This is a genomic window from Geopseudomonas aromaticivorans, from assembly GCF_019097855.1.
GTDB classification, from domain to species: Bacteria; Pseudomonadota; Gammaproteobacteria; order Pseudomonadales; family Pseudomonadaceae; genus Geopseudomonas; species Geopseudomonas aromaticivorans.
Genome location: NZ_JAHRGL010000080.1, coordinates 129,541 through 215,378 on the forward strand (window position 1 = coordinate 129,541; position 85,838 = coordinate 215,378).

The window sequence follows — 85,838 nt, forward strand, 5'->3', positions numbered from 1 at the left end:
CGCCACTGCTGACCAGCAGGTTGCGGTAGATGCCGTTGAGGCGTTGGATCTCGCGGGTCTTGTTGGCGATCAGGGTCGGCCAGTCGAACTGCACACTCTCGACCGACCAGCCAAAGCCGCGCGCCTGCTCCAGCTCGTCGGCGACGTGGGCGCCGTAGACCAGCAGCTTCTTCGGCACACAGCCGACGTTCACGCAGGTGCCGCCCAGATAGCGGCTCTCAGCCACAGCCACTCGCGCCCCGAAGCCGGCGGCAAAGCGCGCCGCACGTACGCCGCCGGAGCCGGCGCCAATCACAAACAGGTCGAAATCGAATGCCATGTCGGTCTCCTTGCCATGTGCGGGCAGCATATCACCCGGCAAAACAAAACCGCCCTGTACCGTGAGGTACAGGGCGGTCGGGCATCAACAAAGGTGCAGCTAAATCAGTAGGCTTTGCCGGCCTTGTAGATATTCTCGAAGCAGAAGTTGGTCGCCTCGACATAGCCCTCGGCGCCACCGCAATCGAAACGCTTGCCCTTGAACTTGTAGGCGATCACGCAGCCTTCCTGGGCCTGCTTCATCAGTGCGTCGGTGATCTGGATCTCACCACCCTTGCCGGGCGGGGTCTGCTCGATCAGGTCGAAGATGTCCGGAGTCAGGATGTAACGGCCGATGATAGCCAGGTTGGACGGTGCGTCTTCCGGCTTGGGCTTCTCGACCATGGCGTTGACCCGGTAGATGTCCTCGCGAATCATCTCGCCGGCGATCACGCCGTACTTGTTGGTCTCTTCGCGCGGCACTTCCTGGATGGCCACGATGGAGCAGCGGAACTGCTTGTACAGCTTGACCATCTGCGCCAGTACACCATCACCTTCCAGGTTCATGCACAGGTCGTCGGCCAGCACCACGGCGAACGGCTCGTCGCCGATCAGCGGGCGGCCAGTAAGGATGGCGTGGCCCAGGCCCTTCATCTCGATCTGACGGGTATAGGAGAAGGTGCACTCATTGAGCAGGCGACGGATGCCGACCAGGTATTTTTCCTTGTCGGTGTCACGGATCTGATGTTCCAGCTCATAGCTGATATCGAAATGGTCTTCAATCGCCCGCTTGCCGCGGCCGGTCACAATGGAGATCTCGTTCAGACCGGCATCCAGCGCTTCCTCGACGGCATACTGGATCAGTGGCTTGTTCACCACCGGCAGCATTTCCTTGGGCATTGCCTTGGTCGCAGGCAGAAAACGAGTGCCGTAACCGGCCGCCGGGAAGAGACACTTCTTGATCATGGGAGAGAAGCCTTGCAGGTGTGGGAGTTCTGAACACGCAGTCTAATCAGGGCGCTCGCGGCTTACAATCACAGCCCGTGAGACATATCGCCTCCGTGCGCGGTTTATTTTCAACAGCCGGGCCCACGCGCACGGGGCGGCGATTTCTGTCGACTATCCGATAGAGCACAAGAGTTGGTGTATCCATTCAAGGACATCAATTTCATTATGTTAAACAACGCATCATGAAACATATGGCACGATCTGGTCATGGTCAGAAATGCTGAGCACGCTTTCACTGGATCTGCCATGGATCCGTTCGCAGGTGCTGCGCCAGCAGGCTCCGCCAAGCGTTGTTGGCCCGGCCCAGGCCTGCCGAAAAGCCGCAGATCGCGCGTATAATCAACGCCTTTCAAAAGCTGCCGGGTTGCCTCCGGCCCTGACGTGGACTGCTCCCATGCTGCGTATCACCGAACTCAAACTGCCCCTCGACCACACCGATGACGAGCTGCGCGCCGCCGTGCTGCAGCGCCTGGGCATCACCGATGCCGAGCTGCTCGACATCCAGTTGTTCAAGCGCAGCTACGACGCCCGCAAGAAGTCCAGCGAGCTGCTGTTCATCTACGCCCTGGACGTCAGCGTGCGTGACGAAGCCGCCCTGCTCGCCAAGTTCGCCAGTGACCGGCAGATCGCCCCCACCCCGGACATGAGCTACAAGTTCGTCGGCCATGCCCCCGAACAGCTGGAGGAGCGTCCGCTGGTGGTGGGTTTCGGCCCGTGCGGCATCTTCGCCGGCCTGGTGCTGGCGCAGATGGGCTTTCGCCCGATCATCCTCGAGCGCGGCAAGGAAGTGCGCCAGCGCACCAAGGACACCTGGGGCCTGTGGCGCAAGGGCGTACTCAACCCCGAGTCCAACGTGCAGTTTGGTGAAGGCGGTGCGGGAACCTTCTCCGACGGCAAGCTGTACAGCCAGATCAAGGACCCCCACTTCTTCGGTCGCAAGGTGCTGGAGGAGTTCGTCAAGGCCGGTGCGCCGGAAGAGATCCTCTACGTCAGCAAGCCGCACATCGGCACCTTCCGCCTCACTGGCATGGTCGAGAACATGCGCGCCGAGATCATCGCCCTCGGTGGCGAAGTGCGCTTCGAGCAGAAGGTCAGCGACCTGCTGATCGAGGATGGCCAGCTGCGCGGCGTGCAGCTGGAAAGCGGCGAGCAGATCGCCAGCCGCCATGTGGTGCTGGCTCTTGGTCACAGCGCCCGTGACACCATGCGCATGCTCCATGGCCACGGCGTATTCATGGAGGCCAAGCCGTTCTCGGTGGGTTTCCGCATCGAGCACCCGCAGTCGGTGATCGACAAGGCGCGCCTGGGCAAGTACGCCGGCCACCCGAAGCTGGGCGCCGCCGATTACAAGCTGGTCCACCACGCCAAGAACGGTCGCACGGTGTACAGCTTCTGCATGTGCCCCGGCGGCACCGTGGTAGCCGCCACCTCGGAACCGAACCGGGTGGTGACCAACGGCATGAGCCAGTACTCGCGCAACGAGCGGAACGCCAACTCCGGCCTGGTGGTGGGCATCACCCCCGAGCAGGACTTCCCGGACGGGCCGCTGGCCGGCATCGAACTGCAGGAGCGCCTGGAGTCGCTGGCCTATGAGCTCGGCGGGCGCAATTACGAGGCCCCTGCGCAGCTGGTCGGCGACTTCATCGCCGGCAAGCCGTCTACTGCCCTGGGCAGCGTCGAGCCATCGTACAAGCCGGGGGTAAAGCTGCAGGACCTGGCGGCGGCCCTGCCGCCGTTCGCCATCGAGGCGATCCGCGAGGCGCTGCCGGCCTTCGACAAGCAGATCCGCGGCTACTCGATGCACGACGCGGTGCTCACCGGCCTGGAGACACGCACCTCCTCGCCGGTACGTATCACCCGCGGCGCCGACCTACAGAGCCTCAACGTCAAGGGCCTGTTCCCGGCCGGCGAAGGCGCCGGCTATGCCGGCGGCATCCTTTCCGCCGGGGTCGATGGCATCCGCATCGCCGAAGCTGTGGCCCGCGACCTGCTAGGGCTGTCACACGACGTCTGAATGGCAGACTAGCGTCGGAAAGCCACCGCCCCCGGCGGTTGAAAACCTCCGGAGGCCCGGGTGCAAATAGCCACGCACGGTGAACTGCGCTCCCTGCTGGCGCAGCCCACCAAGCATGCTTATAGATCACCGCTGCCGAGGGGCCGCCCAGGCCCTCTCAGACCGGTCGATTCAGGATGGGGGATGCGGGAGTGGCCACTTGAGCAGCTGAATTGCCTTGTCTAACTGGCTGCTCGCCTCTACCAGCACGTCATGGCTTTGCGTGTCGCTGATTGCCTCCTGAATCAGATGATGCGCCTGCTCCACCAGCTTGGTAATGGCTATCCGCTCCTGGTCTCGAGCCTCCAGTTCCAATTCAATCGCACGACTAGCATCCCAGCGCTCAGATGGCTCCTGCGGGTTGTCATGGCTTGCACTCATGTGGTCTTCCCTCTGCTGTCATTGTTATGTGTGAGTGTGTTCTGCCGCCGACTGCCAGCACGAAGCTCGTCAGCAGCCCAGCGGTGGTCGGCCTCGACATGATGCATGGCGCCATTAATTGGCTCCAAGAGTGCCGCGCGCCATATATTTTATGCCGACTCCTTGACGATACCTAGAAATCTACTAAGGAGACATGCCATGAGTCAGCGTGTTGACGCTTTACGTGCAGAAGTCTAGTGCATATGAACGCTTTGACTTCGCGGTAGCGAGATAGCGCCAGTCAGCGCCTGCGGAGGGGTTGCGAGCGAACGCTCAAAACCAGCTTGCAGCTCGTCCATTAAGCCTTTCGCGTCCTGATCCCAAAAAATCCAGCGAGTATCCAGAGCAAGGTGAGAGAGCCGAGGCATAAAAAAACCGGCTGCAAGGGCCGGTTTCTCTGTGTTTTTGTCGTATTCGGGTGAAGTCGGGAGCATGCGGGAAACGATATATGGTGCCTGGGACGGGACTCGAACCCGTATGCCGTTTTAGCGGCGGCGGAGTTTAAGTCCGCTGTGTATACCATTTCACCACCCAGGCCCTGCGACTGCGGACCGTTGCAGTCCGCCATACCTTTTTGCCACCCTAGCGGGATGTGCAACCGCCCAGTGCTGGTTACCCTTCGGGCCTCGGCACTGGCAACAGCTGCAGCATTCCTGCGTTTCGCTGCATTGCACTGATCAACAGTACGACGGGGCGGACTATAAACAGTCGACTGCCGCCCCTGCAAGCCGCTAAGGCAAAACGCACTTTTAAAGAAAAACCTTATAGATCATACACCTACAGATCTTTTCTACACTGGAGACCGAAGTCGGAATCGAACCGGCGTACGCGGATTTGCAATCCGACCAAGAAATCCTGTGATTTCAGTAGCTTACACGGAAATCGATTCCAAAACATCCACGAGATCACCCGATTGAGATACGGAACCGATCCACCCCATAGTACCAAGCCCGCCTTTTTCTTCCTCGTCCGTCTTGGGGCGCGCAGCACTCACCCACTGCAACTGGCTCAAACCTGCACCATGTGAGTGTTTTCCTCACTGGAGGCGCACAAGTTGCGTCGGGGTACGGCCCCGGAAGCGCTGGCGGATTAAGCTCTGGAGAGCGCACCAAACTGCAGACGTAGAAAAGCCCCGTACTGCAGCTCGGCTAGCGGCTGCAGCTCAATCGAGCAGGAAGCAATCGCCCACAAATCCTGACGGCTGACACCCAGCAGATAGAGAATCGGCGTGCCCCCCCTCCGGCAGCACTATCTCCGGCAAGGTTCTGGCTATCACGCACTTGAGCCACACCGCCGGCCCTTGGCGTCGCTCAGGGGCGTAGTCGCCCAGGCAGAACAACTCAGGCAACACCGCCTGCAACTGTCCCAATACCGGCAGCCACTCGCGCTCCTTGTCCGGCCACAGAGTCGCCGCAGGGGTGGCCTGTGCGCTTGCGTGGTACTGCGCAGTACCCCGCAAGTTTTTGCTCAAGGCCTCGATCACTTTCATAACACACGCTCATCCATCTGCCGGGCTTGCCGATGACAACCAGAGGCCAAGGTGAAATTTTTTACCTTGGCTCACGAACGGCTACAACCTATTGAAATTAAAAGATTTAATTGAGCAGTCAGGGCTTCCGCTAGTGGCCAAAGCCATAAACCGCTCGCAGCCGCTCGATCAGCACAGGCAGCGTGATCCGGCCCAGATTCAGAGACCTCAAGTCCGGCGCCTGCTCCGGCAGCAGCTCAAGGAAACGCTGGAAGTCCACGGCAACCCGCTCGGGCAATTCAACACGCTCGTCAGGCGACAGCAGCTGACTCAAGCGCAGGACATCGGCGAGATGTTTGCTGACATTGCGGCTATCAATTCCCTCGCCTGCCTGTCTGCGAGCGCTCAGATCGAGCCAGGCATGCGCCTTCAGAGGAATCAGCCGGTCAGCATCGACCCATGTCACATCACCCGACGTCCGCCGCCCCGCCACGATGAATTCGTAGTACTTGTCATCCAGCAGAATGGCCGAAAGGCTGGAAACCACCTCATCCAGTGGGATCGGTGTCAGATGGGCCTGATCATGCAACTGCAGACCATCCGGGACACGGGAGAACAGCTCCAGCATGACGGGATAACTGAAGTTAGCCGGTTTCTGGAAACGATAGAACTGCGGCTGCCCATCGCTTTTTTGGCGGATCTCATAACCACCGGCCTCGATGAAGCACCAGAAATGCTCGCCGAAGCTGGCGTCCAACGCCTCAACGACCAGCACCAGGTCCAGATCCTTGGTGGCCCGGAAAGGCAGGTCAGCCTCACTCATGGCCAGGGCCGCCGCCACACCGCCGATCAGCACATAGCGATCAGTGAATTCAGCGAAATGCTGGCGAAAAATATCCAGTCCCCTTACCACGGCAATTGCTCCTCAAGCTCTTCCACCGCCTGCCGGACACGGTCGTCGTGCTCTCCCTGCAAGCTCAGAATCAACGACAAGGGGTCAACCGCATCTCCTGCTTCGTAAATCTCAGGGCTATAGCGCCATATCTGCAGCTGTAGCGCACCCGGCTCCCTTCCCGGCAGCTCCTGAATGCCTTCCTGCTGCATCAGCTTCCACTGCTCGGCGCTGATGGCATACACGGGGTTCAGCGGGTCAGCCAGTAACGTCATAAGTGCCAGTGCACTCTCCCCTGCCAGCAGGAACGGCCCCTGGGCCAGACACTCCGGCGATACCCAAAAACGCTTCTTCACCGGGTCGCGCAAAAGAGGCAGTGCCGCTTGCCAGACCTCTCTCGGATTGTCGACATGGAAGCGCAGCCAGCGCGAACGCCCTTTACCCACGGCCTGCACCAACCCAGCAGCCTCAAGTTCCTTCCCGGCTCGTGAGAGCGTCATGGCCGTATAACTCAGACGCTCCCCCAGCTCGGCCGGATGAATCTCTCCCTGCCAAGGCTGCAGCAAGGCGCGAATCAACAAGGCTTGTGTCGCCGGACTCAGCGTCTTATCAGGCGATTGGCGACGCCGGCGAAAATACTCCCGCAGATCGACCCCTAGATCAGGCAAATACAGCTGATTACCCGGTACGATGAATGGCACATGCTGCTCGATCAAACGCTTTCGTTCATGGGAGTTCAGCGCAGAAATCACATAAACCCCCACAGCCCCGGTCAAGCGGTCAAGTGTCTCCATTCGCTTGCGCAGCTCGCTTGCAGTGCTTCCTCCATCTCGTGCCAGCAACAGCACATAGCTGGCCCCCAGCAGCTCGACAGCGGCGAACTCGTAAGCATCCTGAAGGTAGAACGGCAGCTTTGCCCCCTCTTTCCAAGGGCTGATGAGCACCTGGAGTCCGAGAACCTCGTAGAGATAGCGTTCAATTTCTGCGTACAGCATGGCGCACCGTTTTCAACATTATTTTCGCACGCTAACACTCGCTACGTTAGCGTGCAATTTTTACGTTATCCATGCGTGCTTCTGACAGGCCCCCTTGCCGCATGCGCCATGCTGTCCTTCCATACCCAACCAGATCAGAAGCGCCTTACACCAGCCTCCAGCTCCGCCGCAGCACCTCCAGCAACTCCTCCTGTCGCCTCGCCACCACCTCCGGCGTCCAACTACTGGCATGCAGCACCTGGCTGGTCAGCGCCCGCCGGCATCAGCATCAGCATCAGCATCAGCAGCATGGGAATGAATTGCGCGAGGCCGACATAAACCAGCGACAGCGGGTCGCGGGTCATGTCATAGATTTGCCAGGCGACCACCACCGCCTGGATATGAATCGCCCCCACCGCGGCCAGGCGGCCGAGCAGAAAAGGCATGAACCCGGGATGACGGTAAATGCTGCGCGTGGGCGCAGCGGCTATCGAGTCGGACAATGTAGAACTCACAGATATCGGCGGGCGTGAATGGCCCCAGGTGGCGCAGTACTTGGTCCAGTCTATCGCGTTAACGCCCGGGCCTTCGCGGCATCAGGCCTCCCCGCCGCTGCCGACGCTGATCGGGTTGACCCCGCGAACACAGCAGAGAGGATTACATTCGCGTCCAGCGAACCTAATGCTGTCAGCGCAAGTTGAAGCCTTGGTCCTTGAGTACCTGGGCAACCCGTTCGCGACCATGCAGGGCGTCGATGCTTTTCAGCCGTTCGAGCATCTGGCGGCTCCACTTGGGGGTGTTCAGCCCCAGCTCCTGGTAGAAGGCAGCCACGGCACGGTCGTAGTTCTCGATCGATTGCGCTTCCTGCTCCGGCACAGCGTAGGTCTCGCGGTACAGGACCACGTCCTGTGGCAGGCGTGGCTTGATTGCGGCAGGCTTGTCCGGATCGGGATAGCCGACGCACAGACCGAACACCGGGTAGACCAGCGGCGGCAGGTGCAACTCCTCGATCACCGCCTGCAGGTCGTTGCGCAGGGCGCCCCGAAAATAGGAGTTTCACTGATTAGCAGCATGCATGCCAGTCATCGGTAGAGCATGCAGCCCGGGCTATTGCCTGCCATTTCTCGATGCCTGGGCATGCCTGCGATGCGGCACTTGCAGCAAAGTGCGCAGTTTGTCTGGGGTATTTCCAACAGTCGCTGCTGGTCTGGCTCAGCTATCGAGTTAGCTCGCGTGAAGTGGAGGCATCCACCTGAGGCGCAAGAGCTCAGGTGGATGCCTATCGCCCTGGATCGCCTCAGGAACTCACATCCGGCCAGCCAGCGCATCCAGTCGGCTGATGTTTTTCCCCAGATAATAGTTAACCCCGTCAGCCACGAACTTCTTCTGCGCATCAAAGATCATTGGCCTGACATACGCGTAGTTCCGCTGTATGGCATCCACATCCAGCGCAGATTCCGGACTGGATTTACGCAGTGCGTCAAGACCTGTAGATATTTCCGCATCGATCGACGACATGACATCCCCATCCAGCAGTATGCCCGGATAGCTCACCAAACCGCCATAGGGCCGAATTTGATAGAGGAGCAGCATCTTGCCACTCACGACGCTCAAATCATGCAGCTTCTTCTTGGCCGAACTCTTATCCGCAACCTGTCTCGAATAAATGCCATTGGCAACGGCAACCAGCTTTTCCTGAGCCGCCAGGATATTGTTTACGGTGTTGACCGGGACATCGCGGGGCCTTGACTCCAGATCCTTGATGGCGCTGGAAAAGACCGTGTATTCATCCTTGATTCCAGACAACCCTGGATCGCCAATGACTTCGGCGATTTTATCCAGACTGGTCAGATGTTCGCTGCTCTTGCCCCGGTCAAATGACCTCGAATAGGGGTCATAACTCAGCAGAATGCTCGCACAGGCGCGGAAGCTCTCGCTTCGCAGTATCTGTATCTTGTCCAAGACCCGGTCCCCGGCATGAGCACCAAGGGCCACCAGCAGAACCAACGATCCAACCAGCTTGCCAATGCAGCTCGCTCTCATTTTCACGACTCCCTCTCTGGACTCCAGACCGCACAGCGACCACCACCCGCTCCACAAGACTCCTGTCAGAATTATTGTTTTCAAGGTGCGCCGATTGATCCAGCACACCTGTTCTCGGTATTCGCTCGACGAACCGACTCAGGCCTTTCGGGCCGCCAGCAGATCCAGCGCCACGTCGACGATCATGTCTTCCTGGCCGCCGACCATGCGCCGGCGACCCAGTTCGACGAGGATGTCGAGGGTCTTCAGGCCGTACTTGGCCGCGGCCACTTCGGCGTGGCGCAGGAAGCTCGAATACACGCCGGCGTAGCCGAGGCCGAGGGTCTCGCGGTCGACGCGCACCGGACGGTCCTGCAGCGGGCGCACCAGGTCGTCGGCAGCGTCCATCAGCCGGTAGAGGTCGGTGCCGTGGTTCCAGCCCATGCGCTCGGCGGCGGCGATGAATACTTCCAGCGGTGCGTTGCCGGCACCGGCGCCCATGCCGGCCAGGCTGGCGTCGATGCGATCGCAACCCTCCTCCACCGCGGCGATGGAGTTGGCCACACCGAGCGACAGGTTGTGGTGGGCGTGCATGCCGGTCTGGGTTTCGGCATTCAGCACGGACTTGAAGGCGCGCATGCGGTCGCGGATGTCCTGCATGTTCATCGCGCCGCCGGAGTCGGCCATGTAGATGCACTGCGCGCCGTAGCTTTCCATCAGCTTGCCCTGCGCGGCGAGCTGCTCGACCGGGATCATGTGGCTCATCATCAGGAAGCCGACGGTGTCCATGCCGAGGCTGCGCGCGTATTCGATGTGCTGCTTGGAGACGTCCGCCTCGGTGCAGTGGGTGGCGATGCGCACCGAGCGGGCACCGGCGTCGTAGGCGGCCTTCAGATCGTGGACCGTGCCGATGCCGGGCAGCAGCAGCACGGTGATCCGCGCGTGCTGGATGACATCGGCGGCAGCCTCGATCCACTCCAGGTCGGTGTGGGCACCGAAACCGTAGTTGAACGAGGAACCCTGCAGGCCGTCGCCGTGGGTCACCTCGATGGAATCGACGCGGGCCTCGTCCAGCGCGCGGGCGATGTCCTGCACGTTCTGGATCGAGTACTGGTGGCGCACGGCATGGCTGCCGTCGCGCAGGGTCACGTCGGAGATGTACAGCTTCTTGCTCGGGTCGAAGGTCATGGCAGTGCTCCTCAGCCGTTGATCATGGAAAGAGCCATGCGCTCGGCGGTAGCCAGCGCGGCGGAGGTCATGATGTCGAGGTTGCCGGCGTAGGCCGGCAGGTAGTGGGCGGCGCCTTCGACTTCGAGGAACACCGAGGTCTTCAGCCCGGAGAACTGGCCGTGGCCGGGAATGGTCAGCGGCTTGTCTGCCGGGATCACGTCGAACTGCACCTTCTGCTTCAGGCGGTAGCCCGGCACGTAGGCCTGCACGGCCTGGGCCATTTCCTCGACCGAGGCCTCGACCTTGGCCTGGTCGACGGCCTCGGACAGCACAAACACGGTGTCGCGCATGATCAGCGGCGGCTCGGCCGGGTTCATGACGATGATCGCCTTGCCCTTGGCCGCGCCACCGATCACTTCGATGGCCTTGGAGGTGGTCTCGGTGAACTCGTCGATGTTGGCGCGGGTGCCCGGGCCAGCCGACTTGGAAGCGATGGAGGCGACGATCTCGGCGTAGTGCACCTTGGCCACGCGCGATACCGCGGCGACCATCGGGATGGTGGCCTGGCCGCCGCAGGTGACCATGTTGACGTTGGTCGCGGCGAGGTTGTCTTCCAGGTTGACCACCGGCACGCAGTATGGGCCGATGGCCGCCGGGGTCAGGTCGATCAGGCGGATGCCGGGCTTGAGCGAGCGCAGGAAGGCGTCGTTCTTGACGTGGGCGCCGGCCGAAGTGGCGTCGAAGACGAAGTCGATGTCCTTGAACACGTCCATGCGGATCAGGCCTTCGACACCCTCGTGGGTGGTGGCCACGCCCATGCGGGCGGCGCGCGCCAGGCCGTCGGAGGCCGGGTCGATGCCGACCATGGCGCCCATTTCCAGGTTTTTGCCATTGCGCAGGATCTTGATCATCAGATCGGTGCCGATGTTGCCGGAGCCGACGATGGCGACCTTGAGTTTGTTATTCATGCTTAATCCCGGCCCTCGATACTCGTTATCACCAGACAAAATTTCACCCCTCACTCGCGCGGCAGCAGGCCGGCAAGTCAGTCGAATGCAGAAGTAACTATCAGACCGCGGTAGCCCGGCACACTTTCTTCAAGGCCAGGTAAACGCCGATGAAACCGCTCAGGATGCCGCTGATCAGGCCGCTGATGCCGTGGCCCAGCGAGTTGTCGAAGAGGGTTTGCGGAAAAGGAATCACGAAGTGATTGATCAGGAATGCCAGGACGGCGGCGATCACCCCGCCAATCAGTCCGGCCACAATTGCCTCTTTGAGTTCGAAACCCATGCCACACCTCGTTCTTATTATTGAGTGCCTGATTCCAGGCGGGGGGAGCGGTCAGCTGAAGTTCAGCTTACGAAGCGCCTATCGACCGAGCCAGAGGCATCGGGTCAAAGCAGCTATCCCGAAACTAGATAAGGGCAGCGACGGCCCGCGCGGGGGGATGCTGGCGCACCCGGCAATCTCGGATTGGCGGCTGGATGGGGCAATCCCCGAGCGCAAAAATCAGGAATTGCTCTGATTTTCCCGCCGCTGACAAGTCTTTTTCTGACTGCGGATCGGTGCTAACAATGCGGCTTTGACTTGCGAGGTGACCGTTTTGCAATCGATCCTGGATCCGAAATGGCATCTGTTCATCAAGGTCGCCAAGCTGGGCAGCCTGACCCAGGCGGCCGTAGCCCTGGACGTGCCGCAATCGATGATCAGCCGCCACATCTCCCAGCTGGAGATGACCTGCGGAGTGCGCCTGTTCAACCGCACCGGCCGCGGCGTGACCCTCACCGACTTCGGCCGCGAGCTGCTGCCGCGCATAGAAACTCTCGAGGGCGAGGCCGATGAGCTGGCCGACGTCATCCGCACCTCTGGCGGCGTGCCCATCGGCGAGGTGCGCGTCGGCCTGCTGCCATCGGCAGTGTCTCCGCTGGCCGGCAACCTGTTCACCCTGGTGCGGGAGCGCTATCCGCGTATCAAGCTGTATTTCTGCGAGGGCAGCAGCTCGTACCTCGAGGAGCTGATCAACGAAGGGCGCATCGACATGGCGATCCTGTTGCGCGAAGGGGACGTGTCGACCACCGAGGAATCGGTGCTGGCCCAGGTCAAGTTGATGCTGGTCGGACTCAACGGCGATCCGACGCTCGCCCAGCCCACCATCGAGCTGACCGCACTGCATGATCTGCCCCTGGTCCTGCCCCGCCGACCCCACCCGTTGCGCCTGCGCCTGGAGAAGCTGTCCAAGTCCCATGACGTGAGCTTCAATTGCGCCGTCGAGGTCGACTCGATTCGCTTGCAATGGGAGATCGTTGCCGCCGGTGGCGGCTATGCGATCACCTCGGGGTTGTTCGAACACGCCAACGACCCGCGCTTTGCCAGCTCCACCATCGTCAACCCCGAGCTGGTACGCAGCGTGGTCCTCGCCAGCTCCCTGGGGCGCCCGCACACCCTGGCCACCCGGGCGGTGGAGAAGCTCATCGAGCAGGAAGCGCCGCTGCTGTTGAAAGCCCGCGCCTGAACGGCGCCCCCCACGCGCCAGTCTCGCTGGGCGCGTGGGGGTCGGCTGCACCGGGCGCAGCCCGGCGCCCGTTGCCGGCGCGCTACTTCAGTTCGCTGGCGAATTCCGCCATCGGCCGGCGCGACTTGTTGAGTTTCAGCAGCAAGTCGTTTTCTTCATCCCGATAGCCCAGCGGCAGCAGCACCACGCTGCGCAGCCCCCTGGCGCGCAGGCCGAGCAGGTCATCCAGCGCGTCGGCATCGAAGCCCTCCATCGGCGTGCAGTCCACCCCCTCGGCAGCCGCCGCAAGCAGGGCGAAGCCGAGGGCGAGATAGGCCTGGCGGGCGGTATGCTGGAAGTTCACCTCGGCGCCGCGCACCGGATACTGCTCCTCCAGCACCTTGCCGTAGTTCGCCCAGTACTCCGAGAGCTCGCCACGATCGCGGCGGGTCTGCTCGAAGGCCTGGCGGATGCGCTCCGGGGTGTAGGTGTCCCAGGCGGCGAACACCAGCAGGTGCGAGCAGTCGGCGATCTGCGCCTGGTTCTTGGCGACCGCCTGGATCCGCGCGCGCAGCGCGGCATCGCTGATCACCAGCACCTCGTAGGGCTGCAGGCCGCTCGACGACGGCGCCAGGCGGGCCGCCTCGAGGATCCGCTCGACCTGCTCATCGGGAACGACCAGGCCCGGGATCATCTTCTTGGTGGCGTAACGCCAGTTGCACAGCTCAATCACATCCATCGGCTTGTCTCTGGTTGCTAGGGGGTTGGCCAACCGATCGGGGATCAGTTCAGCAGGGACTTCAGATCGACCATGGTGTCGGTGAGCAGCGCCTTGGCCGGCGACAGGCCGCTGGCGATCAGCTTGCGGCTCAGGATGTGCTCGAGCGGCTGGTTGATCGACTCGACGGCAACCAGCGTGTCGTCCCGGTAGCGGAACACCGAAAAGCGCCCCTGCGCGGGATCGCCACGCACCACGCAAGCGTTGCTGCCGAACGGCAGGCCGACCATCTGCAGCTTGATCTCGCCCTGGTCGGACCAGAACCACGGCACCGCGTGAAAGCGCGCCTCGGCATTGCCGGTCAGCACCTGGGCCACCACGCGGGCCTGATCATTGGCGTTCTGGATCGACTCCAGGCGCAGGCGCTGATTGCCGGCGAAGGCGTTCTCGTAGGCGGCGCAATCGCCGATGGCGAAGATGTTGGCGACCGAGGTGCGCAGTTGCCCATCGACCACGATGCCGTTGGCGCAGACGATGCCGGCGGCCTCGGCCAGCTCGCAGTTGGGGATGGCGCCGGCGCCGACGATGACCAGGTCGGCGGCCCACTCGCCCGCTTCGCCCTGGACGGCAGTGACATGGCCGTCGCGGCCGGCGAAGGCGGTCACGCAGGCATTCAGCTCGATGGCGATGCCCTTGTCGCGGTGCCGGCGGGTGACGAATTCGGACACCGCCGGGGCGACGGCGCGCTCCATGATCCGGGCGGCGGTCTCCAGCACCGTCACCTGCTTGCCGAGCTGGCGGGCGGTGGCGGCCAGCTCCAGGCCGATGAAGCCGCCGCCGACCACCACCATCGACTGGCTGTTCTCCAGGCTGCGGCGGATGCGCCGTGCATCCTTCAGGCTGCGCAGCACCTCGATGCCGAGCAGCTCGCTGCCGCGAATCGGCAGGGTGCGCGCCCGCGCCCCGGTGGCCAGCACCAGGTGATCGTACTGCAGGATGTCGCCGCTGCTGAGGATGACGCTGTCGGCCGGGGCATTGATGGCGCGGACCCTGGTGTTGCGGCGCAGATCGATGCGCTGCTCGACATAGAAGCTTTCCGGCTCGAGGAGCAGCTTCTGCTCGCTCTGCGCCGAACCGTCACCGCTCATGAAGGCTTTGGACAGCGGCGGACGATGATAGGGATAGTCCGCCTCGTCGCTGATCAGGCTGATCTCGCCGTCGTAACCCGACGCCCGCAAGGCTGAGGCGAGGCTGCAACCGCCATGACCCGCCCCGACAATAACGACTCTTTTCATAATTGTTATCTCTCAGAGTATGCGTCCGACCCACGCCGCGGCATGGCCGGCGTGGGCGGATCATTTGGCGCCGCCTGCGCCGTGCACGCTGGCCGGTGGCGTTTCACTGATCCAGGAAGAAACGCTTGAGCAGGCGCTCCACGGCCGCCGGCGCCTCGTGGTTGCAGATATGGCCAACCCCGTCGATCACCGTGAGGGTGGCGTGCGGACTCTGCGCGGCCATCTCGCGCATCGCCTCGACCGGGCCGCCGCCATGGTCGTGCTCGGCCGCCACCAGCAGGGTCGGCACCGCGAGGGTCTGGAAGCGTTCGCTGAAGTCCATCTCGATGAAGGCACCGACGTAGGCCAGATAGCCGTCCAGGCGGGTGCGCTTCATCATCGTGCGCAGGAGTCGATCGACCTCGGGGTGACTGGCGCGAAATTGCGCACTCAGCCAGCGATCGACAGTGATATCGGCCAGCTGGTCGATGCCCTGCTCGACCACCGCCGCCTGGCGGCTACGCCAGAACTCGCGACGGTCGTCCGGCTGGCGCGGCCGGCAGCAGAACGCGGCCAGGCGCTCGACCCGCTGCGGATAGTCGATGCCCAGCGCCAGCGCGACGGAGCCACCAAAGCCCAGGCCGACCACGCCGGAGCGCTGGATGCCCAGCGAGTCCCACAGCGCCACCACGCCGCGCACCACATCGTCGAAGCGACAGTCGGTCGGCGGCAGCGGGCTGTCGCCATGCCCCCAGGGATCGAAGCACAGCACGCGGAACTGGCTGGACAGCGCATCGGCCTGCTGCGCCCAGAACGAGGCGTCATTGCCGATGCCGGGAATGAAGGTCAGCCATGGGGCGCCCTCGGGGCCTTTGATGACCGTGTGGAAAGTCGGCAACGTCTTCATGGAACTTGCTCCTTATTGTTGCAAACAGAGTACGAAGCCCCCTACCCCGGAGCCAGATGAAGAGGCCGAATGCAGCTATGCGGCCAGTGCATGGCTCGCCCGTGGCACGGCGCGGGCCGTACGCTGCAGACGAAAAAGCCCGCCGCGCAGCGCGTCAGGCACGACGCGCGCGGGGCAGGCTGGTGGGTATCGCGATCGGTGATCTGGCTACGGGTGCAGCTCAGTGCCCGCCCTTGAGGACCGCGCGATTGAGCATCCCCTGGTCGGCGACCACGGTCTGGCCGGTCATGATCTTGTTGTGCCGCGAGGCGAGGAAGGCGTAGAGCGGCCCGTGATCCTCGGCGCTCGGCAGCTCCTGCAGCAGGCTCAGCGAGCGGAACATCGACAGGAAGGCGTCCTTGGGGATGTCCGACTGCTTCTGCGCGTCGAGGCCCAGCGCGCCCGGCCCCTTCAGCTGGCTGTTGGCGATGCCGGCCGGGGCCACGCCGTTGACCCGCACGTGCGGCGCGAACTCGAAGGCCAGCTGGTTGACCAGGCTGCGCACCGCGCCCTTGGTGGCGGTGTACACCAGGCCGCCGCCATCGGCAGCGTAGGCGGCGGTCGAGGTGGTCAGCACCATGGCGCCCTGGCTCGCCTCGAGCAGGTCGAAGAACACCCGCGCGGACAGCATGTAGCCCTTGACGTTGACATGGAAGAGCTCGTCGAACAGCGCATCCATGCGCTCCAGCGGGATCTGCTGCAGCGGCACGTTGCCGTCGAAGATGCCCTGGGTGCCGATCAGCGCATTGAGCCGGCCGTAGCGGGCGAGGATCGCGTCGCGACAGGCGAGCTGGTCCGCCAGCTTGGTCACGTCGCCCTGGATGATCAGCGCGTCGGGGCCGAATTCCTCCTTGAGCTGGCGCACCTTGTCGGCGGAGATCTCGAAGATCACCACTTCGGCGCCTTCGGCCTTGCAATAGCGCGCGACGCCCAGGCCCAGCCCGGAACCGCCGCCGGTCACCAGGACCACATCGTCTTTGAGCATCTGCATGAGTTTCTCCGCATCGGGTTGCAGGTTGCAGTTTAAAAAGGGCTCGGCCAGCGGCCGGAGCGATTCGTGCCTTCAGGTGAAGCGCACCGCGCAGCTGCCGATACCGCCGATGGACACCCGCAGGTTGTCGCCGGCGGCGACCGGAATCATCGGCCCCAGCGAGCCGGAGAGGATCACCTCGCCGGCCTTGAGCGGCACGCCCAGGCGACCGAGGGTGTTGGCCAGCCAGGCCACCGCCACCGCGGGCGAGCCCATGGTGGCCGCGCCGGCGCCGGTGGCGACGATCTCGCCGTTCTTCTCCAGCACCATACCGCACAGGCTCAGGTCCACCTCGTTGACCGGCACCAGGCGGTCGCCGAGCACGAACACGCCGCAGGAGGCGTTGTCGGCCACGGTGTCCTGGATCTTGATCTTCCAGTCGCGGATCCGCGAGTCGACGATCTCGAAGCACACCATCAGGCCTTCGGTGGCGCGCAGCACGTCGGCCACGGTCACCCCCGGACCGCTCAGGTCGTGTTTGAGTACGAAGGCAATCTCGCCCTCGGCCTTGGGCTGGATCAGCGCGGCCATCGGGATGGCTTCGCCGGAGTTGTAGGTCATCGCGTCGGTGAGGATGCCGAAGTCGGGCTGCTCCACGCCGAGCAGGTTCATCACCGCGCGGCTGGTCACGCCGATCTTCTTGCCGACGATGCGCTCGCCATGCTGCAAACGCTTGGCGAGCAGGCGCTGCTGGATCGTGTAGGCGTTTTCGATGGTCAGCCCTGGATGGCGCTCGGTCAGCGGGGCGACGGCCTCGGCCATGCGCAGCGCGTTGTACAGCTCATCGCTGATGCCTTGCAGCAGCGCTTCGTCGATGGTCATCTCGCTCCCCTTGTTGCTTGCTGTCGCGGCGGGCATCGCCCCGAGGGGCGATGCCCGCCGGCCTGTACGGTCGCCAAGGCGTCTGTGTCCGCCGATCAGTAGTTAGCGGTCACCTTGGTAGCACAGGCCGGCCGAGCATCGTTTCTGGATTCAGATGGGCTCGCTCAGCTTGAGCAGCGCGCGTTCCACCACCGCGGTTTGCGCCTCGACCGGCGCGCGCTCCTGCTCCAGACGGCCCAGCTCCATCGAGCTGCTGGTGACCAGACGGCAACGGGGCTCACGACGCTCCATGAAGCGCACGTAGGCCTCGGTCACGCTCTCGGCGTTGGCCAGCTCCTCGGCCAGCACCAGGCCGTCCTCGATGCCCATGCCGGCACCCGAGGCGAGCTGCGGGGTGGTCGGATGCGCGGAGTCGCCGATCAGCAGCACGCGGCCGCTGTACCAAGGCGCCGGCAGAATGAAGGCCTCCAGCGGGCGGAAGTTGATGGCGCCGTTGTCCTTTTCGCTGAGCGACTCGCGGATGTCCTTGAGGATGCCGCCGTAGCCTTCCAGACGCTTGGCCAGCTCGCTGTGGAAGTTCTCTGGCTCGATGAAAACCTTGGGCGTGCGCTCGAGCAGGAACATGTACATGTCGGTGTCGGACACCGGGGTGAAGCCGACCTTGACCGGACCGCCGAGGAAATAGGTGCGGCGCTGCACCTCGGCCGGACGCGGCAGGAAGAGGCGCCAGGCGCTCTGCCCGGTGTATTCGGCCTTCGGCGCATCCGGGAAGATCAGGCTGCGCACCCGCGAGAACACCCCGTCGGAACCCAGCACCATGTCGTAGCGGCCCTGGCTGCCGTCGCTGAAGGTGACGTCGACGCCCGCGTCGTCCTGCTCCAGCGCATTCACGGTCAGGCCCAGGCGCATGCTGGCGCCGGCCGCCTTGGCGTGGCGGGCGAGGATGCTGTGCAGGGTCGGGCGCATGATGCCGCCGCTGCTCTCCACCGGGGAGTCGGCCGGCATCGGGGTGGCCAGCTGGCGCAGCGGCTCACCGGCGGTATTGCACACCAGGATGCCCTCGCCGACGTAGGACTCCCTGGCCACGTCGGCATACACGCCCAGCTGGTGCAGGGCGCGCAGGGTCGGACCGGTGATGGTCAGACCGGCGCCGAGGGCGCCCCACTGCGGATTGATGTCGATCATGTCCACTTCAACGCCGATACCGCGCAGGGTGATCGCTGCGGACATCCCCGCGGTACCGGCGCCGACGATCAGGGCTTTCTGGGCTGCTTTGCAGGAGGTGCTGGCCATAACGCGTATTCCTTTTTTGTTATTAGAACGGTGGGCTGGGTCAGTCCGCTTTCAGGAAGTTGGAGACCTGCTGGCAGAACGCGGCGCCATGTTCGATCTGTGTCCAGTGACCACAGCGGCCGTAGATGTGCAGCTGGCTGTTGTCGATCCAGTCGAGCATGGTCAGCGAGGTCGACAGCGGGATGACCTTGTCGTCGCGACCGTGCACCAGCAGGGTCGGGTGCTTGATGCCACGGATGTCCGCCTCGGCATGTGCCATCGCCTCGACCCAGCGCTGGCGCGGGGCCGGGAACATGCGCGAGTAGGCCTCGTGCACGCCGGCACGCTTGCTGGCTTCGTAGCGCATGCGCACCAGGTCGTCGCCGATCAGCGACTGGTCGTAGGCGAAGATGCGCATGATGGCGCGCATGTTTTCCTCTGCGGGCTCGTAGCCCCACACCGCGTCGAGGCCCGCAGTGAGCTCGAAGGGCACGCCGACGCTGCCCATCAGGATCAGCTTGTTGACCCGCTCGGGGTGATGGATGGCCAGCGCCAGGGCCATCGAGCCGCCGAAGGAGTTGCCGACCACGTTGGCGCGATCGATACCCTTGGCGTCCATGAAGGCGACGATCTGCTCGAGCCAGAGCTGGCGCGAGTAGACGATGTCCTCGGGCACCTGGGTGTAGCCGAAACCAGCCAGGTCCGGCGCTAGCAGGCGGAAATCATCTTTGAGATTCTGGATGGTCAGCCGCCAGTTAGCCCAGGCGCTGACGCCGGGGCCGGAGCCGTGCAGCAGCAGCACCGGCTCGCCGCTGCCGATGTCGTGGTAGTTGGTGACCATCGCGCCGGTCTGGATGCTCTGACCGATTTCGGGATTCACGGGTGTAGTCATCGCTCTCTCCTTCTCAGGCGCCGGCACGGCGCCAGACCAGACGCGCGGTGCGGGCCTGGGGGCTGCCCTCTTCCAGGCGGGCGCTCAGGGTCAGGGTGCCGTCGGCATTGACCGCGAGCTGGCGCTTCTGCACGCCGCCCTTCCAGTTGGGGAACATGCTGATGTCGACCTTGTGGGTGATGACGTCGCCGTCCACCTCGTAGCGGCCGCCGTAGGCCAGCATGCTGGTATAGGCGCGGGCCTTTTCGGCGTCGCTGGCGTTCCACTGGCCGCCGGTCTCGAAGTTGGGGCGCTCGGCGGCGGCGATCATGCAGGCCATGCCGCCGTCTTCGGTGTACTGGATGAAGCCGTTCAGGTGTTCGCCCATCGGCAGCTCGCGGCGACCGTCGTCGAAGGCCTGCTCCCAGGAGATGATTTCCCAGCGGCCGACCAGATTGGTTTGCGGTGTCGACATTGTTGTTTCCTTCCGGTGATTCAAGCCGGCTGCAGCTGTGCCTTGAAAAAGGCCGCCACCACCTCGTTGTGTTCGGGCGCGCTCTCGAACTGCGCCCAGTGCCCGGTGTCGCTGGCGCAGTGGAAGCTGCCGTTCTGCACCTGGTTGGCGATGTGCTGACCGAGGGCCGGCGGCGTGCGGTTGCGGTCGCCCCAGTACACCAGGGTCGGCTGGCGGACCTGGCGGGCTAGCGCGTCGGTGATCACGTGGCGGCGGATGTTGGCGCCGGCCAGGTATTCGGCGATGAACCGCTGCTGCACCGCGGCCAGTGCCGGCTGCTGGTACAGCGCCTGACGCACCATCACGGCCTCGTCGGTGAGGCGCTCGGGCTTGGCGAGGATGCGCGCCATGCGGGTGTGCACGTTGTCGAAGCTGGGGTTGCGCAGCACCTCCAGCGAGCTCTGCAGGTTGCTGGCCCAGTCCGGCTCCACATAGCCCGGAATGGCACCCTCGTCCGGCACGTAGCCCATGGTGGTGGTCAGCACCAGCGCGCGTACCCGCTCGGGATGACGCAGGGCCAGCTGCATGGCCACCCAGCCGCCCATCGACTGGCCCTCGACGCAGGCGCTGGCGATGCCGAGCTGATCCATCACGTCGACCACCTGGTCGACCAGGCTGGGGATGACCTCGGGGTCGTAGCCCTCGGTCTGCGACTTGCCGTGCCAGAGAAAGTCCATGGCGACGACGTGGAAGTCCTTGGCCAGCGCGGCGATGTTGCGCGCGTAGTTCTCCGCGTGGCCGCCGGTGCCGTGCAGCAGGAACAGCGCGGGCCCCGAGCCTGCCTCGATGATGCGGGTGCGGTACTTGCCCTGGATCTGGCGGACCTGACAGTCGATCAGCTCGATCCAGTACGGTTTTTCGGAAACGGACACGGGAGGATTCCTTCTAGCCGGCGGAAGATTCCGCCCGCCGCGCAGCGGCGGGCGGCCTCGGGATCAGAGCGCCTGGACCTTGCTGGCCGAAATCGGCCCCTTCAGGGTGCCGTCGGACTTCTCCAGGCCGAAGGTCCACTCCGAGAAGATGTGCGCGGTGGCGGCGAAGTCCTGGGACTCCCACTCGGCGGTGACCACGTCCTCGTCGGCCGCATATTCCCAGGAGCCGCCGAACGGCGACTGGAAGTACCAGAAGCAGGCGGAGGAAACCATGTGGCGGCCCGGGCCGGCGAAGGTCTTCCAGTCCAGCGACTCCAGATGCTGGCCGCCGCCAATCACCTCGTGGATGTCGCGCACCTTGAAGGCCAGGTGGTTGAAGCGGGTGCCTGGCGCCTTGGCGTTCATGAAGAACACGTGGTGGTGGTTGCCGGCGGGCGAGCAGCGCAGGAAAATGCCGCGGTTGGCGTAGCGGTCGGAGATGATGAAGCCGAGGCGCTCGATGTAGAACTTCACCGCCTGGCCGGCATCGTCGACGCCGATCGCCAGGTGGCTGATTTCCTGCGGCTTGGCGGCCTGGTAGGACGCTGCGCGGCGATTGAGACGGTCCGGGCGGCCCGGCGCGTTGAAGCGGGTCACCTCGTAAAGCACCGGACGGCGCTGGGCGATGCGAAAGCCGAGGTTGATGCCCAGGTCATCGACGCTGTGCAGCACGCCCTCGGCGTCGAACTCGGCCTTGCGGTCGCGGCCCAGCTCGTCGGCCAAGGCCTGCAGCGCGGCACGGTCCTCGACACCCCAGACGATTTCGCACATGCCGCTGCCGCCACCGATCGGACGGCGATCGGCGCGCGCCGGGTCGGCGGCGACCACCTGCACTTCGGAACCATCGACGGCACGGAAGACTTTCACTTCCGGGTCGGACGACTCGGCAGGCGCCAGTCCCCAGTCGTTGGCGAAGCGCAGGGCCTCGGCAAGATTCTCGACCGCGAACTTGACGCACTCGATGCCTGTAAAGCGAAAACGATTATCCGGTGCCATGTTTATCTTCCTATTTATTCTTTTTCTATAAGACCTGACCCAGGGACGATGCAACTCTGCGACCCGAACAATTCGCCAAACAGTTATGCCGGAAGAACTAGCGAATCATGAGCACTGCAGCGCTGCACTCCAGGCCTCCACCAATAAGACGTTCAGCCACGAGTTGAGTCGATTCTATGAGTGCGTTCCCGGGCGAGCCACCCGAGATAAATCAATCCAGCTATCTGAGAATTGAATATGCCCATGCACTTACTGTGGACAGCGGAGCACAAGCGAAATGCTGCAGGGCACCGCAAACGCGGCAGCGAATACCCGGAAGGAAAATCTGCAAAATTGGGATCTCGAAACTAAAAAGCCGAGGCCGCGCAGATCTGCGCGGTCTCGGTTCGCCTAAATGCCCCTAATACCACTGCGGGCGACAAACTACCTGTCTGAACATCAAGCGGTCAGGGCATCACGCCACGGCAGGCTTGCCGGGCGGCGGGCCGTCGAACGGCGCCCAGTTCTTGCGCATTTCGAGCAGGTAGGCCTGCGCGTTGTCCGCATGCAGCGGCTTCTCGCGCGGCACCCAGTTGTCGTCGTGCTTGTCCATGTCGGCGTCGTACTCGAAACGGCAGCCCAGCGGGCTTTCGAAATACCAGAACCAGTTGGAGCCGAAGGAATGGCGACCCGGCCCCCAGAAGGTGCTGTAGCCCAGACCGGTGAAGCGGTTGCCTGCGCGCATGACTTCGCTGGGGCCACCCAGGTGGAAGGCCATGTGCTCCACACCCTTGAGGAACGGCGGGGTCTGGATCAGGAACATGGTGTGGTGCTCGAAGGTGCCCTTCGGCCGCAGGAACGGGCCGCCGCCGAGGCGGTCGTTGCAACGGAACGCCAGGCGATTGACGTAGAAGGCCTCGGCCTTGGGCACGTCGGGCACGAACATCGCGAAGTGCGACAGCGAGCGCGGCTGCACCGCTGCGTCCATGTCCACGCCGACACAGTTGACCGGGCGCTGCAGCGGCGCGCCGGGAGCGTTGATCGCCTCCACCGGCATGTCGATCTCGCGCCGCACGGTGAGCTGGAAGCCCAGGGTGATGCCCATGTCGTCGAGGGCCTCCAGGCTGCCGTCCGCCAGGCGGCGCACTTCACGGTCCTTGCCCAGTTCGTCGGCGATCTGCTCGAGGCTTTGCTGGTCGGCCACGCCGTAGATCACCTTGCGCAGCTTGTTGTTGGGGCTGAGCAGCGGCGGCAGTGCGGGATCGTTTGCGTCGCAGATGACCACGCCGGTGCCGTCCATGGTTTCAAAAAGCTGGCCGTGCAGCACCTGGCCGGCGGCCTTCAGGCCGAAGTCGGTCATGTACTTGGCGGCGGCGTCGAGGTCGTCGACGCCGAAAACCAGCGCGTCGGGTCCGATGATGTTCATGGTGATGCTCCCGTGCATTTTTCTTGTTGAGGCAGGGTTCTTGTTGAAGCGAATCCGTGTCCGAGTGCGCGCGGGCCAGCGCCGGCCAGCGCCTCGACTCAGGAGGTGATGCTGACGTTCTCGCCGCGGCGCAGGGCGTCCATGCGCGCGCCCAGATCGCCATCGACGTAGTACAGCTCGGTGTAGCAGCCGATCTGCTCGCGGGTATCCCAGTAGCTCCAGCGGCAGTTGCCGAACGGGCCCTGGAAGAAACCGGCCATGGCCTTCTCCAGACCCAGCTCGAGGTAGTGGCCGACGGCCTGGTTGTATTCCTCGGCGCTGGTCTGGCGGAAGCCGACGTGGTGCGGACCGCAGCCATGCTCGTCCTTCCAGTCCTGGTAGACACTGCGGCCACCGTCGTGACGGGCCAGCTCGATCAGCGTGTCGCCGGCAAAACCGTAGGCGCAGCTGAACTGGAAGTCGCCAGGCTGGCCGCGATACTCCTTCTCGGTCTGCTCCTTGGCCAGGTCGTAGGCGACGTTCCAGACTTCGACGCCGTTGATCTTCTTCCACTTCTCGATGGCGGCCTCGATGTCGTCGACGACGAAGCAGATCTGGTCGAACTTGCGGCCAATCAGCGTCTTGGCGATGTCACTCATGTTGATTGCTCTCCGGGAATTTATTCCTGAACAACGCGGCAAGAGATCGCATTGGCCGGACAGTCGCGGGCGATCTGCTCGATCTCGCCCAAGCGCGACACATCCACGAAACGGGTTTTCAGTCGGGCGATATTCACGCTCGAATCCAGGTCAAAGACATCGTCCGCCCCGAGGCACAGGCCATAGCCCTGGCACTTGTGGGTATCCAGAATCACTTCAACTTTTTCGTTTGCCATAGCACGGTTCTCTTGTTCTTGCTCTTGTTGTCTGGTCGCCGTGGCGGTTACAGGAACACGCCAAGGTTCGGGGTGTGCAGCACGGTCTCGGTGATCAGCGCCTTGCGCTTGAGCAGCTTCACCCCCTCGTCGGTGATGCGCAGCACGTCGTGGCGGCGCACCGGGATCACGTCGCCCACGTCGTCATGGCCGCGCTGGCGGTAGAGGATCATCGCGCTGATCACCGCGATCTCGTCGGCCCGCTCGCCGGGCTCGACCAGCAGGCTGCCGACCACGCGCAGGGTGCGCGAGGGCGGGACTTCGGCCCAGGCATGATCGCTTTCCAGGCGGTTGATGCGGATATTGATGTGCGCCTTGGAATCGCTGATGCGGTAGGCGCCCTGCGGGAATTCATCGGCATAGTCGCGCATTGCGATGCGCATCGGCACCAGGTAGTCGAGCTGGTCATCGAGCAACGCGTACCAGTCACGGAAGCGGCGCTCGTCGAGCAGCAGGGCCTCGCGGGCCAGGAAGTCGGCGGCGATGTCGCGCAGTTCGGCGCGGTTGCGATCGGTCATCAGGCTGCTCATTACTGGTTCCCTCCGTTCTGCTCAGACTTGCCTTCCTTCATGTCCTTCAGCCAGCGCCGCCAGAATTCCTCCTGGCAGTTCTCGCCGTACACCGCGGGATAGAACAGGCCCGGGCCCTTCCAGGTCGGGTCGGCGCCCTCGCGCTTCTGCTGGTAGTGCAGCTTCATGCCCTTGGAGCGGGTCCAGGGGCTGTTGGCCACCTTGGCGATGCCTTCCCACACTGCGGTGTCGTCCTGCTCGAAGATGCCGCCCGAGCCGAAGCCGAACTGGCCGGCCATGTAGCACTTCTCGACGAACTCGTCGGGCAGGAAGGCGTACTCGAGCTCGTAGTTCCACAGCTCCATGACCCCCGGCGACACCGGCTGCCAGACGCGGATGCTGGTGAACGGCACCGGCATGGCGCCCGGACGGTCAGGCTGCGGGAAGCGCAGGTAGCTGAAGTTCGGGAACAGGGTGCCGATGGTCGGCGGCAGGGTCTTGAGCATCTCGATCTGGGTTTCGTCCAGGCTGGACAGATCGAACTGGTCGCGGTACTCCTTCGGGTAGCCCCAGAACTCGAACTCCGGGCCGATCAGCTTGGGCAGCGCGTGGCCGATGAAGCTGTTGCCGTTGCCCATGTCGTAGGCGCAGGCCACGCTGCTGACCTGGTTGACGCCGGGGATGAACTCGGACAGCGAGGCCGACAGGTGCGCGGTGCTGACGTGGTAGGCGTCGCCGCTGAAGTTTTCCGCGCCGCTCTTCCAGTCCGCCTTGACGATGAAGCGCTCGGGCTCCTTGATGACCTTCATGCCGTCCGGATGCAGGCCGAAGATGGCGTCGAACATCCAGGCGGCGGCGCCGAGGTGCTCGCGCAGCGGCGGCACTTCATCGGACAGGGCGGCGAAGATGAAGCCGTGCAGCACTTCCACGCGCGGAGCGCGCAGCAGCCCCCATTCCTTCTTGTCGAGCGGGCCGCCGTAGGCGTCTTTCAGGTGCGGGGCGCCGGCCCAGTCGCCATTGTTGCGATAGGCCCAGCCATGGTATGGGCACTTGAAGGTGCGGGCGTTGCCCTTGTCGTGGTGGCAGACTTCGGTGCCACGGTGGCGGCAGTGGTTGAGCATGACATTGATCTCGCCACTGTCGTCGCGGGTGACGATGACCTTGTCGAGACCCAGGCGGCGGAGCACGAAGTCGCCCTTGTTGGGGATTTCGGAAGCATGGGCAACGAAGACCCAGGTTCGCGCAAAGATTCGCTCCATCTCGGCACGGAACACCGTGTCGTCACGGAACACTTCGACAGGCAGCAGACCTTCGTCCAAGCCTTTCTCTACGCGGTCGCATAGATTATCCAGGAAGCTATCACGGTCACCGGGATAAATAAGATCGTAGTTGAACATGCTTGCGCACTCCTTATATTTATTATCAGCACTTTCGTACGGCAGAGTAACTTCGCAAAATCACTCTAATTCATTACTTTCACCGAGACAATAACCGGGCTTATTAAAATATCCAGCCCAGTTGTTGTTGCTCACAGTCCAACTAGCGCCGTCAACAGCTGATTCGACCGTTTGCCGGAAACCCGGCAACAAGCGCATTCCAGAGGGGGAATCGATCACCGCAGATAATCAATCCCCCCTCTGCAACTACGCAACAGCGGTATCTTTTATAACCATATCTTTATTGCTCACAACATCGGCGTCGGCGTCAATAAGCCTTTTTGGCTTCAACAGGAAGTGCGCCAGGGAAGGCACCAGGACCAGCGCGCCGAGCATGTTCCACAGGAACATGAAGGCCAGCAGCACGCCCATGTCGGCCTGGAACTTGATCGGGCTGGCCACCCAGGTCGCCACGCCCAGCGCCAGGGTCACGCCGGTCAGCATCACCACCTTGCCGGTGAAGATCAGCGAGCGGTAATAGGCCACCGACAGCGACTGCCCGTCCTTCATCTGCACCAGCATCACCGACATGATGTACAGCGCGTAATCGACACCGATGCCGACGCCCAAGGCGATGACCGGCAGGGTCGCCACCTTCACGCCCATCCCTAAGCCGACCATCAGCGCCTCGGCGAGTACCGAGGTCAGCATCAGCGGCAGGATGGCGACGATGACCGCACGCCAGGAGCGGAAGGTGATCAGCGCCAGCACCGCGACGATGCCGTAGACCAGGAAGTTCATCTTCAGCCAGGCGTCCTTGACGACGATGTTGGTCGCCGCCTCGATGCCGGCCGAGCCGGCGGCGAGCAGGAACTGCACATCCTGGGTGTTGTTGGCGGCGGCGAACTGCTCGACGTGACTGACCACCCGCGACAGCGTGGCGGCCTTGTGGTCGGTCAGGTACACGTACATGGTCAGCAGCGCGCAACTGTCGTCGTACAGGCCGCGCGGCGCACCGGCGGTGATGGCGTTGAGCATCGCCTGGTTGGGCACGAAGTCATTCCATTTCGGGTTGCCCTCGTTCAGCGCGGCGGTCATCCGCCGGTTGAGCAGCGCCAGGGTGTTGGTGCTTTCCACCCCGTCGAGCTGGCGCAGTTGCCACTCCAGGGCATCCACCTTGTTGAGCGTCTCGTAGGCCGCGCAGGCGCCCGCCGGGGTCTTCACCATGATGGCCATGACGTCGCTGGAGGCGCCGTAGTGGGCGTTCAGGTAGGCCACGTCGCGGTTGTAGCGGCTGTCCTGGCGCAGCTCCGGCGCGCCCGGATCGAGGTCGCCGACCTGCAGGTGCGAAGAGATCACCAGACCCGCCACGGCCAGCCCCGCAGCGCCGAGAATGGCCAGGCTGGCCCACTTGCGCTCGGTGAAATGGTCCAGCAGGCGCCAGACGATGTGCTTGGTCTCGCCTGCCTCGTCGGCACGCTCGTCACGCAGGCTGCGCAGCGCCGCCGCGCGGCCCACGCCGACGTAGCTGAGGATCACCGGCAGCAGGATCAGGTTGGTGAAGATCAGCACCGCCACGCCGATCGAGGCGGCCAGCGCCAGCTCGCGGATCGCCTGGATGTCGAACACCAGCAGCACGCCGAAGCCCACCGCGTCGATGACCAGCGCCGCCATGCCGGCGCCGAACAGGCGGCGGAAAGTCAGCCGCGCCGCCATCAGCTTGCTGGAGCCACGGCCGATGTCCTGGAGGATGCCGTTCATCTTCTGCGAGCCGTGGCTCATGCCGATGGCGAATACCAGGAAGGGCACCAGGATCGAGTACGGGTCCAGCGCATAGCCCAGGGTCGGCAGCATGCCGAGCTGCCAGACCACGGCGATCAGCGAGGAGATCACCACCGCCGCGGTGGAGCGCCAGCAGCGGGTGAACCAGAACAGCACCGCCGCGCTGAGCAGGATGGTGATGGCGAAGAACACCAGCACCGAACGCACGCCGTCGATTAGATCGCCGACCAGCTTGGCGAAGCCGGTGATGTGCACGGCATAGCCGCGCGCCTCGTACTTGGCGCGCAGGGTCTCCAGCGACTCGGCGAGCACCGCATAGTCCACCACCCGGCCTTCGGCGTCGGTCGCCAGCAGCGGCACGAAGATCACGCTGGAGCTGAAGTCGGTGGCCACGGTATGGCCGACCTCGCCGGAGCGCGCCAGGTTGGCGGCGAGCTGCTGCAGGCTGTGTTCGGAACCGTCATAGCCTTCGGGGATCACCGGCCCGCCCTCCAGGCCATCCTCGGTCACCCCGGCCCAGCGGGTCGATGGCGTCCACAGCGACTTCATCTGCATGCGGTTGACCCCCGGCAGCAGGAACAGCTCGTCGCTCAGCTCGCGCAGGGTATCCATGTAGCGGGCGTCGTAGATGCTGCCCTTGGGGTTGGCCACGGCAATGCGCACCGCATTGCCGAGCCCGAGCAGATCCTTCTGGTTCGCGGTGAAGTTCTGGATGTACGGATGGCCCTGCGGAATCATCTTCTCGAAGCTGGCCGACAGCTGCAGATGGCGCAGCTGGCTGGCAAAGAACAGTGTGAACAGGGTGCAGAGCAGGACGACGATCAGGCGATTGTTGAAGATCGACCGCTCGACGATGGAGCCCGAACGCGGGTCGAGGTCGCCCGGCGCCAGCTCGCCCTTCGATGCAGTATGCGGATTCATTGCTGGCTCCCCTGCGCCTGCCCGGCCAAGCGCAGCGTGGAGACGCCACGGTCGCTGAGCAGGACGACTTGTTCGTTGTTGATGGGCAGAATGCCGTTCAGCGCCGGCAGCGCTTGGCTGCTCACCTGCTGCAGCGCATCACGCCCCCAGGCCATGACCTGCCCGGCCTGATTGACCAGATACAGGGTGCCGTCGGCCGCGAGCGTGGAGGCGGTGAAGGAGGCCGGCACCCCGGTGTCGACCCGCTGCCAGCTCAGGCCGCCGTCGCGGCTGCGCAGCAGGCTGCCCTTCAGGCCGGCGACGACGATGTCGCTCTCGGCGAGCAGCTCCGCGGTGAACAGGCTGCCCTCGTAGGGCGTCTCGAGGCGGCTGAAGTGCGCGCCGCCATCGGTGGAGCGCAGCAGCAGCCCGCGCTCGCCGGCCATGACGATAGTCTGGCCCCGCTGGCGCACCGCATACAGGTGCAGGCCTTCGGGGTTGTCCAGCCGGCTCAGCCATGGGGTCCAGGTCTGGCCGGCATCCGCCGAGGCGAAGGCCAGGCCATAGGCGCCGACCACCAGCATCGCGCCGCTGTCGTTCAGTGCGACATCGAGGAAGGGTTTGTCCGGCCCGTCGGCCAGCATCAGCTCGACACTTTCCTGCAGCTGGGCATTTCCGGAGGCCTTGGCATCTTCCAGCGCCAGCTGGGCCGCCCGCTGGCCATCCAGGCGCTTCGTCCAGCTTTCGCCACCGTCGCTGCTGGTGAGGATGACCCCGCCGTGGCCCACCGCGACCCCCTGCTGACCGCCGGCGAAACGCACCGCGGTCAGGGTCACGCTGACCGGCGTGGCGGCCTGACGCCAGTGCACGCCGCCATCATCGGAGAGGATGACCAGGCCACGCTCGCCGACGGCCACGATGCGCCCGCTGCCGGTGACCGCCGCGCCGAGGAGCACGGCCTTCTCAGCCTGGCTGGCCTGCAGCGCGGGCCTGCTCAGGGCGTCGCCGACCTCACCCGCGGGGACCAGCGCCAGCGCGCCGACCGAAACCCCGCACAGCACCGAGCCCAGCACGCAAGTGCGCAATGTCTTCAATTTCCAGCTCATGGGCATGCCTCTGGATTCTTGTTATTAGATACAGCCGCCCCGTAGGGGTGGGGATTGCCGGCTGTGCTGGCTTCGAGTGTATGAACTGCCCCTGCCCTCAGCTACGCGACGCGGTCTATTTCAGCTATCTAGAAAATGATGAGCTGCCGACCCGGCGGCGGCCCCCTCGCCCCCACTTTTGCTGGTCGCCAAAAAGCAGAAGGGACCTTGCGGCCCCTTCTGTTCACGGGTAGTCCCTGTCGCGATCAGCGCACGCTGTTGCCCGCCAGGCCGGTCGGCGAGAACACCGAGTCGCTGGCGCCCTCATGCAGCACGTAGTGCTTGGGCTTGGTGTTGGGCAGCTGGGCGACGAAGCCGGTGCCCGCCAGCAGGTCGTAATAGCCGAACGAGGAGATCACGGTGGCCGGCAGCTCCGGGACGACCGTGGTCATCGACCACAGGGTGCGCCACAGCTGGCCCTTGCCGTCCCAGCGATCGGCCATCACGCAGATCCAGGTGTCCTCGTCGCAGTAGTAGCGGCTCTTCGCGGCCTGGTGGCGCTGGCCGTCACGCACGTTGGCCTCGACCACCCAGACGCGGTGCTTTTCCCAACGCACGTAATCGGGGTTGAGGTGGCTGCCGGACAGCACCGCCTCGTCGCTGGCCGGCTGGGTCAGGCGGTTGGTGTTGTAGGGGATGTACATCTCCTCCTTGCCGACCAGCTTCCAGTCGAAGCGGTCCATCTTGCCGGTCCAGGTGTACATCTCGTCGAAGGTCATCACCCCGGCGGCGGCCGGCGTCGGCGTGTCGCAGCAGCCGTTCGGCAGCTTGCGCACGCGGCGCTGGCCCTTCAGGTACACCCAGGTCTGCAGCTTGGACTGGTCCAGGTACTCGTGGGCGAGCAGCGCCTCGCCGGCGCGCAGCGGCGGGCCGATGTTGCGGATCGCCACCTGCCAGAACGGCTTGCCCTGGCTGTCGAACTGCTCGAGGTTGCTGTCCTTGTCGTAGTACGGCAACTGCTCGTTGATCACTGCGTCGGTGACCATCACCGCGCGGCCGTCGGCGAGGATCTGGTACCAGTTGTTGAAGTGCTCGAAACGCATGCCGCGCCAGCGCAGCACGTGGTTCCACATCACTTCCTCGCCGGACTTGGCGATCGGGTACGGAATGCCGCCGTAGGCGCCCTTGGGCACGCCGGCGTCCAGGGTCGCGCGGGTCGCGTTGGCGAAGGTGTTGTCATTCACCCATTGCGGCGCGGCGGCGGTGCGGTGGGTTGGGTAGACATCCACGCGGAAGGTGTTCGGGTACCTCTTCAGCATCGCCTTGGTGCCATCGGAGAGGTTGCCGGCGTACTTGTCCATATTCTGCGCGGTGATCGAGAACTGCGGCTTTTCGTCCTTGAACGGATCGCCACGGCGCCCGCCCGGCAGATCGCCGGCGGTGGGCGTGGTCAGACCGCCCGTCCAGGCCGGGATGGAGCCATCCTTGTTGCCCGCCTTCTCGGCGCCAAAGGGCGTCAGCTCGCCCTTCAGGCGCTGCGCCTGATCGGCTGACACGGAGGCATGGCTGGAGTTAGCGATCACGCAGGCCAGCAGCGCCAGCCCCTTACCAATAGCAAGAACCTTGTTCATAGATACCTCGTCGTTCTTGTTGTAGTTTTCAAGCCGCTTCAGAAGCTGTACTTCGCCGTGAAGGCCACGAAATCACGGTCTTTGCGCGCCTGCTGGTAGCTGTACGACAGGCTCTCGTCCATCAGCTCGCCGGTCGAGCCGAAGAAGTGGGTGTAGGCGAGACCGAGTTCCAGCTCGTTCATGTACAGCCCGGTCAGGCCGATGGTGAAGTCGCCACCATCTTCAGCCGGCACCGCCCACGGGCCGAGGATGTTGCGCGAGCCCTTGGGGGTGTAGCCGATGCCGATCGGCACACTGAGATCCAGCCCGGAAACCACTTGCCGGTAGGTCGGCTTGAACACGCCGCGCATCGACCAGGAGTCGCGCGTCGCGTTGGGGTCCAGCGCCGTATCGCAGTTCTGCTCGCAGTGCAGCAGGCGCGTCCAGGCGAGTTCCGCGACCAGGTTCGCCTCGCCCCACAGCGGCGTGCTCGGCACGCTCCAGATGGTCGACAGGTTGATGTGCGCGGTGTCGCCCACGGCGTAGGCCGGGTGGTTGTTGTTGCCGGAGGCCGGTCCGCCCAGCGCCGAGGTATCCACGGCGTGCGAGCTGGCCAGCGACTGATCCTTGCGGATCGATCCCTCGGCGGCCACGTTGAAATCGCCCATGCTGCGGCTGGCGCTGATGCCGTACAGGGTGGTGTCTTCGTGGTAGGTCAGGTAGTAGCTGGTCGGCCGCACGCCGCCGATGGCGGGATCGAAGCCCAGGCGCATGACCTGCTGCAGGTCCTTGTCGTGGAAGCGCAGGGCGTACAGGCCGAGGTCGGTCTCGCCGAGCTGCCAGCGCAGCTGCAGGCCGAACTGGCCGGAGTCGTCGGGGTCCATGTCCGACTCGCGCACCGCCGCCATCGGACCGGCCGGCCCCATGCCCAGCAGCAGGCGCTCCGCGCCCTCGCCGACGATATCGCTGTAGGAGAAGTAGCTGCCCACCGCCGGGATGCGGTTTTCGCGATGGCGGAACTGGTAGTAGGCGCCCAGGCTCAGGGTGTCGCTGAGTTCCCATTGACCGGAAATCTGCGGCACCGGCAGGACGAACTCCTTGGCTTCGGCCGTCGGGTCGATCAGCAGTCGCGGAGTGTCGAACGGGCTCTGTGCCCCGGCGATCGCGTTGTTGGCGAAGAACAGGCTTTCACCCCACACCAGCGAGTGCTGACCCAGGCGGCCACTCAGCTGGGTATCGCCCAGAGCGAGCCGGCCGAAGACGAAGGCGTCGCGGATTTCGGCATAGCGGCCATGCTGGTCGCGGGTGTCATCGGTGAACTCGTCGTAATCCCGCGAGGTATGGTTAGGAAACGCCTTCGGAAAGCCCGGGTTGTCGTTGTCGTCGTTGTAGACGGTGTCGTACAGGCCCAGCGCACTGACGCGCGCGCCGAAGCCTTGGTCGCTGACCACATCCAGTTCACTGTACAGCTCGAAGCGGTTGGAGATCAGGCCGGTGCTGAAGTTCTGGTTGCCATCATCCAGGTTCGGGTTCTGCAGCAGTTCGCTGTCGCGCTTATCAACCCGGGTCGCCGCCGAATAACGCAAGGTGTTGGTGAAATCGACCTTCACGCCATCGCCCACTTCCCAGCTGAGCGTCGCGCTGCTGGTCGAAGGCAGCATTGCAGTGGAAAGAAACACGGCCCCTAGAGCGGTATATAAAAAACCATTTTTGTTATTTTTTAATTCATTCATGGCTTCCCTCGGCTCATTTGTCATTGTTATTGCGCCACGCTTGATCAGGCGCAGTCAGCCGCGACGTCCGCGCCGCTGACTGCCCCGGCTACCTCAATAAGTCGACTGCAGGCCGTCCCAGCACAGGTATTTGATTTCCAGATACTCATCGATGCCGTACTGGGAACCCTCGCGGCCCAGACCGCTCTGCTTCACCCCGCCGAACGGCGCCACCTCGCTGGAGATCAGCCCGGTGTTGATGCCGACCATGCCGGCCTCCAGGGCTTCGGCCGCGTTCCACACCCGCTGCGCATCGCGGCTGAACAGGTAGGCCGCCAGGCCGAAGTCGGTGTCGTTGGCCATGGCGATGGCCTCGGCGTCGTCACGGAAGCGCAGCAGCGGCATCACCGGACCGAAGGTCTCCTCGCGGGCGATGGTCATGCCGAGGTTGACATCCGCCACCACGGTCGGCTCGAAGAAGGCGCCGCCCAGGGCGTGGCGACGGCCGCCGGCGAGGATGCGCGCACCGCCGCTGAGGGCGTCGCGCAGGTGTTCCTCGACCTTGGCCACCGCGGCCTCGTCGATCATCGGGCCGATCTGGGTGCCCTCCTCCAGGCCGTTGCCCACCCGCAGTTCGGCGGTGCGCGCGGCCAGGCGCGCGGCCAGCTGGTCGTAGATGCTGTCGTGCACCAGCACGCGGTTGGCGGCGATGCAGGACTGCCCGGAGTTGCGGAACTTGGCGACCAGGATGCCCTCGACCGCGGCGTCCAGATCGGCATCCGCGAAGACGATCAGCGGCGCGTTGCCGCCCAGCTCCATGGAGCATTTCTTGATGGTGCTGGCCGACTGCTCGAGCAGGATGCGGCCCACTTCGGTGGAGCCGGTGAAGGTGATCTTGCGCACCAGCTTGTGGCCGGTCAGCACCCCGCCGGTGGCCCGGGTGGAGTTACCAGTGATCACCGAGAACACCCCGGCCGGTACCCCGGCGCGCAGGGCCAGTTCGCCGAGGGCCAGGGCGGTCAGCGGCGTCTGGCTGGCCGGCTTGACCACCATCGAGCAGCCGGCGGCCAGCGCCGGACCGGCCTTGCGGGTGATCATCGCCGCCGGGAAGTTCCACGGGGTGATCGCCGCGCACACGCCGATCGGCTGCTTCAACGCCAGGATGCGCTGCCCCGGCTTCGGCGCGGGGATCACGTCGCCGCGTACCCGCTTGGCTTCCTCGGCAAACCACTGCAGGAAGGAGGCGGCGTAATCGATCTCGCCGCGCGCTTCGCTGAGCGGCTTGCCTTCTTCCAGGGTGATCAGGGTGGCGAGGTCTTCCTTGTGTTCAACCACCAGCTGATACCAGCGGTTGATCACCTCGTAGCGGTGCTTGGCGGTGGTCTGGCTCCAGGCACGGAAGGCCCGGTCGGCCGCCTCGACGGCGGCCTCGGTTTCCGCTTCCTTGCACACCGGCAGCTCGACCAGCAGCGCGCTGGTCGCCGGGTTGTTCAGGGAGTACTTGCCGTGCGGGGTCTCGGTGATCCACTCGCCGTTGATCAGCGCGCCGGTGCGCCAGAGACCGCGATCTTTCAGCAGCTCGACAGACATATTCTCTTCCTCAGCAGGGGAAACGGCCGATCAGGAACTGGCTGTCGTCGTCCGAGGTGCACTCGAACTTCGACGCCACCAGGCCCTGACGCAGGACCTTCATCATGCGGTCGGGAATCCGCGCCACCGGGGCGCGCAGCGGGCCACCGTTGAAGCCGGCCAGCCAGTCCATGTACTTCCAGTGGGCGCGGTTGATGTAGTTGGAGCCAGGCATGTAGGCGCCGGTGGCGGCACCGACGGCGCCACGCGCCGGCTGCGCCTGCCAGTACAGGTCCATCGCCTCCTGCCACTGGCCGTTGCGGGCCAGGTTGAAGACCTTCGGGAAGTAGTCGCCCATCCACTGCGTGTAGCTGGTGCCGGAGAACTGCAGGTCCATGAACTTCATCAGCGGGATGATGTCGCTCTCGATCGGGCAGCTGATGATGGTTTCCTGACCGAAGCGGTGATAGGTCTCGATCAGGCCGGCAACGTGCGGGAAGCCCTGCTCAGCCTTGATGGCGACGATGTTCGGGCAGTCGTCGAGCAGGCGGCGGATCAGCGCGGGGGACATGCCCTGCGGATGCACGCGCTCGAAGCCCCACAGCGGGATCGGGAACAGCATCACGGCCAGCTCGGTGGCGTCGCAGAAGGCGCGGGTGTAGTCGTAGATGTCCTGCTCGCTGGTCGGCCAGAAGTTCGACGGATAGGACAGCAGGGCGATGTCGGCGCCGGCCTTCTCGGCCAGTTTCACCGCTTCGATGTTCTCGGCCAGGGTGCCGAAGCCGGCATGGAAGAACAGGCCGAGCTGGTCGCCGGTGGTGTCCTTGGCCCAGGCGGTGAACTGCGCGTTCTCTTCCGGAGTGATCGCCACCTCGGTGCACAGCAGGGTGTACTTGAAGCCCAGGTCCGAGACTTTCTGGATGTCGTGGCGGATGCCCTGCTCGTTCAGGCGCTTGAGATCGCTGCTGTAGCTGGGGATGGTGACCCCCGAGCAGCCGACCAGACACTCTTTGGCCCAGGCACGGGCATCTGCACGCTTGTAAGTTGCCATTATTGTTTTTCTCCGTTTCTAATCGGTTCAGCGGTCGATGGTGACGATGCCGGTGGGGAGCATTGCGAAGGTGTTGGTGGCCAGCGCCTCGCGCAGCAGCATCTCGGCGGTCACCACGTCCTGCAGGGCGCCACCGACCGACTTGTAGAGGACGATGTCCTGCGGCGACCGGCGCGCCGGCGCCTGGCCCGACATCACGTCGCCGAGGCTAACGGTCTTGCCTTCCACGTCGACGCCCTCGCGGATCGCTTGCAGCGAGTCGCCGGTCTCGTGGATAACCTCCTCAGGCATGTCGGCGATGATCAGGTCGGCGCGCGCCATGGCGGCGACATCGACCTCGCGCTGCTCGGGCAGGGTGGAGCCGACCGACAGCACGACCATGCCCGGCTGCAGCCACTCGCCGAGCAGCACCGGCGATTCGTCGCGGCTGCGCGCGGCGCAGACCACCACGTCGACGCCATCGATGGCCGCCTGCGGGGTGTCGCTCGCCTCGATGGCCAGTTCGTGGGAGGCCTGGAAGGCCGCGGCAAACTTCTCGCGGCTGGCCGGGGTCGGGCTGAACACCCGCGCCAGCGACACTTCGCGCACCGCCAGCAGCGCGGTCAGAATGCCGCGAGCCAGTGCGCCGGAGCCGATGATGCCAACGCGCAGCGCGCCGCTCGGATTCGCGGCATTCACCGCCACCACCGCGGTCGCCGCGGTACGGATGTCGGTGATGCGGTTGCCATCGACCAGCGCCGCCAGCTCCATGGTGCGCTGGTCGAACAGCGAGATCAGGTAGCTGGCGCGCTTGATCTTCGGCGAGGCGGAAATCAGCTTGCAGCCCATGTAGTCGCCCGACGGCGATACCGCGCACAGGCTGCGCAGCCAGAAGCCGTCACCGCGCGCCATGATGCGCGGCGGTACCATCGCCGGCTTTATCGGTTTTGCATAGGCGTCAGCGAGGGCGGCAATCGCCTTGGGCCAGGAGGCCAATTCAGCGACATCCGCATCACTGATGAACGGCGTCGAAATCTCAGGATTCTTGTTGGAAACAGCCGCGTCCATAGGAGCTCTCCGGTTGTGTTGGAGTCGAGTCTATGAACAACCCCCACACTGAGCTACGCGACGCGGCCTAATTCAGCTATCCAGAAAATGCAGAGCTCTCGACCCGCAGAGGGACACCGGCGGCTGAGCCAACCGGCCTCTGCAGAGCGGCGGCTGGTTCTCACCGACAGCTAGTTTTCGGTTGCGCAGGCATCCATTTCCCGGGCCGCCGCGCGTACCAGATCGAGCAGCCAGATCAGTCCCGGGTCGCTGGTCCGGTACTTGTGCCACTGGATCGCCTGCTCCATCACCGGGATGTCGAGCGGCGGCGCGAACTGCTTGACCGGCAGCACCCCACTCGCCCAGCGCGCCAGGCGCGAGTGCACCGTGGCCACCCGCTCGGTGCCCACCACCAGGGCCGGCTCGACGAGAAAGCTGTACGTCGACACCTCCACCCGGCGCTCCAGACCGCAGCTCTGCAGGAAGGCGTTGCCGAAGGCCGGCCTGTCCGCACCGGCGGGTTGCATGACCACATGACCGGCACGGGCGTAAGCAGCGAGGTCGAGCCCCTCCCGCGCCAGGTGGCTCCCCGCCCAGACCAGGCAGGCGAAGGTTTCCTCGAACAGCACTTCGAGCGGGTGCTCGCTGGAACAGTAGGCCTTGGGGATGATCAGCAGGTCGGTCTCGCCCCGCTCCAGCGCCAAGGCGGAGTCGCCCACCTGCGGCAGCAACTGGAAGCGCACCCGGGCACCGGCGCGCTGTGCCAGGGCCAGCAGATGCGGGATCAGGACGATGGCGCTGTAGTCCGAGGCGGCAATCCGGAACAGGCGCTCGGACTGGGTCGGATCGAACTGTGGCTGCGCGCTGATGGTCGTCTCGACCCGCAGCAGCAGATCGCGCACCGCCTCCCTGAGGGTTGTGGCGCGCTGGGTGAGCTCGAGATGGCGGCCCACCCGCACCAGCAACTCATCCTCGAAGTGGGCGCGCAGTCGCGCCAGGGCGTTGCTCATGGCCGACTGGCTCATGTGCAGCTGCTTGGCCGCCTGGGTGATGCTGCGTGTCTGCAGCATCGCATCCAGCGCCACGAGGAGATTCAGATCGAGTTTGTTGAAACGCATGTTGTTGTTCTTGTCCTGGAATGAGGAGAAATGCCCCTCGATGTATTCAGCCGATCAATACCACGCATTCAGCGAAGGAAGTGGTGCGCATCAAAACCCGTCCATACGATCGCCAAAACCTAAAACAACAACAATTGGACGCAACAAATGACCAAGACTATCAAGCATGTCCTCATCATCGGCGGCGGCTTTTCCGGCATGGCCACCGCCATTGCGCTGCGCAAGCACAACATCGCCGTCGACCTGGTCGAGATCGACCCCGAGTGGCGCGTCTACGGTGCAGGCCTCAGCCTCGGCGGCGCCACCTTGCGGACCTTCCAGGAGCTGGGGATTCTCGACGAGTTCCTGCGCCACGGCTTCGCCGGCAGAGGCACCCAGCTGTGCACGCCGGACGGCACCCTCATCGCCACCCTGCCGACCCCCGACCTGACCGGCACCGCCATTCCCGGCAACGGCGCGATCATGCGCCCGGTGCTGGCGCGGATCATGGAGCAGGCCACCCGCGGCATCGGCGGCGTCGACGTGCGCCTGGGCTGCACCTTCACCGCCATCGAGCAGGACGCCGATGGCGTCGAGGTGACCTTCAGCGACGGCCGGCGCCGCCGCTACGACCTGGTGGTCGGCGCCGACGGCCTGTTCTCCAAGGTGCGCGAAGCGATCTTCCCCGACGCGCCCAAGCCCAGGTACAGCGGCCAGGCCGTCTGGCGCGCGGTCCTGCCGCGGCCGGCGGAGATTGCCTGCACGCGCATCTGGACCGGCGCCAAGACCAAGGTGGGGGTCAATCCGGTCTCCGCGGACGAGATGTACCTGTTCGTCAACGAGGAGAGGCCCAGCAACGACTTCGTCGATCCGACCAGCTTTGTCGCACAGCTGAAGGACTTGCTGGCCCCGTTCCCCGCACCGCTGGTGCAGTGGATGCGCGAGCAACTGGGCGAACACTCCTCGATCATCTTTCGGCCACTGGAAGGCATGCTGATGCCGCGCCCGTGGTATCGCGGCCGCGTCCTGCTGATCGGCGACGCGGTGCACGCGACCACCCCGCATCTGGGCTCCGGCGCCTGCATCGGCATTGAGGACGGCCTGGTGCTGGCCGAGGAGCTGGCCGGTGCACCGCTGGAGCAGGCGCTGGAAAGCTTCATGGAGCGGCGCTGGGAGCGCTGCCGCATGGTGGTGGAAAACTCCATGCGCCTCGGCGAGATCGAGAAGTGCGGCGGCGACAAGGCCGAGCATGCACGCATCATGCGGGCCTCCTTCGAGGCACTGGCCGAGCCGATCTGAGCAACGCGGGAGCCGGGCAGCCGGCCTCCGCGCACCGGCCAGCCCCGCGCTCGGCTGCGCCCCCGCCCCTTGAAGGCACGGTGCAATCCGTTCGCGACAAAGCTGCTATCCCGTCCGCGAGCTATCCCGGGCCGCCGCCATCCTCTAAAAGGGATGGCACCACGGCTGGCAGTCCGCCCCCCGGCGGAAAGCCGTACTGCCGGCCGCATTTCCTTCACCCGCAGTGCCCGCCGCACGACCGGCGGGCCTGCTCCCGAGAGGTATTCGATGAGCGTTCTCTATATCGCCCCCGGCACCTGCGCGCAGGCGGCCCACACCCTGGTTCGCGAACTGGAACTGCCGGTCGCCATCGAGCGGGTGCCCCTGCGCACGCCGGACTCGCCGATTCACCGGGTCAACCCGCTGGGCCGGGTGCCCGCCCTGCAGCTCGACGATGGCACGCTGATCACCGAGAACAGCGCGATCCTGCCGTATCTGGCCGACCTCAAGCCGCAAAGCGGCCTGTTCGCCCCGGCCGGCAGCGCCGAGCGCGCGCAGATCCAGAGCTGGATCGGCTACCTAGCTTTCGAGGTGCATGCCGGCTGCTTACGGCCGATCTTCCGCCCGGATCGCTACTCGGCCGATGAGAGCACCCATGCCGGGATTCGCGCCCAGGCCATCGAGCAGCTGCATCAGGCGTTGGCCCATGTCGACCGCCATCTGCAGGGGCGTCAGTGGCTGGTGGCCGAGCGCTACACCATCGCCGACCTCTACCTGGGCATGTTCGTCGGTTGGCTGCCGCGCCTGGGCAGCGAGCGCTTCGCCGACCTGCAGCATCTGGCCCGCGCCCAGCAGGCCTTCCAGGCCCGCCCGGCAACCCGCCAGGCGCTGGACTTCGAAGCCGCGCGCTGACGGCGCGGCCGACGACGAAGCGGCGAATCGGCCCCGCAACCACCGGCAAGGCGACAGCCGCGCACGCCCTCTATCCCTCCTCGCCCGCCCCGGTACGCCGGCGGAACAGCGGTCGCGGCTCCAGTACCGAGCGCCCGTACAGAACGCTGATCCCGTTGAGGCCCTTGAGCGCATCGAGCGCCGACTTGTCCTTGCGCACGGCGAAGGCGTCGAAGCCGCACTGGCGCATGAAATCCGAGGTTGCGCGCCCAGCTGGTCGACAACACGATGCGAATATCCTGGTTATCGGCCAGCGCCCCGATCAACCACGGCGCCCACATGAACAGCTCGCCCGGGGCGCGCAGCTCGATCTCGCCGTTGAAGCGCAGGTAAACGGCGTCAGGATGCAGCACGCCGTCAAAATCGAGAAACAGGATCATGGCTCGTCATCATCAAACATGTGGCGAACCCAGTGCTCGCGCTTGAGCGTCGACATCGCGAAGTTGAAGCAGGGCCTGCAGGACGCCATGCCCCGACTCGGCCGTGCTGGCGTCGCACACATCGCAGGTCACGACCTTTCGGAGCTGGATCGCCCTGCCATCGACCAAGCTGCCATCCAGTTCCAGGGCCGGCCATGATCGCCCAGTACCGAGACCCACGGTCGGCCAAGCCCCGGGCGAACCGCGAGATCGCCCTGCTCTCCCATGTGTTCAACATCGCGCGTGAGTGGGGGCTGTGCGAGCAGGCCAACCCCTGCCTGGGCGTGCGCAAGAACAAGGAGCGGCCACGCGACTACTACGCCAATGATGCGGTCTGGAAGGCAGTCTATGCCCAAACCTGCCACGAACTGCAGGACGCTATGGATCTGGCCCTGTTGACCGGCCAGCGCCCGGCCGACGCTCTGGCGATGCGCCGCGACGACATCGTCGACGGCTACCTGCTGGTGCGCCAGGGCAAGACCGAGAAGAAGCTGCGTATCCAGGTCGAGAGCGACGGCCTGCCCAACAGCCTCGGCAAGCTGATCGAGCGGATCAACCGTGGCAATGCCGTGTTCCTGTCCCCCTTCCTGGTGATCAACCGGCGCGGACAGCGCGTATCGTGGCCGATGCTGCGGAACCGCTGGGATGACGATCGAGAGTCAGCCGCCGCCAAAGCCGCAGAGGGCGGCGAGCAGGAGCTGGCCGTGCGGATCAGGCAGTTTCAGTTCAGGGATATTCGGCCCAAGGCGGCCAGTGAGATTCGCGACCTGTCGGACGCTAGCGTGCTGCTAGGCCACTCGACCGAGGGCATTACCGAGCGGGTCTATCGCCGCGTCGGCGCCATCGCCAAACCGTCGAAATAACAGAAGTTTTGGGACGCGTTCCAAAGCTCGGACCAATCTGGCTTTTCGAACAGACGTAAAAAAGCCCCGTAGATGCTTGATCTACGGGGCTTCTGTACTGGAGGCCGAGGTCGGAATCGAACCGGCGTACACGGATTTGCAATCCGCTGCATGACCACTCTGCCACCCGGCCTCAAAATGAACACTCAAACTTCAAGCATTCATCACGAAAATTGGAGCGGGAAACGAGACTCGAACTCGCGACCCCGACCTTGGCAAGGTCGTGCTCTACCAACTGAGCTATTCCCGCTTCGTGGTGACGGGCGCCATTCTATATGAACTGGCAGCGCTGTCAACTCTTTGATTCAAAAAAGTTATTTCCCGTTGGCACCGGTACTTAGGTGGGGCCAGGCGGCACGCAGGTACTGGACCATGGACCACAGGGTGAGGCCGGCAGCCACAATGAGCAGGCCGTAACCGAGGCCAACCCAGACGTCCATACGCGGAGGATTGCCGAGCAGGATGACCAGCGCCACCATCTGCGCCGTGGTCTTCCATTTGCCCAGATTGGAGACTGCCACATGGGCGCGCGCACCGATTTCGGCCATCCACTCACGCAGGGCCGACACCACGATCTCCCGACCGATGATGATCATTGCCGGCAGAGTCAGCCACAGGTTGCCGTGCTCTTCCACCAGCAACACCAAAGCCACCGCCACGATCAGCTTGTCCGCCACCGGGTCGAGGAAGGCACCGAACGGCGTGCTCTGCCCCAGACGCCGGGCCAGATAGCCATCCAGCCAATCGGTGGCACTGGCCAGCGCAAAAACGGCACTGGCCGCCCAGTAGCGCCAGTCGAACGGCAGATAGAACAACCCGATGAATACCGGGATGAGCAGCACGCGCAGGATGGTCAGCAGATTCGGGATATTCATCGGTACCTTTGATATTCAAAGAGTTGCGTCATTCTACTCACTGTGCAGGACAGCATAAATCAACTCTGCAAGCTTTTTGCTGATACCCGGGGCCTTGGCGATTTCCTCGACGCTGGCCCGCGCCAACTCCTGCAATCCGCCGAAATGCTTGAGCAGGTCGCGCCGCCGCTTGGGGCCGACCCCCGGCACCTCCTCCAGACTCGAGGTGCGCCGCGCCTTGCCACGTCGGGCCCGGTGGCCGGTGATGGCAAAGCGATGCGCCTCGTCGCGGATCTGCTGGATGAGGTGCAGCGCCGGCGAGTCACCCCGCAGGGTGAATTCGTGCTCGGCATCGTTCAAGTAGAGGATTTCCAGGCCCGGCTTGCGGGTCACACCCTTGGCCACGCCGAGCAGGACCAGGTCGACCACCGCCAGCTCCTGCAACACCTCGCGCGCCATGTTCAGCTGCCCCTTGCCGCCGTCGACCAGCAGGATATCGGGCATCTTGCCTTCGCCGTCCTTGAGCCGGCGAAAACGGCGGGTCAACGCCTGATGCATGGCAGCATAATCGTCGCCGGCCGTCACCCCCTCGATGTTGAAACGGCGGTAGTCGGACTTCAACGGCCCTTCAGGGCCGAATACCACGCAGGAGGCGACCGTGGCCTCGCCGCTGGAGTGGCTGATGTCGAAGCACTCCAGGCGCTGCGGCGGCTCGTCCATACCCAGCGCCTCACCCAGCGCCTCCATGCGCGCGGCGACATGCTGGCGGTTGGCCAGTCGCGCAGCCAGTGCCTGCTCGGCATTGGTCACCGCCAGCTGCTGCCAGCGCGCGCGGGTACCGCGTACACGGTGACTGATGGTCAGCTCGCGGCCACGCACCTCGGCAATCGCCGCAACCAGCGTGGCGAAGTCCTCATGCTCGCAGTTGACGATCAGCTCGTTCGGCAGGTCGCGCTCGCTGGTGCCCAGATAGTACTGGGCGAGGAAGGCCGCCAGCACGTCAGCCGCGGCTTCCTCGATCGCCACCTGCGGAAAGAAGTTCTTGCTGCCCAGCACCCGTCCGCCACGCACGGTGATCAGGTGCACGCAGGCACCGCCGGGGCTGACCATCGCCGCAACCACATCCACGTCGCCGCTGCCACCTTCCATGCTCTGCTGGTCCTGCACCCGACGCAGCAGGGCGATCTGGTCACGCAGCTCGGCGGCACGTTCGAAGTCGAGGGCGGCGGCGGCCTTCTCCATGGCGCCACTCAGTTCGTCGCTCAGCACATTGCTGCGCCCCTCGAGGAACAGCGCCGAACGACGCACGTCCTCGGCGTACTCCTCAGGAGTCACCAGTCCAACACAGGGTGCCTTGCAGCGCTTGATCTGGTATTGCAGGCAGGGCCGGGTGCGATTCTTGAAATAGCTGTCCTCGCACTGGCGTACCTGGAAGGTCTTCTGCAGCAGGCTGAGGCTCTCGCGGATCGCCAGGCCACTGGGGTAAGGACCGAAATAGCGACCCTTCTGCTTCTTCGCGCCCCGGTGGATACCCAGGCGGGGGTACTCATCCGCGCTGGACAGGAACACGTAGGGATAGGATTTATCGTCGCGCAGCAGGATGTTGTAAGGCGGCCGCCATTCCTTGATCAGCGTCTGCTCCAGGAGCAGCGCCTCGGTCTCGTTGGCGGTGATGGTGGTCTCGATCTGCGCGATGCGCGCCACCAGTGCCGCGGTCTTCGGCGCCAGCCCGCTCTTGCGAAAGTAGCTGGCCAGGCGTTTCTTCAGATTGTTGGCCTTGCCGACATACAGCAGCCGAGCCTCGGCATCGAACATCCGGTACACGCCCGGGCGAGCGCTGCAGGCGGCAAGAAAGCCGCTGCTGTCGAACACGGCACTCATCTCAGCTGTCGACTTCGACCATGCCGTGGCGAATCGCCAGCACGGCCAGCTCGACATCGCTGGTGATCTCGAGCTTGTCGAAAATGCGGTAGCGGTAGGTGTTCACCGTCTTCGGCGACAGGCACAGCTTGTCGGAGATGCTCTGCACCTTCTGGCACTCGGCGATCATCAGGGCGATCTGCATCTCGCGCTCGGAGAGCAGATCGAAGGGCGTCGCATCGACCTGCGGCTGGAACGGTTTGAGCGCCAGCTGCTGGGCGATATCGGCGCTGATGTAGCGCTGGCCGGCAAACACCTGACGGATAGCCTTGATCATCTCCTCCAGCCCTGCCCCCTTGGTCAGGTAGCCCGATGCGCCGGCCTGCAACAGCCGGGTGGGGAACGGCTCCTCGTCGCAGGCGGTGACGGCGATCACCTTGATGTCGGGGTGACTGCGGATGATCTTGCGGGTCGCCTCCAGGCCACCGATGCCGGGCATCTTAACGTCCATCAGCACCAGATCCGGCTTGAGTTCGCGCGCGCGCAGCAAAGCCGCCTCGCCAGAGTCGGCCTCGCCCACCACGGTCACACCATCCACATCGGCCAGCATGCGCCGGATGCCGGTGCGCACCAAGTCGTGGTCATCCACGACGAGCACGTTGATCACGCCATACCTCGGTAATGCCACAATGGCTAGTCTGGGAATCTTGAAATCGTCGGGAACCTTAACAAATGAAACCGGCAAATGACAGATAGCCCCTCCTCCCTGAAGGATCGGCGGCCCATCGCAGGCAGCGCCGCGGATCCTTCGACGCTTGCATTGCCGATGTCGTACCTGAGCATGGAGCGGCCGGGCAGACAGCAGTGAAAACCAGCGATTAATTGTTGTTTTATGCGAATCGCGTCACATAAAATCAAAGAATCATAACCTTTAGAAGACGCGCCACATCCGCGGTGATTTCCCGCTGATGGCGTCGAAAAGCCCCCGCGGAGTTCCGCCATGAGCATCGACACCAGCAGCAAGCTGATCACCATGATGATCATAGTGCTCGCCCTCCTCACCCTGGGCGCCACCCTTCGCCACTCCCACCTCCTGCAGGAGCGCGAGCAGGCCGTTAGCCAGCTCGACGAATCGCAGGCGGCCGTCGACTTGCTCGCCGATAGCAGCGATGTGCTGACCAATGCGGTACGCGGCTACGCGGTGACCGGCGACGAGCACTATCGCCAGCTCTTCCAGCGCGAGCTGGACACCTTCCGCTCCCGCGAAAAGGCTGTCGAGCGCCTGCGGGCATTGGAGGTTGCATCCACCGAGCTGGACTTGATCGCGCAGGCCAAGCACAACTCCGACCAACTGCTCCACCTGGAGAGACAGGCCTTTTCCGCCATGGGCGGCGGCGACCGCCAGACAGCCCTGGCACTGGTCTATGGCGTCGATTATGTGCAGGCCAAGGACTCCATCATGTCGCCGCTCGACGAGGCACGGCACCTGATCGATGCGCGCCTGCGCGAGCGAATTGCGCTGCTCGCCAACCAGGCGCAAGTGGCCGACACTGTTGCGCTGGGCCTACTGATCGTCACCGCACTGGTCGTGCTGGCCAGCTTGCAGATGTTCTACCGGCGTCGACTGATCACCCCACTTGCCAGCATGACGGCCAAGACCCGGCGTCTGCTGGCCGGCGACGACAGCGTACGTTTCGACGAAAGCGTTCACGGCGCGGAAATCGCCGATCTGGCGCATGCCCTCGAGGACTCGCGCCAGGCCAGCCTGACCATCCAGCAACAGGCGACGCAGCTGCACCACCAAGCCAGCGAACTGGCCGCCGAGCAGGAGCGCATCCAGCAGACCGTGGCTTGGTACGGCAGCATCATCGAGTCCGCTCCCGACGGCATCCTGGTCGTCGACGAAAAGAACCTCATCGTTCTGGCCAACCCGAAGGTCGACAGCCTGTTTGGCTACGCGCCAGGTGAGCTGATCGGCCGGCAACTGATCACGCTGATACCAAGCGACTTCCACGATCTCTACGCCGAACTGCGCACGCGGGCGCTGAAGGATGGCGAATACCTGCCGCTAATGCGCCAGCAAGGGATTCACAAGGGGGGCGGACGACTCCCGATCGAGGTGAGCCTTTCCCCTCTGCCGGTACTCGGTAGCAACCCCGCCACGCTGTGCATCATGATCCGCGACAGCTCCGAGCGGGACCAGGCCGAACGCGAACTGCAGATGGCCCGCATCCAGGCCGAGAAAGCGGCCCAGGCCAAGTCCGACTTTCTCGCCAACATGAGCCATGAAGTCCGCACGCCGATGAACTCGATCGTCGGCATGACCCACCTGGCGCTGCAGACCCGTCTGGACGCCCAGCAACACGACTACCTGCGGCAAATCGAGTGCGCCAGCGAGCAGTTGAGGGCGTTGATCGACGATATCCTCGACTTTTCGCGTATCGAGGCCGGCCAGCTGCTGCTCGAGCACGAGCCCTTCAACCTGCAGGACCTACTCGACTCGGTCAGCCAGCGCTTCAAGGAAAAGGCACGGACCAAAGGGTTGCGCTTCACCTGCACAGTGGCGGCGGAGCTGCCGCCGCGTCTGCTGGGTGACGCCGCAAAGGTCGGCCAGATCCTCGCCAACTATGTCGACAACGCGATCAAGTTCACCCCCCAGGGCGAAGTCGAGATCAGCGTGCGCGGGCGACGGACCGGCGGCAGCGAGTTCAACCTCGAAGTCATGGTCCGCGATACCGGCATCGGCCTGACCGAGGATCAGCAAGGTGCATTATTCGACAGCTTCTACCAGGCCGATGCGTCCAGCACCCGCAAGTTCGGCGGCACCGGCCTCGGACTGGCGATCGCCAAAAAGCTCGCCGAACTCATGGGCGGCACCGTCGGCGTCGAAAGCCAGCACGGCAGCGGCAGCACCTTCTGGCTCAGTATTCCGCTCGGCATTGCTACCAGCAGCCTGCAGCAACGGCTGCCGAGTCTCGACCTGCAGGGCTGCCGGGTACTGCTGGCCGAGGACAACGAGGTCAACCAGCGGCTGGTCAGCAAGCTGCTGCAGCACGTCGGTATGGTGGTCGAGATTGCCGAGAACGGCAAAGTGGCAGTCGAGCGGGTGCGCCAGCAGGACTATGACCTGGTGCTGATGGACATGCAGATGCCCGTGCTCGACGGCGAAGGCGCCACCCGGGAAATCCGCCAGATGGGCGAGCGTGGCCAGTTGCCGATCATAGCCATCAGCGCCAGCGCCATGCCGCAGGACCGCCAGCGCTGCTTCGCAGCCGGCATGAACGACTTCCTCCCCAAGCCGCTAAAGGTGGAAGAGCTGTATGCCTCCCTGCGCCAATGGATCAGGGCGCGGCCAGCCGCTGCCTTGGGTGCCGACATGGTCGCGGCTCCCGTCTGCGAAGCACCGGAGACCGTGCTGCCCACGATTGCCGGACTCGACACCGGCGAAGGACTGCAACGGGTCCTCGGTGACCGCGCGCTCTACCTGGACCTGCTGCGCCGCCTGGTAGAAAGCGAGGAGAACACGCCACGCAATATCCGCAACGCACTGGCGCAGAATGAACGGGGCACCGCCGAACGGCTGGCACATACCCTCAAGGGCGTGGCCGGCACCGTAGGCGCCACGACCGTCATGACCTGCGCGGCCGAACTGGAACAGGCCCTGCGCAGCCAAGCGTCGACCGCCCTGACCGAGCAGGCCCTGGCGCGCCTGGAAAGCCGGCTAACGCCCCTGCTGAGCGACCTGCAGCGGATCCTCGCTGAGCGCCGCGAGCCACACGCCGAGGCCATCGACCTGCAGCACCTGGAACAGGTCTGCCAGAAACTGGCTGGTTATCTCGCCGAAGACGACGCCGAGGCAGTCAGCTGGCTCAGCCAGCAATCCACGGCCCTGCAAACAGCCTTTCCCGACGCGTACCCACAGCTCGAGCACGCGATCAAACATTTCGAATTCGACAAGGCACTGGCATTCTTGCGCTCGCTGATGACCCGCCAGCCCGCCGACTCAAGCAGACCGAGAACCGCATGACCATGGATGAGAGCAAAAAACCGACGATCCTGATCGTCGACGACAATCCCAACAACCTGGTTCTGGTCAACAACCTGCTCAAGCACGACTACCGGATCAAGGTCGCCAACAACGGGCAGACCGCGCTGCGCATCGCCGGTGCAGAGGAGCAGCCCGACCTGATCCTGCTGGACATCATGATGCCGGAAATGGATGGCTATGAAGTCTGCAGCCGCCTCAAGGCCGATATCCGGCTGCGCGACATTCCCGTGATCTTCCTCACCGCACGCACCAGCATCGAGGACGAGCAGCACGGTCTGGAGCTGGGCGCGGTGGACTACATCACCAAGCCGATCAGCCCGCCAGTCATGCTCGCCCGGATCCGCACCCATCTGAAGCTCAAGGCTTCGGCCGACTTCCTGCGCAACAAAAGTGCATACCTCGAGCAGGAAGTGCAGCGTCGCATGCGCGAAATAGTGGCGGTGCAGGATGCAACCATCGAGATGATGGCCTCGCTGGCAGAAACCCGCGACAACGAGACCGGCAACCACATTCGCCGTACGCAGAACTATGTGCGCGTCCTGGCCGAAGGTCTCCGCCAGCACCCGCGCTTCGCCAACTTCCTGACCGCAGCCAACATCGAACTGCTGTTCAAGTCAGCGCCGCTGCACGACATCGGCAAGATCGGCATCCCCGACAGCATCCTGCTTAAGCCCGGCCGCCTCGATCAGTACGAGTTCGACGTGATGAAGACCCATGCCCGTCTCGGCGGCGAGGCCATCGCCCATGCCGAGCGCATGACCGGCCGGCCGGTGCCCTTCCTGCACATCGCCAAGGAAATCGCCTACAGCCACCACGAGAAATGGGACGGCAGCGGCTACCCGCAGGGCTTGAGGGGTGATGCCATCCCGATCTCGGCCCGCTTGATGGCCATCGCCGATGTCTACGACGCGCTGATCAGCAGCCGCGTCTACAAGGCGCCGATGACCCACCAGGAAGCGGTCAAGATCATCCGCGCCGGCAAGAGCAGCCATTTCGACCCCGACATGGTGGATGCCTTCCTCGAACTGCATGAAGTTTTCCATGAGATCGCCACCCACTATGCCGATCAGCCGGAAACCGCGCCTCTCGATCACACCGGAGCCTGAAGGTGCCGGCCGCCTCGACAACTCATCAACCCGAAGCGGCACTTTTGCCGCCAACGGGGAGCGCGCAGCCCTCGCTGCCGAGCGCACGGCCGGCTGCCGGTGCCAGCTGGCGTGAAGGCCCGCTCGCCTACGCGCTGATTCTCGGCCTCACCCTGAGCCTGATCGCTGCCTTGTGGGCCGGCGTGGCGCTCAAGGCCGAGCATGAGAAGGCCCATACCGAACAGGAACTCAAGCGCAACACCCTGAATCTGGCGCGCGCCTTCGAGGCCCACGCGGTACGCACCATCACCAGCGCCGACCAGACGCTACGCTTTCTCCAGCATCAGTACGCGCGGCACGGCACGCAGATCGACATCCGCGGCTTCGTCCGCGACGGCCTGATCATCAGCAATATCTTCAATCAGCTGGGCATCATCGACGAGCACGGCATCTACATCCTGTCCAACATGGCCGAGCACAAGCGGATCGACCTTTCCGACCGCGAGCATTTTCGCGTCCATCGCGATCACCCTGGCGACCAACTGTGGGTGAGCAAGCCGGTGCTCGGCCGCGCAACCGGCAAGTGGTCGATCCAGATGACCCGGCGCATCGACAAGCCGGATGGCAGCTTCGGCGGCGTGGCGGTGATCTCCATCGACCCGTTCTACTTCACCAGCCTGTACAACGACATGGAAATCGGCCACGACGGCATCATCACCATGGCCGGCTTCGACGGCATCGTGCGCGCCCGTCGTTCCGCCAGGGACACCGACCCGCTGGCGAGCATCGGCCGGGACATTTCCGAGTCGCCACTGTTCGACTTGCTGAAGACGCAGAACCAGGGGCACTACATCGCCCACAGCAAGATCGACGGCATCGAGCGGATCCACAGCTTCCGCAAGCTCGAGGGCCTGCCGCTGGCGGTACTGGTCGGCGTGGGTCGCGAGGAAGGCATGGCCGACTATCTGCAACGACGCGAGCAGTACTTCCTGTTCGCCAGCCTGATGTCGGCGGTCATGCTGCTGTTCGGCCTGCTCGCCGTCAGCCTGCTGCAGCGCCAGCGCACGATCTCTGATCGCCTGCGCGTCAGCCAGGCCAAAGCCGAGTCGGCCAACCGCCTCAAGTCCGAATTCCTGGCTTCGATGTCGCACGAACTGCGCACGCCGCTCAACGGCATCATCGGCTACGCCGAATACCTGCAGGAAACCGGCGGCGACGCCAGCAGCCGCGAGTTCGCCGGCATCATCCACAAGAGCAGCCGGCATCTGCTGGAACTGGTCAACGACATCCTCGACCAGGCCAGCATCGAGGCCGGCAAGATGCAGCTGCACTTCGCCGAGGAAAACCTGTCCGCCCTCACCCGGGATGCCATCGACATGCAGTGGTCCTTCGCCGAGAGCAAGGGCCTGACCCTGGAGGCCCGCCTGCAACCCGGCCTGCCGACCACCCTGCGCTGCGACCGCACTCGCCTGCTGCAGGTGCTCAGCAACCTGTTGCACAATGCACTCAAGTTCACCAGTGCAGGCCATGTGTCCCTGCAGGTCTCGCAGACCGAGGGTTACCTGTGCTTCGCGGTCGAAGACTCCGGCCCCGGGATCGCCCTGGACCAGCAGGAAGTGATCTTCGAGCGCTTCCGCCAGATCGACACCTTCGTTACCCGCCAGCACGCCGGCACCGGCCTCGGGCTGGCCCTGTCACGCGAGCTGGTGACCATCATGGGCGGCAGCATCACCCTGCATTCAGCACCGGGCCTGGGCAGCACCTTCGAAGTACGCCTGCCGCTGCATTCTCTGGAGCACCGATGAAAGTCCTGCTGGTCGACGACACCGCCTTCAACCGCACCCTGCCCCGAGTCCTGCTGCAGCGCTATGGCTGCAGCGTGGCCGAGTGCGACAACGGCGCAGATGCCCTGCTGATGGCCAGCAGCGGCGAATTCGACTGCGTGTTGCTCGACATCATGATGCCATCCATGTCCGGTACCGAAGTATGCCAGCGCCTGCGCAGCGACCCGACCCTCAGCGGGCTGCGCATCATTGCTTATACCGCCCACGCTCTGCCGGCGGAAATCCAGGAAATCATGGCCGCCGGCTTCGACGATATCCTGGTCAAGCCGATCGACATCAAGACCTTGCTGGCCAAGGTGGGCATCGATCCGGATTGATTCACCCCGCTGGCCGGTCGTGGGGATCGACAGGCGCGCCCGCCGGGTTGCAACCGATTCGATCCCGGCCAGCTAGGTGCCGACTCTGCTCGCCGCCCCGTTCAGCTGGCGCGCGTGCCGCCGCGCTCAACAACCACTGGACGCTAGAACTCGAGCTGAGCGCTGAAGTACACCTGCCGGCGGTCGTCGTAGAGGTTTTCCCGCCAGGTCAGGGCTTCGTCATCCAACCGCTGTTGCAGGACACCTGCCAGTTCGAGTTCGGTCGCACCCAGACGGAGGCGTTTGGCCAGGCGCAGGTCGAGCCGTTCGAAACGGCGCTCGTTGAGCAGGTCGGCCCCGTAATAGAACAGGCTGCTCGACCAGCCATGCCCCCAGTCGCGCAACCAGCCTGCGGAGCCGCTGTAGCGGGCGGTCAGCCGACGATCGATTTTGGCCGTGGCGGCGAAATCGACGTAGGCATAGGTCAGTCGCAGGCGGTCGGCACGGTCGATTTGCCAGTCGATCTCGGTTTCCGCGCCTCGGAACCACATCTGGTTGTCGTTACTCGGCCGGAATTCGGTGATGTCCAGAGGCTCACTGATCATCTGGTGGATTTCTTCGTGGAACAACCGGACGTCGATGCGCAGGCCGAAGTCGAACTGACCGTTGTAGCCGACCTCCCGCGACCGCATGATTTCCTGGTCGAGGTTCTTCGGCCCGTTGGCATAGGCATAGTAGTAGACCGAGTCGCGGCCCGCGGAGTCGCCGGAGAGGTTCTCCATGCGGTAGCGCCACTGCACCCGGTCCTCGAACATGTCCGGAGAGCGCACAGCCTCCGAGTAGACCAAGCGCAGACCGTGCCGCGGAGTGATCAGATAGTTGAGCGCCACGCGCGGCGTCAGCGAGTCGCCGCTGAACTTGTCCTGTTCGTACATCGCGCCGCCCTGCAGCACGATGTGTTCGTTCAGGTACCACTCCAGATGTCCGAACAACCGCCAGATATCGTTGCTGAGGCTGCCGTCGAAGTAGGTTTCCGAACTGCTATGGTCACGACGGTAACTGGCTCCGCTGAGCACACGCAGGTTGTCCGTAAGGCTCAGCGTATCCTGAACCTCCAGGTCGAAGCGGGTTTCGTCGATGTTGGTGTTGATATCGCCGCACACCGGAGCGCGGAGTGCAGCGCCGTCAGGCCCGGTGTAGTTGTCGCGGATGACTTTGGCCAGAGCCTGTTCCTGGCCCTTAAGCAAGGTCTCAACGGCATCGCCTCGGCGTTTTCTGAGCAGGCGTGCCAGCGTATCCAGGCTGTCCGGGTTCAGGGCAAACAGCTGCCCCACCTCGGGAGTGAAGGACAGGGCGAGGTCGCAGGCACGCCACTCCTGGCGCCGTTCCCAGCGCTGCACATGGGATTGCACCTGGACATTGTGATCGGCGCTGGCATCGAAGCTCCAGCGCACGGAGCCGGCATAGTCACGGGCCACCACATCCTTGTCGGTATCGCCACGACCGACGACATTGGCGATCAGGGCTTCTTCATCGGAGTAATAGTTGCGCTGGTTGCTGCCTTCCTTGGCCGCCACTTGCCAGTCCAGGCTCTGCTCGTCGTTCAGGACATGACTGGCGCTGAGCTGAAAGCGCGTGCTACGCCGACTGTCGCGGTATTTCTCGCCCTCGTCGGTATGGCTGAAACCATTGTCCTCCTGCCCTGAGAGCGACAGGCGAAAATCACCGCTGCCGGCGCGAAAGCCTTCGCTGGCGTACCAGTCGACAACGCCACGCTCGCCGCGGGTGTATTTCAGGCGGGTGCCATGGCTATCCGCTGGACGGCGAGTGGTGATGCTGATGACGCCGGCCAAGGCATTGGCGCCGTAGCTGACGGTGTTCGGTCCCCGAAACACCTCGATACGCTCGATGTCTTCGATGGCCAGAGGCAGGTCGGTCCAGTCCACGGTAGCCAGGCCAGGCCGGTAGACCGAGCGGCCATCGACCAGCACCTGCAGGCGGCGGGCCTCGCTGACGCGGCCGCCATGATAGTTGACCGTGCTCAGGTTGCCCTTGGTGTAGCCGACCATCATCCCCGGCACCAGACGCATCAACTCCGGAATGTCGCGCGCGCCGGTGGCCTCGATCAGCTGCCGATCGAGCACCGTAATGCTGCCCGGCACCGCCGCCGGGGATTGCTGGAGCCGCGTAGCGGTGAGCACCACGGGCAGCTCTTCGCCGTCAAGAAACAGGTCGGCGGCCAGCCCGGCAGGGCTGGATAGCAGGCAAGGCAACAGGGTCGGCAGAGCGAAACGGCGGGCAATAGACACTGGCAATCTTCGCGAGCAGGACAAATTCGCGGGATTCTAGCCTAGTGCCCAGCCTTAGTCTGTGACGAGAAAGCGTTCAACCAAGACAATCGTTAACCGCTTAAACCGGATTCGGCGAGCAATAACGGCCATTTACCTGAAGCACCTGCCATCGGGTCAGCAACCGGAGAAGAAGCAAGCACCAGAAACGACAAAGCCCCGGGGTCCGGGGCTTTGTCGCATATAGATGGCGGAAGCGTAGAGATTCGAACTCTAGGATAGTTGCCCATCGGCGGTTTTCAAGACCGCTGCCTTAAACCACTCGGCCACGCTTCCAAATTTTACATGCCGAGCCTTTCAATGCCCGGACTTAGACGACCTACCACTACCTGCGCAGATGCGGCGGCAATACTACCCGATAGAAATAGCCTGTCAAACTCTGGTTGCCCGTCCGCCACGGCAGCTTTGCTATGCTTCGAGCATTCTCGCAACAGACCACGATTTCCAGGAGGAACACCCATGCGCGAACAACCCTATGCCCTACAGAACTCGCAGGTTGCCGAGCAGGAGAGCAGCAAGGTCCTGCGCAACACCTATGCCCTGCTGGCGCTGACCCTCGGTTTCAGCGGCCTGGTGGCTTTCGCCGCGCAGCAGGCCGGCGTGCCGCATCCGGGCTTCCTGATCACCCTGGTCGGCTTCTACGGCCTGTTCTTCCTCACCACCAAGCTGCGCGATTCCGGCTGGGGCCTGCTCAGCACCTTCGCGCTGACCGGCTTCATGGGCTACACGCTCGGCCCGATCCTCAACCGCTACCTGGGCATGAGCAACGGTGCCGACCTGATCGTGAGCGCCTTCACCATGACCGCCATCGTGTTCGGTGGCCTGTCCGCCTACGTGCTGACCACCCGCAAGAACATGAGCTTCCTGTCGGGCTTCATCACCGTCGGCTTCTTCGTGCTGCTCGGCGCCACGCTGGCGGCCTGGCTGTTCGAGATCAGCGGCCTGCAACTGGCGATCAGCGCCGGCTTCGTGCTGTTCTCCTCGGCGGCGATCCTCTGGCAGACCAGCGAGATCATCCACGGCGGCGAACGCAACTACATCATGGCTACCATCAGCCTGTACGTGTCGATCTACAACCTGTTCCTCAGCCTGCTGCAGATCTTCGGCATCATGGGCCGCGACGACTGATCCCAATCCGAGCCGTCCCCGGAGCCCGCCACTTTGGCGGGCTCTTTCGTTTGCGTTTATCATGGGCGGCATTCTGCCCAGGCTTTCCCAGATGAAATTCGCCATCGCCCTGTTCGCTCCACCCCACGCGCCCTCCAGTCGCCGCGCCCTGCGTTTTGCCGAGGCCGCGCTCGCCGGGGGCCATGAGATCGTGCGCCTGTTTTTCTATCAGGACAGCGTACACCTCGCATCCTCGCTGACGGTCAGCGCCCAGGACGAGCTGGACCTGCCGGCGGCCTGGCGCACCTTCGTCAGCGAGCACCGGCTGGATGGCGTGGTGTGCATCGCCGCCGCCCTGCGCCGCGGCGTGCTGAACGACGAGGAAGCGCAGCGCTACGCCCGCGCCAGCCATAACCTGGAGGCGCCCTGGGAACTGTCCGGCCTCGGCCAGCTGCACGAGGCGGCCCAGGAAGCCGACCGCCTGATCTGCTTCGGAGGCGACTGAGATGGCCAAATCCCTGCTGCTGATCTGCCGCCGTTCGCCGTGGAGCGGTCCGGGCGCCCGCGAGGCACTGGACATCGCCCTGGCTGGCGGTGCCTTCGACCTGCCGATCAGCCTGCTGTTTCTCGATGACGGCGTGTTCCAGCTGCAGCCCCGCCAGCAGCCGGCCGCCGTGCAGCAGAAGGACCTCACCGCCAACCTGCAGGCGCTGCCGCTGTTCGGCGTCGAGGCGCTGTACGTCGCCCGCGCCGACCTGGATCGCCGCGGCCTGAGCGCCGAGCACCTGACCCTGCCGGTTACGCCGGTGGAAGATGCGGCGCTGGCCGCCCTGCTCAACCAACACGACCTGGTGATCACCCTCTGATGGCCACCCTGCACCTGCTTTCCCGCTCGCCATTCACCGATACCAGCGGTGCCAGCTGCCTGCGCCTGCTCGGCGCGGGCGACGGCGTGCTGCTCACCGGTGATGCGGTGTACGCCCTGCAACCTGGCTCGCGCCCGTTCGAGGTGCTGAGCGAGCTGCCGGCCGACCGACCGCTGTTCGCCCTGGCCGAGGATCTCGCCGCCCGGGGCCTGGCCGCTCCTGATTTCGTCCAAGCAGTGGACTACGTCGGCTTCGTCGACCTCACCCTGCGTTTCGAGCGGACCAACAGCTGGCTATGAGCACGATCAACGTACAGGGCAAGGACATCGCCCTCGACAAGGATGGCTACCTGCTCGAACTCGACGACTGGAGCCCGGCGGTGGCCGAGGCGTTGGCCGCCCGCGAGCAGATGGTGCTGGGCGCCGCACACTGGGAAATCCTCGAGCTGCTGCGGCGCTTCTACGCCGAGTTCCAGCTGTCGCCGGCCACCCGCCCGCTGATCCGCTACACCGCGCAGCAGCTCGGCCCGGAAAAAGGCAACAGCCTGCACCTGAACAAACTGTTCCATGGCACCCCCGCCAAACTGGCCGCCAAACTGGCCGGACTGCCCAAACCGACCAATTGCATATGACGATCCCGACCCTGGTGACTCCCGCTGAACACCCGTTCGCCCAGTTCGTACGCATCCTCGGCAAGGGCAAGCGCGGTGCGCGCGGCCTGACGCGCGAGGAATCCCGCGAGGCCATGGGCATGCTGCTCGACGGCAAGGTCGAGGAGGTCCAGCTTGGCGCCTTCCTCATGCTGCTGCGCCACAAGGAGGAAAGCGCCGAAGAGCTGGCCGGGTTCACCGAGGCGGTGCGCGAGCGCCTGCCGGCCACCGGCATCCAGGTCGACCTGGACTGGCCGAGCTACGCCGGTAAGAAACGCCACCTGCCCTGGTACCTGCTAGCGGCCAAGGCCCTGGCCGCCAGCGGTGTGCGCATCCTGCTGCACGGCGGCGGCGCGCATACCGCCGGACGTCTGTACACGGAACAACTGCTGGAGCTGCTGGAGATCCCCTGCTGCGCCAACTGGGACGAAGTGGCCAAGGCCCTCGACCACAGCCATATCGCCTTCATCCCGCTGGACGCCTGGATGCCGCGCCTGCAGCACATGATCGATCTGCGCAACACCCTCGGCCTGCGCTCGCCGATCCACTCGCTGGCCCGTGTGCTCAATCCGCTGGGCGCGCGCTGCGTGCTGCAGAGCATCTTCCACCCCGGCTACCAGGCGACCCACCGCGACGCCGGCGTGCTGCTCGGCGATCACTCCATCGTGATCAAGGGCGATGGCGGCGAGATCGAGGTCAATCCCGACGTCGACACCCAGCTGTTCGGCGCCAGCGCCGGCCAGGCGTGGGACGAGGAATGGACCGCGCTGTCGGCGCAGCGGCACGTCAAGCCGGCCAGCCTCGACCCGACGCACCTGGCTGCCTTCTGGCGTGGCGAGGCGGACGATGCCTACGGCCAGTTGGCCGTAGTGGCGACCATGGCCCTGGCCCTGCGCGGCCTGGGTCTCGAGCGCGAGGCCGCCTTCGCCCGTGCGGGCGTGCTGTGGGAGCAACGACTGGGTTGAGCCGTCAGGGCTGGCTGCCGATCGGGAGCCAGCCGACGGCTTCCCGGTCTGACTCTTCATGACCCTGTCCATCCACACCCTGCGTGTCCAGGACTGGCGCCAAGCCTTCGGCCCCGGCGACTTCAGCCGTGGCCGCGACTACGCCATGGACAACCGCGCGCAGATCGAGCAGCTCGACAAGGGCGTACTGCTCGCCGAGTGCCGCGGCTCCGGCCGTCAGCGCTACCGCCAGCGCATCCGCCTGATCGACCGCGGCGCACACTGGGACGTCGACGGCCGCTGCAGCTGCCCGGTCGGCTACAACTGCAAGCACGTGGTCGCCGCCCTGCTCACCCTGGAACGCCAGCAGCAGCAGGGCTGGACCCTGCCGGACAGCGCGGTTCCGCCGGAGATCATCGACCAGCCTACCCAGCCGCCACAGCCGCGCCTGATCCTCGGCAGCCATGTGCGCGTGCACTACGACGCGCGCAAGGGGCGGATGATCGAGCAGACCCAGCACCGCGCGGCCCTCTCCTTCGACTACCAGGGCCACGTCACCTTTGGCCGGGTAGCGCAGAAGGAATGGCTGGTCCGCCTCGATGGCCGACGCCAGTTGCGCATCTTCCGCCAGCTCGAGGCCGAGGCCAGCCTGCGCCGCCAACTGACCGGGTACGGCTTCAGCATTGCCCTGCGCCGCAGCGAAGCGCTACCGGAAAGCGCCGGCGAACCCTTGGAGCTGGCCGACGATGCGGCCTGGCTGCACTTCGTCCGCGAGCAACTGCCGCAACTGCGCGAGCAGGGTTGGCAGATCCGCCTGCAGCCGGACTTCCAGTTCAACTTGGCGACGCTCGGTGAGTGGCAGGTAGGCATCGAGGAGTCGGAGGAAGGCGACTGGTTCGATCTGGAGATGGGCATCGAGGTGGACGGCGAGCAGGTCAGCCTGCTGCCGATCCTCCTGCATGCCATCCGCCACTCGCCCTGGCTGCTCACCGGCGAGGCGCTGGCCCAGCGCGCCGACGACGAGGAACTGCTGGTGCCGCTGCCGCGCAGCCTTGGCGTCGGCCGCCGCGTGGCGCTGCCGTTCGGCCGGCTCAAGCCACTGCTGGCCAGCCTCGGCGAGCTGTATTTCCGCGAAGACGAGGTCGATGACAGCAGCGCGGGCGAACGCCTGCGTCTGGGCCGCGCCGACGCCGCGCGTCTCGCCGCGCTGGAGGGGGTACCCGCCCTGCACTGGCTGGGCGGCGAGCGTCTGCGCGAATTCGCCCGTCGCCTGCAGCAACTGCCGCAGCAACCCGTGCCGATCCCCAGCGGCCTGCACGCCGAGCTGCGCGACTATCAGCAGCAAGGCCTGGCCTGGATGCAGGCGCTGCGCGAACTCAAGGTCGGCGGCATCCTCGCCGACGACATGGGCCTGGGCAAGACCCTGCAGACCCTGGCGCACATCCTCGCCGAGAAGCAGGCAGGACGTCTGAACAGACCAGCGCTGATCGTCATGCCAACCAGCCTGATCCCCAACTGGCAGGACGAAGCGGTGCGCTTCGCTCCGGAGCTGCGCGTGCTGGCCCTGCACGGTGCCAAGCGCAAGGCGCTGTTCGAGCAGATCGGCGAGCACGATCTGGTGCTGACCACCTACGCCCTGCTGCCGCGCGACCTCAAGCAGTTCAGCGGTCGCGGCTGGCATCTGCTGATCCTCGACGAGGCGCAGAACATCAAGAATCCGCGCAGCCGCGCGGCCCAGGCCGCCGGCCAACTGGTCGCCGACCAGCGCCTGTGCCTGACCGGTACGCCGCTGGAAAACCACCTCGGCGAGCTGTGGTCGCTGTTCAACTTCCTGATGCCCGGCTGGCTCGGCGACAGCAAGGCCTTCACCCGCACCTACCGCACGCCGATCGAAAAGAAAGCTGACGCCCTGCGCCTGGCCCATCTGGTTGCGCGGGTCAGACCCTTCCTGCTGCGCCGTACCAAGGAGCAGGTGGCGCGTGAGTTGCCGCCGAAAACCGAGATCACCCAGCGCATCGAGCTGACCGACGTGCAGCGCGACCGCTACGAGGCCCTGCGCCTGGCCATGGACCAGAAGGTCCGCGCCGAAATCCAGCGCCTGGGCATCGGCCGCAGCCAGATCGTCATCCTCGAGGCCCTGCTGCGCCTGCGCCAGGCCTGCTGCGACCTGCGTCTGCTCGGTGACGAAGGCGCCGAACACGGCAGCGCCGACTCCGGCAAGCTGAGCGCCCTGCTGGAGATGCTCGAGGAGCTGACCAGCGAGGGCCGCCGCGTGCTGCTGTTCTCCCAGTTCACCAGCATGCTCGGCCTGATCGAGCACGAACTGAAGGCGCGCAAGATCGCCTACGTCAAACTCACCGGCGCCACCCAGGACCGCCGTGCGCCGGTGCAGGCGTTCCAGAGTGGCGCGGTACCGGTGTTCCTGATCAGCCTCAAGGCCGGCGGCGCCGGCCTCAACCTGACCGCGGCCGACACCGTGATCCACTTCGACCCCTGGTGGAACCCGGCCGCCGAGGCGCAGGCCAGCGACCGCGCCTACCGCATTGGCCAGGACAAGCCGGTGTTTGTCTACAAGCTGATCGCCCGCGGCAGCGTCGAGGAGAAGATCCAGCAGCTGCAGCAGAGCAAGGCCAGCCTGGCGCGCAGCGTGCTGGAAGGCGGCGGCCAGGGCGACTGGGCACTCAGCGAGGCCGACCTGAACGCCCTGCTGGCGCCGCTGGCCTGAGGTGCTGTTCTCCGATCCCCTGCAGGCTCCGGCGCAGAGCATCGCCTGCGCGCAGCGCGACTACCCGGAATGGCACCGCGGCCGCGCCCGCTATGGCGTATGGACCCTGCCGGTGGAATGTCCGCAGGTGCTGGCCCGAGTGGATCGGGCACAGCAGCATCTGGGCGACTGGCTGCATGCCGGCTACCGGCGCCAGGCGCATATCACCCTGTTCGTCTGCGGTTTCCCGGCCGGACAGGCGCAGTTCGACGACGACTTCCCGAGCGAACGCCTCGAGGCCCAGCTCACCGCCCTGCAGCGTTTGGACACAGGAGCATTCGAGCTGCAGATCGGCGGTCTGGACAGCTTTGCCAGCGCGCCCTTCCTGAGCGTGAGCGATCCTGCAGGCCGCCTGCAAACCCTGCGGGCGACCCTGGCTGGACACAGCGCGGAGATCCGCCAGAGCCCCTACCACGCGCATCTCACCGTGGGCCTGTATGCCTGCAGCCTGCCAGGCCAGACGCTGCAGGCACGACTGGCCGCCTTTGCCGAAGACGAGCTGCTGCCACTGCCGGTAGGCGAGCTGCACTACAGCACGTATGCCGCTACCGAGTTGTTCGGTCCGCTGCACACCGAGCGGTGCCTCGACCTCCGGCGGTGGAGCTGGTCCCCAGACGGCCTGGCTGCTACGCCGACTACCGGTTGAATGACTCGTCATTGGCAGCTGCTTCGCCATACTCCTCGCCGGGACGCTATCATCCGCCCCGAACTTGCCACGCAGCAGACTCATGCCGGCCCGCAGACCAGTCTAAATCGGCTGGCGATCTCCCTTTGCCGGCCGCCGAGCTCCGGCAAGAAATCAGGATAGGAAATCTTCATGGCTAAGAAGTCTGGGGTCATCAGCGGTATCGGCAACGCCAGCGTATTCGTCGATCTGGACGGCGATGGCGTCCGGGACAGCAACGAAATTGCCACTGTCGCCGATGCCAGCGGCAAGTTCATCCTGAGCGGCGCCGGCAAGGCGCTGAAAGGCCCGCTGGTGATCGAGGGCGGCATCAACCTCGCAACCGACCTGGCCAACACCCTGACGCTCACTGCTGCCAGCAACGCCAAGGTGGTGAACTCGCTGACCACCCTGATCCAGTCAATCACCCAGGCGACCGGCACCTCCCCGAGCGTTGCCGCCAAGAGTCTGCTGCTATCGCTGGGACTCAAGGGAATCAACCTGCTGACGCTCGACCCAGCCAAAACTGCCGACCTCGGCAAGGCCGGCAGTCCAAAGGTGACCAACGCCCTCAAGGCCCTGCAGGTACAGGAGCAATTGGATGCCCTGCTGAAAATGGGCGGCGCCGTGCTGGCCGGAGCATCCGGCGCAAATAGCGGCACCCTGCAGGCAGGTCTGCGCGATGCCATTGCCCGGCAGATTGCCGATGGCAAACAACTGCATCTCGACGATGCGACGCAGATCGCCGAGATCCTCGCGACGGCCTCCGATTCCGCCGGCCTCAGTACCGAACAGCGCGATCATGTCGTCAGCGTGGCCGCTGATGCAGCCAGCGTGATCGTCATGACCACCGCCAGCATCACCCAGCTGATCGGCACCGTACTGGCGAAGGGAAAGAACGCGACGGCGGCGACGGTCGATGGTGTACTGGCAACCTTGGAGCGTCTCGAAAAATCCAGCGACAGCATTGCCGGCTCGCTGAAAACCGACGTTGCCGTGAACAATGTTGCGGCCCTGCTTGATGAACTATTGAAGAGCAATACGCCTGAGCAACAGGCCATATCGAAAAGCCAGACCATTTCTGGCGTACATACCAGCGAGTTGCTGGATACCAGCAACTACATCGTCCAGGCGCTGGACATAAGCCTGGAGTCGAGCTTCTTGAAGTGGGGCAAGACCGGCCTCACCTACAGCTACGAGCAGTCGCAACCGGCCGACCACAGCAACCAGGGTGACATCGTCAACTGGCAGCCCGTTCCGGCCTTCGCGCAGGGCCGGATCGACGCCTTGATGCAACATGCCGAAGCCATCAGCGGTCTCGACATCGGCAAGGTGGACAGCAACGGCGACATCCGGCTCGGCGTAGTCGATACACCCAGCACCACCTATGCCTACGCCTACTTTCCAGAGGTTTCCGGGCAGCTTGCCATCGCAGGGGATCTGTTCCTCGGCAGCAACCTGATCAGTGAGGCGACCGAAAGCTTCGCCGACGGCACCTACGCCTATTTTGGCGTCCTCCATGAACTAGGGCATGCACTGGGCCTGAAACACCCTTTCGAAGGGGTGTCAGTCCTGCCTGAAAGCGAAGACTTTCATACCAACACGGTGATGTCGTACACCGAAAACAAGGCGCTCGTACCCGTACTTTCCTGGGCAGACGGTCCGGTATCCTTCAGCACGGAGAGCGTCTACCCGCACACTTTCATGGTGTACGACATTGCTGCCCTGCAAAGCCTGTACGGCGCCGACACGGCCACGGCAACCGGCAACGACACCTACACCTACGGCGATGCCCCCTTTTACGAAACCATCTGGGATGCCGGCGGCACGGATACGCTGGACTTGTCCCTCACCACGCACCAGAACGTCATCGACCTGAGGCCCGGCAGCTATAGCACGGTCAACTACCGCAGTCTCGACACCCAGATCGCCGAGGCCCAGGCAACCCTCACCGCAGCGCTCGGCCACTCGTATTACGACCAGTTTGTCGAAAAAACCTTCAATAGCCTGGCGGACGAGTTCTTTACCGGCGAAGGTGCACTGGGCATCGCCTATGGCGTCGTCATCGAGAACGCCGTAGGCGGCGGTGCCAACGACACTTTCTTCGACAACGAAGTCGACAACGTCCTCTACGGCAATGCCGGCAACGACGTATTCAATATGGGCGCAGGGGGCTACGACACCGTCTACGGAGGGGATGGCGATGACCTGCTGGCTCTCTCCATCGCCGAAACAAGCGTACTGATCGCCTCCTCCGCCAGCGAAACCCTGCTGATTGCCGACGCTTTCGCCGTAAAGCTGGTCGGGGTGGAAAGCATCCAGTTCATCGACTCGGTTTATTACGTCTGACGCTCATCACGCAGTCCGCCCGAAAGCATCCCTCGCGGTGCTCCCCAGGCGAAAAGTGTTCGGCGCCCCGAAAGTTGAGCACAGTGGCCAGCCAGGAGTAAAAGGAGCGTTACCGACCGGGCTCCTATTCTCCCCACGCTACTCCTTGATCACATACCCATAGGCGCGTTTGCTGCCATCGGCCTCCCGCTGCAGATAGACGCCCTGGATTTCCGGTTCGAAGCCGGGCAGCGCGTTGACGCCCTCCTCTAGCGCCAGGAAGTACTTGAGCGCGGCGCCGCCCCAGACCTCGCCGGGCACCACGCAGAGCACCCCCGGCGGATAGGGCAAGGCGCCCTCGGCGGCGATGCGCCCGTCGATCTCGGCCAGCGGTACCAGCTCCACGTTGTTGCGCAGCAGGTGCTGGTTGGCCTCCCAAGGCGTCATCGCCTGGCGGGGGAAGTGCTGCTTGCGGAACATCTGCTTCTGCAGCTTGTTCATCTCGTGGCGCCTGTAGAAATCGTGCATTTCCAGGCACAGCCGCCGCAGCGTGTAGCCGCTGTACTTCTCGTGCGCGGCATCGATGGCCGGCAGCACCTCCCTCAGCGGGCTGTCGTGGTCGATATGGCGCTCGAACTGGGCGATATGCGCCACCAGATGCTGCAGCTTGGCGAAGTTGTCCGAGGGCGTGAGCAGGAACAGGATCGAGTTGAGGTCGGCCTTTTCCGGCACGATGCCATTGGCGCGCAGGTAGTGGGCGAGCACCGCGGCCGGCACGCCGAGCGAGGCATAGCCACCCGTGGTCGGGTCGATGCCGAAGGTGGTCAGCAGCATCTTGCACGGGTCGACGTAGTACTGGTCCCTGGCGTAGCCGGCGAAGTCGTGCCACTTGTCCTCCGGCCGGAATTTGAAGAAGCGCAGGTCGTCGATGATCATCTCGGTTTCGTGCTCGGCCCACGGGCGGCCATCCACCAGCGCAGGAATGAACGGCTTGATGTACTTGCAGGTGCGCAGCATCAGCTTGCGCGCCTCCACGCCGTTTTTGATGCACTCGCGCCACAGGTTGCACCCGGCCAGGCCGTCGTGCATCTGCGCGTTGACGTCCAGCGCCGCGAAGATCGGATAGAACGGGCTGGTGGAGGCATGCATCATGTAGGCGTTGTTCAGCCGTTTGTGGTTGCAGTAGCGCGCCTGGCCCTTGATGTGGCGGTCCTTCTTGTGGATCTGCGACGACTGCGAGAAGCCCGCCTGCTGCTTGTGCACCGACTGGGTGACGAACAATCCCGGATCGCCCGGCCCCAGCTCGAGCAGCAGCGGCGAGCTGTCGTGCATCATCGGGATGAACTGCTCGTAACCGACCCAGGCCGAGTCGAACAGGATGTAGTCGCACAGCCGGCCGATCTTCTCCACCACCTGGCGGGCGTCGTAGATGGTGCCGTCGTAGGTGCCGAGCTGGATCACCGCCAGGCGGATCGGCCGCTCCTGCTGGGCCTTGTCCGGGTCGACCTCGGCAATCGCCGCACGGATGTACTGCTCGTCGAAGCAGTGCGCATCGATGCCGCCGATGAAGCCGTAGCAGTTGCGCGCCGTTTCCAGGTACACCGGCTTGGCGCCGGAGAGGATCAGCGCACCGAGGTGGATGGACTTGTGGTTGTTGCGGTCGAACAGCACCAGGTCGTCCTTGGCCAGCAGCGCGCTGGTGACCACCTTGTTCGAGGTCGAGGTGCCGTTGAGCACGAAGTAGGTCTTGTCGGCGTTGTAGATGCGCGCGGCGTTCATCTGCGCGTCGCGGGCCGGCCCCTCGTGGATCAGCAGGTCGCCGAGCTTGACGTCGGCGTTGCACAGGTCGGCGCGGAACACGTTCTCGCCGAAGAACTCGAAGAACGCCCGCCCCAGCGGGTGGCCGCGAAAGAACTGGCCGCCCTGGTGCCCCGGGCAGTCGAAGGCCACGTTGCCGGTCTTGACGTACTCCTTGAGCGCCTTGAAGAACGGTGGGTAGAGCTTCTGCGCGTAGGTGTCGGCCGCCTGGGCGATGCGCTTGCCGTTGAAGTGGCGCTCGCCCTTGCCCACCTGCAGCGTGCCGGCAATGCGCGACAGGATGTCCTCCGGCACCGTCTCGTCCGGCCGCAGGGCGACGAACAGCGGGATCGGGAAGCCGGTGTGGGTGATCTTCGCCAGCACGTCATGCGCCTGCTCCACCGTCGCCACCGCGGCCGCCACATTGGTGAAGTCGGTGCCGGTCAGATCGATCAATGGGTAGTCGAGGACGAAGCTGTCGAACAGTGACGGTGGACAGGCGACCTTGAACGTACTCATGGGGATCTCCGAGCTGAAGGCCTCATTGAGGCAACTTGCTTGAATCTAGCCACTGGCGGCGGTTCTGCCAGCGCCCTACGGCAGGAGCCGGCGATGGCCGCGGCACGAGCGGCTGCAGGTACAGTTCTTTCGAGCCCCCCCCACAGCCCCTCCCCATTGATGACCTGGCAGTGCAGGGAGGCCAAGTTTGATCGGGCATACCCTAATTTCATTATGTTAAATAGCGAATACAAAAACCCAACTCTGCAAGACGTCGTTCCCGACCGTCCCTCGGCAACTGTCAGGAGCAAGCAATTCTCCCCTTGCCGCAGTCCAGCCGTATAATCCCGCCACTGAATCCGCAGCCCGGACGGATGGAATCACCGGAACCATGCCCATCAAGTACGCGCGTCGCCTCACCGACCGTCGCCGCTCGAAGCAGAGCAATCGCCAGCTCGGCCTGTGCCTGGCCTTCATCGCCGGTGCCGCCAATGCCGGCGGCTTTCTGGCCGTCAAGCAGTACACCTCGCACATGACCGGCATCCTTTCCTCGGTGGCCGATAACCTGGTGCTGGGCAAGACCGATCTGGCGCTGGGCGGGATCGGCGGGTTCCTGTCGTTCGTTTTCGGCGCCATCAGCTCCACCCTGCTGATCAACTTCTCGCGCCGACGACGCCTGCATAGCCAGTTCGCCCTGCCGCTGGCACTCGAAGCAGGATTGCTGCTGTGTTTCGGCGTGCTGGGTGCACGATTGATGGAGGTGCCTGGCTTCTTCGTGCCGCTCACCGTGATGCTGCTGTGCTTCATCATGGGTCTGCAGAACGCCATCATCACCAAACTATCCAACGCCGAGATTCGCACCACCCACATCACCGGGATGGTCACCGACATCGGCATCGAACTGGGCAAGGCGCTCTACGTCAATCGCCACGACCGCGCCAACCAGTTCCCCGTGCATGCCAACCGCGAGCGCCTGCGCATCAACGCCCTGCTGGTCGGCTGCTTCTTCGCCGGCGGGCTCAGTGGCGCGTTCGGCTTCAAGCACTTCGGCTTTCTCGCCACCGTACCGCTGGCCGCCCTGTTGATGACCCTGGCAGTGGTGCCGATGCTGGACGATCTGCGCCTGAACTGGTGGTTGTGGCGCCGGCGGCGTTGAGACCGCACACCGACCGTCCGCCACCCTGCAAGCGCGGGGGGCCGCCAGCAGCCGGCTCCCCAGATACGGCGAAACGCCGACGCCTGAGCCTCTCCAGCTAGTCTGCTTGCGCGATAGGCAATGCACGGCGGGTCTGGTAGATAGAAGGCTGCGCACTCTCCCAATGGAAGCAAGAGATGAAGCAACGCAAATGGATCGGCCGCGGTCTTCTCCTGGCGGCGCTGGCCGCCGGCGGCTGGCTCGCCTGGCAGGGGCTGCAACCCAAGGGGCTGGGAGATGGCTTCGTCAGCGGCAACGGGCGCATCGAGGCCACCGAGATCGACGTGGCCACCAAGCTGGCCGGACGCATCGCGCAAATCGGCGTCGACGAGGGCGATTTCGTCCAGCCCGGACAGGTGCTCGCCCGCATGGACACCGAGGTGCTGCAGGCCCAGCTGCGCCAGGCCGCGGCCCAGGTGCGCCAGGCGCAGAACGCTATCCTCACCGCCCGCGCCATGGTCGCCCAGCGCGAAAGCGAGAAGGCCACCTCCGAGGCGGTGGTGCTGCAGCGCCAGGCCGAACTGACCGCCGCGCAGAAACGTCACCAGCGCACCGAGACGCTGGTCACCCGCAATGCCGCGTCGCGCCAGCAGCTCGACGACGACCTGGCGGCACGGCTGGGCGCCCAGGCTGCGGTGGCGGCGGCGCGCGCCAAGGTGCTGTCCGATCAGGCCGCCATCGAGGCGGCCAAATCCCAGGTGATCGAAGCCGAATCCACCGTTGAGGCCGCGCAGGCGACCGTGGCCCGTCTGCAGGCCGACATCGACGACAGCGCGCTGAAGACCGACCGCGTGGCCCGCGTGCAGTACCGCGTGGCGCAGGCCGGCGAGGTGCTCGGCGCCGGCGGCAAGGTGCTCAACCTGGTCGACCTGGCCGACGTCTACATGACCTTCTTCCTCCCCGAGCGCCAGGCCGGCCTGGTGGCACTGGGCAGCGAGGTGCGCGTGGTGCTGGATGCCGCGCCGCAGTTCGTGATCCCGGCCAAGGTCAGCTACGTCGCCAGCGTCGCCCAGTTCACCCCCAAGACCGTGGAAACCGCCAGCGAGCGAGAAAAGATGATGTTCCGGGTCAAGGCGCGCATCGATCCCGAGCTGCTGCGCAAACATCAGGAGCAGGTGAAGACCGGCCTGCCCGGCATGGCCTACCTCAAGCTCGATCCTGAGGCCGCATGGCCCGACCACCTGCAGCTGAACGTGAATGTCGACCAATGAGTGAGGCCTACGTCGCGCGGCTGGACAGCGTCAGTCTCGTCTACGGCACCACCCGCGCCCTCGACGGCGTCAGCCTCGAGGTACCGGCCCGGTGCATGGTCGGCCTGATCGGCCCGGACGGTGTCGGCAAATCCAGCCTGCTGGCGCTGGTCGCCGGCGCCCGGCAGCTGCAGGAAGGCTCGGTGCAAGTGCTGGAGGGCGACATGGCCTCGCGCCGGCACCGCCGCGAGGTCTGTCCGCGCATCGCCTACATGCCGCAGGGCCTGGGCAAGAACCTCTACCCTACCCTCACGGTGTTCGAGAACCTCGAGTTCTTCGCCCGTCTGTTCGGCCAGGGTGCCGCCGAGCGGCGCTGGCGGATCGACGAGCTGACCCACAGCACCGGCCTGCATCCCTTCCTCGACCGCCCGGCCGGCAAGCTGTCCGGCGGCATGAAGCAGAAGCTCGGCCTGTGCTGCGCGCTGATCCACGACCCCGACCTGCTGATCCTCGACGAACCGACCACCGGCGTCGATCCGCTGTCGCGCAACCAGTTCTGGGAGCTGATCGAGCGCATCCGCGCCGAGCGCCCACAGATGAGCGTGCTGGTGGCCACCGCCTACATGGACGAGGCGCAGCGCTTCGACCATCTAGTGGCGATGGACGACGGCCGCATCCTCGCCACCGGCACGCCGGACGAACTGCTGGCGCGCACCGCCAGCGCCAGTCTCGAAGAGGCGTTCATCCGCCTGCTGCCGGAAGCCAAGCGCCGCCTGCACCACGAACTGGTGATTCCGCCGCGCCAGCACAATGACAGCATCGCCATCGAGGCCCACGGCCTGAGCATGCGCTTCGGCGATTTCGTCGCGGTCGACCGGGTGAACTTTCGCATCGAACGCGGGGAGATCTTCGGCTTTCTCGGCTCCAACGGCTGCGGCAAGTCGACCACCATGAAGATGCTCACCGGCCTGCTGCCGGCCAGCGAAGGCGAGGCCTTGCTGTTCGGCAAGCAGGTCGACCCGCACGACATGCAGACCCGCCAGCGGGTCGGCTACATGTCGCAGGCCTTCTCGCTGTACAGCGAGCTGAGCGTGCTGCAGAACCTCGACCTGCACGCCCGCCTGTTCCATATCCCTGCCGAGCGCCGTGCCGCGCGCATCGACGAGATGCTCGAGCGCTTCGGCCTGAGCCATGACGCCGACAGCCTGCCCTCCAGCCTGCCGCTGGGCGTTCGCCAGCGCCTGTCGCTGGCGGTGGCGGTGATCCACAACCCGGAAATCCTCATCCTCGACGAACCCACCTCGGGGGTCGACCCGATCGCCCGCGACGGCTTCTGGGAGCTGCTGGTCCAGCTGTCGCGCGAGGACGGCGTGACCATCTTCATCTCCACCCACTTCATGAACGAGGCGCTGCGCTGCGACCGTATCTCGCTGATGCACGCAGGCCGGGTGCTGGACAGCGACACGCCAAAGGCACTGATGGACAAGCGCGGCCTGCCGAGTCTGGAAGCCACCTTCATCGCCTATCTCGAGGAGGCCGCCGCAGAGAACGAGGCCAGCCTGCCGTCGAGCGAGGCGCCAACCAGCGCCGCTGCCGTGCACAAGCCTGGCAGCAGCACGGAGCTGAAGTCGCGCTTCAGCCTGCGCCGCCTGCTCAGCTACAGCCGCCGCGAATCCATGGAGCTGCGTCGCGATCCGATCCGCGCCACCATGGCCATGCTCGGCACCGTCATGCTGATGATCATCATGGGCTACGGCATCAGCTTCGACGTGGAGAACCTCAGCTACGCGGTCCTGGACCGCGACCAGACCACCACCAGCCAGAGCTATCTGCTCAACATCTCCGGCTCGCGCTACTTCATCGAGAAGGCGCCGCTCTCCAGCCATGCCGAGCTGGACCAGCGCCTGCGCAGCGGCGACATCAGCCTGGCGGTGGAAATCCCGCCCGGCTTCGCCCGCGACCTCAAGCGCGGCGACGCTCCGCAGGTGGCCTTCTGGGTCGACGGCGCCATGCCGATGCGCGCCGACACGGTCAAGGGCTACGTGCAGGGTTTGCACCTCAGCTACCTGCAGCAGCTGGCCCGCGAGTCCGGGATGGACGTCCAGCTCACGCCCGCCGAGGTCGCCGTGCGCTACCGCTACAACCCCGACGTGCAGAGCCTGCCGGCAATGATGCCGGCGATGATCCCGCTGCTGTTGATGATGATCCCGGCGATGCTCACCGCCCTCGGCGTAGTACGCGAGAAGGAACTGGGCTCGATCACCAACTTCTACGTCACCCCGACCACCCGCCTGGAGTTCCTGATCGGCAAGCAGCTGCCCTACATCGCCCTCGGCATGGTCAACTTCGCCATGATGCTGCTGCTGGCGGTGTACGTGTTCGCCATCCCGGTCAAGGGCAGCCTGCTGACCCTGACCTTCGGCGCGCTGCTCTACATCGCCTGTGCGACGGGGCTGGGCCTGCTGATGTCGTCGATCCTCAACAGCCAGATCGCCGCCATCTTCGGCACCACCATCGCCACCCTGCTGCCGGCCATCCAGTTCTCCGGGCTGACCCACCCGGTGTCGGCGCTGGAGGGCGCCAGCGCCTTCATCGGCCAACTGTATCCCACCAGCCATTTCCTGATCATCAGCCGCGGGGTATTCTCCAAGGCGCTCAACCTGGCCGATCTCTACTCGTATTTCATTCCCATGCTGCTGACCATCCCGGTGCTGACCCTGCTCAGCGTCGCCGGCCTGCGCAAGCAGGAGAAATGAGATGAGTGCCAGCCGCCGCAAGCTCGCCAACATCTTCCAGCTCGGCCTCAAGGAGCTGCGCAGCCTGTACCGCGATCCGGCGCTGATGATCCTGATCATCTGGTCGTTCACCATGGCGGTCTACTCCAGCGCCACCGCCATCCCGGAAGCCCCGCACCGCGCCAGCATCGCGGTGGTCGACGAGGACCAGTCGCAGGTCTCGCGGCGCATCGTCAACGCCTTCCAGCTCCCCTACTTCATCCAGCCGCAGGCCATCGACCTGGCGCAGATGGACAGCGGCATGGATGCCGGCCTGTACACCTTTACCCTGAACATTCCGCCGGGCTTCCAGGAGGACCTGCTGGCCGGCCGGACGCCGACCATCCAGCTCAACGTCGACGCCACCCAGGTCAGCCAGGCGTTCACCGGCGCCGGGCATATCCAGCAGATCATCGCCACCGAAACCAGCGAGTTCGCCAGGCGCTATCGCAGCAGCGAGGCCCTGCCCATCGAGGCAGTGGTGCGCACCGCGTTCAACCCCAACCTGACCCGCGCCTGGTTCGGCGCGGTCAACGAGGTGATCAACCAGATCACCATCCTGGCGATCATCCTCACCGGCGCGGCGCTGATCCGCGAGCGCGAGCACGGCACCATCGAGCACCTGCTGGTGATGCCGGTCACCCCGTTCGAGATCATGCTCGGCAAGGTCTGGTCGATGGGCCTGGTGGTGCTGGCCGCGACGGCCTTCTCGCTACGCTTCGTGGTCGAAGGCTGGCTGGACATCCCGCTGCAGGGCTCGCTGACGCTGTTCACCGCGGCCGCCGCCCTGCACCTGTTCGTCGTCACCTCGATGGGCATCTTCTTCGGCACCGTGGCCCGCTCCATGCCGCAACTGGGCCTGCTGACCATCCTGGTGCTGATGCCGCTGCAGATCCTCTCCGGCGGCACCACCCCGCGCGAGAGCATGCCCGAGCTGGTGCAGAACGTGATGCTGGTGGCGCCGACCACCCACTTCGTCGAACTGGCCCAGGCCATCCTGTTTCGTGGCGCCGGCGCCAACATCGTCTGGCCGCAGCTGCTGGCGCTGGCGGTGATCGGCACGGCATTCTTCGTCGGCGCCCTGTCGCGCCTGCGCAAATCGCTGCAGTAACGGATACTTGGCATGACGCGCGCCCCCACCACCGCACAAGGAGTCACGCTTTGAACAGGACACCCGGCATTCTGCGCAGACTTGCCCTGGCGATTGCGCTCGCAGGCGTCCCCGGCCTGCTGCTGGCCGAGCAGCAGGCTCCGTCGACCCGCGCCGACCTGATCGGCGTCTACCAGCAGGCGCTGGAGAACAATGCCGATCTCGCCGCGGCCCGCGCCGACTATCTGGCACGCAAGGAAGTCGTCCCGCAGGCACGCTCTGGCCTGCTGCCGCAGCTCAATGGTGGCGCCAGCCTCAGCGATTCGAAGACCGAACTGGACCAGCCATCGGTCAGCCTCGAACGCAGTGGCACGCTCTACCAGGCCAGCCTCAGCCAGGCGCTGTTCCGCGCCGACCGCTGGTTCCAGTTGCAGGCCGCCAAGGCGGTCAGCGAACAGGCCGCCCTGCAGCTCACCTCCGTCGAGCAGAACCTGATCCTGCAGAGCGCCGAAGCCTACTTCGCCGTCCTGCGCGCCCAGGATGGCCTGGCCGCCAGCCGGGCCGAGGAAGCGGCGCTCAAGCGCCACTACGACCAGGCCAACTATCGCTTCGAGGTCGGCCTGTCCGACCGCACCGAAGTGCTCGAGGCCCAGTCCAGCTACGACACTGCCCGCGCCAACCGCATCCTCGCCGAACGCCTGGTAGAAGATGCCTTCCAGGCGCTCGCCACCCTGACCAATCGCGACTACAGCTTCGTCGAAGGCATGCGGCATACCCTTCCCATCAACCCGCCGGCGCCGAACGACGCCAAGGCCTGGGTCGATACCGCGATGCAGCGCAACCTCGACCTGCAAGCCAGCCAGTACGCGGTGACCGGTGCCGAGGAAACCCTGCGCCAGCGCAAGGCTGGCCATGCGCCGACCGTGGACCTGGTGGCGCAGTACCAGAAAGGCGACAACGATCGGCTGGGCTTCACCAACTCGCCCTTCACCACCCTGGGCGGCGCGCACCTGGGCGGTGACGTCGAGCAACAGAGCATCGGCGTGCAGCTGAACATCCCGCTGTCCACCGGCGGGCTGACCAGCTCGCAGGTACGCGAGTCGTACCAGCGCCTGAACCAGACCGAGCAACTGCGCGAAAGCCTGCGCCGCCAGGTGGTACAGAACACCCGCGACTTCCACCGCGCAGTGAACACCGACGTGGCGCAGGTGTCGGCCCGCAAGCAGGCCATCGTCTCCAGCCAGAGTGCCCTGGAGGCGACCGAGCTCGGCTACGAGGTGGGTACCCGCAACATCGTCGACGTACTCGACGCGCAGCGCCAGCTGTACCTGGCCGTGCGCCTGTACAACAACACGCGCTACGACTACATCCTCAACCACCTGCGCCTGAAGCGCTCCGCCGGCATTCTCAGCCCGGCCGACCTGCAGGACCTGGAGAGCTTCCTCAAGCCCGACTACAACCCGGACCAGGACTTCCTGCCCCCGGGCCTGGCACCGAGCCTGCGCAGCCGCCAGGGCGAGTAAGCGAACGGTCGGTGCGTCACGCCCGGCCGAACAGCTCGGCGAAGAAGGCCTGCATGTCGGCCCAGGAATTCTCGTCGGCCGCCTGCTGATAGCCCGGCGAAGCCGGGTTGCTGAAGGCATGCGGGGCGTCGGAGTGATGCTGGAAGCGGCAGTCGGCGCCGGCGGCACGCATCTCGTCCTTGAAGCGGGCGATCTGATCGGCACTGATCAGGCTGTCGGCATCGCCGTGAGCCACCAGGACCTTGGCCTGCACCGAGCCCGGGGTCGCCGGGGTGACGGTGTCGAGCAGGCCGTGGAAGCTGACCACGCCGGCCAGCGGAACGCCCTGGCGGGCCATGTCCAGGACCACCCGGCCACCGAAGCAGTAGCCGATGGCGGCCAGCTGCGCACTGTCGGTCTGCGGCTGCTGGCGCAACTGCTCGAAGCCGGCGAGGAAGCGTTCGCGCATCCCTGCCGGACTGGCCAGCGCCTCCAGCATCAGGGCGCGGGCTTGCTCCATGCTGGCCGTGTTGCGGCCCTCGCCATACATGTCGATGGCCAGGGTGCTGTAGCCCAGCGCTGCCAGTTCGCGGGCGCGGCGCTTGGCATAGTCGTTCAGCCCCCACCACTCGTGCACCACCAGCACGCCGGGACGCGGTCCCGCGAGCGCCTCGTCGCAGGCGTAGTAGCCCACCAGCGTCGCGCCGTCGGCGCTGCGATAGGTGATCTCCCGGGTCCGAATGGTTGCCTGGCCGGTGCCGGTGGAGGGGGATGTGGTCATGAACAGAATTCCATTGATCGCAGAAGAAGGGAGACAGCAGGGCTGCAGGTACATGCGGATGCCCCGGCGGGATGCTCGGCACGCCTGCTGGAAGGCCCGAGCGGCAAGCCGCCCGCAGCACTGCCGCTACTTACCAGAGCACCAGGATGTAGTCGATCTTCACGCGAGTTTCATTGCCCTCGCGGAAGGCGACGCTCTTGAAGGCTCCCCATTTCCCATCACCTGCCCGGGTTTACGGGTGATAATGCGCCGATTGTTATCCGCTCACTGACGGAGTACCGCGGCGCGATGTTCGAGATCAAACAGTTGAACCCAGAGACCTACCGACAGCAGACGCGGCGCAGCACGCTGATCATCGTGGTGGTTTTCGCCCTGCTCGCCATGCTGCTTGCCAGCGTGGCCGTGCTGCTGTTCGGCGAAGCCGGTGGCGACAATTTTCGCCTGAACATGGGCGGCGTGATTGCCGGACTGCTACTGACCGGCGCGTTGGTACGGCTGCAATTCTGGTCGCAGCCCTGGATGGCGCCGGCCGTCTACGGCTGGCAGCTCAAGCGCAGCCTGATGAGCGTTACCAACGTCATGCACCACGTCACCGCCGGCGTGGAGGCCCGCGATCCGGCCGCCATGAAACTGCTGCGCTTCTACCATTTGGGGCTGACCCAGATGCACCAGCTGGACGGCAACTCCAGTGCCCTCAGCCAGATGGTGCGGGAGATCAACCAGCACCGCGAACACATGGAAGCGTTGCACATGGATACCGACCAGTATCGATTGGACCCCGCCTGGCTTGAGGCGGTGAAGAAGGCCGGCGCATAGCGCCCATACGGCTGTCCGCACGCGCAGCGATGCCCCAGGGCCAGCCGCTCAGTCGTATTCAGCTTCCTGATGCTCGCCCAGCAGGCGCCGTTGCCGTGGCGTGGCCGCCGCCAGCACGGCGGGATTGAACTGCCAGTGCAGGTATGGCGAGAACTTCTGGGCCACCATGCGCCGGCCATAGTGCACCTGCAGCAGGTAACGGCTGCGGTCCCTGCTGCGGTTGTCGCTACCGGCGTGCCACAGTTCGCTGCGAAACATCAGCACATCGCCAGCCCGGCACAGCACCGGCTGCGCGCTGCGGCCCTGCCACTGGCTCTCGCCGGCCATCGGAGGGCGCCCGGCACGGTGGCTGCCGGGGATCACCCGGGTGGGGCTGAGGTCGGCATCGATATCGTCGAGGTAGAGGTGTGCGGTGCAGATCTGCATCGGCAACGCGAAGGCAGGGTCGGCCAACAGGCTGGGCGGCAGCTCCATCACCAGGTAGTCCAGATGCAGCTCGGCGCCGACGAAGCCGGGATGGCTGCGCCAGGCCGTCTGGCCGATGATGTGACAATCGGCCCCCAGGGCGGCCTCGGCCAGTTCGATGATCCCGTCCAGGTCGAGAAACGGCAGCCACAGCGGGTCGCGATTGAACACGCACTTGTAGTGGTCGCACAGGCCGCTGTAGTCCCAGTGCATGGGCTTCAGGCTGTCGATCGCACGGCGCAGCGTGGTGATTTGGGCGCCATCGAGCACCCCGGGGAGCAGGACGAAACCGTCCTGGTGCAAGGCCCGCAGCCGGCTGGCCGTCAGGGCTGACAAGAGTTCGGTGCTGGCCATGCCGTGCTCCCGGCGAACGCTGATGACGCCACGTCATACTGGCACTGCATGGGCTGTTCAGCCAGTGCCGCAGCGCAACCACGCTGCCACCCCATTCAGTCGTCGCGCGCCGCCTTCGCGTGGTCGGCAAACTCGCTGAACACACCGTCCACCCCCAGCGTGTAGAACAGCCGGTATTCGGCCGCGGGGTCGCCCTTGAAGTCTGACGCCAGGCGCTTGGCTTCGCTGCGGAAGGTGTAGGGGGGCACGAACAGGCCGGCGGCGTGGGCGTTCCTGAGCACATCGGTGGGCTGCATCATCACCCGGTCACGCTCGTCGAGCTGGCCGTCGCCGTTGAGGTCGTCCGGCTGGCCGTCGTGGTTGTCGTCCAGCAACCGCGAAGGAATCAGGTAGGGCTTCCAGGGGCCGATGCCGTCGGCGTAGGTCCTGATCTCCTGCAGTCCGGCGGGCGTCAGCAGGCTGGCGAAGGTGCGCGCATCGCCGGCCACGGCAAAGTCGTAGGGTTTGTCGAAGGGCGCGGCCAGCTGGATGCTGCCATCGGCATTGATGTCGCTGGCGTCCACCAGTTGCACCAGGCGCAGCTGCGTCTTGCCGCGCAGGTACTTGAGGTTCGCCACCTCGAACGATTGCAGGATCACCGGCGCGGTCTTGCTGGTGTAACCGTAGCGGGCCAGGGTGTCGAGCAGGCGATCCTCGAGCTTGAGCCCCAGGCTGGCGTGATAGGTCGGGTGCTTGGTCTCGGCATACACGCCGATGCTGCGCCCCACGCGCGCGCTCTCGCTGCGGGCCAGATCGAGCACCTCCTCGAAGGTGGGAATCTGGAACTTGCCGTTATAGGACTGATCGCGGTCGGGGAACGGCTGGATGGCGCGCAGCGTCTTGAGTTCGGCGAGGGTGAAGTCGGAGACAAACCAGCCTTCCTCCCGCGCACCATCGACCAGTCTTTGCGTCTTGCGGCTGGCAAATTCGGGGCGATCCTTCACGTCGGTGGTGGCGATGATGTTCGGCTCATGGCGCGCCACCAGCACGCCATCGCGGGTGGCCACCAGGTCGGGTTCGATGAAGTCGGCGCCCAGCTCGATGGCTTTGCGGTAGCCCTCCAGCGTGTGGTCCGGCAGGTAGCCGGCGGCGCCACGGTGGCCGATCACCAGGGGCTTGGCGCCATCCAGCGTGGGGTATTTCGCCTCCCCACGATCGCCGCCGTAGGCGGCCAGCGCCTGGGCGGCAGCCAGGACCAGCGTCACTGCTTTTGCACCGCGCCGCGTCATATCTCACCTCGCTCATCGCTGTGGGAGCAAACAGCCGGCCTGTATTCCCAGGCTGTGCCCTACAGCCTAGTTCGTGACCATCTTCCTGATGAACTCCTCTTGGCAAAAAGCGCTCGGCGGCTCGAGCACCTCCGTGGCGACCGCGGATGCCAGCCCGCGCTGCGGACTTGCGCGCCTGCGTATCAGCCACCGAGGCAGATCGGCCAGGCGACTTCTGGTAACTTCGTCGCTATCGCATCGCGAAGAAAACAGCAGAACAACAATGGCTTTCCCCCTGGTCAACCCGAGTCAGCTTCGCCCTGCGCCGCTGACGGACAAGATCCTGGCGCGTCCGCGCCTGCTGCAGCGCCTGGAAGAGTCCGCCAGCCGTGGCTGCCGCCTGACCCTGCTCAGCGCTCCGCTCGGCTACGGCAAGAGCACCCTCCTCGCCCAATACGCGGCGAGTCTGCAGACGCCCTGGGCGTGGTATCGCCTGGACACTGCCGACAACCAGCCGTTGCACCTGCTGCTGCACCTGCATGCCGCCCTCGGCCAGGCCACCCCTGAGCGCAACCTGATGGCGGCCGACGAGGCCCGCCTGTGGAGCGCCATTCTCCAGCGACTGGAGCACGCAGCCGATCACTTCACCCTGATCCTCGACGACCTCCACCTGCTGCGCGCCGGCCGTGCCCGCCAGTACATCGAGCAGTTGCTGCGCTTCGGTCCGCCCGGCCTGCACCTGCTGGCCGCCTGCGAAGGCCAACCGGAACTGGCCCTCAGCCACCTGCGTCGCGAGGAGCGGCTGACCATCCTCGATGCCCGCGAGCTGGCCCTGGACAGCGAAGAAACCCGCCAGCTGGCCAACAGCCGCGGCGCCAAGCTGGGCGCCGATGCCCTCTACTACGAGCTGCGCGCCAACAGCGAAGGCTGGATCAGCGGCTTGCTGTTCTGGCTCACCGCCTACCGCGAGCAGCCTCCGGCCAGCCAGTCGCGCCGGGACCTGCGCCACGTGACCCGGCAGGCCTACGCCTATGTGACGCGCTTCTTTGAAGAGGAGCTGCTCGCGCAGCTGCCGGTGGAGCTGCTGGCCTTCCTCGAGCGCACCTCGGTAGTGCAGACCTTCGACCCGACGCTGGCAGGCATCTTGAGCGGCCAGCCCGATGCCGAGCGGCTGATTCGCCAGTTGCAGCGCCGCGACCTGTTCATCGAGCAGCGCCCCGGCGAGCGCGTGGAATACCGCTACCATGCGGTCCTCCGCGACGTGCTCTATCAGCGCCTGCAACAACGCGATTCGCAGTTGCTGCAGCAGTTGCACCAGCAGGCTGCCGCCTGGCTGCTGGAGCAGCACCGCTACTCGGAGGCCATCCATCAATACGGCCGGGCCAGAGACTTCAACGCGGTGCTCGCCATCGCCGAACGCCACACCTTCGACCTGCTGCGCGATGGGCAGATCAACGCGCTGGTCGACCTGCTCAGCGAGGTTTCCGGGCAGAGCGGCAGCGATCACTTCACCCTGGCCATCACCGAAGCCTCCATCATCATGGTGACCAACGACGTCAGCCGCGCGCAGGCCTGCATCCAGCGCCTGCAGCAGCTGCAGCGTGAGGGTGTGCCTCGTCATCCGGAGCGGGTCCAGCAGACCATCGCCTATCTGCGCACCCTGCTCGCCTTCCTCGGCGGCAACCTGCGCCATGGCCAGGTACTGGCGAGCCGGGTCCTGCTGCGCTATCCGCAGCGCAACGCCGCCGGGTCGGTGCTGCAGTTCAACCGCGCCCGCTGCCTGTTTCACCTCGGCCAGCTGGGCGCCGCCCGCACGGACGTGGAAACGGCCGTCCAGGAACTCGAGAGCTTCGGTTTCAGCGGCTTCGCCAACATCCCCCATCTGCTGCTGGGCCAGATCGAGCTGGCGCAAGGCGACAGTCCGGCAGCTCTGCAGCGCTTCCTGGCGCTGGAGCGCAAGTCCCCGGCGGCGGCCTCGCGCAACTTCTACGAACTGTTCTACCACCTGGGCCTGGGACTGGTATTCGTCCAGCAGAATCATCTGGAAAAGGCCCGCCAATGCCTGGCCAAGGCCGAAACGCTGGCGCTCGGCTTTCCCCACTCGGCTGCACTGGGATGGGTGCTGCATTACCAAGCCTGCCTGTTCGACGCCATGGGCGACAGCCGCAAGGCCCGAACCCGCTGGGACGAAGTCCGCCGCATGGCCCGCCAGTTCCGCCAGTTCGGTCTCTATCGCCTGGCTGGCGCCTGGCGCGTCCGCCAGGCCGTGCGCGAGCGCGACGAGGACTTCATCCTGCAATGGCTGGAGGAATGGCACTGGTGCCAGCGCCACTACGGCGAGGACCTGCTATCGGGGGAATGGCTGGCCTATGCCTGGGTGCAGCGCCATCTCGGGCAGCCGGCGGTGGCCGGGCAGATCCTCGACAACCTGCGCGAGCAGGCCGAGGAGGAAAACAACCGGCGCCTGCTACTCGACCTGTGGCTGCTCGACGCCGCCCTGCGCCGCGACCGCGGCGAGCAGCCGGCAGCGCTCGCCTGCCTTGACGAGGCCCTGCAGCTGGCCGTCGGCTATGGCTTCGGCCAGTTGCTGCACCACGAGGGCCGCGAACTGACCGAGCTGTTCCGCCAGCTGCTGCTGCCGCAGGCACGCCGCCAGGCAGGACTGGATCGCCCGTTGCCGCCGCGCGAGCTGCTGGCCACGACACTGGCCGGCCTTGGCAGCGAGGGCAGCGCGCACCCGCTACTCGAGCCCCTCACCCGTCGCGAGCTGGACGTGCTGCGGCGCATGGCGCGCGGGCAGAACAACCAGCAGCTTGCCGACGGGCTGTTCGTCAGCCTCAGTACGGTGAAGACCCACATCAACAACCTGTTCCGCAAGCTCGACGTCACCGATCGCGACGCCGCGCTGCGCGCCGCCCGCGAGCTGCAGCTGCTCGACTGAGCCGCTGCAGCTCGTCTCAGCTCCACCTCGCTGTCCACCCGACTCCACCCGCAAATCCACCCGCGGTTCGAAGCAAACCGCGGGGGATGCTTGCTAAAAATCAGGCATCGACTCCCAAGACAATAACAAAGGGACACCCCATGCCTGCCTACCAAGCGCCACTGCGCGACCTCCGCTTCGTCAGCCGCGAACCGTTCGACCTGAGCGGACTTACCGAGCCCCAGGCCTGCGAGGCCGCGGCCCTTGAGCCTCTGGACACCCTCGTAGAGGCGGGCACCATCTTCTGCGTCACCCATGCCTGGGGCCTGTACCCCGTGTCTACGCCGTCTTCTGAGTCACTGAAGCAGTTTCCGGCGGTCTAGGTCACCTCACCGGAATTTGTGCTTGGCCGCCCTTGCGGCGGCTTCTTTCTTCGAGCGTCAGCCAGGCGCGATTTCTCCTCCTGACTGGCCACCCCTGCTGTAGAGGCTCGCCATGTACACACTGATCGACTACTCCCTGGATAACGAACTGGCCCTGATCGGCCTGTCCCGCGCCCCCGTCAACGCCCTCGGCCATGCCCTGCGCCTGGAACTGCAGGCGGCCTTCCGCCAGGCCAGCGCCGATCCGGCGATCAAGGCCATAGTCGTCTACGGCCACAACCTGCCCTTCTGCGCCGGCGCCGATATCGCCGAGTTCGGCGGTGCCGACTTCACCGCCACCCCGGGACTACCCGATCTGCTCATCGAGCTGGCCGCCAGCGCCAAGCCGATGGTCGCCGCGGTCGGCGGCCTCGCCCTCGGCGGCGGCCTGGAGCTGGCCATGGCCTGCGGCTACCGCATTGCAGAGCCCAAGGCCCGCCTGGGCCTACCGGAAATCACCCTTGGCCTGATTCCCGGTGCCGGCGGTACCCAGCGCCTGCCGCGCCTGATCGGCGCCGAAGCGGCACTGGAAGCGATCCTTTCCGGCCAGCCGCTGAACGCCGCGCGCGCCCTCGAACTGGGTCTGGTCGATCGTATCGCTTCCTCGGCCGCCGAGCTGCTGGGCGAGGCCTGCGCCTTTGCCCGCGAACTGCTGCAGGCGGGCGCCCCGGCGCAGCCGGCCTGCCCGTACGCCGCGCCGGGCGCTGCCCTGCCGGAAAACTTCTTCACCGACTACACCGCTCGCAAGAGCGGCCAGTGGAAAGGCCAGGCCGCCCCGCACCTGGCCCTCGAGGCGGTACGCATCGCCTGCGAGCAGCCCCTGGAGGTGGGCCTGCAACGCGAGTCCGAGCTGTTCGCCGAGGCCATGGACTCGCCACAGTCCAAGGCCCTGCGCCACCTGTTCTTCGCCGAGCGCGAGGCCGGCAAGGTGCCCGGCATCGATGCCTCGCTGCCGCTGCGGCCGATCCGCAAGGTCGCGGTGATCGGCGCCGGCACCATGGGCGGCGGCATCGCCATGAACTTTGCCAACATCGGCATCCCGGTGGTGCTGCTCGAGCAGAAGCGCGAGGCGCTGGACCGCGGCCTGGCCCATATCCGCAAGAACTACGAGATCAGCGCCAAGCGCGGCAAGCTGAGCCAGGAGCAGCTCGAGCAGCGTATGGCGCTGCTATTCGGCACCCTCGAGTACGCCGACCTGGCCGATGCCGACCTGGTGATCGAGGCGGTGTTCGAGAGCATGGAGGTCAAGCGCCAGGTGTTCGCTACGCTCGACGAGGTGTGCAAGCCCGGTGCGATCCTCGCCAGCAACACCTCGACCCTGGATGTCGACCAGATCGCCGCCTGCACCCGCCGCCCGCAGGACGTGATCGGCCTGCACTTCTTCAGCCCGGCCAACGTCATGCGCCTGCTGGAAGTGGTGCGCGGCAAGGCAACCGCGCCGGACGTGCTGGCCACCGCGCTGAAGCTCGGCAAGCAGATCGGCAAGCTGCCGGTGGTTTCCGGGGTGTGCTACGGCTTCATCGGCAACCGCATGCTCGAGCCCTACGCCCGCGAAGCCCATCGCCTGCTGTTGGAAGGCGCCACCCCGGCGCAGATCGACCGCGTGCTCACCGATCTGGGTCTGAACATGGGCGTGCTGAGCATGTACGACCTGGTCGGCATCGATGTCGGCTACCTGATCCGCACGCCGCTGCGCGCCATGCTCGCCCAGGACCCCAGCTACTGCCGTCTGGCCGACGAGCTGTACGCCCTCGGCCGCTACGGCCAGAAGAGCGGCCGCGGCATGTACATCTACGAAGGCCGCGAGCGCCACGACGATCCGGAAGTACTGGCTATGGCCGAACGCCTGGCCGCCGAGCTGGGCATCCAGCGCCGCGTCATCAGCGACCAGGAAATCCACGACCGCTGCCTGTTCATGTTGATCAACGAAGGTATCCAGATCCTCGACGAAGGCATCGCCCTGCGCGCCGGCGACATCGACCTGGTATGGACCTGCGGCTACGGCTTCCCCACCTGGCTGGGCGGCCCGCTGCACTACGCCGAGCACCTGGGCCTCGAACGGGTACTCAACGGCATCCGCCAGTATCGCGAGCAACTCGGCGCCTACGGCGAGCTGTGGCTGCAGCCGGCACCGCTGCTCGAGCGCCTGGTCGCCGCCGGCAAGACCCGCATCAGCAAAGACTAACCCGCAACTTTCCAGATAAAAACAAGGAAATACCCATGAACAAGCGTGAAGTGGTCATCGTCAGCGGCGCCCGTACTGCCATCGGCGATTTCGGCGGCAGCCTGAAGGATTTCTCCCCTACTGACCTAGGCGCCATGGTTGCCCGCGAAGCCCTGCAGCGTGCCGAGGTGAACGGTGACGAAGTCGATCAGGTGGTGTTCGGCAACGTCATCCATACCGAAGCGGTCGACATGTACATCTCGCGCGTCGTCGCCCTGAAGAGTGGCGTCAGCGAGCAGTCCACCGCCCTGACCGTGAACCGCCTGTGCGGTTCGGGCCTGCAGGCCATCGTCAGCGCCGCCCAGGGCATCCTGCTCGGCGACGCCGAGATCGCCGTCGCCGGCGGTGCCGACTGCATGAGCCGTGCGCCCTACTCCTCCTCGGCGATGCGCTTCGGCGCGCGGATGGGCGACACCGGCATGGTCGACATGATGGTCGGCGCCCTCACCGACCCGATGAGCAAGGTGCACATGGGCGTCACCGCCGAGAACGTGCGCCGCACCTACCACATCTCCCGTGAGGCCCAGGACGCGCTGGCGCTGGAATCCCATCGCCGCGCCGCTGTGGCCATCGAGGAAGGCCGCTTCAAGGCGCAGATCCTGCCGATCACCCTGAAGACCCGCCGCGGCGAAGTGGTGTTCGACACCGACGAGCACGTGCGCGACAACCTGACCCTCGAGGAACTGGCCAAGCTCAAGCCGGCCTTCGAGCGCAACGACGGCACCGTGACCGCCGGCAACGCCTCCAGCCTCAACGACGGCGCCGCCGCCGTGGTGCTGATGGAGCGCGCTACCGCCGAGCGTCGCGGCCTCCAGCCGATGGCGCGCCTGGTGTCCTACGCCATGGCCGGCGTCGACCCGCTGCACATGGGCATCGGCCCGGTGCCGGCGACCAAGCTGGCCCTCGAGCGCGCCGGCCTGAACGTGGCCGATCTGGACGTGGTCGAGGCCAACGAGGCGTTCGCCGCCCAAGCCTGCGCGGTCATTCAGGAGCTGGGCCTCGACCCGGCCAAGGTCAACCCGAACGGTTCCGGCATCTCTCTCGGCCACCCGATCGGCGCCACCGGCGCGATCATCACCCTCAAGGCGCTCCACGAGCTGCAGCGCATCGGCGGCCGCTATGCCCTGGTGACCATGTGCATCGGCGGCGGCCAGGGCATCGCCGCGATCTTCGAGCGCATCTGAGAGGAGACACGTCCATGAAAGTACTGGTCGCCGTAAAACGCGTGGTCGACTACAACGTCAAGGTTCGGGTCAAGGCGGACAACTCCGGCGTCGACCTGGCCAACGTCAAGATGGCCATGAACCCCTTCTGCGAGATCGCCGTGGAAGAAGCGGTACGCCTCAAGGAGAAGGGCATCGCCACTGAGATCGTCGTCGTCTCGGTTGGCCCGGCGACTGCGCAGGAGCAGCTGCGCACCGCCCTGGCCCTCGGCGCCGACCGCGCCGTGCTGGTAGAGACTGCCGAGGAACTGGGCTCGCTGGCCGTGGCCAAGCTATTGAAAGCCGTGGTCGACAAGGAGCAGCCGCAGCTGGTCATCCTCGGCAAGCAGGCCATTGACAGCGACAACAACCAGACCGGGCAGATGCTCGCCGCACTGAGCGGCTTCGCCCAGGGCACCTTTGCCTCCAAGGTGGAAGTGACCGGCGACCAGCTCAACGTCACCCGCGAGATCGACGGCGGCCTGCAGACCGTGGCCCTGAAGCTTCCTGCCATCGTCACCACCGACCTGCGCCTCAACGAGCCGCGCTACGCCTCCTTGCCCAACATCATGAAGGCCAAGAAGAAGCCGCTCGACGTGGTCACCCCGGATGCGCTGGGCGTATCCACCGCCTCGACCGTGAAGACCCTCAAGGTCGAAGCCCCGGCCGCGCGCAGCGCCGGCATCAAGGTCAAGTCGGTGGCCGAGCTGGTCGAGAAACTGAAGAACGAAGCGAAGGTGATCTGAGATGGCAATCCTGGTAATCGCTGAACACAACAACAGTGCCCTGGCTGCCGCCACCCTCAACACCGTGGCCGCCGCTGCGCAGATCGGTGGCGATGTCCATGTGCTGGTCGCCGGCAGCGGCTGCGGCGCGGTGGCCGCGGCTGCCGCCCAGGTCGCGGGCGTGGCCAAGGTGCTAGTCGCCGACGCCCCGGCCTTTGCCCACCAGCTGCCGGAAAACGTCGCCCCGCTGATCGTCGAACTGGCCCGTGGCGCCTACAGCCACGTGCTGGCCCCGGCCACCACCAACGGCAAGAACTACCTGCCGCGCGTCGCCGCGCTGCTGGATGTCGAGCAGATCTCCGAGATCACCAAGGTCATCAGCGCCGACACCTTCCAGCGGCCGATCTACGCCGGCAATGCCATCGCCACCGTGCAGTCCTCGGCAGCCGTGAAAGTGATCAGCGTACGTGGCACCGGCTTCGACGCCGTCGCGGCCACTGGTGGCTCGGCCAGCATCGAGGCCATCGCCAGCGTCACAGATGCCGGCATCTCCCGCTTCGTCGGCGAGGAAATCGCCAAGTCCGAGCGTCCGGAGCTGACCGCGGCGAAGATCATCGTCTCCGGCGGCCGTGGCATGCAGAACGGCGACAACTTCCAGCTGCTGTACAGCGTGGCCGACAAGCTCGGCGCCGCCGTCGGCGCCTCGCGCGCGGCGGTGGATGCCGGCTTCGTGCCCAACGACATGCAGGTCGGCCAGACCGGCAAGATAGTCGCGCCGCAGCTATACATCGCGGTAGGCATCTCCGGGGCGATCCAGCACCTGGCGGGCATGAAGGATTCCAAGGTGATCGTGGCGATCAACAAGGACGAGGAGGCGCCGATCTTCCAGGTGGCCGACTACGGCCTGGTCGCCGACCTGTTCGAGTCCGTGCCGGAGCTGACTAGTCTGCTTGGCTGATTCGCCAGGCGGCACCAGCAGCTATTGTTGCCGCCGGCACTCAGCGTGCGCTCGAGGACATGGGCAACCCATCGGTTGCCCATGTCCTGCCTGCCGGTTTTCTGCGACGAAATTTGAGGTCACGAAATGCAACGCGAATACATGGAATTCGACGTCGTCGTCGTCGGCGCCGGCCCCGCCGGACTGTCCGCCGCCTGCCGCCTGAAGCAGAAGGCCGCCGAAGCCGGCCAGGAGCTCAGCGTCTGCGTGGTGGAGAAAGGCTCCGAAGTCGGCGCCCACATCCTCTC

The 85,838-nt window shown here is 65.1% G+C and carries 71 protein-coding genes, 4 tRNA genes and 5 pseudogenes (1 of these 80 running past the window's edge); 31 read left to right on the forward strand and 49 right to left on the reverse strand.

Going from position 1 to position 85,838, the window contains the following annotated elements:
* Nucleotides 1–319, reverse strand: partial view of a glutathione-disulfide reductase gene (gene gorA, locus KRX52_RS20165; protein WP_217683520.1) — the beginning only. 1,040 nt of this gene lie to the left of the window's left edge; the window shows 319 of its 1,359 coding nt (coding positions 1–319); it begins with the start codon at nt 317–319; its stop codon lies beyond the left edge, outside the window.
* Nucleotides 320–423: 104 nt separating this feature from the next.
* Nucleotides 424–1,263: a UTP--glucose-1-phosphate uridylyltransferase GalU gene (gene galU, locus KRX52_RS20170; RefSeq protein WP_217683521.1), complete on the reverse strand. Its 840-nt coding sequence runs from the start codon at nt 1,261–1,263 to the stop codon at nt 424–426.
* A gap of 436 nt (nt 1,264–1,699) precedes the next feature.
* Between galU and KRX52_RS20175 the strand changes: the two genes are divergently transcribed.
* Nucleotides 1,700–3,319, forward strand: a complete 1,620-nt coding sequence (locus KRX52_RS20175) for an NAD(P)/FAD-dependent oxidoreductase (protein WP_217683522.1) — start codon at nt 1,700–1,702, stop codon at nt 3,317–3,319.
* Between the two features lie 171 nt (nt 3,320–3,490).
* On the opposite strand, the gene KRX52_RS20180 is transcribed toward KRX52_RS20175, so the two are convergent.
* From KRX52_RS20180 to KRX52_RS20230, 11 genes and pseudogenes are all read right to left on the reverse strand, one after another.
* Complete coding sequence (locus KRX52_RS20180; RefSeq protein ID WP_217683523.1) at nt 3,491–3,739, reverse strand: hypothetical protein; 249 nt, start codon at nt 3,737–3,739, stop codon at nt 3,491–3,493.
* 488 nt (nt 3,740–4,227) lie between these two features.
* Nucleotides 4,228–4,315: transfer RNA gene (locus KRX52_RS20185), tRNA-Leu, on the reverse strand.
* Nucleotides 4,316–4,940: 625 nt separating this feature from the next.
* The gene (locus KRX52_RS20190) at nt 4,941–5,267 is read right to left on the reverse strand and encodes a hypothetical protein (protein ID WP_217683524.1); all 327 of its coding nucleotides are present in this window, start codon (nt 5,265–5,267) and stop codon (nt 4,941–4,943) included.
* A 130-nt stretch (nt 5,268–5,397) separates the two neighbouring features.
* Nucleotides 5,398–6,159 carry a hypothetical protein gene (locus tag KRX52_RS20195; RefSeq protein ID WP_367890563.1) on the reverse strand — a complete coding sequence of 254 codons (762 nt, stop codon included), beginning with the start codon at nt 6,157–6,159 and terminating at the stop codon, nt 5,398–5,400.
* On the reverse strand, nt 6,153–7,133 hold the full coding sequence (locus tag KRX52_RS20200) for a winged helix DNA-binding protein (RefSeq protein ID WP_217683525.1): 981 nt from the start codon (nt 7,131–7,133) through the stop codon (nt 6,153–6,155). Before KRX52_RS20200 ends, KRX52_RS20195 begins: the two co-directional genes overlap by 7 nt.
* Nucleotides 7,134–7,384: 251 nt before the next feature.
* Nucleotides 7,385–7,615, reverse strand: a pseudogene (locus KRX52_RS20205) (MFS transporter); the annotation flags it as partial.
* 184 nt (nt 7,616–7,799) lie between these two features.
* Nucleotides 7,800–8,126: a nitroreductase family protein gene (locus KRX52_RS20210; RefSeq protein ID WP_217683526.1), complete on the reverse strand. Its 327-nt coding sequence runs from the start codon at nt 8,124–8,126 to the stop codon at nt 7,800–7,802.
* A gap of 291 nt (nt 8,127–8,417) precedes the next feature.
* The gene (locus tag KRX52_RS20215; RefSeq protein WP_217683527.1) at nt 8,418–9,155 is read right to left on the reverse strand and encodes a hypothetical protein; all 738 of its coding nucleotides are present in this window, start codon (nt 9,153–9,155) and stop codon (nt 8,418–8,420) included.
* 138 nt (nt 9,156–9,293) lie between these two features.
* Nucleotides 9,294–10,322 carry a 4-hydroxy-2-oxovalerate aldolase gene (gene dmpG, locus KRX52_RS20220; RefSeq protein ID WP_217683528.1) on the reverse strand — a complete coding sequence of 343 codons (1,029 nt, stop codon included), beginning with the start codon at nt 10,320–10,322 and terminating at the stop codon, nt 9,294–9,296.
* 11 nt (nt 10,323–10,333) lie between these two features.
* Nucleotides 10,334–11,272: an acetaldehyde dehydrogenase (acetylating) gene (locus KRX52_RS20225; protein ID WP_217683529.1), complete on the reverse strand. Its 939-nt coding sequence runs from the start codon at nt 11,270–11,272 to the stop codon at nt 10,334–10,336.
* A gap of 100 nt (nt 11,273–11,372) precedes the next feature.
* The gene (locus KRX52_RS20230; protein ID WP_217683530.1) at nt 11,373–11,594 is read right to left on the reverse strand and encodes a hypothetical protein; all 222 of its coding nucleotides are present in this window, start codon (nt 11,592–11,594) and stop codon (nt 11,373–11,375) included.
* 304 nt (nt 11,595–11,898) lie between these two features.
* On the opposite strand from KRX52_RS20230, the gene KRX52_RS20235 reads away from it, so the two are divergent.
* Nucleotides 11,899–12,816 (forward strand): LysR family transcriptional regulator, encoded by a 918-nt coding sequence (locus tag KRX52_RS20235; RefSeq protein ID WP_437439720.1) that lies wholly within the window; start codon nt 11,899–11,901, stop codon nt 12,814–12,816.
* Between the two features lie 82 nt (nt 12,817–12,898).
* Here KRX52_RS20235 and KRX52_RS20240 read toward each other — a convergent pair whose 3' ends face one another.
* The 23 genes and pseudogenes from KRX52_RS20240 to KRX52_RS20350 all read right to left on the reverse strand — a co-directional run bounded on the left by KRX52_RS20240 (nt 12,899) and on the right by KRX52_RS20350 (nt 38,205).
* Nucleotides 12,899–13,534 (reverse strand): nitroreductase family protein, encoded by a 636-nt coding sequence (locus KRX52_RS20240; protein ID WP_217683532.1) that lies wholly within the window; start codon nt 13,532–13,534, stop codon nt 12,899–12,901.
* A gap of 44 nt (nt 13,535–13,578) precedes the next feature.
* On the reverse strand, nt 13,579–14,808 hold the full coding sequence (locus KRX52_RS20245; protein WP_254797710.1) for an NAD(P)/FAD-dependent oxidoreductase: 1,230 nt from the start codon (nt 14,806–14,808) through the stop codon (nt 13,579–13,581).
* A 103-nt stretch (nt 14,809–14,911) separates the two neighbouring features.
* Nucleotides 14,912–15,694, reverse strand: coding sequence for an alpha/beta fold hydrolase (locus KRX52_RS20250; RefSeq protein ID WP_217683533.1), 783 nt, complete (start codon nt 15,692–15,694; stop codon nt 14,912–14,914).
* A gap of 220 nt (nt 15,695–15,914) precedes the next feature.
* Nucleotides 15,915–16,724: an SDR family oxidoreductase gene (locus tag KRX52_RS20255; protein ID WP_217683534.1), complete on the reverse strand. Its 810-nt coding sequence runs from the start codon at nt 16,722–16,724 to the stop codon at nt 15,915–15,917.
* Nucleotides 16,725–16,796: 72 nt separating this feature from the next.
* Nucleotides 16,797–17,585, reverse strand: coding sequence for a 2-oxopent-4-enoate hydratase (gene dmpE, locus KRX52_RS20260; protein ID WP_254797711.1), 789 nt, complete (start codon nt 17,583–17,585; stop codon nt 16,797–16,799).
* 150 nt (nt 17,586–17,735) lie between these two features.
* A pseudogene (locus tag KRX52_RS20265) lies at nt 17,736–18,890 on the reverse strand (FAD-dependent oxidoreductase); the annotation flags it as partial.
* A 28-nt stretch (nt 18,891–18,918) separates the two neighbouring features.
* The gene (locus KRX52_RS20270) at nt 18,919–19,749 is read right to left on the reverse strand and encodes an alpha/beta fold hydrolase (RefSeq protein WP_217683536.1); all 831 of its coding nucleotides are present in this window, start codon (nt 19,747–19,749) and stop codon (nt 18,919–18,921) included.
* A 13-nt stretch (nt 19,750–19,762) separates the two neighbouring features.
* A complete protein-coding gene (locus tag KRX52_RS20275) occupies nt 19,763–20,203 on the reverse strand; it encodes a lipocalin-like domain-containing protein (RefSeq protein ID WP_217683537.1) in 441 nt (146 codons plus the stop codon).
* Nucleotides 20,204–20,223: 20 nt separating this feature from the next.
* A complete protein-coding gene (locus KRX52_RS20280; protein WP_367890564.1) occupies nt 20,224–21,114 on the reverse strand; it encodes an alpha/beta fold hydrolase in 891 nt (296 codons plus the stop codon).
* 63 nt (nt 21,115–21,177) lie between these two features.
* Nucleotides 21,178–22,149 (reverse strand): VOC family protein, encoded by a 972-nt coding sequence (locus KRX52_RS20285; RefSeq protein WP_217683538.1) that lies wholly within the window; start codon nt 22,147–22,149, stop codon nt 21,178–21,180.
* Nucleotides 22,150–22,603: 454 nt separating this feature from the next.
* Nucleotides 22,604–23,554, reverse strand: a complete 951-nt coding sequence (locus tag KRX52_RS20290) for a VOC family protein (protein ID WP_217683539.1) — start codon at nt 23,552–23,554, stop codon at nt 22,604–22,606.
* A gap of 98 nt (nt 23,555–23,652) precedes the next feature.
* The gene (locus tag KRX52_RS20295; RefSeq protein ID WP_217683540.1) at nt 23,653–24,192 is read right to left on the reverse strand and encodes a VOC family protein; all 540 of its coding nucleotides are present in this window, start codon (nt 24,190–24,192) and stop codon (nt 23,653–23,655) included.
* A 20-nt stretch (nt 24,193–24,212) separates the two neighbouring features.
* The gene (locus tag KRX52_RS20300; RefSeq protein ID WP_217683541.1) at nt 24,213–24,428 is read right to left on the reverse strand and encodes a ferredoxin; all 216 of its coding nucleotides are present in this window, start codon (nt 24,426–24,428) and stop codon (nt 24,213–24,215) included.
* 47 nt (nt 24,429–24,475) lie between these two features.
* Nucleotides 24,476–24,985, reverse strand: coding sequence for an aromatic-ring-hydroxylating dioxygenase subunit beta (locus KRX52_RS20305; RefSeq protein WP_217683542.1), 510 nt, complete (start codon nt 24,983–24,985; stop codon nt 24,476–24,478).
* Between the two features lie 11 nt (nt 24,986–24,996).
* Complete coding sequence (locus KRX52_RS20310) at nt 24,997–26,373, reverse strand: aromatic ring-hydroxylating oxygenase subunit alpha (protein ID WP_217683543.1); 1,377 nt, start codon at nt 26,371–26,373, stop codon at nt 24,997–24,999.
* A 246-nt stretch (nt 26,374–26,619) separates the two neighbouring features.
* Nucleotides 26,620–29,055: an efflux RND transporter permease subunit gene (locus tag KRX52_RS20315; RefSeq protein WP_217683544.1), complete on the reverse strand. Its 2,436-nt coding sequence runs from the start codon at nt 29,053–29,055 to the stop codon at nt 26,620–26,622.
* Nucleotides 29,052–30,140, reverse strand: a complete 1,089-nt coding sequence (locus KRX52_RS20320) for a YCF48-related protein (protein WP_217683545.1) — start codon at nt 30,138–30,140, stop codon at nt 29,052–29,054. The genes KRX52_RS20315 and KRX52_RS20320 overlap by 4 nt, the downstream gene beginning before the upstream one ends.
* 245 nt (nt 30,141–30,385) lie before the next feature.
* Nucleotides 30,386–31,750 (reverse strand): DUF1329 domain-containing protein, encoded by a 1,365-nt coding sequence (locus KRX52_RS20325; protein ID WP_217683546.1) that lies wholly within the window; start codon nt 31,748–31,750, stop codon nt 30,386–30,388.
* Nucleotides 31,751–31,788: 38 nt separating this feature from the next.
* On the reverse strand, nt 31,789–33,486 hold the full coding sequence (locus tag KRX52_RS20330; RefSeq protein WP_367890565.1) for a DUF1302 domain-containing protein: 1,698 nt from the start codon (nt 33,484–33,486) through the stop codon (nt 31,789–31,791).
* Nucleotides 33,487–33,555: 69 nt separating this feature from the next.
* Complete coding sequence (locus KRX52_RS20335) at nt 33,556–35,031, reverse strand: NAD-dependent succinate-semialdehyde dehydrogenase (RefSeq protein WP_217683548.1); 1,476 nt, start codon at nt 35,029–35,031, stop codon at nt 33,556–33,558.
* A gap of 10 nt (nt 35,032–35,041) precedes the next feature.
* Nucleotides 35,042–36,061 carry a dihydrodipicolinate synthase family protein gene (locus tag KRX52_RS20340; protein ID WP_217683549.1) on the reverse strand — a complete coding sequence of 340 codons (1,020 nt, stop codon included), beginning with the start codon at nt 36,059–36,061 and terminating at the stop codon, nt 35,042–35,044.
* Between the two features lie 27 nt (nt 36,062–36,088).
* Nucleotides 36,089–37,108: an ornithine cyclodeaminase family protein gene (locus KRX52_RS20345; RefSeq protein WP_217683550.1), complete on the reverse strand. Its 1,020-nt coding sequence runs from the start codon at nt 37,106–37,108 to the stop codon at nt 36,089–36,091.
* Nucleotides 37,109–37,278: 170 nt separating this feature from the next.
* Nucleotides 37,279–38,205, reverse strand: a complete 927-nt coding sequence (locus KRX52_RS20350) for a LysR family transcriptional regulator (RefSeq protein ID WP_217683551.1) — start codon at nt 38,203–38,205, stop codon at nt 37,279–37,281.
* Between the two features lie 147 nt (nt 38,206–38,352).
* Between KRX52_RS20350 and KRX52_RS20355 the strand changes: the two genes are divergently transcribed.
* Both KRX52_RS20355 and KRX52_RS20360 read left to right on the forward strand, forming a co-directional pair.
* Nucleotides 38,353–39,483 (forward strand): FAD-dependent oxidoreductase, encoded by a 1,131-nt coding sequence (locus KRX52_RS20355; protein ID WP_217683552.1) that lies wholly within the window; start codon nt 38,353–38,355, stop codon nt 39,481–39,483.
* 267 nt (nt 39,484–39,750) lie between these two features.
* A complete protein-coding gene (locus KRX52_RS20360; RefSeq protein WP_217683553.1) occupies nt 39,751–40,374 on the forward strand; it encodes a glutathione S-transferase N-terminal domain-containing protein in 624 nt (207 codons plus the stop codon).
* A 70-nt stretch (nt 40,375–40,444) separates the two neighbouring features.
* Here the strand turns inward: KRX52_RS20360 and KRX52_RS20365 are convergent.
* Together KRX52_RS20365 and KRX52_RS20370 are read right to left on the reverse strand one after the other, a co-directional pair.
* Nucleotides 40,445–40,603: pseudogene (locus tag KRX52_RS20365) on the reverse strand (DUF934 domain-containing protein); the annotation flags it as partial.
* Between the two features lie 31 nt (nt 40,604–40,634).
* Nucleotides 40,635–40,793: pseudogene (locus tag KRX52_RS20370) on the reverse strand (HAD domain-containing protein); the annotation flags it as partial.
* Nucleotides 40,794–40,981: 188 nt separating this feature from the next.
* Here KRX52_RS20370 and KRX52_RS20375 point away from each other — a divergent pair.
* A pseudogene (locus tag KRX52_RS20375) lies at nt 40,982–41,695 on the forward strand (tyrosine-type recombinase/integrase); the annotation flags it as partial.
* Nucleotides 41,696–41,793: 98 nt separating this feature from the next.
* Here the strand turns inward: KRX52_RS20375 and KRX52_RS20380 are convergent.
* The 5 genes from KRX52_RS20380 to gacA form a co-directional block, all read right to left on the reverse strand.
* Nucleotides 41,794–41,867, reverse strand: a tRNA-Cys gene (locus tag KRX52_RS20380).
* Nucleotides 41,868–41,908: 41 nt separating this feature from the next.
* A tRNA-Gly gene (locus KRX52_RS20385) sits at nt 41,909–41,984 on the reverse strand.
* A gap of 64 nt (nt 41,985–42,048) precedes the next feature.
* The gene (gene pgsA, locus KRX52_RS20390) at nt 42,049–42,609 is read right to left on the reverse strand and encodes a CDP-diacylglycerol--glycerol-3-phosphate 3-phosphatidyltransferase (RefSeq protein ID WP_217683555.1); all 561 of its coding nucleotides are present in this window, start codon (nt 42,607–42,609) and stop codon (nt 42,049–42,051) included.
* Nucleotides 42,610–42,642: 33 nt separating this feature from the next.
* A complete protein-coding gene (gene uvrC / locus KRX52_RS20395; protein ID WP_217683556.1) occupies nt 42,643–44,469 on the reverse strand; it encodes an excinuclease ABC subunit UvrC in 1,827 nt (608 codons plus the stop codon).
* Between the two features lies 1 nt (nt 44,470).
* Nucleotides 44,471–45,115, reverse strand: coding sequence for a response regulator transcription factor GacA (gene gacA, locus KRX52_RS20400; RefSeq protein ID WP_217683557.1), 645 nt, complete (start codon nt 45,113–45,115; stop codon nt 44,471–44,473).
* Between the two features lie 333 nt (nt 45,116–45,448).
* Here gacA and KRX52_RS20405 point away from each other — a divergent pair, with 333 nt between their 5' ends.
* From KRX52_RS20405 to KRX52_RS20420, 4 genes are read left to right on the forward strand one after another with little or no spacing between them, the layout of a single operon-like run.
* Nucleotides 45,449–48,475: a hybrid sensor histidine kinase/response regulator gene (locus KRX52_RS20405; RefSeq protein WP_217683558.1), complete on the forward strand. Its 3,027-nt coding sequence runs from the start codon at nt 45,449–45,451 to the stop codon at nt 48,473–48,475.
* Entirely contained in the window at nt 48,472–49,602 is a 1,131-nt protein-coding gene (locus KRX52_RS20410; RefSeq protein WP_217683559.1) for a response regulator, read from the forward strand. The genes KRX52_RS20405 and KRX52_RS20410 overlap by 4 nt, the downstream gene beginning before the upstream one ends.
* Nucleotides 49,603–49,646: 44 nt before the next feature.
* Nucleotides 49,647–51,386: a sensor histidine kinase gene (locus KRX52_RS20415; RefSeq protein WP_217683560.1), complete on the forward strand. Its 1,740-nt coding sequence runs from the start codon at nt 49,647–49,649 to the stop codon at nt 51,384–51,386.
* On the forward strand, nt 51,383–51,742 hold the full coding sequence (locus KRX52_RS20420) for a response regulator (protein ID WP_217683561.1): 360 nt from the start codon (nt 51,383–51,385) through the stop codon (nt 51,740–51,742). Before KRX52_RS20415 ends, KRX52_RS20420 begins: the two co-directional genes overlap by 4 nt.
* Nucleotides 51,743–51,885: 143 nt before the next feature.
* Here the strand turns inward: KRX52_RS20420 and KRX52_RS20425 are convergent, their stop codons facing one another.
* Together KRX52_RS20425 and KRX52_RS20430 are read right to left on the reverse strand one after the other, a co-directional pair.
* Nucleotides 51,886–54,030, reverse strand: a complete 2,145-nt coding sequence (locus KRX52_RS20425) for a TonB-dependent receptor plug domain-containing protein (RefSeq protein WP_217683562.1) — start codon at nt 54,028–54,030, stop codon at nt 51,886–51,888.
* A 227-nt stretch (nt 54,031–54,257) separates the two neighbouring features.
* A tRNA-Ser gene (locus tag KRX52_RS20430) sits at nt 54,258–54,345 on the reverse strand.
* A 183-nt stretch (nt 54,346–54,528) separates the two neighbouring features.
* Here KRX52_RS20430 and KRX52_RS20435 point away from each other — a divergent pair.
* From KRX52_RS20435 to KRX52_RS20475, 9 genes are all read left to right on the forward strand, one after another.
* Nucleotides 54,529–55,197 (forward strand): Bax inhibitor-1/YccA family protein, encoded by a 669-nt coding sequence (locus KRX52_RS20435; protein WP_217683563.1) that lies wholly within the window; start codon nt 54,529–54,531, stop codon nt 55,195–55,197.
* Nucleotides 55,198–55,288: 91 nt separating this feature from the next.
* Nucleotides 55,289–55,681, forward strand: a complete 393-nt coding sequence (gene tusD, locus KRX52_RS20440) for a sulfurtransferase complex subunit TusD (RefSeq protein ID WP_217683564.1) — start codon at nt 55,289–55,291, stop codon at nt 55,679–55,681.
* 1 nt (nt 55,682) lies between these two features.
* Nucleotides 55,683–56,042: a sulfurtransferase complex subunit TusC gene (gene tusC, locus KRX52_RS20445; protein WP_217683565.1), complete on the forward strand. Its 360-nt coding sequence runs from the start codon at nt 55,683–55,685 to the stop codon at nt 56,040–56,042.
* Nucleotides 56,042–56,341, forward strand: a complete 300-nt coding sequence (gene tusB, locus KRX52_RS20450) for a sulfurtransferase complex subunit TusB (RefSeq protein ID WP_217683566.1) — start codon at nt 56,042–56,044, stop codon at nt 56,339–56,341. Before tusC ends, tusB begins: the two co-directional genes overlap by 1 nt.
* Nucleotides 56,338–56,673, forward strand: coding sequence for a TusE/DsrC/DsvC family sulfur relay protein (locus KRX52_RS20455; RefSeq protein ID WP_217683567.1), 336 nt, complete (start codon nt 56,338–56,340; stop codon nt 56,671–56,673). The genes tusB and KRX52_RS20455 overlap by 4 nt, the downstream gene beginning before the upstream one ends.
* Nucleotides 56,670–57,656 carry a glycosyl transferase family protein gene (locus KRX52_RS20460; RefSeq protein ID WP_217683568.1) on the forward strand — a complete coding sequence of 329 codons (987 nt, stop codon included), beginning with the start codon at nt 56,670–56,672 and terminating at the stop codon, nt 57,654–57,656. The genes KRX52_RS20455 and KRX52_RS20460 overlap by 4 nt, the downstream gene beginning before the upstream one ends.
* A 58-nt stretch (nt 57,657–57,714) precedes the next feature.
* Nucleotides 57,715–60,360, forward strand: coding sequence for a DEAD/DEAH box helicase (locus KRX52_RS20465; RefSeq protein WP_217683569.1), 2,646 nt, complete (start codon nt 57,715–57,717; stop codon nt 60,358–60,360).
* Nucleotide 60,361: 1 nt separating this feature from the next.
* Entirely contained in the window at nt 60,362–61,045 is a 684-nt protein-coding gene (locus tag KRX52_RS20470) for a 2'-5' RNA ligase family protein (RefSeq protein WP_217683570.1), read from the forward strand.
* Between the two features lie 171 nt (nt 61,046–61,216).
* The gene (locus KRX52_RS20475; protein ID WP_217683571.1) at nt 61,217–63,412 is read left to right on the forward strand and encodes a M10 family metallopeptidase; all 2,196 of its coding nucleotides are present in this window, start codon (nt 61,217–61,219) and stop codon (nt 63,410–63,412) included.
* A 138-nt stretch (nt 63,413–63,550) separates the two neighbouring features.
* Here KRX52_RS20475 and speC read toward each other — a convergent pair whose 3' ends face one another.
* A complete protein-coding gene (gene speC, locus KRX52_RS20480) occupies nt 63,551–65,707 on the reverse strand; it encodes an ornithine decarboxylase (RefSeq protein WP_217683572.1) in 2,157 nt (718 codons plus the stop codon).
* A 370-nt stretch (nt 65,708–66,077) separates the two neighbouring features.
* Here speC and KRX52_RS20485 point away from each other — a divergent pair, with 370 nt between their 5' ends.
* The 5 genes from KRX52_RS20485 (at nt 66,078) to KRX52_RS20505 (ending at nt 73,458) form a co-directional block, all read left to right on the forward strand.
* Nucleotides 66,078–66,842 (forward strand): YoaK family protein, encoded by a 765-nt coding sequence (locus KRX52_RS20485; protein ID WP_217683573.1) that lies wholly within the window; start codon nt 66,078–66,080, stop codon nt 66,840–66,842.
* A gap of 176 nt (nt 66,843–67,018) precedes the next feature.
* On the forward strand, nt 67,019–68,092 hold the full coding sequence (locus KRX52_RS20490; RefSeq protein WP_217683574.1) for an HlyD family secretion protein: 1,074 nt from the start codon (nt 67,019–67,021) through the stop codon (nt 68,090–68,092).
* Nucleotides 68,089–70,827, forward strand: a complete 2,739-nt coding sequence (gene rbbA, locus KRX52_RS20495; protein ID WP_217683575.1) for a ribosome-associated ATPase/putative transporter RbbA — start codon at nt 68,089–68,091, stop codon at nt 70,825–70,827. Before KRX52_RS20490 ends, rbbA begins: the two co-directional genes overlap by 4 nt.
* Before the next feature lies 1 nt (nt 70,828).
* Nucleotides 70,829–71,956 carry an ABC transporter permease gene (locus KRX52_RS20500; protein ID WP_217683576.1) on the forward strand — a complete coding sequence of 376 codons (1,128 nt, stop codon included), beginning with the start codon at nt 70,829–70,831 and terminating at the stop codon, nt 71,954–71,956.
* A gap of 68 nt (nt 71,957–72,024) precedes the next feature.
* Nucleotides 72,025–73,458 carry a TolC family outer membrane protein gene (locus KRX52_RS20505; RefSeq protein WP_217683598.1) on the forward strand — a complete coding sequence of 478 codons (1,434 nt, stop codon included), beginning with the start codon at nt 72,025–72,027 and terminating at the stop codon, nt 73,456–73,458.
* 16 nt (nt 73,459–73,474) lie between these two features.
* Here the strand turns inward: KRX52_RS20505 and KRX52_RS20510 are convergent, their stop codons facing one another.
* Nucleotides 73,475–74,218, reverse strand: a complete 744-nt coding sequence (locus KRX52_RS20510) for a dienelactone hydrolase family protein (RefSeq protein WP_217683577.1) — start codon at nt 74,216–74,218, stop codon at nt 73,475–73,477.
* Nucleotides 74,219–74,506: 288 nt separating this feature from the next.
* On the opposite strand from KRX52_RS20510, the gene KRX52_RS20515 reads away from it, so the two are divergent.
* A complete protein-coding gene (locus KRX52_RS20515; protein WP_217683578.1) occupies nt 74,507–75,034 on the forward strand; it encodes a DUF3087 domain-containing protein in 528 nt (175 codons plus the stop codon).
* 48 nt (nt 75,035–75,082) lie between these two features.
* Here the strand turns inward: KRX52_RS20515 and KRX52_RS20520 are convergent, their stop codons facing one another.
* Nucleotides 75,083–75,853, reverse strand: coding sequence for a phytanoyl-CoA dioxygenase family protein (locus tag KRX52_RS20520; protein WP_217683579.1), 771 nt, complete (start codon nt 75,851–75,853; stop codon nt 75,083–75,085).
* Between the two features lie 95 nt (nt 75,854–75,948).
* On the reverse strand, nt 75,949–77,097 hold the full coding sequence (locus KRX52_RS20525) for a glycerophosphodiester phosphodiesterase (RefSeq protein WP_217683580.1): 1,149 nt from the start codon (nt 77,095–77,097) through the stop codon (nt 75,949–75,951).
* A gap of 286 nt (nt 77,098–77,383) precedes the next feature.
* Here KRX52_RS20525 and KRX52_RS20530 point away from each other — a divergent pair, with 286 nt between their 5' ends.
* The 7 genes from KRX52_RS20530 to KRX52_RS20560 form a co-directional block, all read left to right on the forward strand.
* Nucleotides 77,384–80,041: a winged helix-turn-helix domain-containing protein gene (locus KRX52_RS20530; protein WP_217683581.1), complete on the forward strand. Its 2,658-nt coding sequence runs from the start codon at nt 77,384–77,386 to the stop codon at nt 80,039–80,041.
* A gap of 140 nt (nt 80,042–80,181) precedes the next feature.
* Nucleotides 80,182–80,403 carry an acyl-CoA dehydrogenase N-terminal domain-containing protein gene (locus KRX52_RS20535; protein ID WP_217683582.1) on the forward strand — a complete coding sequence of 74 codons (222 nt, stop codon included), beginning with the start codon at nt 80,182–80,184 and terminating at the stop codon, nt 80,401–80,403.
* Nucleotides 80,404–80,515: 112 nt separating this feature from the next.
* Complete coding sequence (locus KRX52_RS20540) at nt 80,516–82,627, forward strand: 3-hydroxyacyl-CoA dehydrogenase NAD-binding domain-containing protein (RefSeq protein WP_217683583.1); 2,112 nt, start codon at nt 80,516–80,518, stop codon at nt 82,625–82,627.
* A gap of 35 nt (nt 82,628–82,662) precedes the next feature.
* Complete coding sequence (locus tag KRX52_RS20545; protein WP_217683584.1) at nt 82,663–83,850, forward strand: acetyl-CoA C-acyltransferase family protein; 1,188 nt, start codon at nt 82,663–82,665, stop codon at nt 83,848–83,850.
* Between the two features lie 14 nt (nt 83,851–83,864).
* Nucleotides 83,865–84,614, forward strand: a complete 750-nt coding sequence (locus KRX52_RS20550) for an electron transfer flavoprotein subunit beta/FixA family protein (protein ID WP_217683585.1) — start codon at nt 83,865–83,867, stop codon at nt 84,612–84,614.
* 1 nt (nt 84,615) lies between these two features.
* Nucleotides 84,616–85,551 (forward strand): electron transfer flavoprotein subunit alpha/FixB family protein, encoded by a 936-nt coding sequence (locus tag KRX52_RS20555; protein ID WP_217683586.1) that lies wholly within the window; start codon nt 84,616–84,618, stop codon nt 85,549–85,551.
* A 126-nt stretch (nt 85,552–85,677) separates the two neighbouring features.
* Nucleotides 85,678–85,838 (forward strand): FAD-dependent oxidoreductase (locus KRX52_RS20560; RefSeq protein WP_217683599.1); only part of this gene is annotated, 161 nt, incomplete at its 3' end.

Coding starts and splice junctions, on each gene's coding strand:
- KRX52_RS20245 (WP_254797710.1), bottom strand. CDS start 14,808: ATGAAAAGAGTCGTTATTGTCGGGGCGGGTCATGGCGGTTGCAGCCTC.
- KRX52_RS20330 (WP_367890565.1), bottom strand. CDS start 33,486: ATGACAAATGAGCCGAGGGAAGCCATGAATGAATTAAAAAATAACAAA.
- KRX52_RS20475 (WP_217683571.1), top strand. CDS start 61,217: ATGGCTAAGAAGTCTGGGGTCATCAGCGGTATCGGCAACGCCAGCGTA.
- uvrC (WP_217683556.1), bottom strand. CDS start 44,469: ATGAGTGCCGTGTTCGACAGCAGCGGCTTTCTTGCCGCCTGCAGCGCT.
- KRX52_RS20500 (WP_217683576.1), top strand. CDS start 70,829: ATGAGTGCCAGCCGCCGCAAGCTCGCCAACATCTTCCAGCTCGGCCTC.
- KRX52_RS20285 (WP_217683538.1), bottom strand. CDS start 22,149: ATGGCACCGGATAATCGTTTTCGCTTTACAGGCATCGAGTGCGTCAAG.
- KRX52_RS20335 (WP_217683548.1), bottom strand. CDS start 35,031: ATGTCTGTCGAGCTGCTGAAAGATCGCGGTCTCTGGCGCACCGGCGCG.
- KRX52_RS20295 (WP_217683540.1), bottom strand. CDS start 24,192: ATGAGTGACATCGCCAAGACGCTGATTGGCCGCAAGTTCGACCAGATC.
- KRX52_RS20325 (WP_217683546.1), bottom strand. CDS start 31,750: ATGAACAAGGTTCTTGCTATTGGTAAGGGGCTGGCGCTGCTGGCCTGC.
- KRX52_RS20200 (WP_217683525.1), bottom strand. CDS start 7,133: ATGCTGTACGCAGAAATTGAACGCTATCTCTACGAGGTTCTCGGACTC.
- KRX52_RS20455 (WP_217683567.1), top strand. CDS start 56,338: ATGAGCACGATCAACGTACAGGGCAAGGACATCGCCCTCGACAAGGAT.
- KRX52_RS20255 (WP_217683534.1), bottom strand. CDS start 16,724: ATGCAGATGCTCAAAGACGATGTGGTCCTGGTGACCGGCGGCGGTTCC.
- KRX52_RS20530 (WP_217683581.1), top strand. CDS start 77,384: ATGGCTTTCCCCCTGGTCAACCCGAGTCAGCTTCGCCCTGCGCCGCTG.
- KRX52_RS20270 (WP_217683536.1), bottom strand. CDS start 19,749: ATGACTACACCCGTGAATCCCGAAATCGGTCAGAGCATCCAGACCGGC.
- KRX52_RS20410 (WP_217683559.1), top strand. CDS start 48,472: ATGACCATGGATGAGAGCAAAAAACCGACGATCCTGATCGTCGACGAC.
- KRX52_RS20215 (WP_217683527.1), bottom strand. CDS start 9,155: ATGAGAGCGAGCTGCATTGGCAAGCTGGTTGGATCGTTGGTTCTGCTG.
- KRX52_RS20515 (WP_217683578.1), top strand. CDS start 74,507: ATGTTCGAGATCAAACAGTTGAACCCAGAGACCTACCGACAGCAGACG.
- KRX52_RS20180 (WP_217683523.1), bottom strand. CDS start 3,739: ATGAGTGCAAGCCATGACAACCCGCAGGAGCCATCTGAGCGCTGGGAT.
- KRX52_RS20310 (WP_217683543.1), bottom strand. CDS start 26,373: ATGTTCAACTACGATCTTATTTATCCCGGTGACCGTGATAGCTTCCTG.
- KRX52_RS20420 (WP_217683561.1), top strand. CDS start 51,383: ATGAAAGTCCTGCTGGTCGACGACACCGCCTTCAACCGCACCCTGCCC.
- KRX52_RS20460 (WP_217683568.1), top strand. CDS start 56,670: ATGACGATCCCGACCCTGGTGACTCCCGCTGAACACCCGTTCGCCCAG.
- KRX52_RS20175 (WP_217683522.1), top strand. CDS start 1,700: ATGCTGCGTATCACCGAACTCAAACTGCCCCTCGACCACACCGATGAC.
- KRX52_RS20550 (WP_217683585.1), top strand. CDS start 83,865: ATGAAAGTACTGGTCGCCGTAAAACGCGTGGTCGACTACAACGTCAAG.
- dmpE (WP_254797711.1), bottom strand. CDS start 17,585: ATGACCATCGACGAAGCGCTGCTGCAAGGCATCAGCGATGAGCTGTAC.
- tusB (WP_217683566.1), top strand. CDS start 56,042: ATGGCCACCCTGCACCTGCTTTCCCGCTCGCCATTCACCGATACCAGC.
- KRX52_RS20240 (WP_217683532.1), bottom strand. CDS start 13,534: ATGGATGTGATTGAGCTGTGCAACTGGCGTTACGCCACCAAGAAGATG.
- KRX52_RS20555 (WP_217683586.1), top strand. CDS start 84,616: ATGGCAATCCTGGTAATCGCTGAACACAACAACAGTGCCCTGGCTGCC.
- pgsA (WP_217683555.1), bottom strand. CDS start 42,609: ATGAATATCCCGAATCTGCTGACCATCCTGCGCGTGCTGCTCATCCCG.
- KRX52_RS20290 (WP_217683539.1), bottom strand. CDS start 23,554: ATGAACATCATCGGACCCGACGCGCTGGTTTTCGGCGTCGACGACCTC.
- KRX52_RS20465 (WP_217683569.1), top strand. CDS start 57,715: ATGACCCTGTCCATCCACACCCTGCGTGTCCAGGACTGGCGCCAAGCC.
- KRX52_RS20225 (WP_217683529.1), bottom strand. CDS start 11,272: ATGAATAACAAACTCAAGGTCGCCATCGTCGGCTCCGGCAACATCGGC.
- KRX52_RS20540 (WP_217683583.1), top strand. CDS start 80,516: ATGTACACACTGATCGACTACTCCCTGGATAACGAACTGGCCCTGATC.
- tusD (WP_217683564.1), top strand. CDS start 55,289: ATGAAATTCGCCATCGCCCTGTTCGCTCCACCCCACGCGCCCTCCAGT.
- speC (WP_217683572.1), bottom strand. CDS start 65,707: ATGAGTACGTTCAAGGTCGCCTGTCCACCGTCACTGTTCGACAGCTTC.
- rbbA (WP_217683575.1), top strand. CDS start 68,089: ATGAGTGAGGCCTACGTCGCGCGGCTGGACAGCGTCAGTCTCGTCTAC.
- KRX52_RS20320 (WP_217683545.1), bottom strand. CDS start 30,140: ATGAGCTGGAAATTGAAGACATTGCGCACTTGCGTGCTGGGCTCGGTG.
- KRX52_RS20355 (WP_217683552.1), top strand. CDS start 38,353: ATGACCAAGACTATCAAGCATGTCCTCATCATCGGCGGCGGCTTTTCC.
- KRX52_RS20275 (WP_217683537.1), bottom strand. CDS start 20,203: ATGTCGACACCGCAAACCAATCTGGTCGGCCGCTGGGAAATCATCTCC.
- KRX52_RS20230 (WP_217683530.1), bottom strand. CDS start 11,594: ATGGGTTTCGAACTCAAAGAGGCAATTGTGGCCGGACTGATTGGCGGG.
- KRX52_RS20405 (WP_217683558.1), top strand. CDS start 45,449: ATGAGCATCGACACCAGCAGCAAGCTGATCACCATGATGATCATAGTG.
- KRX52_RS20315 (WP_217683544.1), bottom strand. CDS start 29,055: ATGAATCCGCATACTGCATCGAAGGGCGAGCTGGCGCCGGGCGACCTC.
- KRX52_RS20545 (WP_217683584.1), top strand. CDS start 82,663: ATGAACAAGCGTGAAGTGGTCATCGTCAGCGGCGCCCGTACTGCCATC.
- KRX52_RS20435 (WP_217683563.1), top strand. CDS start 54,529: ATGCGCGAACAACCCTATGCCCTACAGAACTCGCAGGTTGCCGAGCAG.
- KRX52_RS20520 (WP_217683579.1), bottom strand. CDS start 75,853: ATGGCCAGCACCGAACTCTTGTCAGCCCTGACGGCCAGCCGGCTGCGG.
- KRX52_RS20345 (WP_217683550.1), bottom strand. CDS start 37,108: ATGGACGCGGCTGTTTCCAACAAGAATCCTGAGATTTCGACGCCGTTC.
- KRX52_RS20305 (WP_217683542.1), bottom strand. CDS start 24,985: ATGACCGATCGCAACCGCGCCGAACTGCGCGACATCGCCGCCGACTTC.
- dmpG (WP_217683528.1), bottom strand. CDS start 10,322: ATGACCTTCGACCCGAGCAAGAAGCTGTACATCTCCGACGTGACCCTG.
- KRX52_RS20485 (WP_217683573.1), top strand. CDS start 66,078: ATGCCCATCAAGTACGCGCGTCGCCTCACCGACCGTCGCCGCTCGAAG.
- tusC (WP_217683565.1), top strand. CDS start 55,683: ATGGCCAAATCCCTGCTGCTGATCTGCCGCCGTTCGCCGTGGAGCGGT.
- KRX52_RS20350 (WP_217683551.1), bottom strand. CDS start 38,205: ATGCGTTTCAACAAACTCGATCTGAATCTCCTCGTGGCGCTGGATGCG.
- KRX52_RS20490 (WP_217683574.1), top strand. CDS start 67,019: ATGAAGCAACGCAAATGGATCGGCCGCGGTCTTCTCCTGGCGGCGCTG.
- KRX52_RS20250 (WP_217683533.1), bottom strand. CDS start 15,694: ATGAAGACGTTGCCGACTTTCCACACGGTCATCAAAGGCCCCGAGGGC.
- KRX52_RS20340 (WP_217683549.1), bottom strand. CDS start 36,061: ATGGCAACTTACAAGCGTGCAGATGCCCGTGCCTGGGCCAAAGAGTGT.
- KRX52_RS20300 (WP_217683541.1), bottom strand. CDS start 24,428: ATGGCAAACGAAAAAGTTGAAGTGATTCTGGATACCCACAAGTGCCAG.
- KRX52_RS20510 (WP_217683577.1), bottom strand. CDS start 74,218: ATGACCACATCCCCCTCCACCGGCACCGGCCAGGCAACCATTCGGACC.
- KRX52_RS20190 (WP_217683524.1), bottom strand. CDS start 5,267: ATGAAAGTGATCGAGGCCTTGAGCAAAAACTTGCGGGGTACTGCGCAG.
- KRX52_RS20535 (WP_217683582.1), top strand. CDS start 80,182: ATGCCTGCCTACCAAGCGCCACTGCGCGACCTCCGCTTCGTCAGCCGC.
- KRX52_RS20360 (WP_217683553.1), top strand. CDS start 39,751: ATGAGCGTTCTCTATATCGCCCCCGGCACCTGCGCGCAGGCGGCCCAC.
- galU (WP_217683521.1), bottom strand. CDS start 1,263: ATGATCAAGAAGTGTCTCTTCCCGGCGGCCGGTTACGGCACTCGTTTT.